The sequence below is a fragment of the Burkholderia sp. BCC1977 genome (assembly GCF_905339595.1).
Lineage (GTDB): Bacteria > Pseudomonadota > Gammaproteobacteria > Burkholderiales > Burkholderiaceae > Burkholderia.
This window is the reverse complement of sequence record NZ_CAJPGQ010000031.1, coordinates 1-90209: the sequence shown is the minus strand read 5'-3', so window position 1 is coordinate 90209 and position 90209 is coordinate 1. Positions and strand designations below refer to the sequence as shown.

At 65.4% G+C, this 90209-nt stretch carries 77 protein-coding genes, 2 tRNA genes and 1 pseudogene; 26 read left to right on the top strand and 54 right to left on the bottom strand.

Annotated elements, in window-relative coordinates:
- Positions 1-35 precede the first annotated feature (35 nt).
- Entirely contained in the window at positions 36-539 is a 504-nt protein-coding gene (locus U5771_RS23830) for an Ohr family peroxiredoxin (protein WP_322026230.1), read from the bottom strand.
- A gap of 352 nt (positions 540-891) precedes the next feature.
- On the opposite strand from U5771_RS23830, the gene U5771_RS23825 reads away from it, so the two are divergent.
- The 5 genes from U5771_RS23825 (at position 892) to U5771_RS23805 (ending at position 6866) form a co-directional block, all read left to right on the top strand.
- Positions 892-2139 (top strand): ROK family protein, encoded by a 1248-nt coding sequence (locus U5771_RS23825; protein ID WP_322026229.1) that lies wholly within the window; start codon positions 892-894, stop codon positions 2137-2139.
- The gene (locus U5771_RS23820) at positions 2126-3679 is read left to right on the top strand and encodes a sugar ABC transporter ATP-binding protein (protein WP_322026228.1); all 1554 of its coding nucleotides are present in this window, start codon (positions 2126-2128) and stop codon (positions 3677-3679) included. Before U5771_RS23825 ends, U5771_RS23820 begins: the two co-directional genes overlap by 14 nt.
- Positions 3680-3719: 40 nt before the next feature.
- Positions 3720-4757, top strand: coding sequence for an ABC transporter permease subunit (locus U5771_RS23815; protein WP_322026227.1), 1038 nt, complete (start codon positions 3720-3722; stop codon positions 4755-4757).
- Between the two features lie 86 nt (positions 4758-4843).
- Positions 4844-5788 carry an ABC transporter substrate-binding protein gene (locus tag U5771_RS23810; RefSeq protein WP_322026226.1) on the top strand — a complete coding sequence of 315 codons (945 nt, stop codon included), beginning with the start codon at positions 4844-4846 and terminating at the stop codon, positions 5786-5788.
- A 127-nt stretch (positions 5789-5915) separates the two neighbouring features.
- Entirely contained in the window at positions 5916-6866 is a 951-nt protein-coding gene (locus tag U5771_RS23805; protein WP_322026225.1) for a carbohydrate kinase, read from the top strand.
- 43 nt (positions 6867-6909) lie between these two features.
- Here the strand turns inward: U5771_RS23805 and U5771_RS23800 are convergent, their stop codons facing one another.
- The 3 genes from U5771_RS23800 to U5771_RS23790 all read right to left on the bottom strand — a co-directional run bounded on the left by U5771_RS23800 (position 6910) and on the right by U5771_RS23790 (position 9947).
- The gene (locus U5771_RS23800) at positions 6910-8628 is read right to left on the bottom strand and encodes a SulP family inorganic anion transporter (RefSeq protein ID WP_322026224.1); all 1719 of its coding nucleotides are present in this window, start codon (positions 8626-8628) and stop codon (positions 6910-6912) included.
- 24 nt (positions 8629-8652) lie between these two features.
- Positions 8653-9279, bottom strand: coding sequence for a ParB-like protein (locus tag U5771_RS23795; RefSeq protein WP_322026223.1), 627 nt, complete (start codon positions 9277-9279; stop codon positions 8653-8655).
- Between the two features lie 125 nt (positions 9280-9404).
- On the bottom strand, positions 9405-9947 hold the full coding sequence (locus U5771_RS23790) for a GNAT family N-acetyltransferase (RefSeq protein WP_322026222.1): 543 nt from the start codon (positions 9945-9947) through the stop codon (positions 9405-9407).
- A gap of 279 nt (positions 9948-10226) precedes the next feature.
- Between U5771_RS23790 and U5771_RS23785 the strand changes: the two genes are divergently transcribed.
- The 4 genes from U5771_RS23785 to U5771_RS23770 all read left to right on the top strand — a co-directional run bounded on the left by U5771_RS23785 (position 10227) and on the right by U5771_RS23770 (position 15453).
- Positions 10227-11447, top strand: coding sequence for an MFS transporter (locus tag U5771_RS23785; protein ID WP_322026221.1), 1221 nt, complete (start codon positions 10227-10229; stop codon positions 11445-11447).
- 216 nt (positions 11448-11663) lie between these two features.
- Complete coding sequence (locus U5771_RS23780) at positions 11664-12482, top strand: TetR/AcrR family transcriptional regulator (protein ID WP_322026220.1); 819 nt, start codon at positions 11664-11666, stop codon at positions 12480-12482.
- 281 nt (positions 12483-12763) lie between these two features.
- The gene (locus tag U5771_RS23775) at positions 12764-14518 is read left to right on the top strand and encodes an AMP-binding protein (protein WP_322026219.1); all 1755 of its coding nucleotides are present in this window, start codon (positions 12764-12766) and stop codon (positions 14516-14518) included.
- Between the two features lie 29 nt (positions 14519-14547).
- Positions 14548-15453: a DUF1571 domain-containing protein gene (locus U5771_RS23770; protein ID WP_322026218.1), complete on the top strand. Its 906-nt coding sequence runs from the start codon at positions 14548-14550 to the stop codon at positions 15451-15453.
- Positions 15454-15480: 27 nt separating this feature from the next.
- Here the strand turns inward: U5771_RS23770 and U5771_RS23765 are convergent, their stop codons facing one another.
- Positions 15481-15765 (bottom strand): hypothetical protein, encoded by a 285-nt coding sequence (locus U5771_RS23765; RefSeq protein WP_322026217.1) that lies wholly within the window; start codon positions 15763-15765, stop codon positions 15481-15483.
- 295 nt (positions 15766-16060) lie between these two features.
- Between U5771_RS23765 and hfq the strand changes: the two genes are divergently transcribed.
- Positions 16061-16651, top strand: coding sequence for an RNA chaperone Hfq (hfq, locus tag U5771_RS23760; protein ID WP_124615748.1), 591 nt, complete (start codon positions 16061-16063; stop codon positions 16649-16651).
- A gap of 84 nt (positions 16652-16735) precedes the next feature.
- Here the strand turns inward: hfq and U5771_RS23755 are convergent, their stop codons facing one another.
- The 14 genes from U5771_RS23755 to U5771_RS23690 form a co-directional block, all read right to left on the bottom strand.
- The gene (locus tag U5771_RS23755; RefSeq protein ID WP_322026216.1) at positions 16736-17443 is read right to left on the bottom strand and encodes a DUF2968 domain-containing protein; all 708 of its coding nucleotides are present in this window, start codon (positions 17441-17443) and stop codon (positions 16736-16738) included.
- A 54-nt stretch (positions 17444-17497) separates the two neighbouring features.
- Positions 17498-18889, bottom strand: coding sequence for a sigma-54 dependent transcriptional regulator (locus U5771_RS23750; protein ID WP_322026215.1), 1392 nt, complete (start codon positions 18887-18889; stop codon positions 17498-17500).
- Positions 18890-18900: 11 nt separating this feature from the next.
- Positions 18901-20931 (bottom strand): pilus assembly protein TadG-related protein, encoded by a 2031-nt coding sequence (locus U5771_RS23745; protein ID WP_322026214.1) that lies wholly within the window; start codon positions 20929-20931, stop codon positions 18901-18903.
- 11 nt (positions 20932-20942) lie between these two features.
- Positions 20943-21272, bottom strand: coding sequence for a DUF3613 domain-containing protein (locus U5771_RS23740; protein ID WP_322026213.1), 330 nt, complete (start codon positions 21270-21272; stop codon positions 20943-20945).
- A 20-nt stretch (positions 21273-21292) separates the two neighbouring features.
- The gene (locus U5771_RS23735; RefSeq protein ID WP_322026212.1) at positions 21293-22135 is read right to left on the bottom strand and encodes a tetratricopeptide repeat protein; all 843 of its coding nucleotides are present in this window, start codon (positions 22133-22135) and stop codon (positions 21293-21295) included.
- An 18-nt stretch (positions 22136-22153) separates the two neighbouring features.
- Positions 22154-23146 (bottom strand): type II secretion system F family protein, encoded by a 993-nt coding sequence (locus tag U5771_RS23730; RefSeq protein WP_322026211.1) that lies wholly within the window; start codon positions 23144-23146, stop codon positions 22154-22156.
- Between the two features lie 4 nt (positions 23147-23150).
- Complete coding sequence (locus U5771_RS23725; RefSeq protein ID WP_322026210.1) at positions 23151-24143, bottom strand: type II secretion system F family protein; 993 nt, start codon at positions 24141-24143, stop codon at positions 23151-23153.
- Positions 24136-25503: a CpaF family protein gene (locus U5771_RS23720; RefSeq protein ID WP_322026209.1), complete on the bottom strand. Its 1368-nt coding sequence runs from the start codon at positions 25501-25503 to the stop codon at positions 24136-24138. Before U5771_RS23720 ends, U5771_RS23725 begins: the two co-directional genes overlap by 8 nt.
- A gap of 3 nt (positions 25504-25506) precedes the next feature.
- The gene (locus U5771_RS23715; RefSeq protein ID WP_322026208.1) at positions 25507-26781 is read right to left on the bottom strand and encodes a fimbrial protein; all 1275 of its coding nucleotides are present in this window, start codon (positions 26779-26781) and stop codon (positions 25507-25509) included.
- A gap of 60 nt (positions 26782-26841) precedes the next feature.
- Complete coding sequence (locus U5771_RS23710) at positions 26842-28173, bottom strand: type II and III secretion system protein family protein (protein WP_322026207.1); 1332 nt, start codon at positions 28171-28173, stop codon at positions 26842-26844.
- Positions 28174-28237: 64 nt separating this feature from the next.
- The gene (gene cpaB, locus U5771_RS23705) at positions 28238-29173 is read right to left on the bottom strand and encodes a Flp pilus assembly protein CpaB (protein WP_322026206.1); all 936 of its coding nucleotides are present in this window, start codon (positions 29171-29173) and stop codon (positions 28238-28240) included.
- A gap of 75 nt (positions 29174-29248) precedes the next feature.
- Positions 29249-29752 (bottom strand): TadE/TadG family type IV pilus assembly protein, encoded by a 504-nt coding sequence (locus tag U5771_RS23700; protein WP_322026205.1) that lies wholly within the window; start codon positions 29750-29752, stop codon positions 29249-29251.
- Positions 29752-30249 carry a prepilin peptidase gene (locus tag U5771_RS23695; protein WP_322026232.1) on the bottom strand — a complete coding sequence of 166 codons (498 nt, stop codon included), beginning with the start codon at positions 30247-30249 and terminating at the stop codon, positions 29752-29754. Before U5771_RS23695 ends, U5771_RS23700 begins: the two co-directional genes overlap by 1 nt.
- Positions 30250-30358: 109 nt before the next feature.
- Complete coding sequence (locus U5771_RS23690) at positions 30359-30562, bottom strand: Flp family type IVb pilin (RefSeq protein ID WP_322026204.1); 204 nt, start codon at positions 30560-30562, stop codon at positions 30359-30361.
- Between the two features lie 666 nt (positions 30563-31228).
- Here U5771_RS23690 and U5771_RS23685 point away from each other — a divergent pair.
- The 4 genes from U5771_RS23685 (at position 31229) to U5771_RS23670 (ending at position 36765) form a co-directional block, all read left to right on the top strand.
- Entirely contained in the window at positions 31229-32917 is a 1689-nt protein-coding gene (locus U5771_RS23685) for a collagen-like triple helix repeat-containing protein (protein WP_322026203.1), read from the top strand.
- 40 nt (positions 32918-32957) lie between these two features.
- The gene (locus U5771_RS23680) at positions 32958-34307 is read left to right on the top strand and encodes a collagen-like triple helix repeat-containing protein (RefSeq protein WP_322026202.1); all 1350 of its coding nucleotides are present in this window, start codon (positions 32958-32960) and stop codon (positions 34305-34307) included.
- A 144-nt stretch (positions 34308-34451) separates the two neighbouring features.
- On the top strand, positions 34452-36137 hold the full coding sequence (locus U5771_RS23675) for a ShlB/FhaC/HecB family hemolysin secretion/activation protein (protein ID WP_322026201.1): 1686 nt from the start codon (positions 34452-34454) through the stop codon (positions 36135-36137).
- 166 nt (positions 36138-36303) lie between these two features.
- Positions 36304-36765: a DUF2147 domain-containing protein gene (locus tag U5771_RS23670; RefSeq protein WP_322026200.1), complete on the top strand. Its 462-nt coding sequence runs from the start codon at positions 36304-36306 to the stop codon at positions 36763-36765.
- A gap of 114 nt (positions 36766-36879) precedes the next feature.
- On the opposite strand, the gene U5771_RS23665 is transcribed toward U5771_RS23670, so the two are convergent.
- The 6 genes from U5771_RS23665 to typA form a co-directional block, all read right to left on the bottom strand.
- Positions 36880-37290 (bottom strand): transposase, encoded by a 411-nt coding sequence (locus U5771_RS23665; protein WP_322026199.1) that lies wholly within the window; start codon positions 37288-37290, stop codon positions 36880-36882.
- A 144-nt stretch (positions 37291-37434) separates the two neighbouring features.
- A complete protein-coding gene (gene zapE, locus U5771_RS23660) occupies positions 37435-38532 on the bottom strand; it encodes a cell division protein ZapE (protein WP_322026198.1) in 1098 nt (365 codons plus the stop codon).
- 98 nt (positions 38533-38630) lie between these two features.
- Positions 38631-40061, bottom strand: coding sequence for a dihydrolipoyl dehydrogenase (lpdA, locus tag U5771_RS23655; RefSeq protein ID WP_322026197.1), 1431 nt, complete (start codon positions 40059-40061; stop codon positions 38631-38633).
- Positions 40062-40142: 81 nt separating this feature from the next.
- The gene (odhB, locus tag U5771_RS23650; protein ID WP_322026196.1) at positions 40143-41420 is read right to left on the bottom strand and encodes a 2-oxoglutarate dehydrogenase complex dihydrolipoyllysine-residue succinyltransferase; all 1278 of its coding nucleotides are present in this window, start codon (positions 41418-41420) and stop codon (positions 40143-40145) included.
- Positions 41421-41555: 135 nt separating this feature from the next.
- The gene (locus U5771_RS23645) at positions 41556-44420 is read right to left on the bottom strand and encodes a 2-oxoglutarate dehydrogenase E1 component (protein ID WP_322026195.1); all 2865 of its coding nucleotides are present in this window, start codon (positions 44418-44420) and stop codon (positions 41556-41558) included.
- Between the two features lie 317 nt (positions 44421-44737).
- On the bottom strand, positions 44738-46564 hold the full coding sequence (gene typA, locus U5771_RS23640) for a translational GTPase TypA (protein WP_322026194.1): 1827 nt from the start codon (positions 46562-46564) through the stop codon (positions 44738-44740).
- A 329-nt stretch (positions 46565-46893) separates the two neighbouring features.
- Between typA and U5771_RS23635 the strand changes: the two genes are divergently transcribed.
- From U5771_RS23635 to U5771_RS23620, 4 genes are all read left to right on the top strand, one after another.
- Complete coding sequence (locus U5771_RS23635) at positions 46894-47385, top strand: MarR family transcriptional regulator (protein ID WP_322026193.1); 492 nt, start codon at positions 46894-46896, stop codon at positions 47383-47385.
- A 99-nt stretch (positions 47386-47484) separates the two neighbouring features.
- Positions 47485-48981, top strand: coding sequence for an efflux transporter outer membrane subunit (locus tag U5771_RS23630; protein ID WP_322026192.1), 1497 nt, complete (start codon positions 47485-47487; stop codon positions 48979-48981).
- A 52-nt stretch (positions 48982-49033) separates the two neighbouring features.
- Positions 49034-50251, top strand: coding sequence for an HlyD family secretion protein (locus tag U5771_RS23625; protein WP_322026191.1), 1218 nt, complete (start codon positions 49034-49036; stop codon positions 50249-50251).
- Positions 50252-50279: 28 nt separating this feature from the next.
- The gene (locus tag U5771_RS23620) at positions 50280-51839 is read left to right on the top strand and encodes a DHA2 family efflux MFS transporter permease subunit (protein ID WP_322026190.1); all 1560 of its coding nucleotides are present in this window, start codon (positions 50280-50282) and stop codon (positions 51837-51839) included.
- Between the two features lie 89 nt (positions 51840-51928).
- Here U5771_RS23620 and truB read toward each other — a convergent pair whose 3' ends face one another.
- From truB to U5771_RS23575, 9 genes are all read right to left on the bottom strand, one after another.
- Positions 51929-52861, bottom strand: coding sequence for a tRNA pseudouridine(55) synthase TruB (gene truB / locus U5771_RS23615; RefSeq protein WP_322026189.1), 933 nt, complete (start codon positions 52859-52861; stop codon positions 51929-51931).
- Between the two features lie 13 nt (positions 52862-52874).
- Positions 52875-53273: a 30S ribosome-binding factor RbfA gene (gene rbfA, locus U5771_RS23610; RefSeq protein WP_006495346.1), complete on the bottom strand. Its 399-nt coding sequence runs from the start codon at positions 53271-53273 to the stop codon at positions 52875-52877.
- Between the two features lie 113 nt (positions 53274-53386).
- Positions 53387-56308 carry a translation initiation factor IF-2 gene (gene infB, locus U5771_RS23605; protein WP_322026188.1) on the bottom strand — a complete coding sequence of 974 codons (2922 nt, stop codon included), beginning with the start codon at positions 56306-56308 and terminating at the stop codon, positions 53387-53389.
- Positions 56309-56399: 91 nt separating this feature from the next.
- A complete protein-coding gene (nusA, locus tag U5771_RS23600; RefSeq protein ID WP_322026187.1) occupies positions 56400-57875 on the bottom strand; it encodes a transcription termination factor NusA in 1476 nt (491 codons plus the stop codon).
- A complete protein-coding gene (rimP, locus tag U5771_RS23595; RefSeq protein WP_014897219.1) occupies positions 57875-58333 on the bottom strand; it encodes a ribosome maturation factor RimP in 459 nt (152 codons plus the stop codon). The genes nusA and rimP overlap by 1 nt, the downstream gene beginning before the upstream one ends.
- Positions 58334-58751: 418 nt before the next feature.
- Positions 58752-60473, bottom strand: coding sequence for a 23S rRNA pseudouridine(2605) synthase RluB (gene rluB / locus U5771_RS23590; RefSeq protein WP_322026186.1), 1722 nt, complete (start codon positions 60471-60473; stop codon positions 58752-58754).
- Between the two features lie 60 nt (positions 60474-60533).
- On the bottom strand, positions 60534-61556 hold the full coding sequence (gene scpB / locus U5771_RS23585) for an SMC-Scp complex subunit ScpB (RefSeq protein ID WP_322026185.1): 1023 nt from the start codon (positions 61554-61556) through the stop codon (positions 60534-60536).
- A 272-nt stretch (positions 61557-61828) separates the two neighbouring features.
- A complete protein-coding gene (locus U5771_RS23580; protein WP_322026184.1) occupies positions 61829-63031 on the bottom strand; it encodes a pyridoxal phosphate-dependent aminotransferase in 1203 nt (400 codons plus the stop codon).
- 64 nt (positions 63032-63095) lie between these two features.
- Complete coding sequence (locus U5771_RS23575) at positions 63096-63998, bottom strand: LysR family transcriptional regulator (protein ID WP_322026183.1); 903 nt, start codon at positions 63996-63998, stop codon at positions 63096-63098.
- Between the two features lie 430 nt (positions 63999-64428).
- Here U5771_RS23575 and U5771_RS23570 point away from each other — a divergent pair.
- Together U5771_RS23570 and U5771_RS23565 are read left to right on the top strand one after the other, a co-directional pair.
- A pseudogene (locus U5771_RS23570) lies at positions 64429-64824 on the top strand (transposase); the annotation flags it as partial.
- 201 nt (positions 64825-65025) lie between these two features.
- Positions 65026-65277: a hypothetical protein gene (locus U5771_RS23565; RefSeq protein ID WP_322026182.1), complete on the top strand. Its 252-nt coding sequence runs from the start codon at positions 65026-65028 to the stop codon at positions 65275-65277.
- 180 nt (positions 65278-65457) lie between these two features.
- Here the strand turns inward: U5771_RS23565 and U5771_RS23560 are convergent, their stop codons facing one another.
- The gene (locus U5771_RS23560; protein WP_059510817.1) at positions 65458-65775 is read right to left on the bottom strand and encodes a hypothetical protein; all 318 of its coding nucleotides are present in this window, start codon (positions 65773-65775) and stop codon (positions 65458-65460) included.
- A gap of 157 nt (positions 65776-65932) precedes the next feature.
- On the opposite strand from U5771_RS23560, the gene U5771_RS23555 reads away from it, so the two are divergent.
- From U5771_RS23555 to U5771_RS23545, 3 genes are all read left to right on the top strand, one after another.
- Positions 65933-66649 carry a YdcF family protein gene (locus U5771_RS23555; protein WP_322026231.1) on the top strand — a complete coding sequence of 239 codons (717 nt, stop codon included), beginning with the start codon at positions 65933-65935 and terminating at the stop codon, positions 66647-66649.
- A 222-nt stretch (positions 66650-66871) separates the two neighbouring features.
- Positions 66872-67150 (top strand): hypothetical protein, encoded by a 279-nt coding sequence (locus tag U5771_RS23550; RefSeq protein WP_322026181.1) that lies wholly within the window; start codon positions 66872-66874, stop codon positions 67148-67150.
- A 136-nt stretch (positions 67151-67286) separates the two neighbouring features.
- Complete coding sequence (locus tag U5771_RS23545) at positions 67287-67544, top strand: DNA-binding protein (RefSeq protein ID WP_096506837.1); 258 nt, start codon at positions 67287-67289, stop codon at positions 67542-67544.
- 701 nt (positions 67545-68245) lie between these two features.
- Here the strand turns inward: U5771_RS23545 and bamC are convergent.
- From bamC to U5771_RS23530, 3 genes are all read right to left on the bottom strand, one after another.
- Entirely contained in the window at positions 68246-69454 is a 1209-nt protein-coding gene (gene bamC, locus U5771_RS23540; protein WP_322026180.1) for an outer membrane protein assembly factor BamC, read from the bottom strand.
- A gap of 141 nt (positions 69455-69595) precedes the next feature.
- A tRNA-Pro gene (locus tag U5771_RS23535) sits at positions 69596-69672 on the bottom strand.
- A gap of 174 nt (positions 69673-69846) precedes the next feature.
- Positions 69847-70560, bottom strand: a complete 714-nt coding sequence (locus tag U5771_RS23530) for a class I SAM-dependent methyltransferase (protein ID WP_322026179.1) — start codon at positions 70558-70560, stop codon at positions 69847-69849.
- A 331-nt stretch (positions 70561-70891) separates the two neighbouring features.
- Here U5771_RS23530 and U5771_RS23525 point away from each other — a divergent pair, with 331 nt between their 5' ends.
- Both U5771_RS23525 and U5771_RS23520 read left to right on the top strand, forming a co-directional pair.
- Positions 70892-71770 carry a tyrosine-protein phosphatase gene (locus U5771_RS23525; RefSeq protein ID WP_322026178.1) on the top strand — a complete coding sequence of 293 codons (879 nt, stop codon included), beginning with the start codon at positions 70892-70894 and terminating at the stop codon, positions 71768-71770.
- 354 nt (positions 71771-72124) lie between these two features.
- Entirely contained in the window at positions 72125-74335 is a 2211-nt protein-coding gene (locus tag U5771_RS23520; RefSeq protein WP_322026177.1) for a hypothetical protein, read from the top strand.
- 76 nt (positions 74336-74411) lie between these two features.
- Here the strand turns inward: U5771_RS23520 and U5771_RS23515 are convergent, their stop codons facing one another.
- From U5771_RS23515 to U5771_RS23450, 14 genes are all read right to left on the bottom strand, one after another.
- The gene (locus U5771_RS23515) at positions 74412-74825 is read right to left on the bottom strand and encodes a MerR family transcriptional regulator (RefSeq protein WP_322026176.1); all 414 of its coding nucleotides are present in this window, start codon (positions 74823-74825) and stop codon (positions 74412-74414) included.
- Positions 74826-74886: 61 nt separating this feature from the next.
- Entirely contained in the window at positions 74887-75273 is a 387-nt protein-coding gene (locus tag U5771_RS23510) for an integration host factor subunit alpha (protein WP_006486093.1), read from the bottom strand.
- Positions 75274-75345: 72 nt separating this feature from the next.
- Positions 75346-77775 (bottom strand): phenylalanine--tRNA ligase subunit beta, encoded by a 2430-nt coding sequence (gene pheT / locus U5771_RS23505; RefSeq protein WP_322026175.1) that lies wholly within the window; start codon positions 77773-77775, stop codon positions 75346-75348.
- 96 nt (positions 77776-77871) lie between these two features.
- Complete coding sequence (gene pheS / locus U5771_RS23500) at positions 77872-78885, bottom strand: phenylalanine--tRNA ligase subunit alpha (RefSeq protein ID WP_322026174.1); 1014 nt, start codon at positions 78883-78885, stop codon at positions 77872-77874.
- 148 nt (positions 78886-79033) lie between these two features.
- Positions 79034-79393, bottom strand: coding sequence for a 50S ribosomal protein L20 (gene rplT, locus U5771_RS23495; RefSeq protein WP_004192938.1), 360 nt, complete (start codon positions 79391-79393; stop codon positions 79034-79036).
- A 30-nt stretch (positions 79394-79423) separates the two neighbouring features.
- Positions 79424-79621 (bottom strand): 50S ribosomal protein L35, encoded by a 198-nt coding sequence (rpmI, locus tag U5771_RS23490; RefSeq protein WP_004191477.1) that lies wholly within the window; start codon positions 79619-79621, stop codon positions 79424-79426.
- Positions 79622-79811: 190 nt separating this feature from the next.
- Positions 79812-80336, bottom strand: coding sequence for a translation initiation factor IF-3 (gene infC / locus U5771_RS23485; RefSeq protein WP_080599380.1), 525 nt, complete (start codon positions 80334-80336; stop codon positions 79812-79814).
- Between the two features lie 49 nt (positions 80337-80385).
- Positions 80386-82293: a threonine--tRNA ligase gene (gene thrS, locus U5771_RS23480; protein ID WP_322026173.1), complete on the bottom strand. Its 1908-nt coding sequence runs from the start codon at positions 82291-82293 to the stop codon at positions 80386-80388.
- A gap of 272 nt (positions 82294-82565) precedes the next feature.
- Positions 82566-82642 (bottom strand) — tRNA-Val (locus U5771_RS23475).
- Between the two features lie 96 nt (positions 82643-82738).
- On the bottom strand, positions 82739-84973 hold the full coding sequence (locus U5771_RS23470; RefSeq protein ID WP_322026172.1) for a bifunctional (p)ppGpp synthetase/guanosine-3',5'-bis(diphosphate) 3'-pyrophosphohydrolase: 2235 nt from the start codon (positions 84971-84973) through the stop codon (positions 82739-82741).
- A 39-nt stretch (positions 84974-85012) separates the two neighbouring features.
- Positions 85013-85366: a RidA family protein gene (locus tag U5771_RS23465; protein WP_021162422.1), complete on the bottom strand. Its 354-nt coding sequence runs from the start codon at positions 85364-85366 to the stop codon at positions 85013-85015.
- Between the two features lie 81 nt (positions 85367-85447).
- Positions 85448-86344 (bottom strand): alpha/beta hydrolase, encoded by an 897-nt coding sequence (locus tag U5771_RS23460; RefSeq protein ID WP_322026171.1) that lies wholly within the window; start codon positions 86342-86344, stop codon positions 85448-85450.
- A gap of 200 nt (positions 86345-86544) precedes the next feature.
- Positions 86545-87186: a CoA transferase subunit B gene (locus U5771_RS23455; protein WP_322026170.1), complete on the bottom strand. Its 642-nt coding sequence runs from the start codon at positions 87184-87186 to the stop codon at positions 86545-86547.
- Between the two features lies 1 nt (position 87187).
- Positions 87188-87892 (bottom strand): CoA transferase subunit A, encoded by a 705-nt coding sequence (locus tag U5771_RS23450; RefSeq protein ID WP_322026169.1) that lies wholly within the window; start codon positions 87890-87892, stop codon positions 87188-87190.
- 223 nt (positions 87893-88115) lie between these two features.
- On the opposite strand from U5771_RS23450, the gene U5771_RS23445 reads away from it, so the two are divergent.
- Positions 88116-88661 (top strand): LuxR C-terminal-related transcriptional regulator, encoded by a 546-nt coding sequence (locus U5771_RS23445; RefSeq protein WP_322026168.1) that lies wholly within the window; start codon positions 88116-88118, stop codon positions 88659-88661.
- A 106-nt stretch (positions 88662-88767) separates the two neighbouring features.
- Here U5771_RS23445 and U5771_RS23440 read toward each other — a convergent pair whose 3' ends face one another.
- Positions 88768-89199, bottom strand: coding sequence for a thioesterase family protein (locus U5771_RS23440; protein WP_322026167.1), 432 nt, complete (start codon positions 89197-89199; stop codon positions 88768-88770).
- Positions 89200-89231: 32 nt separating this feature from the next.
- Positions 89232-90008, bottom strand: a complete 777-nt coding sequence (locus tag U5771_RS23435) for an SDR family oxidoreductase (RefSeq protein WP_322026166.1) — start codon at positions 90006-90008, stop codon at positions 89232-89234.
- Positions 90009-90209: the final 201 nt, after the last annotated feature.

The following is a 90209-nucleotide window of genomic DNA, read 5'->3' as shown; positions in this document are numbered from 1 at the left end:
TGCAGCCGGAAGCGCAGATCACCATGACATCGCGCTCACACGCTCCCGGTGACGTGCACGGTGTGCCGAATCCCCTCCCTCGCCATCTTCGCGTACGGACAAATCGCCTCGGTCTCCGCGACGAGCGCACGCGCATCATCGGCGCCGACGCCCGGCATGCCGACCTCGACATCGAGCGCGATCGCAAACAGGCCATCCGCCGGATCGCGCTGAAACGTTACGCTGGCCGAAATCGCGAAATCGGCCGGCAGCCGAATCCGGCGCCTCGTCGCAACCAGTATCAACGCGCCATGAAAACACGCGGCGAAACCGGCCGCGAACAATTGCTCCGGATTCGTGCCACCACCCGCGCCACCCAGCTCAGCCGGCAGGCGCAACGACACATCCAGCTCACCGGTTCCCGAACGCGCGCGTCCGGACGATCGCCCATGCCCCGATTCCCCGCCGGTGACGGTCACCGTCGTCGTGTAGAGCGGCAGCGGTTCGCTGCCGATGTAAGGCTCGAGTAGCGAGATCGAAGGACGCGTCGTGCGATGCATGGTATTGCTCCCGAATAAAAGCGGACGCGGATGGCTTTCGCCGCACCACGTCGAATGAACAAGCGAAGTAGCCGGTGCCGCCGACATCGCCTTCATCGCGCTGTCGTGTCGCATGCAGCCCGGCGAGCAATCGTGACGGGCTGCGGACGCCAAATCCATCAGATGAATTCGAAATTTCCGTTCCCGCCGCGCGCCTCGGTCGCCCGCCCTCACCCGCAAACCCACGCCCCACCTGCCTCTCCGGACAAAACCGGGATTTCCCTAGGCTGACATGCCGCCGCGCACGCGGTTAAATAAATCAACGTGATTTATTTAATGCGCCGGTATTCGACGCAACATGGAAGGAGACGCCATGCGAAGCCCGCACATCGGTCAGGGAAGCAACTCGGCCAACGTGCGCCGTTACAACGAGCGCCTGCTGTTGAAGACGCTGCGCCGCGCGGGCAGCGCGTCGAAGGCCGACCTCGCCCGGCTCGCGAACATGACGGGCACGGCGGTCGGCAGCATCATCGCGTCGCTCGCCGATGCGAAGCTGATCGAATTCGCCGGCCGCACCGAAGGCCAGCGCGGCCAGCCGGCGTCGTTGATCCGCCTCGATCCGCGCGGCGCGTTCGGCATCGGCGTCCATCTCGACCGGATGCGCATCGAGACGGCGCTCGTCAATTTCGCGGGCGACGTGCTCGGCCGCCGCTCGCACGACACGCTGCTCCCCCCGCCCGCCGACGTGCTCGAGATCGTGCGGCGCGACATCGAGGCGATGCAGGACCTCCTTCCCGCCCATGAGCGCGCGCGCCTGACGGGCGTCGGCGTCGCCCAGCCGTACAACCTCGGCGCGTGGATGCGCGAGCTCGGCCTCGCACCCGACACGTTCCGCGCATGGGAAGACGTCGACTTCGCGAGCGACCTCGGGCGCACGCTGTCGCTGCCCGTGTTCGGCGAAAACGACGGCAACGCGGCCGCGATCGCCGAACTGTTCTACGGGTACGGCCGGCAGTGCGACGACTTCGTGTACCTGTTCATCGGTCCCGCGATCGGCGGCGGCATCGCGATCGACGGCGACTGCCTGCGCGGCGTGACCGGCAATGCCGGCGACATCGCCGTGATTCCCGTGCCGCCGAGCCGGCTGGCGTCCGCGCCGCCGCCGCGCGGTCCGTGGGACATCCTGCTCGCCCGCGCGTCGCTCCATGCGCTGGTGCGCCACCTGCGCCATCACGGCGAGACGGTCGAGAACCGCGCCGACCTCGAAGCCTGCATCGCGCGCGGCCTGCCGGCGGTCGACGAATGGATCGACGACTGCGTCGACGCGCTCGCGCCGGCATTGCGCGCGGTGCTGTGCGTCGTCGATGCGCCGGTGGTCGTGCTCGACGCCGATACCGACGCCGGCCTGCTCGATGCGGTGACGACCCGTCTGCGCGCGGCCCTCGTCGCCACCGCGCCGGAAGCGCGCGGCACCCCGACGCTCGTGCGCGGCACGTTCGGCGCCGACGCCGGTGCGATCGGCGCCGCGACGCTGCCGATGTACTTCAACTTCTCCCCGCGGGCCGGCATCCTCAAGGGCGCCCGCACCGAATCGCAGGAGGTCAACCATGTCGCGTTCTGAGTCGCCCCGGCCGCTGCTCGAGATGCGCCGGATCAGCAAGACGTTCCCGGCCGTGCGCGCGCTCGACAACGTCAGCCTGACCGTCTATCCGGGCGAGATCCACTCGCTGATGGGCGAGAACGGCGCGGGCAAGTCGACGCTGATGAAGATCCTGTCGGGTGCGTACCGCGCCGACGCCGGCGGCGAAATCCTGATCGACGGCGAGCGCATCGACGTCGACGGCCCGCTCGCCGCGCGCGATGCGGGCGTCGCGGTGATCTACCAGGAGCTGTGCCTCGCGCCGAACCTGACCGTCGCGGAAAACATCTACGTCGGCCGCGAACTGCGGCGCGGCAACCGGCGCTGGGGCACCATCGACCGCGCGGCAATGGCGCGCGGCTGCCAGGACGTGCTCACGCGCCTCGGCGCCCCGTTCGGGCCCGACACGCTGGTCGGCACGCTGTCGATCGCCGAACAGCAGCTCGTCGAGATCGCACGCGCCGTGCACACCCGCGCACGCATCCTCGTGATGGACGAACCGACGACGCCGCTGTCGTCGCGCGAGACCGAGCACCTGTTCGGCCTGATCCGCCAGCTGCGCGAGGAAGGTCTCGCGATCATCTACATCAGCCACCGGATGGCGGAGATCTACGAACTGTCCGATCGCGTGTCGGTGCTGCGCGACGGCGCGTACGTCGGCACGCTCGAGCGCGAATCGCTGTCAGCCGAGCGGCTCGTCGCGATGATGGTGGGCCGCGACATCTCCGGCTTCTACAAGAAGGAACATGCGCCCTACGATCCCGGCCACCTGCTGCTGTCGGTACGCGACATCGCCGACGGCGAGCGCGTGCGCGGCTGCAGCCTCGACCTGCATGCCGGCGAGGTGCTCGGCATCGCCGGGCTCGTCGGCGCGGGCCGTACCGAGCTCGCGCGGCTGATCTTCGGCGCGGAACCGCGCACGCGCGGCGACGTGAAGTTGGGCGATCGCACGTTCGACGCGCATTCGCCGCGCGACGCGATCGACGCGGGCCTCGTCTACCTGACGGAAGACCGCAAGCGCCAGGGCCTGTTCCTGGACATGAGCGTGCGCGACAACATCAACATCTCCGTGTGCAACCGCGACGCGCGGCTCGGCGCGCTCGATCTCGTACGCGGCGCCGAACGCGCACGCGACGCGATTGCGTCGCTGTCGATCCGCGTGCCGAACGCGAACGTGAACGTCGGCGCGCTGTCGGGAGGCAACCAGCAGAAGGTGCTGCTGTCGCGCCTGCTCGAGACGAAGCCGCGCGTGCTGATCCTCGACGAACCGACGCGCGGCGTCGACATCGGCGCGAAATCCGAGATCTACCGGATCATCAACGAACTGGCCCGCGCGGGCGTCGGCGTGATCGTGATCTCGAGCGAATTGCCGGAAATCATCGGCGTCGCCGACCGCGTGCTCGTGATGCGCGAAGGCGAGATCGCCGGCGAACTCGGCGGCCACACGCACACGCCCATCACGCAGGAAGCGATCATCGCGCTCGCCACCGGCTCGCAGCCCGAACTCGCCGACGCGCACTGACCACGGCCCCTTCATTTCCTTCTTCTTTCAAGGTACCGACATGATCAACCCGACCAAGCAGCGGAACCTCGCTTCCGCGACGGCCCATCCGGTCGCCAATCGTACGCCGCTGATGCGCGGCGCCGATCATCGCGCGCGCATGCAATCGCTGATGCGCACCGCCGGCATGCTGCCGGTGCTGCTGGTCCTGTGCATCGGCTTCGGGTTCCTGACCGATGGCTTCTTCACGCTGCAGAACCTGTCGATCGTCACGCAGCAGGCATCGATCAACATCGTGCTTGCCGCCGGCATGACCTTCGTGATCCTGACGGGCGGCATCGACCTGTCGGTCGGCTCGGTACTCGCCGCGTCGGCCGTCGCCGCGCTGCTCGCGTCGACCATCCCCGGCTGGGGCTGGCTCGGCGTACCGATCGCACTCGCCGTCGGCCTCGTGTTCGGCGCGGTCAACGGCGGCCTGATCTCGTTCCTGCGCCTGCCGCCGTTCATCGTCACGCTCGGCGCGATGACCGCCGTGCGCGGCGTCGCCCGCCTGATCGGCAACGACACGACCGTCTTCAACCCGCAACTGCCGTTCGCGTTCATCGGCAACGGCACGATCCTCGGCGTGCCGTGGCTCGTCGTGATCGCCTGCGCGGTGATCGCGCTGTCGTGGTTCATCCTGCGCCGCACGGTGCTCGGGATGCGGATCTATTCGGTCGGCGGCAACCCGGAAGCCGCACGGCTGTCGGGCATCAACGTACGGGCGATCCAGCTGTTCGTGTATGCGGCGTCGGGCCTGCTCGCGGGCCTCGGCGCGGTGATGTCGGCCGCGCGGCTCTATGCGGCCAACGGTCTGCAGCTCGGCCAGTCGTACGAACTCGACGCGATTGCCGCGGTGATCCTCGGCGGCACGAGCTTCGTCGGCGGCGTCGGTTCGATCGTCGGCACGCTGATCGGCGCGCTGATCATCGCGGTCTTGACCAACGGCCTCGTGCTACTCGGCGTGTCCGACATCTGGCAGTACATCATCAAGGGGCTCGTGATCATCGGCGCGGTCGCGCTCGACCGCTATCGTCAGCGCGACTCGGCCCGTACCTGACACGCAATCCTCACTATTCAACCATCAGGGCGCAGGCAGGTCCTCCTGCGCCCGTCCGCCAACGGACCTTCCGGAGACACAACGACATGTTCAAGCAAAAAGCCGCCCTGACCGCCATCGCCTGCGCGCTCGCCTTCGGCGCCGCCGCCGCCCATGCAGCCGACAAGCCGCTGAAATCGATCGGCGTCACGGTCGGGTCGCTCGGCAACCCGTATTTCGTCACGATCGTGAAAGGCGCCGAAGCGCGTGCCAAACAGCTCAACCCGAACGCGAAGGTCACCGCCGTGTCGGCCGACTACGACCTGAACAAGCAGTTCACGCAGATCGACAACTTCATCTCCGCGCACGTCGACATGATCCTGCTCAACGCGACCGATCCGAAGGCGATCGAGCCGGCGGTGAAGAAGGCGCAGGCGGCGGGCATCACGGTCGTCGCGGTGGACGTCGCGGCTGCCGGCGCGAACGCGACCGTGCAGACCAACAACGTGAAGGCCGGCGAGCTCGCGTGCGACTACCTCGCGAAGAAGCTCAACGGCAAGGGCAACGTGATCATCGAGAACGGCCCGCAGGTGTCGGCCGTGATCGATCGCGTGAACGGCTGCAAGGCCGTGCTCGCGAAAAACCCGGGCATCAAGCTGCTGTCGAGCGACCAGGACGGCAAAGGCTCGCGCGAAGGCGGGATGAATACGATGCAGGGCTACCTGACGCGCTTTCCGAAACTCGACGGCGTGTTCACGATCAACGACCCGCAGGCGATCGGCAGCGATCTCGCGGCGAAACAGCTGAACCGCCCGAACATCGTGATCACGTCGGTCGACGGTGCGCCGGACATCGAGGTGGCGCTGAAGTCCAACACGCTCGTGCAGGCGTCGTCGAGCCAGGACCCGTGGGCGATGGCACAGCAGGCCGTCAACGTCGGCTACGGGATCATGAACGGCCAGAAGCCGGCCAACCCGATGATCCTGATCGAGCCGACGCTCATCACGCGCGACAACGTGAAGGGCTACAAGGGCTGGAGCAGCCCGCGCTGATCGCGCGACACGACCCGCGATTCCGGGCGGTGCCGGGCCGCGTCGCCGCGCGCGACACCGGCCCTGCCCGTCCGTTCACCCCAACCGCTGCACCGCCGTGCGACACGTCGCGGCACAAGGTTTCGACATGACGACGACGTTCCCCCGCCTGATCGTATTCGGCGAAGCGCTGACCGACTTCATCCGCGACGACGCGCAGCACTGGCGCAGCGTCGCCGGCGGCTCGTGCTGGAACGTGGCGCGCGTCGGCGCGCGGCTCGGCGTGCCGACCGCGTTCGCCGGCACGGTCAGCCGCGATATCTTCGGCGACGAACTGATGCGCAGGAGCGCCGAGGCCGGGCTCGACCCGCGCTTCATCCGGCAGGTCGATCGCGCGCCGCTGCTCGCGATGGTCGTGTCGAAACAGCCGCCCGACTATTTCTTCATCGGCGAGCACAGCGCCGATCTCGCGTTCGATCCGGCCGACCTGCCCGACGGCGCGCTCGACGCGGCCGAGATCGTGCACGTCGGCTCGCTCGGCGTCGTGCGCGAGCCGCTCGCGTCGCGCCTGATCGAAGTCGTGCAGGCCGCACGCGCGGCCGGCAAGCGGATCTCGTTCGATCCGAACTATCGCGCGCCGATGGCCGCGCCGTCATATCGCGACACGCTGCGCCGGCTGGCCAGTCTCGCCGACTGGATCAAGGTATCCGACGAAGATCTGCGCGGCCTGTTCCCCGAACTCGACGAAGCCGCCGCGCTCGCGCAATTGCGCGCGTGGGCGCCCGATGCGAGCGTGCTCGTCACGCGCGGCGCGGCCGGCATGCAGCTCCTGCATCGCGGCACCGCGCTGTTCCAGCCGGCGTTCGCGACCGAGGTTGCCGACACCGTCGGCTGCGGCGACGCGAGCATCGGGGGCTGGCTGGCCAGCCAGCTCATGCGCCCCGACGGATCGGCCGCCGATCATCTGCGCTACGCGGCAGCCTGTGCGGCGGTTGCCTGTGCGCATGCAGGCGCGTATGCGCCGACCGCTGCCGAGGTAGCCGACGTCATGGCCGGCTGCGCGGCGGCCGAACCGGTCGACGCCGCGCTGTCGGACTAGGCGGCACCGGAAAGCACCAGGCAGCGCATGCGCTGCCGTCCGGTCACGCGCCGCTCTTGCCGCGATTACCGCGCGCCTGCAGCAGTTGCAGGCTTTCGTCGACACTCAGTTCCGACATCGCATCTTCGCGCAGCGTATCGTCGGTCGCACGGCGCAGCGCATGCAGCGCGTGCTCCTTGAGCCGCACGATCGCGAGCTGTAGCCCGCGTGCCGCACATTCGGCCGCGAACGTGCGCAACGATTCGATCGTCGTGCCGTCGACGTCCGGGGTTTCCTCGAGACTCAGCATCACGGTATGCGTATCGGGCGCGGCCTTCATCAGCACACGCACGCGATTGAGCATCCGGTCCGCGTTCGCGAAGAACAGCTGCGCCTCGGGCCGCACGATCAGCACGCCGGGGACCGGCTTCGCATCGGCGTGATTCGCGACGTCGACGAAGTCGTGCCCGTCGCGCAGCCGGCCGAGCACGCTGACATTCGGCTCCGACAACTTGCGCAGCGTCAGCAGCAGGCTCACGCCGATGGCCGCGAGCAACCCGTGCAGCACGCCGAGCACGAGCACCGCGAGCAGCGCGGCGATCACGACGAGCCGGTCGCGATGCCAGACCCAGTACGGCCGGAACACCGACGGATGCAGCGAGTGGCTGACCGCGAAGATCACGATCGCGGCGAGCACGGGCTCCGGCGTGCGCGCGAGCTGCGGCAACAGCAGCCACACGATCAGCGCGACCACGCCGGCCGCCCACAAGCCCGCGAAACGCGACTGCGCACCGGCCGCCTCGTTCGCGGACGTCGCCGAATAGCCGGCGCCGACCGGCATCCCGTGCAGCAGCCCCGACACGAGGTTCGCGCAGCCGATCGCGACCAGGTCGCGGTTCGCCGACACGCTGTCGCCGTGCTTCAGCGCGAAGTTGCGAATCGATCCGTACGACTCCGCATACAGGATCAGCATCAGCGCGAAGGCAAGCTCGACCGTCTGCATCCATGCGTTGCGGTCGAGATGCGGCAGCCCGAATTCGAGGTGCCGGAAATCGATGTGACCGACGATCGCGATCCCGTAGTGCTGCCAGTCGACCACATAGCCGGCCGCGATCGACAACACGATCACGACGAGCGTCGCGGGCACGCGCGAGCGCCGCCCGAGCACGAACAGCAGCGCGAGCGCGGTCGCGCCGAGCGCCACGCTCGCGAGGTTCGCATGGGGCGCGCCGGTGACGAGATCGAGCGCGACGCGCGGCGCATCGCTGTGCTGCACGGAGATCGCGAGAATCTTCGGCAACTGCTTGATCACGATCGTCAGCGCCAGGCCGAACGTGAAGCCGCGCAGGACCGGACGCGCGACGAAGTCCGACATGCCGCCGAGCCGCGCGGCGCCCGCCAGGATGAACAGCACGCCGGTCATCGCGACGAGCGCGGCCGCCAGCGCGAGCTGCGCGGCAAGCGCCATCCCCGATTCGGCCAGCACGGTCGCCGCGAGCACGGCCGCCGACGACGAGGTCGACGACACGATCGCAAAGCGGCTGCTGCCGGTCAGCGCATAGACGACGAGCCCCGACAGCAGCGCGATGAGACCGGCTTGCGGCGGCAGGTTGGCGAGCCCCGCGTACGCGACCGCCTCGGGAATCAGCAGCCCGGCGATCGACAGGCCGGCCAGCGCATCGAGGCCGATGCGCTGCCGGGGCGGCGGCGCCGCTGCATCGAGTGCGGCAAAATGCTCGGGATGCTGCGGGCCGGCATCCGGACGGGGCTGGGCGGTCGTCATGAGGCCGTAGGCGCCGGGCGCGTGTCAGGGTTTGACGGCGATGACACCCGACCAGCCGGGCAGATAGCGTGCGTCCTGCTCGTGTGCACGGCGCAGCGAGACGTCGAGCGCTTTCGCGAAGTTCTTGCGGATCTGGTCGAGCGTCACGTGCTGGCGCAGGTAGTCGGCCCACAGGAATTCGCTGAACGGTGTCGCATCCTTCGCGTAGCCGCCGGCCGTGCGCAGTTCGCCCGCGAGGCTCCGGTACGGATCGTCCTCGAGCCCCGTCAGCGCCTTCGGCAGATGCGCGTAATCGCGACGCGAGCCGTCCGCGCCGAACGGATGCACCCACTGGTTGTGTTCCATCATCCGCCAGAAGATCGTGTCGTCGAGCCAGGACAGATCCTTCAGCAGCATCGCGTTCACGCGCGCCTCCCCTTCCTCGATCAGCGCGAGGCCGAGATGGTGATGGTCGGTGATGTAGTGCAGCCCGCCCGGGCCGAGGACGGCCGGAAACCAGTGGGACTCGATCGCGGCCTTGCGTGCGCGCTTGTCGAGCGCCTTCCAGTGCTTGCGCTTCGCTTTCACTTCGCGATAGCCGACCGTCATTTGCGTCGGACGCAGTGCGTCGAGCCGGACGGGAATGAGATGAACGTCGTTGCCGAGTGCCATGGTCGTACCCCATGTTGCGAATTTCCGGCAACGATACTCCTGATCTTGCGAGCCGTTAATACGTCGCGACCTCGACATGCGTGCGCTTGACCATCTCTGACAACCGGCCGCGCTTGCGCGCGACGCTATGCACGCAGGTCGTCGCGCTCGAGACGATGACGGACGTACGGAATACCGTCGTGAACGACGCTCACGCGCCGCATCCCGAGCTTGCGCGCGACATTCAGCGAACCCGTGTTCGCCTCCGCGATATCGGCGATCACGCGCGGCAACCGCACGGTGTCGAACGCGTGACGCACGACGGCCGCGGCGGCTTCGCTCGCGATGCCGCGTCCCCACGCCGCGCGCACGAGCCGCCAGCCGATCTCCACATCCCGCCCGCCCGCCGCATGGTCGGGAATCAGCAGGATCCAGCCGATGAACGTGTCGGACGCGGCCTTCTCGAAGATCGACCAGTAGCCGAGGCCCGGCGGATAAGCGCGCGTGATCCGGTGCGTGACGAAGCGGCGATGTTCGTCCGGGTCGTGCCACGGGCCCGCGATGTACCGCGTGACCTCCGGATCGCGATCCATCTCGATGCTCGCGTCGAGATCGGCCAGCACGCGCGGGCGCAGCCACAGCCGCGCGGTCTCCAGGACGGGCAGCGCGGCAACGGACGGGTCGGTCATCTGGACTCCTGATTCGGTGGCGATGGGCATCGCGTGCATTACATAACTGATACAAAAAGCCTTCCGGCATGATACAGACGCCTGTCGCTCGTCTCGCGCGCGCTCATTTCCGTTTTCTCAATAGTTCATTTCATAGGGATTATTCCCGATTCGCGGGTATCGCGCCCCACATCGCGCGGCGCCGCGGCCTACACTCGATCCATGCCCCGCGCCGCGCGCAGGCCGGGCCGGCATCCGCCTGCCGATCGTGCGCGCGCAAGCCAACGAGGAGACCCGGACATGAGCTGGACCCGCGAACAACGCAACGTCACGATCGCCGCCTACCTGGGATGGACGCTCGACGCGTTCGATTTTTTCCTGATGGTCTTCGTGCTGAAGGACATCGCCGCCGAATTCGCGTCGACGATCCCCGCGGTTGCGTTTGCGCTCACGCTGACGCTCGCGATGCGCCCGATCGGCGCGCTGATCTTCGGCCGGCTCGCCGATCGCTTCGGCCGCCGTCCGACGCTGATGGTCAACATTGCGTGCTACTCGCTGCTCGAACTCGCGTCGGGCTTCGCGCCGAGCCTCACCGCGCTGCTGGTGCTGCGTGCGCTGTTCGGCATCGCGATGGGCGGCGAATGGGGCGTCGGCTCCGCGCTGACGATGGAAACCGTGCCGACCCATGCGCGCGGCTTCGTGTCGGGCCTGCTGCAGGCCGGCTATCCGAGCGGCTACCTGCTCGCGTCCGTCGTGTTCGGCCTGTTCTACCCGTACATCGGCTGGCGCGGCATGTTCATGGTCGGCGTGCTGCCCGCGCTGCTCGTGCTGTACGTGCGCACGCACGTGCCCGAATCGCCGGCCTGGAAGCTGATGGCAAAGCGTCCGCGGCCGAGCCTCGGCGCCACGCTGCAGCAGAACTGGAAGCTCACGATCTACGCGATCGTGCTGATGACCGCGTTCAACTTCTTCTCGCACGGCACGCAGGATCTCTACCCGACCTTCCTGCGCGAACAGCATCACTTCGATCCGCACACCGTGTCGTGGATCACGATCGTGCTGAACCTCGGCGCGATCGTCGGCGGCCTGTCGTTCGGCGCGATCTCGGAACGGATCGGCCGCCGTCGCGCGATCTTCATCGCCGCGCTGATCGCGCTGCCGGTGCTGCCGCTGTGGGCGTTCTCGAGCGGCCCGGTCGCGCTCGCCGCCGGCGCGTTCCTGATGCAGATCTCGGTACAGGGTGCGTGGGGCGTGATCCCCGTCCACCTGAACGAGATCTCGCCCGACGAGATCCGCGCGACCTTCCCCGGCGTCGTCTACCAGCTCGGCAACCTGCTTGCGTCGGGCAACGCGACGATGCAGGCGTCGCTCGCGGTTTCCCAGGGCAACAACTACAGTTTCGCGCTGGCGCTCGTGGCCGGCATCGTCGCCGTCGTGATCGCCGTGCTGATCCTGTTCAGCCGCGAACGGCGCGGTATCGACATGACGCAATCGGTCAATACGCGTACCACCGTCGGCTGAGCCCGCGCATTGCCGCATCGCACCATCGCGCGTGCCCCGTCCCGCCGGGGCCGCGCGAAATACTTTCCGCAGCTGCACATCGAACTAGAGGAATTTGTCCAGATTCCCCGCTTGCACGCGCCGCCCGCGTTTTTTTATCTTAATAAAAACGGCTGTTTGAATCAGATAATCAAATCACCTGTTCGCGGCCGAGCGACCGGCATTGGGAGGCGGGACATGGCAGTAAGTCAGGAGGGACGACCGTCCGCGGGACGGCCGTCCGGGACGCGGTCATCCGGCAATCGGCAGACCGGCGGGACGAAGGCGCGCATTCTCGATGCGGCCGAGGACCTGTTCATCGAACATGGCTTCGAAGCGATGTCGATGCGGCAGATCACGTCGCGCGCGGCGGTGAACCTCGCCGCGGTCAACTATCACTTCGGCAGCAAGGAAGCGCTGATCCACGCGATGCTCTCGCGTCGGCTCGATCAGCTCAACCAGGAACGCCTTGGCATCCTCGACCGCTTCGATGCGCAACTCGGTGCGCACATCACCTGCGAGCACGTGCTCGGCGCGATGTTCATTCCCGCGCTGAAGGCGTCACGCGACCCCGATCGCGGCGGCCCCGCGTTCCTCCGGCTGATCGGCCGCGCATACACCGATCCGTCGCCGTTCGTACGCAACTTCCTGACCGCGCACTATGCGAGCGTCGCGGGCCGCTTCTTCGACGCGTTCCAGCGCGCGCTGCCGCATCTGCCGCGCACGGAACTCGGCTGGCGGCTGCACTTCGCGATCGGCGCGCTGTCCGGCGCGCTGGCCGGTGCCGAAACCGAAAGCCTGATCGACGAATTCTCGCAAGGCCGCACGATGAACGACGTGCAGATGATCGCGCGGCTGTCCTCGCTGATCGTCGCCGCGCTGAAGGCGCCGATGCCGGACAGCGCGCAGTTGTCGATCTTCGCGGCCGTGCTCGACGACGCGGGCGCGAGCGAAGCGTTCGGGCTGTCGTCGAGTACGGCGGCGGCCGATACGGCGCCGGTGCCTTCGGCGAGCTGATCGCGCCAGGCCGCGCAGGCGGCGATTCACGATATGGGCGGCCCGTGCCGGCGTTGATGCGCCGGCACGGGCCGAACGAATGTCATGCGGCGGGAGCCAAGGCAGGCTTGCTTTCGTCGACGAAAAGCATGGGGTACGAGCAAGCGCTGAAGCGCTGACGCTCACCGACCGCAAAGCTTGGGACGAGAGCAAGCGCTGAAACGCCAACTTTCGTCGACCGCGAAGCATGGGACGAGAGTAAGCGCTAAAGCGCTAACTCTCGTCGACACCGGAGACACATCATGGCCTCATCCGCAGCAACCGCAGCGGCCCAGCTCCCGCCGAACAGCGACGGCATCTGGTACGCGTCGTATCCGCCCGGCGTGCCGCACGAGATCGACGTCACGCAATACGCGTCGCTCGTGCAGTTCTTCGACGAATGCACGACGCGCTTCGCCGAGCGGGTCGCGTACGTGAGCGCAGGCGCATCGATGACCTACCGCACGCTCGCGCAGAAAGTCGAGGCGTTCGCGTCGTATCTGCAAAGCACCGGCGTGAAGCCGGGCGACCGCGTCGCGATCATGCTGCCGAACACGTTCCAGTACCCGGTCGCGCTGTTCGGCACGCTGAAGGCAGGCGCGATCGTCGTCAACGTCAACCCGCTCTACACCGCGCGCGAACTCGCGCACCAGTTGAAGGACAGCGGCGCGCAAACGATCGTCGTGTTCGAGAACTTCGCGCGCACGCTGCAGGACGCGTTGCCTGAAACGCAGGTGAAGAACATCGTCGTCACCGCGCTCGGCGACCTCCTCGCCGACGGTCTCAATGCAAAGGGACACCTGATCAATTTCGTGCTGAAGCACGTGAAGAAGCTCGTGCCGGCCTACAGCCTGCCGCAGGCGATCCGGCTGCGCTCCGCCCTCGCGCTCGGCGCACGCGTCAAACCGCAACCGGTGCGGACGACACGCGACGATCTCGCGTTCCTGCAATACACGGGCGGCACGACCGGCGTCGCAAAAGGCGCGATGCTCACGCACGGCAACCTGATCGCGAACCTGCTGCAGGCCAAGGCGTGGATCGCCGACCAGGTCTCGGGCGACGTCGAGACCGTGCTGACGCCGCTGCCGCTCTATCACATCTATTCGCTGACGGTGAACGCGTTCATCTTCATGGGGCTCGGCGGGCGCAACATCCTGATCGCGAACCCGCGCGACATGAACATGGTGATGAAGATCATCCGCAACGAAACGTTCACCGGGATCACCGGGATCAACACGCTGTACAACGCGTTCCTCGACAACGAGGAATTCCGCAAGCGCGACTTCTCGAAGCTCAAGCTCGCGATGGCGGGCGGCATGGCGATGCAGCGCGCGGTCGCGGAGCGCTTTCAGCAGGTCACGGGCCGGCCGGTCGTCGAAGGCTACGGGCTCACCGAATGCTCGCCGATCGTCACGATGAATCCGGTGGACCTGACCGACATGGCTGCCTTCAGCGGCTCGATCGGCCTGCCGGCCCCGTCGACGCTCGTGCGCTTCCGTCGCGAGGACGGCACCTGGGCCGCCGTCGGCGAGCCGGGCGAGCTGTGCGTGCACGGTCCGCAGGTGATGCGCGGCTACTGGCAGCGGCCCGACGAGACCGCGAAGGTGATCGACGCCGACGGCTGGCTCGGCACCGGCGACATCGGCGTGATGGACGAGCGCGGCTTCATCCGCCTCATCGACCGCAAGAAGGACATGATCCTCGTCTCGGGCTTCAACGTGTACCCGAACGAGATCGAGGAAGTGCTGGTCATGCATCCGGGCATCAGCGAAGCCGCTGCGATCGGCATCCCGGACGAAGTACAGGGCGAGCGGATCAAGGTCTTCGTCGTGCGCCGCGACCCGACGCTGACGGTCGACGACGTGCTCGCACACTGCCGCAAGAACCTGACCGGCTACAAGATGCCGAAGTTCGTCGAATTCCGCGACGCGCTGCCGCAGACGAACGTCGGCAAGATCCTGCGCCGCGCGCTGCGCGACGAGGAACTCGCCAAGATCAAGGCCGCGAAGCAAGGCTGAACGATCCAACGCCCCGGGAGACGCTGTCGATGAACGAAGGAACCAGGCGGTGCGCCGCCGCGGCAGTCGCGTGCGTGCTGTCGCTCGCGCAAGCCGGCCTGCACGCGCAGGAAACCGCCGATGCCGCGAGCGCGGCACAGGAGGCCGCACTGCCGGCGGAGCTGGCGAAAGTCACGCGCGAGCCGGTCGCGCAGCAGGCGCGCTGGCTGCGCACGGCCGCACAACGCGGCGCGCTCGCGCAACTTGACGACGCGACGCTTGCAACGCTGTTCAAGGCACTCGATCCGCTCGCCGTACCGCTCTATATCCGCAACGGTCCCAACGGCTATCCGTCGTACCAGTTCACGATGGTGCGTCAGGAACGCATCAGCGGGAAATGGTCCGACACGCCCGACCGCATGCTCGTGAAGACGACCCGCGAGCCGTTGCGGGTGTATGCGAAATGGCTGCCGGGCGGCGCGCATGCGGGACAGGAGACGATCTACGACACGACACAGCGCAAGGACGAGATGTACGGCCATCTCGGCGGCCTGCTCGGCAAGATTCCGTTGTGGACGGCGCTCGACGGCGCACTCGCGCGCGCGCAGTCGAATCACCAGGTGAAGGATCTCGGCACCGAGTTCATCACGAACCTGTACCTGACCGAAGGAAAGAAATACCAGGAAGCCGGCGTGCAGCGGCCGACGCACGTGGAAGCGAAGACGATCGGCGGCGTGCGCGTCGTCGCGCTCACCTACGAGACGCCGACCGGCCGCCCCCAGTTCTATGCAAAGAAGGAAATTCTCGGGCTCGACCTGCGCGCGCCCTACTTCAGGACCGTCGAATCCTATGACAACGACGGCAGGATCTTCGAACGGATCGTCATCGAGAAAATCGCGCCGGCGACGCTCGACGAATCCGCGTTCGATCCGAAAAATCCGGACTACGCGTTCTGATCGTCAGCGGCGCCACCCACGTCGCGCTCAATCGTCGTCATCGTCGTGATGATGCTTGCGCCAATGCTTGTAATAGTGCTTGCGCCATTTCCGGTAGCCGTCGTCGTCCTCGTCGCCGTAGTAGCCGTATCCGTAACCCGGATAGGCGACCACCGCCGGCTGCGGCGCCACATAGACCGGCGCCGGCTCGACATAGACCGGTGCGACCGGCAGGCCGATGCCCACCGACAGGTCGACGTGCCCCGCCATTGCACTGCCGGAAGCGAGCAACGCCGCACCCCCGACCCACACCGCCAATCCCCGCTTGTTCATGTTTTCCTTCCCGGATCCGCCGGCCTGCCCGGCATGCGCGTGCAATGTAATCCCGCCGCGCGCCGCCAGGTGCTACGCCGTTGCGAGATTCGTAACGCGACGTAACGAAACGGCACTAGCCATTCGACCGAATCGCGAAAATGCACGGGAACGTCTATAGTGGGTTACGGTTCGACACAATCACGACTGCGCGCAGGTGGAACGAACAGGGTAAAATCCCGCCAAACACTTGGTGGGCGACCACGCCACACACACGCACAACATATTCTCTGACGCAGGCTCCTGCCGCACCTCAATGGCCAATCCCGCAGAATCCCATCCGCAAAACGACTTCATCAATTCGGCGCGCAAGGAACGTAAGCGTGTTGAAATCTATCTCGTCAACGGCATTCGTCTGACGGGGTGTATCGAGTCGTTCGACCAGTACCTGGTGATGCTGCGCACCCCCGTGGGTCTGCAAGGCATCTACAAGCGTGCGATTTCCACGATCCAGCTCGACACGGGCGGCTCGCGCCCGGGCGGCGGCGGTCCCCGCGGCCCGCGTACCGGCGGGCGGCCGGGCGGCCGCGAAGGCGGCGGCCACAGCCCGTACGGCTCGCACGGCGGCCCCCGCGAATCGCGCGGCGACGGCGGTTACGGCTCGCGCGAACCGCGTGAAGGTTACGGTTCCCGTGAACCGCGCGAAGGCTATGGCTCCCGCGAACCGCGCGAGGGTTATGGCGCGCCGCGCGAGCCCCGCGAAGGCTACGGCGCCCCCCGCGAAAGCTACGGCGCGCCGCGCGACGCCGGCGACGCATCGGGCAACACGTCGCCGTCCGACGCACGCGGCGGCAACGGGCCGGTGATCGTCACGCGCCGCCGGCGAATCGTGCCGGACGGCCAGTAAGACAAAAAGGGCAAGCCAAGTGGCTTGCCCTTTTTCCTGGTGGGCCGGCGCGGCATGTCGCCGCACCGGCCGTGCCGTGATCGCTCAGTGTGCCGTCGTCGGCAAGCCTGCGTCGGCCTCGCGCTGCAGCGAACGCACCTGCTGCTGCAACGCGCGCAGTTGCGACTGAAGCGCCGCCTGTTGTGCCTGCAACGCCGCCGTTTCGTTGCGGACGTTCTTCTGGCGATCCGCAACCGCTGCCTGCTGCTCGCGTGCGATCGAGATGTCCGCCTGCAGACGCCGCGCCCGCTCCTGCGTGACCTCGATCTGCCGGTCCGTCTGCGCCTTCTGCGATTCCAGCTTCGCCGCACGCAGCTCGTTGACGGACAGCCGTTCCGCCTGACGCGAGAAATCGCGATAGATCGCTTCCGCCCGCGTTTCGTCGTAAGTCTTGATCACGCGCCAGAACGCCTTCTGCTGGAACAGCGCGACGAAATAGGAACCGTCCTTCACGCTGAACAGCTGGCTCGCGCCGTAGCTGCCGTTATAGCTGGTGCGCATTTCCGTCAGCGAATGCGCCTGGATCAGGCGTTGCAGTTCGTCGACCGTGCTCTGCCCGGTCGTCTCGCCCGCCTGCGGCTGCACCGACGTCTGAACCTGTTGATCGATCACCGGAATCGCCGCCACCGGTGCCGACGCCTGCTGTACCGCCGGCGATGCATTGCCTCCCAGCCCCTGCGCGAACGCGCCCTGCACGCCTCCCATCATGGCGAGCAACACACACGCCCGCCCCAACCCCGTCATATGGCTCATGAATTTTGATTCCTGCCCGTGTCGTTGTAATTCAGCGCGATTTTATCGCATTAATTATTCGCTTTCGCGGGTCTCGGGCTCTTCGTCGAAGATCTGATATTTGCGCATCTTTTCCCACAGTACCTTCCGGCTGATGCCGAGCTGCTGCGCCGTATCCTGGCGCCGCCAACCGTTCGCGTCGAGCGCCGCGATCACGCGGCTGCGCTCGTTCATGTCCCACTTGCTGCGGTCGACGAACACCTCCGCCGCGCTCTCCACCGGCACCGGCTGCGCCGAATTGCGCGCATGTGCGACCAGCCGCTGCAGTCGCGCGGCATCCCAGCCGCCCGTTTGCCGCACCGTCACGCCGACGCGCTCCGCAAGGTTGCGCAGTTCGCGCACGTTGCCGGGGAAATAGCTGTCCGCGACCGCGTCCGCGAGCCAGTAAGGCAGGTCGGACAGCTGCGCGAGCCGCTCGTCGCCCACCACCTCCGCGACGAAGGACTTGAAGAGCGCGATCTTGTCGACCGCGCCCCGCTCCTCCAGCGACGGAATGCTCAGCTCGATCACCGCGAGCCGATAGTAAAGATCCGCGCGGAACAGGCCTTCCTTCACGAGCTGCGGCAGCTTCTTGTTGCTGGCCGCGACGAGACGAAAATCGACCTTGATCGGCGACGTCGCGCCGACCCGCAGCACGGCGCCGTCCTCGAGCACGCGCAACAGCTTGACCTGCTGGTACAACGGCAGATCGCCGACTTCGTCAAGGAACAGCGTGCCGCCCGCCGCCTGCTCGAAATAGCCTTTATGCGCAACAACCGCGCCGGTAAACGAGCCTTTCGCATGCCCGAAGAACAGCGATTCGAACAGGCCGTCCGGAATCGCCCCGCAGTTGACCGGCACGAATTCGCCGTCCCGGTAGCGCGAATGCTTTTGATGGAGCAGTTGCGCGATGCGTTCCTTGCCGACGCCGGTTTCGCCGTGCAGCAGCACGTTGGTGTCGCAGTCGGCGAACGTATCGACCTCGTGCAGCAGCGCCTGCATCGACTCCGAGTGCGCGACGAGTTCGGACGGCTGCAGCGTATCGGCCGCGTGCGCGCGCAGCTGCGTGACGAGCTTGCCGATCATCCCGCGCAATTCGGCGCACGTGAAGTCGAGCGGCAGGATGTGCGAATAGTCGGGCGGATACTGCGATGCGTCGTGGTCGCGCGCCGCGCCGACCCAGACGACCGGCATGCCGATGTTGGCCTGCCAGTCGCGCAGGAACGCCGCGCCGGTTTCGATCATCGTCACGCTGATGATCGCGAGCGACGGCCGCAATGCGGCGCGCTCCGGCGAAATTTCCGCATTGTCGGCGCGGATCACTTCGACGTCGAAGCTCGCCATGCAGCGGGCGACGCGGTCGACGATGTCCGCCTTGCCTTCCCAGACGTACAGGTCGAGTTCTGCGATTGCGGAGGTGGTTCTCATTGTTGATGCTTTCAATGAACGATTTGCGGGGCGTTGCAAGTCAGACCGTGTTGTATCACGGTCAGCTGGCCGATTTGCAATCCTAATGCCGTCACCAATGGTGTCACCAACCCGTTGAGCAATGGATTGACCAGCCCGAGCAGCAAAGGAATGAGCTGCCCCGTGAGCGGCTGAAGAATCTGGGTCAGGATGGATGCATCCAGTCCCAAAATGTTGAGCTGGAGCGATGTTCCGTTCAACAGATTGGTCAGTTGCACGTTGAGCGAGTTGGTTGCTGTCGACGACGTGGTCCAGTTGGGCCCCGGAGACCATGAGGACGAAGTGCACGCGCCGTTACCCGGCTTCGTATTGCAGAATGAGTATTGCGAACTGTTCGGATAAACGGTCCCCGTCCCGGTTAGCGGCAGGCTGGCGCTCAGCGCGCCCGGGGTCGAAGGCAACGGCGGCCCGCTGTAGATAGGCGTGCTGGTGCTGCTCCCAACGTACGCTACGGGATTCGAGAGTGACAAGCTGATTTGCAGAGCCGAAAAATTCCCGAGTATTCCCGCCCCCGACAGTTTCGCAACAGGAATCGTGCCGCTGCTGGACGCACAGCTCGGGGAATTGAGGTTCAGCGTGCCCCCGGTATTTTGTCCGGCGCAAATCATCGCCACACCCGGCAACGCGCCGAACGTCACGGTGCTCGATGCCGGGGTCGATTGGCAACTCGTGCTGGCCAGCCAGGCGCGCCCCGGGCCGCCCAGAATGACGTAGAGGGGCAAGTGCGGCCCGGTAAGCTGAAGCGTCAACAGGCCGGGAATTCCCAGCGGTGGCGGATCCGACAGCACTTGCACATCGACGTAGAGCCCGATCTCCGCTTGCGACGCCTGCGTGCGCCAGATGCCGTTCACTTGTCCAGCCTCGCCAATGCCGATCGACGGCGGCGCCAGCACCTGCAATTGCAGGCTATTGACTCGAACCAGCGACGACACCGCAGAAATCAGCGGGCAATACGCACTGCCGGGGCAGCTGGCTTGACTAACCGACACCGTCAGCGCGCTGTTGTATGCACCGATCTCCGCCGTTGCGAGCAACAACTGAAGCACATTGATGTTGGCGTTTGCCGCCGCCTCCGCATTGCTGCCCGAGTATTGGAGGAGACTGCCTAGCGAGATCTTGTTGACATTGACATTCGCACCCACTTTGCCGCCCAGCGCGCTCAGCACCGTGCCAACCGTGGTATTGCTGCCTACCGCCGTGGCGGTGAGGTTCAGGATATCCGCGACGGTCAGATTGAGACCGAGCAGCTTCCCGATGCTGGCAGGACTCGACATGCCGGCCGTGCCGAGCTGCACCGCCGCATTCGCCAACTGCCCAAGCGTGACGTTTGCTCCGGCCAGCGCCTGATAACTCGCCAAGCCCACATTGACGTTGGTCGTGGAACCCAGCAATCCGGTAAGTAGCGGATCGAGTATCGCGGACGACGAAGTGTTCAGGTTGGCAAGCGTCGAACCGACGCTAAACGTGTCGATCGCCGCCGCACGCGCGGTAGCCGTCGCGGACACCACCGCCTGCCGCCCGCTCAACTGATTCAACAACCCCAGGAAGAAGTAGTTCACCTGCCGGTAGGCCGTAACCTGGGCCGCATTCGCCACGGACGACGCCGGCGTCACGTAAGCGGTCGACGGATCCCATCTCCCGCAGCTGACGGCGATCTGATCGTTTCCCGCGGTCGGTTTTGCCGTCGCCGTAGTGCTGATCAACGCAAACGCATAACCCTTGTCGTTGATGGTCGCACTCGTATTCACATTGTTTTTCGCATCGCTCAGGCAACCGCTCGGATCGCTCGTCATCGGCTGCACTGCCGCCAACGCCGCGAGGTCCACGACCCGCTGCAAATCCCGCTTCTGCAAATACAGATTCGCGATGTCGATCACCCCGAGCACGACGATCGCGACCATGACCCAGATCGCCGCCATGACGACGATGGAGCCGCGTTGACGTCGCTTCCCCGGCCAGCGAGCACCCCGCCACCGAGATCCATATGGTTGATCTGCGCGCATCGTCATCTCGGTTACTGCGCACCCTGCCCACTACCCGACATGCCGCCGGACGAGCTGCCAAGTTGCGTGCTCATCGACTCGGGAATCTTGTTCTTGAACGAATCGAGATAGCGCTGATAAACGAGCGACGCGACGTCGCCGAGCATCGGTTGCGTCGGCGCCGCCGCGCGATTGTCTCGCTGCATCGAAAGCCACGCCTTCGTCGAACGGTCGACGTCAGATGCAGCCGGTGCGGTTCCCTGCTGCGCGTGTGCGGCTGCACTGACCATCGCCACGCCCAGGATCGCGCTCAACACCGCGACGCGGCCCGCAAGCGTGTTTCGATAATGTTGATTGTTCATGTCGTTCCCCGCCTGTCTGTTCATTGTGCAAACCGTTGCAGCAGCGGCACGGTCTGGTCATAGCCGAAGTTGTTTGCCATCGGCGTGATCGGCGCGGTCGCGGCGCGCCGCGACACCACCGGCGGCGTCGCGACCGCACGCTGCTGCGCACGTGCCGCGGCCGCGATTTTTGCGGCATCGCCAATGATGTCCTTGCGGATATCCGCCGGAAGATGCTGCTGGTTCATCAGCCGCTGCGCGTCCTGGGTGCGCCCGGCAGCGAGCAGATACAGCGCGAGGTTGCTGACGATCTTCGGATTGCGTTGATCCAGTTCTGCCGCCTTCATCAGCGGCACCCGCGCGCCGACCACATCGCCGTTACGCAATTTCGCATAGGCGAGATCGGACAGCAGCGGCGCGTCGGTCGGCGCGAGTTCGGACGCCTGCGTCAGGGCCTGCGCCGCCTGACCGAAATCGCCGGCCGCACCGGCGATCAACCCAAGCCCCCGGTAACCGCGCGCGGCGAGCGGCGTCTTCAGCAACTGCGTGTAGGCAGCCGCGCTGGCAGCCGGCTGGTCGGTCATGCGCAGTGCGTCCGCGCGCAGCAAGATCGAGTCAGGCGACACGCCGTACGCCTTGTCGTATGCGTCGATGTGCGCCAGCGACGCGTAATAGAGACCCTGTGCCTGCATCCGCTGGATCAGGCCGAGATACATCGCAGGCGTATCCGGCACCGCCTGTTTCTGGTCGGCCGCCTGAATCAGCGCCGCGCGTTCGGTCTGTGCACCGACGCCGTACCCGCTTTCCTTGGTCGCGCACGCGGCAAGCAGCAGCACCGCCGTCGCCACACTTGCGTGCCTCGCCATCCTGCTTATCCGCTTCATCGTCTTTCCTTCCAACCATCAATGACGCGCCGACAGCGCATGCAATACCGCCAAAAACCCGGGCCCCGCCGTCACGATCAACAGTGCGGGCAACAGCGTCAGGACCATGACCCCCGTCATCTTTACGGTCAGTCGACCGATCCGCTCGCGAAGCATCGCGCGGCGCGTCTCCCGCAGCCGATCGCCGAACTGCTTGAGCGGCTCCTGTACCGCTCCGCCGTGCTTGTCGACCTGCACCATCAACCGGGCAATCGCGCGCAAGTCCTCGTTGTCGAAACCGCTCGACAACCGTTGCATCGACTGATCGCGCGTGCGGCCCGCCGCGAACTGACGCTGTGCGATTCCGACCTCCGACGACAGCACCGGCATCATCCCGCGGAAATCGTTGGTCACGACCTGCAGGCTTTGATCCAGCGACAACCCGACTCCCTGCAACAGGCGCAACATATCGACGAACAGCGGCAGTTCATCGACGACGCTTTGGCGACGGGCGGCGGCACGGCGCCGCACGAATAGCTTCGGCAGCATGAAGCCGAGCCCGAAGGCAGCAAACATCCCGATCATCCAGTGGCCGCCCTTCATTTGTCCGCTGGCGAATATCGCGAACAGAAGCGGCAACCCGATCCCGCAAGCGATCCGCGCGCTCAGGAACAGTCCGCGCGAGCGCGTGTCGACGTAGCCGCATTGCTCGAGAAGCCGGCGATCCTCTTCCGCGACAATGTGCTTGCCGAACCCGGTATCGAGCCAGCGCATTCCCGCCGCCGACAATCGCGTCAGCATGCGCTCGATGCGCTGGCGGCCGGACGGTTCCGGTTTCGCGTCGGCACCGTCATCCGCCGTGGGCCGTACTTTGGCCGCCTCGAGTGCCGCCATGCGCTGGTCGAGCGCATCGGCCAGCGCACGTTCGGCACGCGACGCGGCGCTCGCACGCAGCAACGCGATCATTCCAAGCAGCAGCACGCCTAGCGCGCCAAGCGCCAGAGCGACCGATCCGATCTGAGTTGCCGTCATCGCATCACCTGAGTCGAGCCATTCGATACAACCACACGGTACCCGCGACCTGCATCAGGAACGCGACGACGAGGAGCATGCGTCCGCCCGGATCGATCCACATTCCTTCCAGATACTTCGGATTGGTCACCACGACGAAACTGCCGATCGCGATCGGCAGCATCACGAGCACGAATGCCGATAGCCGCGTCTCCGCCGACATCGCCGTCAGTTCGCGCTCCGCCTGCTCGAGGTCACGCATGAACACGGCCATGCGTTCAAGCATCACGTCCGCACGGCCGCCATACTTGACCGACAACCGCAGCACCGAGCCGAGAAGTTCGAACTCTTGGGTCCGATAGATCTTCGCGATACGGAGCATCGCGCGATCGATCTCGACACCCGTCCGCAACATCCGTGACACGTGATCGAGACACCCCCGCAGCGGCTCCTCCGTCGTCAGCAGCGCGGCCTGGAATGCGGCCGGCACGCTGTTGCCAAGCGTCACCAGTCGCACGATCCCGTCGAGAAACGACGGGATCTGCCGGACGATTTTCAGTCGACGCCGCTGGATGCGCGATGTGAGCCAGATGCCGAAAATCGCGCTCCCGCACACAAGCGCGGCGAAACACGCGAGCGCGCCGCCGCGGCTGCCCGCGATGGCCGCAACCGCGACGAGAACGGCCAGCACGACGATGGCCTTGCCACGTGCGCCTTCGATCCCGGCACGGTTCACGAGGTTGGTCAGATACTCCGTTGCGGCCGCATACCAATACGCCCAGAGAGAACGCGACGCGGCATTGCGCGCGCCACTGGGTGACGACACGGGCCGTGACACAGCGGATGCCGCCGATCGTGCAGCCGGTGCCGCCGCGCGTACGCCGGGTTCGAGCCGACTGTCGATGAAGCGCTTCGCATCGGTGCGCACGCGCCGGGTTTCCGCATGTCTCCACAGCATCAGTGCCGATGCCACGCACAGCATCGCGACCGCGAGCATCCCGATCATCGCGCTATACATTGAAGCCCCCGCCGCGGCCGAAACCGCCACCGCCAAAGCCGCCACCGAAACCGCCTCCGCCCATTCCGCGGTTCGTCAGCGTCTGGCGGAAACGCGCGAGCTTCGGCGAATGCGGATGGATGCCCAGCGATTCCCAGTGATCGACTTCCTCGCCCTCCGGGGTCACGCGCGCTTCGTAGCGATACAGCTCCTGCGTCGCGATGATGTTGTCGGACAGCCCGGTCACCTCGGTGATCGACAGAATCCGGCGGCGTCCATTCGACAGTCGCCCGATCTGCACGATGAAGTCGATCGCGTTCGCAATCTGGCGACGCAGGCTCGACTCGGTCCCCTGGAAGCCGGCGAAGCCGGCCAGCATCTCGAGACGGTACAGGCATTCGCGCGGCGAGCTCGCGTGCACGGTGCCCATCGAGCCGTCGTGGCCCGTGTTCATGGCCTGCAGCATTTCGAGCACTTCACCGCCGCGCACTTCGCCGACGATGATCCGGTCCGGACGCATCCGCAGCGTGTTGCGCAACAGGTCGCGAATCGTCACGACACCGTTACCGTCGAACCCGCCCGGCCGGCTTTCGAGCCGCACGACGTGCGGGTGGTTCAGCGACAGTTCGGCCGTATCCTCGATCGTCACGACACGTTCGGCCTCCGGAATGTGGAACGCGAGCGCGTTGAGCAACGACGTCTTGCCCGAACTCGTGCCGCCCGACACGAGCACGTTGCAACGTGCCTCGACCGCCGCCTCGAGCAGCGCGCCGATCTCTTCGTTGTACGTGCCGTTGCCGAGCAGGTCCGACGGCTTGAGCGGGTCCTTGCGGAATTTCCGGATCGAGACGATCGGGCCGTCGATCGACAGCGGCTCGATCACGACGTTGACGCGCCCGCCGTCGGGCAGTCGCGCGTCGACCATCGGGTTCGACTCGTCGAGACGGCGCCCGATCGGCGCGAGGATCCGGCGCACGATTCTCAGCAAATGCGCGTTGTCGGTGAAGCGCACCGGCAGCTTCGCGAGGATCCCGTGCCGCGACACGTACACGTCGTTGTAGCCGTTGATCAGGATGTCCTCGACAGCCGGATCCGCGAGCAGGTCCTCGATCGGCCCGAAGCCCGCGAGCTCCTTCGTCAGCGCCTCGGCGATCGCCCGCACCTCGTTTTCGTTGAGCGGAATGCGGCGCAGGCGCACGAAGCTGTCGATCTCGAGATCGACGAACTGATTGATCGCCTGGCGCGACCATCTGCCGAACTCGGCGCCCAGTTCTTCGATACGCGTCAGCAGGTGCTCATGCGCGGCATTCTTGATGTCGTGGAATTGCTGCGTCTGGGAGAACGGCGCTGCGCCGTCGGCGAATTGAATGTCGTGTGCCATCGGTTATGACCGCTTGGACGAGGGTTGAATGAAACGTTTGAGCGCCGACAGGCCTGGCGCCGCGCGCGACGCGCCCGCCATGCCCGATACGCCGGGCAGCCGCGTCGCGAGGGATTCGAGCGCGCGCACGTACGGGTCGCGCTCCGCCGCGTCGACAATAAGGCGCCCCTGGTTCGCCGCATGGCAGATCGCCACGCGACGCGCGGGCAATGTGCCGACCAGCGACAACCCGAGACGCTCGGCGATTTGCCCGGGCATCAGGTCCAGCGCGGGATCGTACTGGTTGACCACGAGCTTGACGCGATCGGTATCGACGCCCGCGTCGCGCAACCCGGTGAGCAGGTCGGCGGCCGACACGATCGATGCGACGCTCTGATCGCAGACAAGCCACGCCTCGTCCGCCGATGCGGCGATCTGCGTGACGAACTCCCGATTTGAGAACCCGCCGAGATCGACGACCTGCTGGTCGAAGAACGCGCGAAAACGGTTCAGCAAACCGATGCATGACGCATAGGACACGTCGCGCAACCCGCCGAGGTCCGGCGGCAGCGTCGTCAATGCGACGCCGCTCTGGTGTCGCGTGAGCGCGGTGTTCACGAACGTACGATCGATGCGGCGCAGATTCTGCACGGCATCGATGAAATGGAATTCGCAGCGCGTGTTCAGGAACAGCGCGCCGTCACCAGCCGGCAACCCCAGGTCGACCAGCGCGGTCTGACGACCGGCCGGTGCGCCGCCGTCCGTGCCGCCCGCCGCACCCGGGCCGAGCGCCCGCTTCTGCAGCCAGACCGCGAGATTCGCGGCAAGCGTGCTGACGCCCATGCCCGCGCGCGCCCCGAGCAACGCGACGACCTTGCCGTGGCGGCTCGTCGGCTCGCCGACGTGGGACAGCAATCCACGCGTCGTTCGCAGCGCATCCTCGGCCGATGCCGACACGTCGATGAAGTCGCGCACGCCCGCGCGCAGTGCTGCAAGCGTGCTCTCCGGCTGGGCGAGCGAGCCGAGCGCGACGATCGGCAACCCCGGATGCGCCGCACGTACCGTGGCCGCAGCGACGCTCGCCGCTTCGCTGCATTCGGAGAAGTCGATGAACACAAGTGCCGGATTCAGCCCCGTGATGCGCTGTGCAAGCACCCCCGGTTCCAGCGACGCGGCCTCGACCGCACCGGCCGACACCAGCGTATCGGCCAGCCAGCGCACATGCGCTTCCTTTGACGACGCGCAAACGAAGTAGTCGGTCACGGCGGGTTCACACAATGATTGGGTTCGTGCATTCATGTCGAACACCCCCGATTACGCAAGGCGTAGCGATGTGCCGCGACGCGCAATGCTTCAGATTCATTTCGAAAACCCCGGTGCTGCATCCGGCGACGCCGCACCGCCCAGATAGGATCGCCACACCGGCCCGTCACGCTGCTCGGACAACTCGCCGGGCGTCGCAGGCAGTACCGCCCCCTTCGCAATCGGTGCGACGAGATGCGGTGTCACGATGATCAGCAATTCCTTGTCGTTCTGCTGGTAGTTCAGGTTCTTGAAGAACGTGCCGATGATCGGCAGGTCACCGAGCAACGGCACCTTGCTCACGTTCGACAATGTCTGACGGTCGATCAGGCCGCCGATCACGAAGCTCTCGCCGTCACCGAGTTCGACCGTCGTATCGGCACGACGCGTCGTGATGCCCGGCACGGCGACACCGCTGATCGTCACGCTGTTCACGAAATCGAGCTGACTCGATTCCGGCGCGACCTTCAACGCGATCCGGCTCGGGCTCAGCACCGTCGGGGTCAGCGACAGCCCGACGCCGTATTGCTTCCACTGGATCGCGGTCGAGCCGAGCCCCTGCGGCGACGGCACCGGAATCTCGCCGCCCGCGAGGAAGCTGGCGCTCTGGCCGGACAGCGCGACGAGCGTAGGCTCCGCGAGCACGCGCGCCATGTTGTTCGCTTCGAGCAGCGACAGGTCGGCGAAGATGCCACGTCCCGCTGCGTTCACGACCAGGTTGAATGCGGACGCGACCGGCGCGCCAAGCGTCGGAATGTACCCTGCCGTGCCCGGGCCCGATGCGCCGTTATACGACTGCACGCCGCCGGGCGCGAACGAACCGAACGAAAAGCCGTTGCTCTGCTTGAAGAAATTGAAGCCGATTTGCTTGAGCACCGAGCGGCTGAACTCCACCACCCGCACGTCGACCTGCACCACATTCTTGCCGGCCAGCGTCGAGCGATCGATCACCGTGCCTTTGGGGCTCATGTTCTTGGCGACCGCCGCAGCCCGTTCGTGCGCATCGAGCGATGCCGAGGTTCCCCGCAGCACCGACGTCCCGCCGTAGGCTTTCACCTGCGGCATCGAACCGTCGAGTACCGCTTGCGCAGCCGCATCGACGACTTCGACGCTCCACACCGTCGGCTCGTCGTGACCGCGCTCCCACAACATCACGTTCGTCGCACCCGGCGCTTTCGCTGTCAGCAGCACCGAACCGGAGCGACTGCCCTTCATGATCAGCACGTCGGCGATCGTCGGATCGCCGACGGCGACCCGCTGCAGCGCGTGGCCGGCGGAAATCTGCCGCTGGGCGCCGACCGCGAGTTCGATCGTGCCGCTCGCGCTTGCAATGGAGGCGAAGGTCAGGGTCCAGAGCGCAATCGCGAATGCAATCAGTGTGTTTTTCATCGTTTGTTGGACCGTCGCACGGCCTTTACTTGTCGTCGCTGATATCGATGGCCATCGATGTTGTTCAATACGCAACCGTTTCCGACCGGCCGCCACGGATCAACTCGATGCTGCCCCCGCCCCCGCTGCCGCCGGGACGCGTGGCGGGCGGCAGGCGCGATGGCAGTGGCGGCACATTCACGTTGGCCGCCGCGGTCCTCGACGTACCGGACAACTGTTGCAGCGATACGCCGGCCGCGGCAATCGCCGACGGCGACAGCTTGTTGTCCGTGCGCACCGCCACCGTCTGCATCGCAAGCTCGTCGTCGCGCGGATTGCGCAGTGCAAGCGTCAGCCGACCGCTCGCCTCGCCGAGTGTCAGTGCATCGACCTGCGCGGTCGGTACCGCGAGCACCGCGATGCGCGCATTGCTCGGCTGGCCGTTGTTGCCATTCGTATTGCTGCCGCTGTCGCGCTCCGGCGTCGCGTCGCCGAACGACAGCACGCGAACCTTCGACATCAGGAGCCGCGCTTGCGTCTGCGAGACTTCGCCGTCGAACATCGTGCCGCCCGCTTCACGCTTCAGGTTGACGAATACGTCGACGAAGTTGCCCGGCCGCAGGCGGTTGCCGACTGCATTGGTCTCGTCGACGCGAACCGCAATCGCGCGTTCGCCCGGCTGAACATCCTCGGCGAGCCCGGACACCAGTGCGTCCGAAACAACCGGTGCCGACGCCGGGATATCCCTCGCCGGAACGCGACCGACCAGGGCGGCCGGCTCGAAAAACGCGCCTGCCGGCGCAGGAGCGGTCGGTTGAACCTTCAACGCATCGGCGGCAATCGGCTGACCCATCGGCAGCGTGCGCGTCGCGATAACCACCGACACCGGGCTCGCAGCGGCAGCCTGTTGCACGGCGACGGGGCTGGGCGTACTGCGTCCAAGCATCCAAGCGTAGATTCCGAGCAGAACAGCGATCGCAATCAGCAACCCCGCGATGATTTTTGTCAGATTGTTGGCCATGTTGATATGGGAATGCCGGAATCAGGTTCTGGAGCGTGGCAACGGTCGGGCGACGGGACTCAATAGGTGTGCGATTCAAAGCATGCTGGGTTGAACCTGCACGGTCGCACTACTCTGCAGTTGCGGTGCATTGAATACGAATATCCACGGAATCAACGGATTCGCCGCGTATGAGTAGGTCGTCGTCACCATCACGTTGAATGGGGAGGTCGACGTCGATGCGAATGTCGTGCCGCAGGTCACGCCGGGCGTCGAGGTGGGCGTAGGCACCGACGTGGAAACCTGTGCAGCAAAACTCACGTTCTTCGACCACGGCGCGCCGCCCAACGCCTGCGTCACGGCATTTCGCGCATTGACCTGCAGCCGGTCGCACGGCGCCGACGTGTAGTTCAACGCGGCGCGCGCGCCTTCGGATGCCGCGAATGTCAGACTTTGCTGGATGATAAATACCATCCCGAACGTGACGATCGCGTAAAAAATCAGGAAGAAGAGAGGAAAGACGACAGCGAACTCAACCGCCGCCACACCCCGTTGCCGCCGCCATGCGGACGGCTGGCGCGCTTGCGTCCCCCGAGCCATCACATTCCCCTCACATACATAAGATGCAGAAGCCACACAGCTGCCGGCATCACGAGAAACGCCGCATATGGTGTCGCCCGGCGGCCACCGAGCGTCATCGTGGGCGTATCGCGCTTGTACAGTGCGGAAAACGACGTCCGCGACAGAAGCATCACCCAGAGTGCGTGCAAGCCCGCTGCGAGGCTGGCAACGATCCAGAGCCACAACAACGCTTGTGCACCACACCATGCCCCCAGTACGGCGAATACCTTGACGTCGGCCGCGCCCATGACGCGCAATGCGAACAAGGGCGAAAAGCAAATCAGCCCTACGACCGCACCCGCCAATGATTGAGAGAGGGAAATGCCAAACGGATTTCCGGAGATCGTCGCGCCCACCAATGCGGCCACCAAACCGAAAATGACGAGTGAATTTCGAATGCGCCGGAGACGGATATCACTGGCCGCGACAAATATCGCCCAGCCCAGGAATGCCCCGCAGAAAATAAGACGTACCATCACGCCGCGATCGATCCCGGCCGGATCGGCGGGCGAACAAGTAATGCAATCCGCCCGCCGCTCAGCCGCAAGATGATTTCCGGAACCCGCGCCCTCTCACCCGCCGCTATTAACTCGAAGCAGCCGCAGACCAGCACGTGCTGCTCGGCGACGAGACACAGGTACCAATTTTCGTGAAGGTACTGCTGAGATTGGAGCCCACCGATGAGGCGCCGGCAATGATGGCAACAGCAATCAGACCCGCGATCAGCCCGTACTCGATCGCGGTAACCCCGTCCTCTTCCTTAAGGAAGCGCTTGATGAGTGCTTTCATTTTTTAATTCCTCGTGCCTGTATTTACGTTTTTTGGCCTTTTATACGTAGTACATCCCCGCATATCTGGCCGTTGCCCCGCGTCGTTCGTCCAACTGAGCAACGACAACCGGGTGCGCTTTCTTTATATGTCACCCCGAAGGGCATGTATCACAATTTGATGCAAGTTAACATTCGCGATAGTGACCCTCCCCGAACGTCGTGTACCGAACTGTACATTTCCTTACACCTGCTCCGGATTCTATATCCGAACCTATTTAACTTCCAACCTGTTTTAAGAGCGGATCGAAAAAACTTTCCGGGAGCACAGCGTATTTGTACGGCGTTTCGGTACGACTTACACATAGGATTTACGATAGGTTAGATGTGCACACCTAATCCACCAGTAAAACAACCGGACCGCCCGCCAGGCCTGCACTCCCCCCACGTTACGCCGCACGCGTAACGCCAATGTTGTGACGTTACGTTACGCAACGGTCGGAATCGTTCTCATTCGACGGTTCTTAAACAGATTCAACAATCTTTCAGTTTGCCTAAATCCCTTTTCCGACAAGGAATTGCCCCGTTTAAAACCAATCGTCGAACCGTCGACCATCGAAATGGCACGACAGTTGCAGAGTAATCCCCGCATCACTCAACACAACATCAGCTTCAATGCGAGGACGAAATGGACATTCAGGTTATCCCTCATGGCACGCTCCGGACGACTATGATCGCGGCCACCGTGGCAGCCATGCTTTCCCTCTCCGCGTGCGGCGGTTCCGGTTCCATCAGCAAGGGGCTCAGCGGCGGCTCCGGCGCCAGCAGTGGCGACTCGATCTCCACGTCGGGCGGCGGCACTTCGGGCGGCACCTCGGGCGGCACGTCCGGTTCGACGAGCGGCAGCACGTCGGGCAGCACCAGCGGCTCGACCAGCGGCAGCACGAGCGGCAGCACCAGCGGCACGACGAGCGGAACATCCAGCGGAACGTCCAGCGGCACGAGCGGCACCTCCGGTGTGTCGTCGAACGCAGTGGGTAATCTCCTCGCAAGCGGCAGCAACCTCGTCACCGATCTCGGTGGCACCGTGTCGAACCTCGGCGGCGTCGTCGCGAGCCAGTCGCTGCCCGGCGTCGACCCGGCCACGACGCAGTCGGCAGGCGGCATCATCCAGAACGTCGGCGGCGCGGTCACGGCACTCGGCAATGGCCTCGGCAACGGCCTCGGCCAGCTCGGCGCGACGAAAGACCCGGTCGGCGTCACGGTCGCCAGCACCGGCGGCGTGGTGAACCAGCTCGGCGGCGCAGTCACGCAGACCGGCAACCTCGTCACGAGCCTCGGCAGCGGCCCGCTGTCGCCGCTCGCCCCCGTCACCGGCGCCGTCGGCGGCCTCGTCACGCAGGTCGGCAACGCGGTATCGAACGGCGGCACCACGCTGTCCAACGTGCTGTCGACCGGCCCGATCCAGCAGGTCACGCAGACGGTCAGCTCGGCGATCACGCCGATCACGACGATGGTCGGTCAGACGACGCAGACGATCGGGACGGCCACCGGCCTCGGCGCCCCGATCAACACGCTGCTCGGCACGATCGGCAACGGCCTGAACCAGGGCGGCGCGCTGATCGCGTCGACAGGCGGCAACCCCGTCACGACCGGCCTCGGCAGCACCGTCTCGTCGACCGGCAATACCGTGAAGGCCGTCGGCGGCCTGCTCACGGGCAGCACCAGCGGCGCGACCAACCCGCTCGCACCGCTCACGGGCCTCGTCTCCACCGTCACCGGTGCACTCGGTGGCGCAACGGGCGGCACGAGCGGCGGTCCGCTCGCTCCGGTTACCGGCCTCGTCTCCACCGTCACCGGCGCACTCGGCGGTGCCACGGGCGGCACGAGCGGTGGCCCGCTCGCTCCGGTTACCGGCCTCGTCTCCACCGTCACCGGCGCACTCGGCGGTGCCACGGGCGGCACGAGCGGCGGCCCGCTCGCTCCGGTTACCGGCCTCGTCTCCACCGTCACCGGCGCACTCGGCGGTGCAGCAGGCGGCACGAGCGGCGGCCCGCTCGCTCCGGTCACCGGTCTCGTCTCCACCGTCACCGGCGCACTCGGCGGCGCGGCAGGCGGCAGCGGCGGCCCGCTCGCCCCGGTCACGGGCCTGGTCTCCACGGTCACCGGCGCGCTCGGCAGCGCAACGGGCGGCACCGGCGGCAGCAACCCGCTCGCTCCCGTGACGGGCGCGGTCTCCGCAGTCACCAGCACGGCCGGCGTACCGGCACTGAGCGGCACGACGGGCGCCGTCACGAATTCAGGCTCGGGCTCGAACCTGCTCACGCCTGTCACATCGCTGATCGGCGGCCTGCTCGGCGGCACGCACGGCAAGTAATCCGACATCCATTCATCGACAAGACAGCGAGGAGTCCAACATGTCCCAGCAACGTTCCATCACGACGGTCACCCTGCGCCAGTGGCGCGCGCCCCTCACCGCCTTCGCCACGGCGTGCCTGCTGGCCGCTTGCGGCGGCAACAGCGTCAGCACGCCGCCGACCGCCAGCAACGCCGGCAGTTCCAGCGGCACGAGCGGTACCAGCGGCACGAGCGGCACCAGCGGCTCGTCCACCGGCACCAAGGGCGCTGTCAGCACGCTCGGCCAGACCGCGACCGACCTCGGCAGCACGATCGGCAACGTCAGCGTGCCTGGCCTCGGCGACGGCGTGACGAAGGGCGTCGGCAGCACCGTCTCGAGCACCGGCACGATCATCAACGCGGCCGCCGATGCGTTGAGCAACGGGCTGGGACAGACCGGCTCGATCAAGGATCCCGTCGGCACGACGGTCGCCGGCCTCGGGAATGTCGTCGGCGCGACGAGCAACACCGTGTCCGGGCTGAGCTCGACGGTCAAGGCGCTCGGCACGGGTCCGCTCGCGCCGCTCGCCCCTGTCACGACGCCGGTCGGCACCGTGCTCGACACGGTTGCCAACGGCCTGTCGGCAGCCGGTACGACGGTCGGCTCGACGCTGTCGTCGGGTGCCGTGCAGCAGGTTACGCAACCGCTCAGCTCGGCGATCACGCCGCTGGTGATCACCGCAGGCCAGGTCACGCAACAGGTCGGCACGACCACCGGCCTCGGGCAACCCGTGTCTGGCCTGCTCGGCCAGGTCGGCGGCGCAATCAGCTCGGCGGGCACGAAGGTCGCAAGCACGTCTAACCAGCCGCTCGTCGGCGACGTCGGCCAGCTCGTCACCGCGGTCGGCAACACCGTGACCAACGCGGGCGGCCTCGTCAACCCGAACGGCCCGAACGGCGCGGCACCGATCCCCGGCCTGATCACGAGCCTCGTCGGCGGCTCGACGGCATCGGTCCAGAGCGGCACGTCGTCGGGCTCCAGCTCGACGAACCCGCTCGGCGGCCTGCTGTCCGGCCTCGGCTCGACGCCGCTCGGTTCGCTCACGGGTGCGGTCGGCGGCGCAACGGGCAGTTCGGGCAGCAATCCGCTCGCACCGGTCACGGGCCTCGTGTCGACGGTGACGGGTACGCTCGGCGGCGCAACCGGTGGTGCAGGCGGGGCAAACCCTCTCGCGCCCGTCACCGGTTTGCTGAATACTGTCACCGGAGCAGTCGGCGGTGCAGCGGGATCCGGGGCTTCGTCGAGCCCGCTCGCGCCGGTCACGTCGCTGGTCGGCAGCGTGACGGGTGCGGCATCGTCGGGCGGCTCGACGGGTCTGCTGGCACCGGTCACGGGATTGCTCGGCACGCTGGGTAGCGTCGGCAAGTAAGGAGAGCGGACGCGCCCTTGCAGCCGGAGCAGGAGGCGCGGCCGTACCAATACAACCGGCATTGCGGCACGCGGCGCGCGACACCCTGGTGTCGCGCGCCCGCATTAGAAAGAAGACGAAAAGCAAGGCCTACGAGGAAGCACAATGAAATCCAGACTCGACAGATGGATGATGCTGCTCGCCATCGCGGCAGCAGGCACGGCACATGCACAGACGCGCGCGGCAGGTAACCCGCTCGATTCCCTCCCCCAGATCAACGCGCCGCAGAAAGGCCCGAGCGTGACCGTGCAGGTCGCGCCGCAGGCACCGCAACTGCAGGAGCTGCTGTCGCGACACGTGACGCCGACGACGTTCCAGGTCGAAGGCGTGAAGTCGGTGCCGTTCGACGAAATCTCTCGTCGCTTCACGCCCCTCGTCGGCAAGGACATCACGATCGGCGAACTGATCGAAACCGCCAACGGCGTGACCAAGCTGTACCAGGATCGCGGCTATGCGCTGTCGTTCGCGTTCATTCCCGCGCAGACGTTCGAGAACGGCGTCGTGCGCGTCACGGTCGTCGAAGGCTACGTGTCGGACGTCAAGGTCACCGGCAAGCCCGGCGCGATGGAATCGAAGATCCGCGCGATCGCCGCGCACATCACGGCCGATCGCCCGTTGCGCCGCGCGACGTTCGAACGCTACGTGAACACGTTCGGTCTCCTGCCCGGCCTGACGGTGAAGGCGAATGTGCCGCCGCCGCAGACGACCGACGGCGCAACGACACTCGAACTGGCCGTCGACCGCAAGGCATTCAACATCAGCACCGGCATCGATTTCAATCACCCGGGTGTCCAGGGTCTCATCACTGCGACGGAGAACGGCCTCACGTCGTTCGGCGAACAATTGAGCATTTCCGCGCTGGTCCCGCCCGGACGCGACAAGCAGACCTACGTCGCATTCAGCGGCGCGGTGCCGGTCGGCAGCAGCGGCCTGGTCACGCGCCTCGACGCCAGCACGTATCGCGGCAAGCCGACCGACAACCCGGGCCTGCCGTCGACCGTCGAGCGCACCGTCAAGAACGAGAAGCTCGGTCTTTCGGCATCCTATCCGTTGCTGCTGAACAACCAGCGCAGCCTGCTCGGCACCGTGTCGGGCTATGCGTCGCACAACGAAGACCGCTACCAGAACAAGATCACCGGCAACAGCATCGACACCCGCTCGCAAGTCCGCGTGCTGCAGATGCAGCTCGACTACACGAGCGTATCGGCCAAGCAGGTACAGAAGCTGAGCGTGAACGTCGCAAAGGGCTTCAACATTCTCGGCGCGTCGAAAGCGCAGGACATCACGATCGGCTCGAACACGACGTCGGTCGACAGCCCGATTTCGCTGACGTTCGTGCGCACCGGCGCGACCTTCACGCAAACCAACGAATGGCCGTTCAAGATCGGCACGTCGGTTTCGCTGACCGGCCAGTACAGCCCCGACTCGCTGCCGACGTCGGAGCAGATTTCGTTCGGCTCGACGCGCTACGCGCTCGGCTACCAGCCGGGCGAAACGTCGGGCGACTCGGGCTGGGGGATGTCGCTGGAGGTCAACCGCGGATTCACGCCCGGCTGGACGTACATGAAATCGATCACGCCGTACATCGCGTACGACATGGCGCGCGTGTACCTGCATACCGGCACGCCGTCACCGAGCCGCCTGTCGTCGGTCGGTATCGGCGTGCGGTTTTCGGACAGCCGCTACTACAGTCTCGACCTGAATATCGCGAAGCCGATCGGCGATGCACCGGTTGAAAGCGCATCGCGCAGCCCGCGCGTGAATGCCGCATTCTCGTATCAGCTCAACTGATCAGTCACCAGACAGGCCGCGTCTCGCGGGCTGTTTGGATTAGAGCCCCCTCTATCAAACGCAGCGCGCGGTTTCACGTATTCTGGCAAAGCTCGCAACATGCCACCGCCCTATGCAGACGGTCGTGCGGGCGCATCGAACACGACATGAAACAAGGAGGAAGACAATGATTCAACTGACCCGCCCGTTGCGCGCACTGGCCGTCGCAAGTGCACTGCTCGCTTGCGCCGCCCCCACCTTCGCCCAGGCCGACAGCCCCATCGGCATGTGGCAGACGATCGACGACAATACGCACGCGCCGAAGGCGCTCGTGCAGATCGCCGATGACGGCGAAGGTTCGCTGTCGGGCAAGGTCGTCAAGGGCCTCGGCGCCAGCGACACACCCGATCGCCGCTGCACCGCATGCACGGACGAGCGCAAGGATCAGCTCATCAAGGGCATGACGATCATCAAGGCAATGAAGAAGGACGGCGACCACTGGGACGGCGGCAACATCCTCGACCCGGAAAACGGCAAGGTCTACAAGTGCAAGATGTCGCTGGAAGACGGCGGCCAGAAGCTCGTCGTGCGCGGCTACATCGGCGTGTCGCTGCTCGGTCGATCGCAGACCTGGGTTCGCGCGCAATAACGCGACGCGCGTCGATGCGCGCGACGCAATGAAAAATCGGCCTGCGACGACGTCGTCAGGCCGATTTTGTTTTGATGTGGGCGTGAATGAAATCGACCGACAGATCGACCGACATCACGCTGCGTGCTTCAGCGCATCCGGCGCGTAGCTGCCCGGTGCACGATACACCGGCACTGCCGCACTCCGCACCTCCGCCGCCTTCGATTGCGTGTGCTTGCGCATCCGCGCGGACAATTCGTTGCACAGAGTCACGCCTGCGTCGCCATACAGCTCTCGCATCACCTGCATCAACGTGCCGGTCTCGTGCCAGACCTTGAAGCGGCGATGGCAGGTCTGGTACGAAGGGTAACGACGCGGCACCGCGGACCAGGTCGCGCCGCTATAGATCACCCAGAGCACGCCGTTCAGGACGGCGCGCGTGTTGGCCAACGGCCGGCCGCGCAACTCGGTGCGCGGCTGCATTTCGGGCAGAAGCGGCACGACGCAGCGCCACTCATGGTCGGTCAGATCGCGATACGGTGTCATGGACATCTCCAGCCTTAGGAACCATGACACAACGATATCGGCTGGCCTCAACCATGAACATAAGACAAGTCCGAAAATACCCCGAGATCGGGAGAATTTGACCGGAATTGACGTTTGAAGCCCGCCACTTGTCGAAAGCTGCGATCAGGTCAGCGACGTATCGACGATGCGGCGCGGCGTCTCGAGGTACTCCTTCGACTGCATCTCGACGATCCGCGATACCGTACGCGTGAACTCGTTCGCCATCGGCCCTTCGACGTACAGTTGCTCCGCCGGCACCGCCGCGGACATCAGCAGCTTGACCTTGTGGTCGTACAGCACGTCGATGAGCCAGGTGAAGCGCCGCGCCTCGGACGCCATCCGCGGCGACATCTGCGGCACCTCCGACAGCACGATCGCGTGGAAGCGGCTGGCGAGCTCGAGATAGTCGTTCTGTGAACGCGGGCCGCCGCACAGCGTCGCGAAGTCGAACCAGACGACCCCGTCGGCCTTGCGCAGCGCCTTCAACTCGCGCTTCTCGATATGCAGGATCGGGCTTTCGTCCGGCACCGCGGCGAGCTTCGCGAATGCATGGCGCAGTTCGCGATCGGCGTCCGCGCCGAGCGGCGTGTGGTACATCCGCACCTGCGCCAGCGTGCGCTGGCGATAGTCGACGCCGGCATCGACGTTCAGCACGTCGAGCTTTTGCTTGATCAGCGCGATCGCCGGCAGCATGCGGTCGCGATGCAGGCCATCGGGATACAGATCGTCGGGATCGTAGTTGGACGTCATCACGAACTGCACGCCGTTGTTGAAGAGGCGATCGAGCAGCCGGTAGAGGATCATCGCGTCCGCGATGTCCGACACGTGGAATTCGTCGAAACAGATCAGCCGGTAGCGCTTCGCGATACGGCGCGCGAGCTCGTCGAGCGGATCGGCCTGCCCTTTCAGTTCCTCGAGTTCGTGGTGTACCTCACGCATGAACTCGTGGAAGTGCAGGCGCGTCTTGCGCTGCACGGGCACCACCGCATAGAAGCTGTCCATCAGGAAGCTCTTGCCGCGGCCGACACCGCCCCACATGTAGACGCCGCGCGGCAGGTCCGGATGGTTGATGAGTTTCTTGAACGCGTTCGAGCGACGCGCCTTGTACTCGACCCACTCGTCGAAACAGTGCTGCAGGCGGTCGACCGCCGCGCGCTGGGCGGGATCGGACTGATAGCCGCGCGTGGTCAGTTCGCGCGTGTAGTATTCGGTGACGTTCATCGGGCAAACCGGAAAGAACGAAGGCGAGCGGGAAACCCCGCCCGCCTTCGTCATGAGACGGCTGCGCCGGCCGATGGCCGGCCGGCGCTATACCGCGCTCAGCTGTTCAGCGAGCGCTTGTCGACGGCGAGCGCCGCTTCGCGCATCACTTCCGACATCGACGGGTGCGGGTGGCAGATGCGGGCGATGTCTTCCGACGCCGCCTTGAACTCCATCGCCACCACGGCTTCCGCGATCAGGTCCGACGCATTCGCGGCGATCACGTGCACGCCGAGCAGTTCGTCGGTCTTCGCGTCCGCGATCATCTTCACGAAACCGTCCGGCGCGTTCATGCCGAGCGCGCGGCCGTTGATCGAGAACGGGAACTTGCCCGACTTGATCTCGCGGCCTTCGGCCTTCAGCTGCTGTTCCGTCTTGCCGACCCATGCGATTTCCGGGTACGTGTAGATCACCCACGGAATGCAGTTGTAGTCGATGTGCGGCTTCTGGCCGTCGATCACTTCCGCGACCAGCACGCCTTCGTCTTCCGCCTTGTGCGCGAGCATCGGGCCGCGCACCACGTCGCCGATCGCGTAGACGTTCGGCACTGCGGTACGGCAGTGATCGTCCACGTCGATGAAGCCGCGCTCGTTCGCCTTCAGGCCGATTGCCTCGAGGCCGAGGTTGTCGGTGTTCGGCACGCGGCCGACCGACACGATCAGGCGGTCGGCGTCGAGCGTCTGCGCGTTGCCGTCCTTGTCCGTGTAAGCGATCGACACGCTGTCCGCGGTCGTCTTCACGTCGCCGATCTTCACGCCGAGATGGATGTCGAGGCCCTGCTTCTTGAACAGCTTGGCCGCTTCCTTCGCGAGCGCTTCGTCGGCTGCGCCGAGGAACGCCGGCAGCGCTTCGAGCACCGTCACTTCGGCACCCAGGCGACGCCACACCGAGCCGAGCTCGAGGCCGATCACGCCTGCGCCGATCACGGCGAGCTTCTTCGGCACCGAGTCGAACGTCAGCGCACCTTCGTTGTCCGACACGATCTTGTTGTCGACCGGGACGTTCGGCAGGTGACGTGCCTTCGAACCCGTCGCGATGATCACGTTCTTCGCGGTGACGACTTCGGTTTCACCCTCGCCGCTGACTTCGATCTGCACGCCGGCGTCGGTCTTGCCGGTGAACTTGCCATGGCCCTTCAGCCAGGTGATCTTGTTCTTCTTGAACAGGAACTCGATCCCGCTCGTCATCTTCTCGACGATCGCATCCTTGCGGCCAAGCATCTTCGCGACGTCGATCTTCACGCCGTCGACCGTGATGCCGTGGTCGGCCAGGTGATGCGACGTGTTCTCGAACTCTTCCGACGAAGCGAGCAGCGCCTTCGACGGGATGCAGCCGACGTTCAGGCAGGTGCCGCCGAGCTTCAGCGCGCCGGCCGGGTTCTTCCACTTCTCGATACAGGCAACGGTCTTGCCGAGCTGCGCGGCGCGAATCGCGGCGATATAGCCGCCGGGGCCGGCGCCGATCACGACGACGTCAAATTCCTTGGACATGACAATCCTTTCTACTTGTACGCCCGCACGCTCGCGCGTGTGCGCGAGCGTGCGGGGCGGGTCAATGCAGTGAGACTCGGCTTACAGGTCGAGCAGCAGGCGTGCCGGATCTTCCAGCGCATCCTTCATCGCGACGAGCGACAGGACTGCTTCGCGGCCGTCGATGATCCGGTGGTCGTACGACAGTGCCAGGTAGTTGATCGGACGGATCACGATCTGGCCGTTTTCGACAACCGGGCGCTCCTTCGTCGCGTGCACGCCGAGGATGGCCGACTGCGGCGGGTTGATGATCGGGGTCGACAGCATCGAGCCGAACACGCCGCCGTTCGAGATCGAGAACGTACCGCCCGTCATTTCCTCGATCGACAGCTTGCCGTCCTTCGCCTTCTGGCCGAATTCGGCGATCTTCTTTTCGATGTCGGCGAGGCTCAGCTGATCCGCGTTGCGCAGGATCGGCACGACCAGGCCGCGCGGCGAACCGACCGCGATACCGATGTCGAAGTAGCCGTGGTAGACGATGTCGTTACCGTCGATCGACGCATTCACGAGCGGGAACTTCTTCAGCGCATGCACGGCCGCCTTCACGAAGAACGACATGAAGCCGAGCTTCACGCCATGTTCCTTCTCGAACTTGTCCTTGTACTTGTTGCGCAGCTCCATGACCGGAGCCATGTTGACTTCGTTGAACGTCGTCAGGATCGCGTTGGTCTGCTGCGATTCGAGCAGACGCTCGGCGATACGCGCACGCAGGCGCGACATCGGCACGCGCTGTTCCGGACGATCGTTGAGCCACGTCGTGGCCGACGCCGGCACCTTCACTTCCGGCAGCGCCGGCTTCGCGGCGGCGGCCTTTGCCGGTGCGGCGGCGGAAGCGGCCTTCGGTGCGCTGCCCGCGGCCAGCGCGTCGCCCTTCGTGACGCGGCCGTCGCGGCCCGAACCTGCGACGTCGCCTGCCGACAGGCCCTTCTCGGCCAGCAGCTTCGACGCGGCCGGCGATGCGGCGGCCGAGCTCGATGCGACTGCGGCAGCCGGCTGTGCAGCCGGTGCGGCTGCAGCAGGGGCTGCCGCCGGCTGCACTTCGGCGGCGCCTGCCGCTGCTTCGGCAGCACCTGCCTTCGCTTCGGTGTCGATCGTCGCGATGATCTGGTCGGCGACCACGGTGTCACCGTCGTTCTGCAGCACTTGCGCGAGCACGCCCGCGGCCGGTGCCGGCACTTCGAGCACGACCTTGTCGGTCTCGAGTTCGATCAGGATTTCGTCCTGCGCGACCGCTTCGCCCGGCTTCTTCTTCCACTGCAGCATGGTGGCTTCCGAAACCGACTCCGAAAGCTGGGGGACTTTGACTTCTACGATAGCCATGTGATTTTCCTGGATGCTTAATCTGGGGTGTGACGAGGTTCGTGCGATTCCTTCGGCCGGTGCGGCGCGCAACGCGCCCGGCGGGCCAAAAGAGACGGGAAAGCGCAGTGCGCCTTCCCGTTTCGCTTCCGTCGGTTATTTCGCGATCGATGCGCTCTTCAGGCGGCCGAACGCACCTTCGATGAGGGCCTTCTGCTGCTCGTAGTGCTTCGCGTAGTAGCCAACCGCCGGCGAGGCCGAAGCCGGACGGCCGCTGTATGCCAGCTTCTGCCCTTCCTTCATGCCTTCCTTCAGGTGGTGCTCGACGTAGAACCAGGGGCCCTGGTTCTGCGGCTCGTCCTGCACCCAGACCACTTCAGTCGCGTTCTCGTACTTCTTCATTTCGGCTTCGAACTGCTTGTGCGCGAACGGATACAGCTGCTCGATACGGATGATCGCGACGTCGTTCGCCTTCGCTTCGCGGCGATGCGCGACGAGGTCGTAGTACACGCGGCCCGAGCAAGCCAGCACGCGCTTGACCTTCTTCGCGTCGATGCCGCCGTCGGTTTCGCCCAGCACCGGCTGGAACGAACCCTTCGCGAGTTCCGACAGGTCCGACACCGCTTCCTTGTGGCGCAGCAGCGACTTCGGCGTTGCGACGATCAGCGGCTTGCGGAACAGACGGATCATCTGGCGACGCAGCAGGTGGAAAATCTGCGCCGGCGTCGTCGGTTGAACGACCTGCATGTTGTGATCGGCACACAGTTGCAGGAAACGCTCGATACGCGTCGACGAGTGTTCCGGACCCTGGCCTTCGTAGCCGTGCGGCAGCAGCATCGTGAGACCCGACACGCGGCCCCACTTCACTTCGCCCGACGAGATGAACTGGTCGATCACGACCTGCGCACCGTTGACGAAGTCGCCGAACTGGGCTTCCCACAGCACGAGCGTGTTCGGCTCGGCGGTCGAGTAACCGTATTCGAAGCCCAGCACCGCTTCTTCCGACAGCACCGAGTCGATCACCGTGAACTTCGCCTGACCTTCGGCGATGTTCTGCAGCGGCACGTACGTGCCGTCGTTCCAGCGCTCGCGGTTCTGGTCGTGCAGCACCGCGTGACGGTGCGTGAACGTGCCGCGGCCCGAGTCCTGGCCCGTCAGGCGCACCGAGTAGCCCGATGCGACGAGCGACGCGAATGCGAGGTGTTCGCCCATGCCCCAGTCGAGCGGCTGGTCGCCGCGCGCCATGTTGCGGCGGTCGTTGATCACGCGCTCGACGAGCGGGTGAACCTTGAAGTTTTCCGGGACCGTCGTGATGCGTTCGCCGAGACGCTTCAGTTCGGCGAGCGGCACGGCCGTATCGGCTGCGTCCGTCCACTTGCGGTTCAGGAACGGAACCCAGTCGACCGCGTACTTGCTCTTGTAGTTCGACAGGACCGGATCGACGGTGTGGTGGCCGTCGTCCATCGCCTTGCGGTACGCCTTCACGTAGTTGTCGGCGTCTGCCGCGCTGATCACGCCCTGCTGCACGAGCTTCTCGGCGTACAGCGCACGGGTGCCCGGGTGCTGCGCGATCTTCTTGTACATCAGCGGCTGCGTGACCGCCGGCGTGTCCTGCTCGTTGTGACCCAGCTTGCGGAAGCAGACGATGTCGATCACGACATCCTTGTGGAACTGCATCCGGTAGTCAATCGCGATCTGGATCGCGAGCACGACGGCTTCCGGATCGTCGCCGTTCACGTGCAGCACCGGCGCTTCGATCATCTTGACCACGTCGGTACAGTACAGCGTCGAGCGCGCATCGCGCGGGTCCGACGTCGTGAAGCCGATCTGGTTGTTGATGACGATGTGCAGCGTGCCGTGCGTGCCGTAACCGCGCGTCTGCGCGAGGTTCAGCGTTTCCATCACGACGCCCTGGCCAGCGAAGGCCGCGTCGCCGTGGATCTGCACCGGCAGCACTTGCAGGCCGTCTTCGTCGCCGCGACGGTCCATCCGCGCCTTCGCGGAACCTTCGACCACCGGGTTCACGATTTCGAGGTGCGACGGGTTGAATGCGAGCGACAGGTGGACCGGACCGCCTTCGGTCGACACGTCCGACGAGAAGCCCTTGTGGTACTTCACGTCGCCGGCCGGCAGGTCGTCGACGTGCTTGCCTTCGAATTCGGCGAACAGGTCGGCCGGCATCTTGCCCAGCGTATTGACCAGCACGTTCAGGCGGCCGCGGTGCGCCATGCCGATGATGATTTCCTGCACGCCGGTCTTGCCTGCGTGCTGGACGACTTCGTCCATCGCCGCGATGAAGCTTTCGCCGCCTTCGAGCGAGAAGCGCTTCTGGCCGACGTACTTGGTGTGCAGATAGCGCTCGAGGCCTTCCGCTGCCGTCAGGCGATTCAGGATGTGCTTCTTCTTGTCGATCGAGAAAGCCGGCGTCGCGCGGGTCGACTCGAGGCGCTCCTGCCACCAGCGCTTCTGCTCCGGATCGCTGATGTACATGTACTCGGCGCCGATCGTGCCGCAGTACGTGTCACGCAGGCCCTTGACGATGTCGCGCAGCGAAGCCTGGTCGAAACCGAAATACAGGTTGCTTGCGCTGTACGTCTGGTCGAGGTCGCCTTCCGAGAAGTCGTAGAACGCGGGCTCGAGTTCGGGAATGGCGGGACGTTCGCGACGCTTCAGCGGATCCAGATTGGCCCATTGCGAGCCGAGGAAGCGATATGCGCTGATGAGGGACTGGACGTGGACCTGCTTGCGCGCGGTCGCCAGATTGCTGGTGCTTTCGCGCGGGATGAAGGCATTGGCCTTCGCACGCTCGGCAAACGATTCGACGATCGGAAAATGAGCGACGTCATTGGCATTCGAGCCGTCGGTTGCAGGCACGTTCTGCAGCGCGTCGAAATACTCTCGCCAGTTCTCCGGCACCGATGCCGGATTGTTGAGGTATGCATCGTACAGTTCTTCAACGTACGAAGCATTGCCGCCGAACAGATAGGAGTTCAGCTGAAACTGCTTCATTACATCTGACATTTTACGCTCACCTTTCTTCGAGCTTCTCGAGAAATAGCGGGTTACTCAACCTTCCGCGACACGGCCTGACCGTTTAGCGGATTGCGAATCAAGTCTTGCTTGGAAGGACCTAAAACTTGCGTGCGCGCAGCATATCACAGAACCGATACCGGAGTTCACGACGAAATGTGCCTGAAAGCACCGCGCGACGGGGTTTTGCCGGATTGCCGCGACCTGCGGAAACAGTGTTTTGCTGCCCGCCCGATTGCGCATCGCGCAGATGCAAAAAAGGCCGCCCGAAGGCAGCCTTTTCCATCATGCACGGGAACAGCCGATGCTTAGTCGACCGCGCCTTCGCGGCTCGCGCGGCGACGCTCGTGCTCCTTCAGGAAGCGCTTGCGCAGGCGGATCGACTGCGGCGTCACTTCCACGAGCTCGTCGTCGTCGATGAATTCGACCGCGTATTCGAGCGACATCTGGACCGGCGGCACGAGACGCACGGCTTCGTCGGTACCCGACGCACGCACGTTGGTCAGCTGCTTGCCCTTGATCGGGTTCACGACGAGGTCGTTGTCGCGGCTGTGGATGCCGATGATCATGCCCTCATACAGCGCGTCGCCCGGCTTCACGAACATGCGGCCGCGATCCTGCAGCTTCCACAGTGCGTAGGCCACGGCCGCGCCGTCGTCCTGCGAGATCAGCACGCCGTTGCGGCGCTCGAAGACCGAGCCGTCCTTGACCGGTGCGTACGAATCGAAAATGTGGCTCATCAGGCCCGTGCCGCGCGTGAGCGTCAGGAATTCGCTCTGGAAGCCGATCAGGCCGCGCGCCGAGATCTTGTATTCCAGACGCGTGCGACCGCGGCCGTCCGACGCCATGTCGAGCATTTCGCCCTTGCGGCGGCCGAGTTCTTCCATCACGCCGCCCTGGTGCTCGTCTTCGACGTCGACCGTCAGCAGCTCGTACGGCTCGTGCCGCACGCCTTCGATTTCCTGCATCACGACGCGCGGACGCGACACGGCGAGTTCATAGCCCTCACGGCGCATGTTCTCGACGAGAATCGTCAGGTGCAGTTCGCCGCGGCCCGACACTTCGAACACCGTTTCGTCGCCCGTGTCCTTCACGCGCAGCGCGACGTTGTGATTCAGTTCCTTCATCAGGCGATCGCGGATCTGGCGGCTCGTCACGAACTTGCCTTCGCGGCCGGCCAGCGGCGACGAGTTGACGAGGAAGTTCATCGTCAGCGTCGGCTCGTCGACGGTGATCATCGGCAGCGCTTCCGGCGTATCGACCGCGCAGATCGTCGCGCCGATGCCGACGTCTTCAATACCGTTGATCAGCACGATGTCGCCGGCTTCGGCCGACTCGACCTGCACGCGCTCGAGGCCCTTGAACGACAGCACCTGGTTGATCTTGCGGTTCAGCACGTCGCCTTCCGGGCCGAAGCGCATCACGACCGGCTGGCCCGGCTTGATGCGGCCGCGCGTGATGCGGCCGACGCCGATCCGGCCGACGTACGTCGAGTAGTCGAGCGACGTGATCTGGAGCTGCAGCGGCGCTTCCGGATCGGCCGGGCGAACCGGCACGTGCTCGAGGATCGCCTCGAACAGCGGACGCATGTCGCCTTCGCGCGCAGCCGGGTCGAGCGACGCGTAGCCGTTCAGGCCCGACGCGTAGACGATCGGGAAGTCGAGCTGCTCTTCGGTCGCGCCGAGCTTGTCGAACAGGTCGAAGGTCTGGTTGATCACCCAGTCGATGCGCGCGCCCGGACGGTCGATCTTGTTGACGACGACGATCGGCTTCAGGCCGAGCGCCAGCGCCTTCTTCGTGACGAAGCGGGTCTGCGGCATCGGGCCCTCGACCGCGTCGACCAGCAGCAGCACCGAGTCGACCATCGACAGCACGCGCTCGACTTCACCACCGAAGTCCGCGTGCCCCGGGGTGTCGACGATGTTGACGTGCGTGCCTTCGTATTCGACCGCGCAGTTCTTCGCGAGAATCGTGATCCCGCGTTCCTTTTCGATGTCGTTCGAGTCCATCACACGCTCGGCGACTTGCTGGTTGTCGCGGAAGGTGCCGGACTGGCGAAGCAGTTGGTCGACGAGCGTCGTCTTGCCGTGGTCGACGTGAGCGATGATGGCGATATTGCGAAGGGCGCGGGTCATAGAAACCTGGAAATCGTTTGAACGCGCAAACGCGCCCGCTCGTTTTCACGGGCGCGCGCTGTTGCAGCTTGGAAAGCCACAAATTATAGCACGTGAGAATGTCAAAAGCCGGACCGGCCGTTGCTACGCAGCAAACGATGCCCTCCCGCCCTCGCCGCGGACGGGGCAAACCGGCCGGCCGACACCGTCACCGGTGGACCGAAGACCCTGACGTTGACAAGGGGATTCCGGACCACGGAGCGCACCCTCGCCCGTTCGATTAACATTTGCCGCGGCAAGCAATTGTGCCTATACTGCTGCCTAGTCAACTATTGCAGTTTCAGGGTTTTATGTCCGATTCCCCTTCTCAACCGCCTGTTTCGCCGCTGTCCTCGTATCAGATGAACGACAGCGTCGGCTATCTGATGTCGCGCGTGAAGTCGGCGATGACCAACCTCGTCACGCAGCGTACGCAAGAAGAGCTCGGCATTACGGGCACGCAGGCGAGCATGCTGTTCATGATCGCGGTCGGCAAATGCTCGACGGCCGCCGAGCTCGCGCGGGAATACGGGATCGACGCGAGCGCGGTCACGCGCCTGCTCGACCGCGTCGAGAAACGCGGCCTGCTGTCCCGCGTGCGCAGCATCGAGGATCGGCGGGTCGTGCGCCTCGAACTGACCGACGAAGGCCGTGCGCTTGCCGAGCGTCTGCCGCCGGTGTTCCGAAGCGTGCTCGACGAGTTGCTGGACGGATTTACGCCGGAAGAAGTCGGGTTCCTGAAGAGCATGCTGCGCCGCATTCTCAGCAACTACTGCGAGACCGCCGGCGGTAGCGTGACGTAATAGTCACCGTAATAGTTGCCATAACAATTACTTTTGACAGATTAATGTAAGGAAATCCTTGCAGTGTCCATCATTCATTCCGAGTCAGGGAACAGCGCGATGAAATCCTCCCCGTTGTCCGTGCGCGCCGGGTCGTGCCGCGCCGCCGTCGCCGCCGCGGTTGCCGCGCTGGCGCTGGCGGGCTGCGCAAACTACATCGGCATCAAGAGCGACAGGCAGATCGCTCCCGCGTCGCAATTCGAAACCGCCCAGAGCCTGCCGGCCCAGGGCGGCCAGTGGCCGGCGCTCGACTGGGCCAGCCAGTTCGGCGATCCGCAGCTGCCGAAGCTGATCGACGAGGCGCTCGAGGGCAGCCCGTCGATCGCGCAAGCGCAGGCGCGCATCGCGAAGGCGTCGTCGTACATCGAATCGTCGCGCTCGAACCTGATGCCGAAGGCCGAAGCCAGCTATTCGTGGACGCGCGAGCTGTATTCGTCGAACGCGCTGTTCCCGCCCCCGTACGGCGGCCAGTGGTACAGCGAGAACAACGCGCTCGCGAGCGCGTCGTGGGATCTCGACCTGTGGGGCAAGAACCGCGAACGCCTGCATACGGCCGTGTCGCAGGAAAAGGCCGCCGAAGCGGACATGCAGCAGGCGCGCATCACGCTCGCTTCGTCGGTCGCCCGCACCTACAACTCGCTCGCGCAACTGTACGCGCTGCGCGACATCGCGCAACGCGAGATCGCCAATCGCCAGACGGTCGGCAAGATCACCGACGGCCGCGTGTCGGCCGGCCTCGACACCAACGTGGAACGCCAGACCGCGCGCGGCAACATCGCGACGACCCAGGCGTCGCTGTCCGACCTCGACGGCCAGATCACGGCCGTGCGCTACCAGCTCGCCGCGCTGCTCGGCAAGGGGCCGGACCGCGGGCTGCAGATCGCCGCGCCGGTGATGAACCCGACCGGCGAAGTCGCACTGCCCGGCAACCTGCCGGCCGACCTCGTGTCGCGCCGCCCCGACATCGTCGCCGCGCGCTGGCAGGTCGAGGCCGCGATGCACGACGTGAAGGAAGCGAAGGCCGAATTCTTCCCGGACGTGAACCTCGCGGCCGGCTTCGGCTTCGATGCGTTCGGCTGGGGCAAATTCCTGAATTTCGCGAGCCGCCAGGCGCAGTTTGGCCCGGCCATCCACCTGCCGATCTTCGATGCCGGTGCGTTGCGCGCGCAGCTCAAGGGCCGCTATGCGGACTTCGACCTGTCGGTCGCGAACTACAACCAGACGCTGATCGGCGCGCTGAACGACGTCGCGACGCAGGTCGCGTCGATCCGCGCGGTCGATCGCCAGATGGACGACGCGCAGCGTGCGCTCGATGCGTCGACGCGCGCGTACGACCTCGCCGTGATCCGCTACAAGGCCGGCCTGTCGCCGCAGCTCCAGGTGCTGACCGCGGACAGCAACCGCCTCGCGTCGGAACAGACCGTGACCAACCTGAAGATGCGCCGGCGCGACATGCAGCTCGCGCTGATCAAGGCGCTCGGCGGCGGGTTCGACGCGACCGGCACGCGGCTCGCCGCACCCGACGCCGACAAGCAGACAAAACAGGCCGCCAACTGATCCGGCGCCACCACTACGCAGACACTCGAAATAACGGACGGAGAAAATCGCCATGAGCGACCCTCAACAAAACGCCGCCAGCGCACAGCCGCAGAACAACGGGAAGCGCAAACGGATGATGACGCTGCTGATCGCGGTCATCGTGATCGCGGCCATCGCGTACGGTCTGTACTACTTCCTCGTCGCGCGCTTCCATGAAGAGACCGACGACGCGTACGTGAACGGCAACGTCGTGCAGATCACGCCGCAGGTCACGGGTACCGTGATCGCCGTGAAGGCCGACGATACGCAGACGGTCAAGGCTGGCGATCCGCTGGTCGTGCTCGACCCGGCCGACTCGCAGGTCGCGCTGCAGCAGGCCGAGGCCAACCTCGCGCAGACGGTGCGCCAGGTGCGCGGCCTGTTCGTCAACGACGATCAGTACCGCGCGCAAGTCGCGCTGCGCCAGTCCGACCTGTCGAAAGCGGAGGACGACCTGCGCCGCCGGATGGCCGTCGCGCAGACGGGCGCCGTGTCGCAGGAAGAGATCTCCCATGCACGCGACGCGGTGCGCGCCGCGCAGGCGTCGGTCGACGCGGCGCAACAGCAGCTCGCCTCGAACCGCGCATTGACCGCGAACACGACGATCGCATCGCACCCGAACGTGATGGCCGCGGCCGCGAAGGTTCGCGACGCGTACCTCGCGAACGCACGTAACGTGCTGCCCGCGCCGGTCACCGGCTATGTCGCGAAACGCTCGGTGCAGGTCGGCCAGCGCGTGTCGCCGGGCAACCCGCTGATGTCGGTCGTGCCGCTGAACGCGGTGTGGGTCGACGCGAACTTCAAGGAAGTCCAGCTCAAGCACATGCGCGTCGGCCAGCCGGTCGAATTGACCGCCGACATCTACGGCTCGTCGGCCGTCTACCACGGCAAGGTCGTCGGCTTCTCGGCCGGGACGGGTTCGGCGTTCTCGCTGCTGCCGGCGCAGAACGCGACGGGCAACTGGATCAAGGTCGTGCAGCGCCTGCCGGTGCGTGTCGAAATCGATCCGAAGGACCTCGAGAAGCATCCGCTGCGCATCGGCCTGTCGATGCAGGTCGACGTCGACATCAAGGACGAGCGCGGCGACCAGCTCGCCAACGCGCAGAACACGGTCTACGAAACGAACGTGTTCGCGAAGTACGGCGACGAAGCCGACGCCGAGATCGCGCGCATCATCGCCGAGAACGCCGGTGGCAACGTGCCGGCATCGGCCGCGGCGAAGTCGAACGGCGCCGCCAAGATGATGTAACGGCTCCGACTCCGGAAAGACTACCGACATGGCACAGGCTCCTGTCTCCCACCCGCCCCTGCAGGGCGGGCAACTCGTGCTCGGAACGATCGCGGTATCGCTAGCGGTGTTCATGAACGTGCTCGACACGTCCATCGCGAACGTCGCGATCCCGACCATCTCTGGCGACCTCGGCGTATCGTCCGACCAGGGTACGTGGGTCATCACGTCGTTCGCCGTCGCGAACGCGATCTCCGTGCCGCTGACGGGCTGGCTGACCGACCGCTTCGGACAGGTTCGCCTGTTCCTCGCGTCGATCGTCCTGTTCGTCATCTCGTCGTGGATGTGCGGGCTGGCGCCGAGCCTGCCGTTCCTGCTCGGCTCGCGCGTGCTGCAGGGCGCGGTCGCGGGCCCGATGATTCCGCTGTCGCAAGCGCTCCTGCTGTCGAGCTATCCGCGCGCGAAGGCACCGATGGCGCTCGCACTATGGGCGATGACGACGCTGATCGCGCCCGTCGCAGGCCCGATTCTCGGCGGCTGGATCTCGGACAACTATTCGTGGCCGTGGATCTTCTACGTCAACATCCCGGTCGGCATCGCCGCCGCTGCCGCGACGTGGGTGATCTACCGCAATCGGGAGTCGGCCGTGCGCCGCGCGCCGATCGACGGCGTGGGCCTCGCGCTGCTGGTCATCTGGGTCGGCTCGCTACAGATCATGCTCGACAAGGGCAAGGATCTCGACTGGTTCGCGTCGACGACCATCATCGTGCTCGCACTGACCGCTGTCATTGCGTTCGCGTTCTTCGTGATCTGGGAGCTGACCGCCGAGCACCCGGTCGTCGACCTGTCGCTGTTCCGCATGCGGAACTTCACCGGCGGCACAGTCGCGCTGTCGATCGGGTACGGCCTGTACTTCGGCAATCTCGTGCTGTTACCGCTGTGGCTGCAGACGCAAATCGGCTACACCGCGACCGACGCCGGCCTCGTGATGGCGCCGGTCGGGTTGTTCGCAATCCTGTTGTCGCCACTCACCGGGAAGTATCTGCCGCGCACCGATCCGCGCTTCATCTCGACGGCGTCGTTCCTGACGTTTGCGCTGTGCTTCTGGATGCGTTCGCGATACACGACGGGCGTCGACGAATGGTCGCTGACGCTGCCGACGCTCGTGCAGGGTATCGCGATGGCGGGCTTCTTCATCCCGCTCGTGTCGATCACGTTGTCCGGCCTGCCCGGCAACCGCATTCCCGCGGCGTCCGGCCTGTCGAACTTCGTGCGGATCATGTGCGGCGGCATCGGCACGTCGATCTTCCAGACCGCGTGGGACCACCGCAACAACTTCCACCACGCGCAACTGGTCGAGCAGGCGAACCCGTACAACCCGACGTTCAACCAGGCCGTCACACAGATGGGCAACCTCGGGCTGACGCAGGACCAGGCGCACGGCCTCATCAACAACATGGCCACGCAGCAGGCCGCGCAACTCGGCGTGAACGATCTGTTCTACATCTCGGCGGCGATCTTCGTGCTGCTGATCGGACTGATCTGGATCACGAAGCCCGAGCGTGCGGGCGGCGGCGATGCGGGTGCGGCGGCGTCGGCTGCACACTGAGCACCGTGCCCGAACGCGCTCGCCAAACAAAAAACCCGGTCGAAATCGACCGGGTTTTTTTCGTGCCGACGGCGCTTGCGCGCCACGCATCATGCTGCCGTCACGACGAGGCGTTCGGGTGCGAGCACGCCGTTGGCCTTGCGAGCCACGCCGAGCAGTCGCTCCGCGTCGTACACGCGCACGCGCTCGCCCTCCGTCGCGTCGATCGGATCCAGCGCCGACAGCGGCAGGCGTTGGCCATGCAGGAATCGCTTCGCGCTCGCTTCGTCGAGACGCACCAGCGGAAACGTCGACAGCAGCGCGTCGACCGGCTGAAGCCACGCATCGCGCGCCGCTTCGGCGGCATCGGACAGCGCGTCGAGCGTCACCGCATGCTCGAGCGTCAGCGCGCCGACGCCCGTGCGACGCAGCATCGTCAGGTGCGCGCCGCAACCGAGCGCCTCGCCGATATCCTCGGCCAGCGTGCGCACATACGTGCCCTTGCTGCAGGTCACGCGAAACGTCACGTCCGGCAGTTCGCAGGCCAGCAGGTCGAGCGCATGGATCGTCACGTTGCGGCCTTCCCGCTCGACGGTCTGGCCCGCGCGCGCATATTCGTACAGCGGCTTGCCGTCACGCTTGAGCGCCGAATACATCGGCGGCACCTGCACGATCTCGCCGGTAAAGCGCGCGAGCGCCGCTTCCACGGCCGCCCGGTCGCATTCGACGGCGCGCGTGTCGAGCACGTCGCCCTCCGCGTCGCCGGTGGTCGTGCGCACGCCGAGACGCATGGTCGCTTCGTAGGTCTTGTCCGCTTCCAGCAAGTCCTGCGAGAACTTCGTCGCCTCGCCGAAGCACAGCGGCAACAGGCCCGAGGCCAGCGGATCGAGCGTGCCGGTATGGCCGGCCTTCTTCGCGAGAAGCAGACGCTTCGCGCGAATCAGGGCATCGTTGCTCGACAGGCCGACCGGCTTGTCGAGCAGGAGGACGCCGTCCAGCGCGCGCCGCGGCACGCGTGGACGCTGGGGAGCTGCAGTCGTCATAGGGCGCGCGCGCTCAATCGTCCTTCGCGGGCGCGTCGGCTTCGTCGTCGTCCTTCGCGCGCGTCGAGTTGGCTTCCTTGATCAGGCGCGACATTTCCACGGCCTTCTCGATCGTCTGGTCGTAATGGAAATGCAGCGTCGGCACCGTATGAATGTGCAGGCGCTTGAACAGCAGGTTGTGCAGGTGGCCCGACGCATGGTTCAGCGCTTCCTGCGTCTTGTCCGGATCGCCGGTGAGCGCCGTGAAATAGACCTTCGCGTGCGCGTAGTCCGGCGTGAGTTCCACGCTCTGGATGGTCACGATGCCGATGCGCGGGTCCTTGACCTCGCGCATGATGAGTTCGGACAGATCGCGCTGAATCTGGTCGGCAATCTGAACGTTGCGATTGGGGGAAGTACGTTTCCTGGACATGATCGATCCGTGATCCGTTTATCAGGATAAAGCGGCGCGCCGTTGGCACGCCACCATGAAAATGGGCGGGACAGGCCCAAGCCTGCCCCGCCCCATGAGCCGATACGCGACGATTACAGCGTCCGTGCGACTTCGGTCACTTCGAAGACTTCGAACTGGTCGCCTTCGATGATGTCGTTGAAGTTCTTCACCGACATACCGCACTCGAAGCCTTGCTTGACTTCCTTCACGTCGTCCTTGAAGCGCTTCAGCGATTCGAGTTCGCCCGTGAAGATCACGACGTTGTTGCGCAGCACGCGAACCGACGACGAGCGCTTGACGATACCGTCGGTGACCATACAGCCGGCAACCGTACCGACCTTCGGCACCTTGAACACCTGGCGCACCTCGACCATGCCCGTCACGACTTCGCGCTTCTCCGGCGCCAGCATGCCCGACATCGCGGCCTTCACCTCATCCACTGCGTCGTAGATGATGTTGTAGTAGCGGATGTCGATACCGTTCGCCTCGGCCAGCTTGCGCGCCTGTGCATCCGCACGCGTGTTGAAGCCGATGATGACCGCCTTCGATGCCGTTGCCAGGTTGACGTCGTTCTCGCTGATGCCGCCCACCGCGCTGTGCACGATCTGCACGCGCACTTCGTCGGTCGACAGCTTGAGCAGCGACTGCACGAGCGCTTCCTGCGAGCCCTGCACGTCCGCCTTGATGATGAGCGGCAGGTTCTGCACTTCGCCTTCGCCCATCTGCTCGAGCATGCTTTCCAGCTTCGCGGCCTGCTGCTTCGCCAGCTTGACGTCGCGGAACTTGCCCTGACGGAACAGCGCGATTTCGCGCGCCTTGCGTTCGTCCGGCAGCACGATCACTTCCTCGCCCGCACCCGGCACTTCCGACAGACCCTGGATTTCGACCGGGATCGACGGGCCGGCTTCCTTCGTCGGCTTGCCGTTCTCGTCGAGCATCGCGCGCACGCGGCCATAGGCCGTGCCTGCCAGCACGATGTCGCCGCGGTTCAGCGTACCGGACTGCACCAGGATCGTCGCGACCGGGCCCTTGCCCTTGTCCAGCTTCGCTTCGATCACGATACCCTTGGCCGGCGCCTCGATCGGTGCCTTCAGCTCCAGCACTTCGGCCTGCAACAGCACGTTCTCGAGCAGGTCGTCGATACCGGCGCCCGTCTTGGCCGACACCGGCACGAACGGCGAATCGCCACCGTATTCTTCCGGCACGACGCCTTCGGCGACCAGTTCCTGCTTGACGCGGTCCGGGTTCGCTTCCGGCTTGTCGATCTTGTTGATCGCCACGACGATCGGCACGCCACCCGCCTTCGCGTGAGCGATGGCTTCCTTCGTCTGCGGCATCACGCCGTCGTCCGCCGCCACCACCAGCACCACGATGTCGGTCGCCTTCGCGCCGCGTGCACGCATTGCCGTGAACGCCTCGTGACCCGGCGTATCGAGGAACGTGATGACGCCGCGCGGCGTGTCGACGTGGTAAGCGCCGATGTGCTGCGTAATGCCGCCCGCTTCGCCCGCTGCAACCTTCGCGCGGCGGATGTGGTCGAGCAGCGAGGTCTTGCCGTGGTCGACGTGACCCATCACCGTGACGACCGGCGGACGCGGCAGTTGCTCCGCATCGGTACTGGTCTCGCCTTCGACGAGCAGTGCTTCCGGATCGTCCAGCTTCGCGGCAACCGCACGGTGGCCCAGTTCCTCGACGACGATCATCGCCGTTTCCTGGTCCAGCACCTGGTTGATCGTGACCATCTGGCCCATCTTCATCATCACCTTGATGACTTCCGAGGCCTTGATCGACATCTTGTGCGCGAGATCGGCAACCGAAACGGTTTCCGGCACGTGCACTTCACGCACGATCGGTTCGGTCGGTGCCTGGAACGACGATGCGCTGTCCTGGTGACGGCCACGACCCTTCGGGCCGCCGCGCCAGCCGCGGTCGACGCCGCCGCTCGAATCGCCGCGCGTCTTGATGCCGCGACGCTTGGCCGCGTCGTCCTGCCAGCCGCCCTTGCCGCCGCCCGGCTTCTTGTTGCGGTCGCCCGCGCCTGCCGGTGCCTGCGTCGTCGCCGGCGCTGCGCCGGCCGGCTTCTTCACGGCCGGACGTGCCTGCGCGCCTGCGCCTGCCGGCTTGGCCGGCTTGTGCAGCGTGCCCTTCGCTTCGGCCGGCTTCGGCGGTTCCACCGGCTTCGGCGGCTCGACTGCCTTGACCACGGCCTTGCGCGGCGTGTTCATCATTTCGCGGATCGCGCGTGCTTCGGCTTCTGCCGCCGCACGGCGCTTGCTGATCTCTTCCTGCTCGGCGCGCGCCTTGTCCGCCGCCTCGCGGGCAGCATCCTCGGCCTTCTTCGCCGCTTCGCGCTGGGCCGCACGTTCGGCGGCCGCGCGTGCTTCGTCCTGCGCGGACTGCGCACCGGCTGCTTCCTGCTGGGCCTCGGCGGCCTGCTGGGCAGCCGCCTGCTGCGCCGCTGCGGCTTCGGCCGCGGCACGCTTCGCCGCCGCTTCTTCCTCGGCACGACGGCGCTCGGCCTCGGCCGCTTCCTCGCGGGCACGGCGCTCGGCTTCCTCGCGCTCGAGGCGCTCCTGGCGCTCGCGCAGTTCCTGCGCCTGCTTCTCGAGCAGCTCGGCCTCGCGGCGCGCTTCTTCCTCGCGACGCTTCAGTTCCGCATCGTCGTCCGCTTCGGCGACCTGCGCCTGACCCTGCTCCGCACCCTCGGCCACGTCGTCGCGCTTGACGAACGTACGCTTCTTGCGGACCTCGACCTGAATGGTGCGAGCCTTGCCCGTCGCGTCAGACTGCTTGATCTCCGACGTATGCTTGCGGGTCAGCGTGATCTTGCGCTTGTCGCCGTCGGTTGCGCCATGCGACTTGCGCAAATGATCGAGCAGACGCGCCTTGTCCGCCTCGGACAGCGCATCGTCTTCACTCGCTTTCTGGACGCCCGCTGCCTGCAGCTGTTCGAGCAGCACACCAGCAGGCATTTTCAGTTCCGCGGCAAATTGGGCTACGTTGTTACTCGCCATTCATTCCTCTTAGTGCAAGGACCGATTCCTTGCGGTTAGCATCGGGTCAGGCCATACGGCCGCCATCAAATCAGTGCGCCATGGTCATTTCTCACTGGAACCAGTGTTCACGTGCTTTCATGATCAACGCCTTAGCGGCATCCTCTTCCATCCCGGTCATATCGACCAGTTCATCCACAGCCAGCTCGGCGAGATCGTCGCGCGTCTGCATGCCGTGTTCGGCCAGCTTCGCGAGCAACTCCGGCGTGATGCCGTCGAGGCCCTTCAAATCCAGCGCTGCGTTTTCGACCTTTTCTTCATTCGCGATCGCCATCGTCAACAGTGCGTCGCGTGCGCGATTGCGCAGCTCGTGCACGGTGTCCTCGTCGAACGCTTCGATTTCGAGCATTTCGTTGAGCGGCACGTAAGCGATCTCTTCGAGGCTCGTGAAGCCTTCGTCGATCAGGATGTCGGCAACTTCTTCATCGACGTCGAGACGCGCCATGAACAGCGAACGCAGTCGATCGCGCTCTTCACCCTGCTTCAGGGCGGATTCGTCCGGCGTCATGATGTTGATCTGCCAGCCGGTCAGTTCGCTGGCAAGGCGAACGTTCTGACCGCTGCGGCCGATCGCGACAGCCAGCTCGTTCTCGTCGACAACGACGTCCATCGAGTGCTTTTCTTCATCGACGACGATCGACTGGACGGCTGCCGGCGCGAGCGCGCCGATCACGAACTGGGCGGGATCCTCGGACCATAGCACGATGTCGATGTTTTCGCCACCGAGCTCGTTGCGCACGGCCTGCACGCGGGAGCCGCGGATACCGACGCAGGTGCCGATCGGATCGATCCGCTTGTCGTAGGCGATCACGCCGATCTTCGCACGCACGCCCGGATCGCGAGCGGCTGCCTTGATCTCGAGCAGGCCCTGCTCGATTTCCGGCACTTCCATCTCGAACAGCTTCATCAGGAACTCGGGCGCCGTGCGCGAGAGTTCGATCTGCGGGCCGCGCGCGGTGCGGTCGACCTTCGCGATGTACGCACGCACGCGGTCGCCCACGCGCAGGTTTTCCTTCGGGATCAGCTGGTCGCGGCGCAGCAGCGCTTCGACACGGCCCGATTCGACGATGAAGTTGCCCTTGTCGAGGCGCTTCACCGTACCCGTCATGATCTTTTCGCCACGCTCGAGGTAGTCGTTCAGGATCTGCTCGCGTTCGGCATCGCGCACCTTCTGCAGGATCACCTGCTTCGCGGCCTGCGCGCCGATACGGCCGAACTCGATCGACGGCACCGGCTCCTCGATGAACTCGCCGACTTCGACGTCGGGCTTCTGCTCACGTGCTTCGAACAGCAGGATCTCGCGATCCGGCTCCTGCAAGCCTGCCTCGTCGGGGACGACGAGCCAGCGACGGAAGGTTTCGTGCTCGCCGCTTTCGCGATCGATATGGACGCGGATTTCGGCGCCTTCGTCGAACAGCTTCTTGGAAGCGGAAGCGAGCGCGGCCTCGAGGGCGCCCAGCACCACATCCTTGTCGACGTTTTTCTCGCGCGCCAGCGCATCCACCAGCATCAACACTTCGCGACTCATTATTTGCGGCTCCTAAAGTCAACTTGCGGAATCAGGCGGGCTTTGTCGATATCGGCCAGCGTGAAATCCAGCATGGCCGCCTCGCCCTTCTTCCTCTCAAATTCCAAACCGATCGTTTCGCCATTCGGCGCGTGCAGAATGCCCCGGTACGTCTTGCGCCCGTCCAGCGGCTTTTTCAAGGTCACGGAAACTTCGCTGCCGGCGAAGCGCTCGAAGTCGGCCAGTTTCTTCAACGGGCGGTCGAGCCCCGGGGACGAGACTTCGAGCCGTTCGTAATCGATGTTTTCGACCGTCAAGACGTGCTGGAGCTGACGCGTGACCTTTTCGCAATCTTCGAGCGAGATGCCGGCAGGCTGATCGATATAGATGCAAAGCATGCCGCGCCCGGTGCGCTCGAGATCCACCAGCTCGTAGCCGAGCCCGGTGACCGTGGTTTCTATCAGTTCCGTCAGTTGCACAGTGTCCTCTCAGGTGTTCGCGCCCGCCGCTCGCGATTCACCCGCGGGCGCGCGCCTTAGCCGGCGCAGGAAGCGCTACCCGAGATGCCTAACCGTTTCAGCAAAAAAAAATGGGCGGAACGCCCATCTTCTTACTGGTGGTCGCACCTGAGCCGCACATTGAATCCGTACGCCCAGCGACTCCGCGATTATAGCGATTTTTGGCGCAAACGCCAAGCCAGCCGGTAAAAGCAGCGTCCAGCCCGCCTTTACCGACCAGAAATGCGAAACCGGACTGTCCGACCAGGCGGCACAATCCGGCAGCGCGATATATATACAGTCAAAAGCAAACCACGCAAGGCGAGGTACCGGCCCAATCGCACTCACGCCGATTTCGCCGGCACACCGGCGGCTTCACGCCGCCGTACGCCGGAAGCGCTCAGCGGCCGCGCGAGCGATTGCGCTGCGGACGCTGGCCACCGCGTGCGCCGCCACCGCTCCCACCGTTGCCAGCGCCTTCGGCGCGATTGCCGTTCGGGTTGCGGTTGCCACCACCCTTGCCGCCGCCACGCTTGCCGCCCGCGCCTTCGCGCTTGGGACCGGCGCCATACGACGCGCGATTGCCGTCGACATCGCGACCGCCACCCGAGCGATTACCATAGCCCGACGGCGAAACCGGCAAGCTGCCGTAGCCGCTCAGACCCGGCAGGCCCGGGGCGCCGCGTCGGCCGCCACCGCGACGCGGCTGGTCGAGCTGACCATGCGTCGTCAGCACCGGCTCGCGGCCGATGAAGCCCATCGACGTCTGCATCGGATCCGGCTGGCGGCGCTCGGCCGCCCCGCTACCACCGCGCTTGCCCTTTTCCTCGGACGGCGCCTTCAGGCCGACGGTCGCCATCAGCTTGCGCACCTGTGCCTCGTCGAGCTCTTCCCAACGACCGCGCTTCAGGCCGCGCGGCAGCGGGATCGGACCGTGGCGCGTACGGATCAGGCGGCTCACCATCAAGCCGGCCGCCTCGAACATCCGGCGCACTTCGCGGTTGCGGCCTTCAGCCAACGCCACGTGATACCAGTGGTTCGTGCCTTCGCCGCCGCCGTCGCGGATGCGCAGGAAGTTCGCCGGGCCGTCATCGAGCTCGACGCCATGCAGCAGCTTCTGCCGCATCCCTTCGGACAGTTCGCCGACGACGCGCACCGCATACTCGCGCTCGACGCTGTAGCGCGGATGCATGAAGCGGTTCGCGAGATCGCCCGACGTCGTCAGCATCAGCAGACCTTCGGTGTTGAAGTCGAGGCGGCCCACCGCGAGCCATTTCGCCGTCTTCATCGGCGGCAGGCGATCGAACACCGACGGACGACCTTCCGGGTCCGCGTGGCTGACGATCTCGCCGGTCGGCTTGTGGTACAGCAGCACGCGCGGCGGCTTGTTCGGGAGCTTGCGCTTGACCGGCTTGCCGTTGATGCGAACCTGGTCGGTCGGCATGATGCGCTGGCCGATGTGCGCGGGCTCACCGTTCACCGACACGCGGCCGGCGACGATCAGCTCTTCCATTTCGCGGCGCGAACCCATGCCGGCTTCCGCGAGCACCTTGTGCAGCTTCGGCGCGTCGTCGTCCGGCGACAGCACGCGCTTGTTCGTCGGCTGGCTGCGGCCGCGGCGCAGCATCGGCGCACGTACGCCGCTGCCGCCCGCCGAGTTGTCCGCGTCGAATGCCGGCGACGTCACATAGGCGAACAGATCGTCCTGCGACGCTGCGTCCCCTTCGGCCTTCGCCGCGCCGCCCTCGGCCTTCGCCGAACCGCCGCGCCGCCCCTGACCGCCTTGCCCGCCCTGGGCACCCTTGGCCGCGCCTTCGCGCTTGCCGGCCGGCTTGCGGCCGCCCTTGGCCGCACCTTCCTTGCGCGGCGCGCGTGCGGGCTGCGCTTCCGCCACCTCGGCGGCCGGCTGCGCGTCCGCGCCTTCGGCGCCCTGCGACTCGCCATCGCCCTTCGACTTGGCCGCCGCGCGGCGACGCGCGATCAGGCTGCGCGGGCCGCGCCGCAGGCCGCGGCGGGGACGCTCGTCACCACCCGCGGCCGGAGCGTCCTGCTCCGGCGCATCGTCGGCACGCGCGGCCTGCACGGCAGGCGCGGACGATTCAATATCGTGGATATCAGTCAAAACAACCTCAAAATGTCAGGTCTCGCGCCCGGCTCGGGCGCGGCAAGAAGTCGGCCGCGATCAGGCGCGGCGCTGTTCGGGTTCTGCTTCGTCGTCCGGCAGCGCGTTGGCGCCGATGGGCGCGCTGGCACTGCGTACGGCATCGGCAAAGCTGTCGGACGTATCGTCCAGCAACTCGCCGTCCGCGGGACGGGAGCGTGAGGCGTCGGCCTGGCCAGCCTCGCCCGGCATGTCGCCGGCCGCTTCCGCTCCGTCTCCGGCAACCGCGTCGGCGGCCGGCTTGCGATCTTCCTCGTTCCATTCCGCGCGCAGCGGCTCGGGCTGCCCGCCGGCCGGCGCTGCTTCGGCGCCGTCCTGTTCCATCTGAACGCGATCAGCTTCCAGCGTATCGCGGTTCGGCATTTCCTGCGTCGACGCGACTTCCGTTGCGGTGCCGCCCGGCAATTCTTCCGGCTGCACGTGCGGCTCGGCGGCCGCCGCTTCGCCGGCTTCCGGCACCGCGTCCGCCGCCGGCGCATCGCCGTCGAAGTCCATCGCCTGCTGCGCGAGCAGCGCGGCCTCGATGTTCGCGGCCGGCTCCTCGAGCGCCGGCAGGTCGTCAAGCGCCTTCAGGCCGAGATCGTCGAGGAACTGCTTGGTCGTCGCGTACAGCGCCGGACGTCCCGGCACGTCGCGATGCCCGATCACCTCGATCCAGCCGCGATCCTCGAGCTGCTTGACCACCTGCGTATTGACCGTGACGCCGCGAATCTCTTCGATGTCGCCGCGCGTGACCGGTTGCCGATACGCAATGATCGCGAGCGTCTCGAGCACCGCGCGCGAATATTTCGGCGGCTTCTCGGGATGCAGTCGGTCCAGATAATGGCGCATCGCCGGCTTGCTCTGAAAGCGCCATCCGGTTGCCAGCGCCACCAGTTCGACACCGCGGCCGGACCAATCCTGTTTCAGATCTTCGAGCAACGTGCGGACCGTGTCAGCCGACACGCCGTCGGCAAAGAGCTTGCGCAAATCGCCGAGCTTCAGCGGTTCCTGCGCGCAGATCAAAGCAGTCTCGAGGACGATCTTCGCCTCTTGGGTATTCATGCAGCTAGGCCAGACCCTGTGGTCAAACGAACCGGATCAACAAACAGACGAAAGGAACGGAAGACGCGCTCGCCCGATTCTGATCGGTCATATTGATGGGAGCACGAACCGGGGGCGGCGAACCAACTTCAAGCCAGGCCCAAACCGGACGGAACAGCACGATTCAACGACGGAACCGCGTGACTGAGCGCCATCTTACGCAAAATTGCCCTGTGCGTAAAGATGAGCCGAACGGCCCGCCGCCCGCACGTCGCAGCCGCTCCGTCCCCGCTTCAACGCAGGCCCGCGCCGCGCGCGAGGAACGCCCGCAAGCGCTCGACGCCTGCATCGAGGCGCGCCGGATCGCACGCGTAGCACCAGCGCACGAACCCTTCCCCCTCCGGGCCGAACGCGCGCCCCGGCGCCAGCCCGAGCCCGGCCTCGCGCACCAGCGACGTGCAGAACGCGAGACTGTCGTCCGCGCCCGGCAAGCGCAGGAACAGGTACATCGCGCCCGGCGGAGGCGGGACGTCGACGCCCGGCAACGTGCGCAGCGCGGCGACCAGATGGTCCCTCGCGCCACGCAGCGCCGCGACGAACGACTGCACGAACGACTCGCCGTCGCGCAGCGCGACTTCGCCCGCGGCCTGGATGAAACCCGGCGCGCACGACGTGTTGTATTCGACCAGCTTCGACAGATCGCCCATGACCGACGCCGGCGCGACCAGCCATCCGAGCCGCCAGCCCGTCATCGCCCAGGCCTTCGAGAACGAATTCACGACGATGACCCGCTCGTCGCGCGACGCGACATCGAGGAACGAGGCCGCGCCGTCCGCACCGAACGCAAGCCGCTCGTACACCTCGTCGGCGACCACCCAGATGCCGTGGCGCCGGCAATGCGCGAGTACGGCCCGCTGGTCGTCGCGGGACATCGTCCAGCCGGTCGGATTGTTCGGCGAGTTGACGAACAGCATCCGCGTGCCGCGCGTCAGCGCCGCGAGCAGCCGGTCGACGTCGAGCTGCCAGCCCGCATCGCCATGGCGGAGCGGCACGCATTCGACCTGCGCGCCGAGGATCTTCGGAATTTCGACGAGGTTCGGCCAGAGCGGCGTGACCGCGACGACGCGATCGCCCGGACCGACCAGCAGCTGCGCGGCCAGCATCAGCGCGCTCACGCCCGAACTCGTCACGGCGATCGTATCGACCGCCGTCGCGCCGTGACGTGCGCTCACGTAGGCCGCAATCGCGTTGCGCAGCGGCACCGTGCCGAGGTTGTGCGTATAGAAGGTTGCGCCGTCGCGCAGCGCAGCGGCAGCCGCGTCGCGAATGAAGGCCGGCGTCACGCGATCGGATTCGCCGAACCAGAACGGCAGCACGTCGGGCACGCCGAAGCCGGCGTTCGCCACTTCCCTGATCAGCGACGGACGCAGCGCCTGGACTGCGCTGCGTGCCGCCGGCGCGCCCGTCGCCGGGCCGACTTCTGCGGAATGCGTCATCGAGAACCGCCACCGAGGAACACGATCCGCGTAGTGTACCGGCGTGCACGCCGGATCCGCACCCTCAGTCGAGGTCTTCCGCCCGCGCCGGCATCTGGCGCGCGAGCTCCCAGATCGCCTGCGCGGCGGGCGACAGCGACCGGTCGCGGCGGCGCACCAGCTCGACCGTGCGCTCGGTACGCGGCGTCAGCGGCCGCGCAACCAGCGTCGATCCGGCCGGCAGCGGCAGCGACAGCCACGGCTGCACGCTCACGCCGACGCCGGCCTCGACGAGCCCGAATACCGTCGCCGAATGCCCGAGCTCCTGCACGACCGTCGCATTCACCCGATGGGCGGCCAGCGCGGCGTCGATCAGCGGCCGGCTTCCGGAGGCATGGTCGAGCAATACGAGGCGCTCGCCGTCGAGCGCCGTCCACGGCACCTCGGCCCGCGCCGCGAGCGGATGATCGGCGCGCGCGACCAGGCAGAACGAGTCGGTCATCAACGGTTCGCACACGAGATCGGCAACGGTGAGCGGCCCGATGACCACGCCGAAATCGACCTCGCTCGACTTCACCTTGCGCAGCACATCGCTCTGCACGTCGTCGCGCAGGCCGAGCGTGACGAACGGGAACTGGCGCTCGCACGATGCGACGACGCGCGGCATCAGCCGGCACGCGATCGTCGGGCTCGCGGCGACGATCACGCGCCCGCGCCGCTGCTCGCCGATCTCGCGAATCTCGCGCAGCGTGTCGTCGAGATCGTCGAGCAGGCGGGACACGCTCGCGATCAGGTTGGCCCCGACGTCGGTCAACTGAACGTCGCGCGTCGTCCGGTCGATCAGCTTCAGTCCGAGCTCGGCCTCGAGTTCGCGCACGCAACGGCTGACCGCAGACTGCGTGAGCCCGATCTCGTCGCCCGCGCGACTGAAGCTCCGGAGCCGCGCAACCTCGATGAATACGCGAAGCTGGCGCAGCGTAACGTTCATCCCCTCACCTCATCAATCGTCGATACCGATGCGCGATTTTAATGCGCGAAATCGGCCTCGATGCACGAATCCGGCACCGGCCGCACATGTTTCGCTGCGGTGCAATATCCACGCAAACGCACGTGGCACGGGCGAATTGCACAAGATTGGTGATTGTCCCGATTTGCTGGCGGGTTATTTTGGCGTCTTATACGCCCCTAGCTGACTTAGCCGTTAGCCCGCTGCCAAGCGGCTCTCAAGGGAATCGCCTCCGACATGGCACACATCGTGCTTTACCTGACGCACAGGGCGCAGGTCAAGTCGGACGGAAGGCAGAAACGCCGCTGCCGGCCAACCGGACGCCCCCACCCGGCACTCGACGCTCGAGTGCTTGAAGAGTGCGCGGCGCAGGGCAGCGCACCGGAGTTAGCTTCGCTGAGGTGAGGACATGATGCTGTTCGACGATTTGAGAGATAACGAGTGGGCGCTGGTCGAAGGTCTGTTTTGCTCGGAGCCCGCACGGAGTGAACGGCGCGGCCGCCCTCGCGTGGAGGCCCGTTCGGTGGTGAATGCCGTGCTGTGGGTACTGTCGACGGGTGAAGGCTGGTCGAAGCTGCCGGGCCGCTATCCGTCGCCGCCGACCTGCCGCCGTCGCTTCGACGAATGGCAGGCAGACGGTACGCTCGCCGAAATCGTCAAGCGACTCGGCACGAGCGGCCGCCAGATCTCGCTGCGCGGGCGCATCGGTGCAAGCGCGGCGAAGCCGCCTGCGCCGCCGAGCCGCGACCGACTGCGCGGCGCCTTCTGGACCAACCCGGAATCCTGGCGCGCCCCCGTGAAGATGGCGTAACACATGCTCGATCGGGCGGCTTCGGCCGCCCGGTTTCTTTCAGCGCCGCGCGCCTTGCGCGGCGCCCGCGCTGCCATCGATTACCGCTGTCGTGCCGCGATACATCTATTTACGATTATTTACAGCAAGCCTGCACTCCCGCGCTTACCTTAGCGACATATCAACAAGCCGCGCCGATGGCTTGAAGGGAGCCCCGCCATGAAACCAATGTCACTGCTCGTCGCATGCGGCATTGTCATTTCATTGGCGCTGACCGCCCCCGCTCGCGCCGACGATCGCACGAAGCCGCCTCACCACCAGCAGGATCATCGGAACACCCTTCGCCAGCAACCGCCCGCCACGCCGCCCAACCGGCAGACCGTGCCGCGCGGCGATCTGCGCGGCGACATCGCCAGCAACGCGCGGGCGCGTATCGGCTCGCAGCCGTCAGACCTGCCGCGTCATCCGTAGTCCGCACGATTTCGTCAAAGAAAATTCCCGAATTCGGGAACTGCGCGACATGCGACGAGTCACATCCGTTGCCATGAGCACAGCGTGGCAACAGCAAAAGTATCCGGTACGCCCGTATCCTCGCGATACGGGCTTTTTTTTGGGGGTCGCCGGCGACGGCTCGAGGACAGGCGTGCGCCGCTACAGGCGGCTTTCGAGAATCGCCACGGCGCTCGCTTCGCTCAATGCGTAGTCGTCCATACGGCGATCGGTCCAGGAAAGTAATTTCTCATCGCGCTCGAGGCGCGCGCATTCGGCCCGACCACTATCGGTCAGCACCGCGATGTCGACCGGTGCATGGAAACCCGGTGCGGGAGCAACGGTCTTCTGCCTGACCGTGTCCATCAGCCCCAGCGACCGGAGATACTCGAACACGCCCGGGCGGCGCGCCCACGGTACCTGGCGGTACTGCACTCGTCTCAATGCGTCGAGCACCGCTTCGTTGGAATACGTGGCCATCTCGATTCTTTCTTAAAGTGCAGCGACAATGCGAAGCGGCGCGCCGGGCGGGAGCTCCGCCCGCCGATACCGCCACCGATTCTGGAAGCCGACGTTCGGCGTCGCGTCAGGGCCGGATCGTCAGCCGTCCATAAAAAGACACCATACCCCAATCAAATTGATTCTGTTCGATTCATTTGTACTTCTCTTCATCGGTTTCATGCTCTGCCGCAAGCGGCGGCGACTCATCGCGATCGCGAGCGTCGCGCTGTTCTGGCTGCTCGCGACGGGCTGGCTCGCCGCACCGCTCATCGCGTGGACCGAGGCGGGCGTGACACCGGTCGAGCGCCCCGACATGCACGGCCGGACCACGCTGATCATCATCGGCATCGGCACGCGGCGCAGCGATACCGGCCTGCGGCCGCCTCCCGACGGGGAAGCACGCATCCGCACGACCGCGGCGCTCTACCGCACGTGCCGGCAGCAGGCCACCCGCTGCACCGTGGTGATGTCGGGCGGCGACCCGCAACATCACGGCGAAACCGAAGCGGCCGTCTACGGGCGCCGGCTGGTCGCCGAGGGCGTCGCTCCCGACGACCTGATTCTCGAGCCGAACAGCCGTACCACCTACGAAAATGCGAAATTCACTGCATCTATACTACGCTCACAACATGACGACACGCGCATTCTCGTCGCGTCGTCCTACCAGATGCGCCGCGCATTACTCGATTTCCGCCGCTTCGACATCGATCCGCAGCCTGTTTATTCGAACCGCCGGCACGCGCAGATGGGCTGGCTGCCCCGCTGGCACAACCTGGAAGACGCGAACCAGGCATTGCACGAGCTGATCGGCATCGCGCAGTTCCACGTCTACCGATGGCTCGGCTGGTTTTGATGACGACGCGCGCACCGGCGGCGAAAACGACCGTTCCGCCCAGGATGGCATGCGCATGACGGAATGCACGAAGTGTTGCGCGACTTCAACGGGGCCTTGCGCTGCACTGCGATCCGATGCACATTGATCCGTCACTTTTGTTACACTCGACACGCACTCGATTGCAGTCGCCAGACAAAACGGCAACATTCGGGTTCATCACCACTTAGCGGAGGTAAAGCAATGAAGAAGACGTCCCTGGCTATTCTGGTCGCGATGTCGGCGCTGACTGGCGCAGCGTATGCGCAAGAGAGCACGCAAATCCAGACCATCACCGATCCGGCCAAGATCGCCGAGATCGAGCAGCGCGCACAGGCACTGCAACAGCAGCAAGCAGCCGAGGCTGCTCAGCCGGCGATGAACGAAGAGCATCACGGCAAGAAGGCTGCTCACCACAAGGCAGCGAAGAAGGCTGGCAAGAAGGCCGCCAAGGCCGCTCCGGCAGACGCTGCCAGCCAGTAAGTTCGGCGGCACCGCACACGCGAAAAGCCGAATCCGGGCAACCGGGTTCGGCTTTTTTGGTTGCGGCGCCTGCGCGCTGTGCTAAAGTCGCGCACCGAAATTTTCCACCCGTGCGCACCCCGGTGCGGAGGACAGCATGAGCAACATTCAACTCGACATCGAGTGGACCGAAGCAGCCACTCGCAAGATCAAGCAACTGATGCCGCGCGGCTCGGAAGACGCCTTCCTCGCGCTGCCGCCGATCGAGTGCCTGCCGATGGAGGGCGACGTGCTTTTCCTCGGCCCGCAAGGCAAGCAGCAGCCGTTCATCGTCGCCGAACGCCAGTATCACCATGACGGCGATGCCGACTGGACGATCATCCTGATTCTCGACGTACCCAGCGCGTCGCATTGACGCGTCGCGGCGGCCGGCAACGCGTCCGGCCGCACCGCCCCGCTCACACGCGCTTCGACGGCATGCGCATCCCGGGCCGATCGGCCCCGCCCGCGGCCACTACGCGATAAGTTTGAATGTGCGCGGAACGCGCATGCACGGCCAACGCGGCCTCGCTCTCCCTGCGCGCGACGAATACCCCCACTCGAAAAAGATTGCGAATCAGCGCCTCCGCACCAGCCGGATCGGCATGCCCTCGCATTGCGGCCCCACCAAAAAAATTGCCCGCGCTTCATTTGAAGCGCGGGCGAAACCGTCGCCCTACGAGGATAGGCGACGGGGCCATCGAGATCCGCGCACCGCACGGATCATCATCGGTTGCACCGGCGCTCCCAGCGCCGGCATCTGAAGACGTCGAAACCGTTGGTCGGGCGCTCGCGACGCCTGCCCAGTCTCTGACGCCATCCTCCCTGTCCTAACGATTCAAACTTATAAAGCAGTTTGCGTGCCAGATGCGTTTTCGAAAACACGCCATTGATTCATAAGGATATTTTCCACGACCATGACGATGTGACACCTGCTCTGCCGCCGTAACGCGCGGATGTTACGTAACGTCACGAGGCGGGACCGAACGCCCCACACACGCCGGCGTCGGCGCCGCGCGACCATGAAAAAAACCCGCCGGAAGGCGGGCTTTTTCGAAGAGCGGGGTCGTACCGCGATCAGCGCAGCTGATTCACGAGCAGCCCCATGATCTGCCGGGCCGGCGACGACGTATCGATCGCGCCCGAATCGTCGACGACTGCCACACGCGTCTGGTCGGGCGTCAGCGCCTTCACGTTGACGCGATACTGCTTCGCCTGCTTTTCCTTCTTGCCGTGGAACAGCTGGCTCCAGAAGCCCTGCTCGGCCGCGCTCAGATCCTTCGGATCGACATAACGCACGAAATACAGACCCTTCGAGCGATCGCGATCGTCGACCGTGAAGTTCGCGCGATCGAGTGCGAGGCCGATATGCAGCCACGACCGGTCGTACGGCTCGCCGAGCGTGACTTCGGACGGCACCGTGCTCGAGTCGACGTCGTTCGCTTGCGACGACGCACGCGCGACGTTCTGCGCAGCGATCGCCGCCGCGGCAGCCTTCGATGCGTCGGTATCCGCCTTCTTGTCCTTCGGCACCGTGTTGTCGTTGATGTTCGCGACCGGCGGCTCGCCGTTCTTCGCACGCTGCTCGTTCTGCGCGAGCACCGCCATCAGCCGCTTCAGGTATTCCGTCTCGAGCGCCGGATCGTTCGGCTTCGCTTCCCACTTGCTCGAATCGTTGTTCGCGCCGGTGATCGCCTCACGCATGCCCTTCTGGCTGATGAACACATAGGTGCCGCCGCTCGGCGCCGAATCGAGGCGCGTGCGGTACTTGTTGCGCTCGGCCGTCACGTACGAATTGCCCATCGCCTTCGAGATCACGCTGCGGATCAGACCGTCGTTGATCTGCGGATGGGTTTCGTTCCAGTCGGTTTCCATCACGCCCTTGTCGCGCTGGTCGACGACGAGCAGAAAGCCCTGCTCCTGCCAGAAGCGGCGAACTTGCGGCCAGATGTCGGCGGGCTTCTTGCCGTCGATCACGAGCCAGCTCTCGGTGCCGTCGCGCTGGATATGCATGCCTGCCACGGCGGGCGCGACGGTGTCCGCCGCGGGTGCCGTGTGCTGGACCTGCTGAAGCGCGGACAGGGAAGTCGCGCCGCCCTGTGGCGGCAGCGAACGCTGATCGGCCGTCTCGTCGAGCATGTTGGGCGGCACTGCGAGCGACGCTTCCTTCGATTTCGAATCGCTCTTGTAGTCCACTTTCGTGGGCGACGACGTACCGCAACCGGCGACGAGCGCGCCGGTGGCGAGCACTGCAGCGAACCGCATGGTAAGACGAAGATCAGTCATGTTCGGGGAATCCTCTTCCGCTAAATCACGGCGCTTTCCGTGGATCAACCTTGCATTTTACCGGGGCCGCGCCGGGATGTGCAAAAAAGCGACGCGCAAGAAAAAACCCGCGTCAGCCTGAACTGACGCGGGTTCTTTGTCTGGTCGGGGCGAGAGGATTTGAACCTCCGACCACCTGCACCCCATGCAGGTACGCTACCAGGCTGCGCTACGCCCCGAAAGAAAAAAATTATAACAGACAGTTGGCCGGTTTAGAACGGGTCGCATGCATTTTGTGCATGTTCCTGCGAAATTTTTTTACGGCATGACGTAACGAAACAAGACGTCTTCGATGCGAGCGGCAAGGCGCATGGCCGTCGCGCCCACGCGCCGGCCATGCGCCTTGCCTGAGCTCACCGCCTGCGCGCGACACAGATGACCGTGAGGCCCGCCACCCGGTTGAACCGGAACATCGGCAACTCCGCCCGGCAGATCAGCTTGAGCAGACCGTTGACGACCGGATGGTGCCGGCGCAATTGCGACGCCGGTTCGCGCGGCTGCCGGCGCGCCCGCTCGCTCAGTCGCAATGCCGCCGCGAGCGGAAACGTGAGGCCGAAGTAGTATGCGCCGCGCTCGACCTCCAGCCCCGCACGACGCGCGACGTCCTCGAGGCCGGCGAGCGTATACCGGCGCTTGTGCTCGAGAAAATCGTCATGCGCGCTCCAGAGGAACTGAAACGCGGGCACCGTGATCAGGAAGCGGCTGCCCTTCGGCGCGCCCGCCACGTAGCGGGCAAGCAACCCGACATCGTCGTCGACGTGCTCGAGGACATCCATCAGCAGCACCAGATCGGCATCGAATCGATCGACGGCGCGGCGAAAATGGACGGGCTTGCCGGCCGCCTCCCCGTCAGTATCGTCGGCGTAGCTCGTATCGACACACCATGCTTCCATCGCCTGCGTACGCTCGAGCAGATGTTTGGAAAAAAAGCCCGAGCCGGCACCGACGTCGAGTATCCGGTTCGCGTCCGACGCGCCCAGAAACCGACGGATCGCGCTCGCCTTCGACGCGTAGTACCAGTGATCGCCTACATCCGCTCCCAATACGTCGAGCTCCTTCAGATCCATGACGCCTCCCCCGTGTCGGCCACCATGCTTGATCCATCAAGCCTCTGACGCCGATCTTACCGCGCCGCGACCGTCGCACGTACGGCAAGTTGCGCGATTCGCTCGGGCAGCCTGCGTCGCGCCCTAGTCGAAAAGGACGATGGCCGTTCCGCCGCGGATCGCTACCGTGCGCTTACCCGGCGCGAGATCGACGCGCACGGCGCATCGTCCGACTGCATGCCGATCGATATCGCACGGCTCCGCTTTGCCGCGCTGCACGGCTCGCCCGCAGCGGGTTCGGTCGCAACCGCGGTCGCGACGTCCTGTCACCGTCTCAGACAAAGGCCAGTGAATGATTCAGAAAAACAAAATTTCCCGTCGACACTTTCTCCGGCTGGGTGCCGGCACGCTCGGTATCGCGCTGGGAGGCGCGTCGCTTCTGTCCGCGTGCGGCGGCGACTCGATCGCGGTCGCCCCCGTCACGACACCCAGGCTCGGTTCGGCAGCGAACTTTCGTGACACCGCGGGACCGGACGGAACGGGCTATGCCACCGCGAGCGGCGCAGCGATGAAGAAAGGCGTGATCTACCGGTCGTCCGCGCTCACGTTGTCCGCGGCCGACCTCGCAACGGTCGATGCGCTCGGCATCACGCAGGTGTGCGACCTGCGCACGACCGCCGAGATCCACGCGCAGCCGGACGTGCGATTGGCCGGCGCCACCTGGCAGAACCTGAACGTGCTCGGCGTCGCCGGTCTCGGCCCGCTTCCGACGAGTGGCGCGACTGCCGCGGCCTTCATGCAAGCCATGTATCGGGCGTTCGTGACGTCGGAAACGGCACGGACCAGTTACCACGCGCTATTCGCGGGCTTTGCCGCATCCGGCGGCAACCTGGTCTTCCACTGCACGGCCGGCAAGGATCGCACCGGCTGGGCGACGGCCATTCTGCACACGATCCTCGGCGTCCCGCAGCAGACGATTCTTGCCGACTATCTGCTGACCAACGTCTACAGCGCGTCGGAAATCGCCGCCTATGTCGCGCAGGCGCAGAAGAACGGCGGGCAGGATGCGGCCGACATGATGGCCGCGCTGCAAAGCGCGCAAGCCGCCTACCTGCAGGCGGCGTTCGATCAAGTCGCCGCGTCGTATGGCTCGATGACGTCGTACATCGACAACGGCCTGCAGCTGGACCAGGCGACGCAGAATGCAATCCGGCGGCGCATGCTGGTCTAATCGGTCGTTCAGGCCGATAACGCTGGCGCGTCCGCGCCTCCTGCCGCCCGCACCCGGAATCGGACACGGCCTTCAGCCGGCACGGAAACCCGCGTCAGCCAACGCCGACGCCGGGTTTGCCGATCCGGCGCGGTGCGCGCCGCCCGCCTCGCCCCCAAAACCAAACGACCGTTTGATCTTGCCGCCCCGCCGCCGCGAATCCATTGCCCTGCCGCCCGCGGACCGGCCTTGCCCGGACGCCCGCTGTTTGGTGACGCCGCTCTAGCGCGCTATGCCACACTGCACGGCATCGACGTCCGCGCCGTGCATCGGCCGCGCGCCCTCGTCGATCACGACAAGACATGGAGACAGACGATGCGGAATGCGGTCCGGCGCGGCCATCGCACGCCTTTGGCAATTCTCGACTGGATGGCCGGCCCGCAACGCGCGGCCGCGTCGGCTTCACACGGTACCTCTCGCGCACTCGGCTGCGGCATGCTTGTGCTCGCACTGCTCTGCGCCGGCTGTGCGGAACCGGCCGCGCAGCGCGACGGCAACGCGTCGGTCGCAGCGACGAAGATCGAGCGCGCCAAAGCCGAACGCCTCGCCCACGAACAGCAGATCGCCCGCACCGTGCCGTCGCTCGCGTCGATCAGCCTCACGCAACCGCGCCCGTTCACGCTGCGCGACTCCGGCCAGAACGGTGCGATGACGTTTCTGCGCGACGTCGATTTCCGCATCGTCGACAACCTCGGCTTCTTCGTCCATCAACTGTCCGCGACACTCGTGCCGACGCAGGCCGGCGCACCGATCGTGTTCGACGATCCGACGAGCTTCGAGATCGACGTGCACGAAGGCGCGGTCACGCTCGACAACACGAAGCTGACCGCACTCTTCAACACCTACATTTTCGGTTACCGCAACGCGCCGCTGCGCAAGCTCACCGTATCGGCCGGCGAAGGCGTGATCCATCTGGAGGGCGAGATGCAGCGTGACGGCTGGGTGCCGTTCTCGCTGACCGGCACGCTCGCGATCCGCGACGGCAGCCAGCTCGTGTTCCACCCGAGCGGCGTGCGCGTGTCGGGCATCAACGCGCAGCCGGTGATGCGCGCGGCCAACGTGAAGATGGCCGACCTGCTGAAGGTCGAGACACCGATCGCACGGCTCGCCGGCGACGACCTCGTGATGTCGGTCGACAAGCTGATGCCGCCGCCGCGGCTGAAGATCAGGATCACCGCGCTGCGCGTGACGCCGGCCGGCCTCGACCTGACGCTCGACGACGGCTCGCACGCCGGCTTCGCGCTGCCCGCGAACGCGCCGCGACAGGCGATGGTCATCCGCGGCGGCGACGTAAAGTTCATGCGCTCGATGCCGATGAACGCCGACATCCTGATCGGCCCGGTCGATTCGACGAAGCGCGACCAGAACTTCGTGTTCGACCTGTATCACTATCGCGATCAGGTATCGGCCGGCTATTTCAATTTCGACGAAAACGGCGCGATGGCGATCCGGATGCCGTCGTACGCAGGCCCCGCGAGCGGCGCCGCGCTCGGCAACGCGGCCGCTCGCCTGAACGACAGCTTCCTCGCCGCGCAGCAGAATGCGTTGCGCGACTCGCGCCAGCACTGGGAAGCGTTTGCGCTCGCGGCCAGCGCGCCGCAACCCGGCATGCAGAAAGTCGCGATGCGACGTTCGTCGACCACCCCGTTCAACGAACGGCACGTGTCGAACCGCCACCCGACGATCCACCTGCACAACGTCGACTTCAACCTGTCCGGCGACATCGGCTTCCACGTCGAGGATCTCGACGTCCAGCTCATCGCGAAACGCCCCGGCGAACCGGTCGACCTCGACGATCCGAACCAGTACGACATCCGCATTCTCGGCGGGACGGTCGTCGAATCGTGGAAGGCGATGTCGGCGCTCTTCAACCACTACCTGCTCGACTATTCGCCGCGCTCGCTGAACGACCTGCAGTTGAGCGCGGATGGCCAGGACCTGCGCGTCCAGGGCGGCATCAAGCTGTGGAATCACGTGCCCGGCGTGTGGCTGCCGACCGACATGAAGGGCTCGCTTTCGGTGCTCGACGACCGGCACCTCGCGTTCAAGCCGGCGCAGGTATCGGTGCTCGGCATCCCGCAAGCGAAGCTGCTGCGCTCGCTCGGCATCGAGCTCGCGTCGCTGACGCCGCTGCAGCGCCGCGGCGCGGAACTGCGCGGCGACACGCTCGTGCTCGACCAGTACACCGTGTTCCCGCCGCCCGTGCTGAACGGCAAGCTCGGCCAGGCGACGGTCGAACGCGACGGACTGCGCCTCACGTTCCGACGCGCCGTCGACGCACCCATGCCGAAGCGGCCGCAGATCGACGCGCAGAGTTACATGTGGATGGAAGGCGGCGACATGAAAATGTTCAACGTGCTCGAACTGAACGTGCGCGCGCTGATCCGGAACTCGGCCGAGGCCGGCCCGATGCGCTTCGACCTGTACGGCTACCGCAGCCAGGTTGCGCAAGGCTCGGTGCGCATGCTGCCGGACGGCACGCTGGTCGTCGACATGGGCAAGCCGAACCCGCTCGCATCGCGCTGACATCGCGGGCCCGCATGCATGAAAAAGCCCGGTGGCGCGTCGCCAACCGGGCTTTGTTCTGATTCGGGCGTCGCGCTCAGTCGTGCTTCAGTCCGTCGATCACGTCGAGGAGCGCCTGCCGCAATGCGATCACGTCGACCGTCGCACCCGGCTTGGCCGATGCACGCGCATCGGCGGCCGGCACGTCGGGCTCGACCGGTGCCGCGGCAGCGCGTTCGCCGCCCGGCGAATCGAGCCGGTTGCGCGCCCCGTTGATCGTGAACCCCTGTTCGTACAGCAACTCGCGAATCCGTCGGATCAGCAGCACTTCGTGGTGCTGGTAATACCGGCGATTGCCACGCCGCTTCACCGGCCGCAACTGCGTGAATTCCTGTTCCCAGTAACGCAGCACGTGCGGCTTGACCCCGCACAGTTCGCTGACTTCACCGATCGTGAAATAGCGCTTCGCGGGAATCGGAGGCAAGACGACTTTCTCAACCGTGGTGGTCATCGTCGGTTAACCGTCGGTAAAGGGTGCGCGGCGGCCGCGCGGAGACGTCGGCGCGGGGGCGTTACTCCGCGCCGTTTTCGACCAGCGCCTTCAGCTTCTGGCTCGCGTGGAAGGTTACCACCCGGCGGGCCGCGATCGGAATCGCCTCGCCCGTCTTCGGATTGCGGCCCGGACGCTGCGGCTTGTCGCGCAGCTGGAAGTTGCCGAACCCCGACAGCTTGACGCTTTCGCCGTTTTCGAGCGCATCGCGAATCACCTCGAAAAACGCCTCGACCATGTCCTTCGCTTCACGCTTGTTCAGCCCGACGCTGTCGAACAGCAGCTCCGCCAGTTCCGCTTTCGTCAGCGTCGGCGTCTCGGTGGACGCCGGCGCCGAAGCGTCGCGGTTCATGGCGCTGCGTTGCGCCGTCAGGAGGGCTTCGAATTCACTCGAGGTCATGTCGTTCATATCTGCCATACAGCGCGTTAAACCAAAACTTACGATGGGGAAAAGCCACCCGCGAACGGGCGGCCCTTCTCCTTAGCCGCGCAGGCGCGCACCGACGCGAGCCATCCGCTCGACCAGCGTCTGGATCGCCTGATCGACGACCTCGTCCTGTAGCGTGCCAGCCGCGTCCTGCAGCGTCACGCGGAAGGCAAGGCTCTTCTCGTGCGCGGCAAGACCACCGGAAGTATTTGATTTTGCACGAAATTCGTCGAAGAGTACAACCTTCTGAACGAATCGGCAGGCGTCTTCGGCCAGCGCCTTCTTCATTTCGTCGAAAAGTGCCTGAACCTCGACCGCCTGATCGACCACAACAGCGATATCGCGCCGTACCGGCGGGAATTTCGACACGTCGGTCGGTGCCGGCAGCGCACGCGCGATCAGCGCATCCGCGTCGATTTCGAACATCACCGGCGCGTGCGGCAGCTCGTACTTCTGCATCAGGCGCGGATGCAGCTCGCCGATCCAGCCGACCGCGCGGCCGTCGACTTCGATGCGTGCGCTGCGGCCCGGATGGAGCGCCGGATGTTCGGCCTTCACGAAGCGCGCGGCGGCCGGCGCGAGCAGCGCCTCGAGATCGCCCTTCACGTCGAAGAAATCGACCGCGCGGGTCGCGACGCCCCACTGCTCGTCGACCGCCGGGCCGTACGCGAGCGCGCCGACACGCTTCGGCTGCGTGTAGCCTTCGACGGTCAGCTCGCCGGCCTTCACCGACGGATCGGCGAGGAACACGCGGCCCGTCTCGAACACGCGCACACGATCCGCGCGACGGTTCAGGTTGTGGCGCAGCACCGAGATCAGGCTGCCGAACAGCGTCGTGCGCATCACCGACAGCTGGCTCGCGATCGGGTTAAGCAGGCGGATCGGGTTGTCGTTGCCGGCGAAATCGTGCTCCCACTCCGCGTCGACGAAGCTGAAATTGACCGTTTCCGCATAGTCGCGCGCCGCGAGCGCGTGACGGATGTCGTGGATCGAACGCCGCGTCTCGTTGGTCGCACGCATCTCGCTCGTCGCGACCGGCGGACGCGCCGGAATCTTCTCGAAGCCGTAGATACGCGCGACTTCCTCGATCAGGTCTTCCTCGATCTCGATGTCGAAGCGGTGCGACGGCGGCGTGACCAGGAATGCGTCGTCGTCACGCTCGAACGGCAGGCGCAGCCGCGTGAAGATGTCCGCGATCTCGTCGGCGTCGATCTTCACGCCGATGATGCGGTTCGCGCGCGACACGCGCATCTTCACCGGCGCGCGCTGCGGCAGGTTCACGGCCTGGTCGTCGACCGGGCCGGCCTTGCCGCCGCAGATCTCGAGAATCAGTTGCGTGATGCGCTCGACGTGTTCGACGGTCGTCGCGTAGTCGACGCCGCGCTCGAAGCGATGGGCCGCATCGGTCGAGAAGTTGTACTTGCGCGCGCGGCCACGGATGCTGTCCGGCCACCAGAACGCGGCTTCCAGGTAGATGTTGGTCGTGTCGAGCGTGACGGCCGTGCTGTCGCCGCCCATGATGCCCGCGAGACTTTCGACCTGGCGGTCGTCGGCAATCACGCCGACCGTTTCGTCGAGTTCGACCGTGTTGCCGTTCAGCAGCTTCAGCGACTCGCCGCGCTTGCCCCAGCGCACTTCGATGCCGCCGTGGATCTTGTCCAGGTCGAACACGTGCGACGGACGGCCGAGCTCGAACATCACGTAGTTCGAGATGTCGACGAGCGCCGACACGCTGCGCTGGCCCGAACGCTCGAGGCGCTCGACCATCCATTGCGGCGTCTTCGCATGCGCGTTCACGCCACGGATCACGCGACCCGAGAAGCGGCCGCACAGATCGGGCGCGGCGATGCGCACGGGCAGCGTTTCGTCGAGCTCGACGCGCGCCGGACGGATATCGACCGGCGTCAGCGGCGCGCCGGTGATCGCGGCCGTCTCGCGCGCGATGCCGAACACCGACAGGCAGTCGGCCTTGTTCGGCGTCAGCTTGATTTCGAAGATCGTGTCGTCGAGATTGAGCGTGTCGCGGATATCCTGGCCGACCGGCGTATCTTCCGGCAGGATCAGCAGGCCGCCGTGATCCTCGGACAGCTTCAGCTCGCGCGCCGAGCACAGCATCCCCTGGCTCTCCACACCGCGCAGCTTCGACAGCTTGATCGCGAACGGCTTGCCGCCCTCTTCTGCCGGCGGCAGTTCCGCGCCGACCAGCGCGACCGGCACCTTGATGCCGGGCGCCACGTTCGGTGCGCCGCACACGATATTCAGCGTCGCGCCGGTGCCGGCGTCGACCTGGCAGACATTGAGCTTGTCCGCATCCGGATGCTTGACGACTTCCAGCACGCGGCCGACGACGATCTTCGACGTCGGCGGCGCAGCCTTGCTCAGCGATTCGACTTCGAGCCCCGCCATCGTCAGCGCGTGCGACAGTTCGTCGGTCGTCAGCTGCGGGTCGACAAAGGTTCTCAACCAGGATTCAGGGAATTGCATGGATGTCTACGTTCGAAACAGGTTAGATCGGCGCCCGGCCCCCGGCGGAAACGACCGGCGGGGCATGCGCGGGCACATGTCGGCGCGGCGCGTGCGTTAGGCGAACTGGCGCAGGAAACGCAGATCGTTCTCGAAGAACAGCCGGAGATCCTGCACGCCGTAGCGCAGCATCGTCAGGCGCTCGAGGCCGCTGCCGAACGCAAAGCCGATATAGCGCTCGGGATCGAGGCCCATGTTGCGGATCACGGTCGGATGCACCTGCCCCGAGCCCGAGATCTCGAGCCATTTGCCGGCGTTCTTGCCGTGCTCGAACATCATGTCGATCTCGGCCGACGGTTCCGTGAACGGGAAGTACGACGGACGGAAGCGCACGAGGATGTCGTCGCGCTCGAAAAATTTCTTCAGGAAGTCGCTATAGACGCCCTTGAGGTCGGCGAAGCTGATGTTTTCGTCGATCCACAGCCCCTCGACCTGATTGAACATCGGCGAGTGGGTCGCATCGCTGTCGACGCGATACGTGCGGCCCGGTGCGATCACCTTGATCGGCGGGCGGTTCATGCGCGCGTAACGCACCTGCATCGGGCTCGTGTGCGTGCGCAGCAGCAACTGGCGGCCGTCGGCGTCCTTGCCTTCGACGTAGAAGGTGTCCTGCATCGAACGCGCCGGATGGTTCTCCGGACTGTTCAGCGACGTGAAGTTGTACCAGTCGGTCTCGATTTCGGGACCGTCGGCCACGTCGAAGCCGATCGAGCGGAAAATCTGTTCGACGCGCTCCCACGTGCGCATCACGGGGTGCAGGCTGCCTGCACCGGCGCCGCGACCCGGCAGCGTGACGTCGATCGCTTCGGCGGCGAGACGCTGGTTCAAGAGTGCATCGGCGAGCGCCTGGCGGCGTGCGGTCAGCGCGGCTTCCACCTGCTGCTTCGCGACGTTGATGCGCGCGCCTTCGGTCTTGCGTGCTTCGGGATCGAGCTTGCCGAGGCCCTTGAGCAACTCGGTCAGCGCACCCGACTTGCCGAGAAATCGTGCTTTCTCGTTTTCGAGCGTGGTGATGTCGGCAGCCTGTTCGAAGGACTGCTGCGCGTCGGCGACAATCTGGTCCAGATCCATAGATCCCATCATTTCCAACGTCATTCGGTCTTGGCGAGCAAAACTGCCCACCAAACAAAAAAGGGGCTCGGAAGAGCCCCGTTTTCGCTGCAGCGGCCGAGACTACCGGAACATCGCTGCAACTCACCACGCAGTGCTAATTTCGCAATTAGGCTGCAACGGCGGCTTTCACCTGCTTGACGATCGCAGCAAAAGCAGCCTTGTCGAACACCGCCATGTCGGCCAGGACCTTACGGTCGAGTTCGATCGACGCCTTCTTCAGGCCGTTGATGAACACGCTGTAGGTCATGTCGTGCTGGCGAACCGCCGCGTTGATACGCGTGATCCACAGTGCGCGGAACACACGCTTCTTGTTGCGGCGATCGCGGTACGCATACTGACCAGCGCGCATCACCGCCTGCTTGGCGATGCGGTAGACGTTATTGCGACGGCCGCGATAACCCTTGGCCAGGTTGATGATCTTCTTGTGGCGGGCCCGTGCGGTTACCCCACGTTTGACTCGAGGCATGTTTCTCTCCTTAGAGTATCAGTTGAGGGGTTACGCGAACGGCAGCATCGCGCGGACGGAGTTCAGATCGGAATCATGAACTGCCGTTGCGCCGCGCAGGTGACGCTTGTTCTTCGTGGTTTTCTTGGTCAGGATGTGACGCTTGAAGGCTTGACCGCGCTTGACGGTACCGCCCGGACGCACCACGAAGCGCTTTGCAGCACTCTTCTTGGTCTTCATCTTAGGCATGACGAACAACTCCAGTTTATTAGATGGCGATGGGTGTGCGGTTGGCTTGCGCCCTTGACCCGCCCTTCGAAACCCAGTCCACTTGTGTACGGCGAACTGCTTGCGCAACCGCCGTCATTGCTGGCGCGCCGCCCTGACCGGGCAACGCACCGAACCACTTTCGAACCTGCGCGACCGGCGCGCGGGTTCGTTACTTCTTTTTCTTCGGCGAGAGCACCATGATCATCTGGCGCCCTTCCATCTTCGGCATCTGCTCGACCTGGCCGACTTCCTCGAGATCCGTGCGCAGACGCTCGAGCATCCGCATACCGATCTCCTGGTGAGCCATTTCGCGGCCGCGGAAACGCAACGTGATCTTCGTCTTGTCGCCCTCTTCGAGGAAGCGCACGAGATTGCGGAGCTTGACGTTGTAGTCACCGTCATCGGTACCCGGGCGGAATTTGACTTCCTTCACCTGGATGACCTTCTGCTTCAGCTTCGCTTCGTGCTGCTTCTTCGATTCCTGGTACTTGAACTTGCCGTAATCCATCAGACGGCAAACCGGGGGAACCGCTTGCGGCGCGATTTCCACCAGGTCAACATCCAGTTCTTCCGATTTACGGAAAGCATCAGCGAGTTTTACGATACCGAGCGGTTCGTTCTCGAGCCCGACCAGACGCACTTCCGGCGCAGTGATTTCACCGTTGATGCGATGCGACGACTTATCAGTAGCGATGTTACGTTTCCTCTAAAAATTAAAAAAACGAGCCGCGCTGCCAGGGCGGTTACTTGAACGAGCGCAGGTCTTCCTGCAGACGCTCAACGAAGGCTTCGACCGGCATAACGCCAAGATCGACGCCGCCACGGGCACGCACGGCTACCGTTTGCGCATCACGCTCCTTATCGCCCACCACGAGGAGATAAGGCACCTTTTCCAGCGTGTGCTCGCGTATTTTATAGCTAATCTTCTCGTTGCGCAAATCGGCCGCCACTCTAACCCCTTGTTTTTGCAACGTTTGGGCCAGAGATTGTGCATATTCCGCCTGACTTTCGGCGATATTGAGCACAATTGCCTGGAACGGCGCGAGCCAGACCGGCATCGCGCCAGCGTGGTGCTCGATCAGAATGCCAAGGAATCGCTCCATCGAACCGACGATCGCACGGTGCAGCATCACGGGCCGGCGGCGGCTGTTGTCTTCCGCGACGTACTCGGCGCCGAGGCGCTCCGGCAGCACCATGTCGAGCTGCAGCGTGCCGCACTGCCACGAACGGCCGAGCGCATCCTTGATGTGGTATTCGATCTTCGGGCCATAGAACGCACCCTCGCCCGGCAGCTCTTCCCACGACAGGCCGCACGCCGTCAGCGCGTCGCGCAGGCCCTGCTCGGCGCGATCCCACGTTTCGTCCGTGCCGGCACGCTGGTCAGGACGCAGCGACAGCTTGATGTCGATGTGCTCGAACCCGAAATCCTTGTACACGCTCATCGCCAGCGTATTGAACGCGATCGACTCCGCGATGAACTGCTCTTCCGTACAGAAGATGTGCGCATCGTCCTGCACGAAGCCGCGCACGCGCATCAGGCCATGCAGCGCGCCCGATGCCTCGTTGCGATGGCACGAACCGAATTCCGCGTAGCGCAGCGGCAGATCGCGGTACGAGCGCAGGCCGTGCTTGAACACCTGGACGTGACCCGGACAGTTCATCGGCTTGATCGCGTAGTCGCGCTTCTCCGACTCCGTCGTGAACATGTTCTCGCGGTAGTTCTGCCAGTGGCCCGACGCTTCCCACAGCGAGCGGTCCATGATCATCGGCGTCTTGATCTCGAGGTAGCCGGCGTCGTTCACGCGGCGACGCATGTACTGCTCGACCTGCTGCCACAGCGCCCAGCCCTTCGGATGCCAGAACACCATGCCCGGCGACTCTTCCTGCATGTGGAACAGGTCGAGCTGCTTGCCGAGCTTGCGGTGGTCGCGCTTTTCCGCTTCCTCGAGCATGTGCAGGTATTGGTCCTGGTCTTCCTTCTTCGTCCAGGCCGTGCCATAGATGCGCTGCAGCTGCTCGTTCTTCGAGTCGCCGCGCCAGTACGCGCCCGCGACCTTCATCAGCTTGAAGACCTTCAGCTTGCCGGTCGACGGCACGTGCGGGCCGCGGCACAGATCCGTGAAGCCGCCGTGCGAGTACAGCTTGATTTCGTCGCTTTGCGGAATCGATTCGATGATCTCGGCCTTGTACTTCTCGCCGAGGCTGCGGAAATAGCCGGCCGCCTCGTCACGCGACACGACGCGACGCGTCACCGGCTCGTCCTTCTTCACGAGTTCCTGCATGCGCTTTTCGATCTTTTCCAGATCTTCGGGCGTAAACGGACGGTTGTACGAGAAGTCGTAGTAGAAGCCGTTGTCGATCACGGGGCCGATCGTCACCTGCGCATCCGGATACAGATCCTTCACCGCGTAGGCGAGCAAGTGCGCGGTCGAGTGACGGATGATGTCGAGACCGTCGGCATCCTTGTCCGTGACGATCGCGAGCGATGCGTCGCGATCGATGACCGTGGACGTATCGACCAGCTCGCCATCGAGCTTGCCACCAAGCGCAGCCTTCGCAAGGCCGGGACCGATCGAGGCCGCAACCTCGGCAACTGTCACCGGATGCTCGTATTGTCGAACTGAGCCGTCAGGCAAGCGTATCGAAACCATAGCAATCTCCGTGATGCCGACAGTGGGCGGCAAACCAGGCACGCGATCTCAAAGTCACGCGCGAAAATTTCGCGACAAAAAAAATGCGGCCCCGCTTTCGAGGGGCCGCATTCGATACTTCACTCAAACTGAAAGGGCGAAAACGTTCCTCGACTAGCGTCGCTCCGAAAAGGTTTCGGTCAACGTTCGCGGTGTCATAACCGTATTCGCCTTGTTCGCGTTGAGTTTATTTACTGCATCGAATACCCGGAAACCGGGCATTCTCAATTCGTTGGTAGGCTCGATTGGACTCGAACCAACGACCCCCACCATGTCAAGGTGGTGCTCTAACCAGCTGAGCTACGAGCCTAGTGAAGCTAAGATTATATGGAGCGACCGCTCACTTGGCAAGTGTTTTTATGCGGTCGCAGCAAAATGATTGAACTCCAACCCCATTACAGGGACGTCACGCCTTGCGCCCCGCCTGCACGACGCCCGGCACTTCGCCGAGCAGCGTGCACGCACGCTGCACCTGCGCGGAATTCGACACCTCGACGGTGAACTGCATGAATGCCGCATTGCGGCGGCTCTGCGTCTTCACACCCACCACGTTCATCTTCTCGCGCGCGAACACTTCGGAGATATCGCGCAGCAAGCCTTGCCGGTCGCTTGCCTCGATCATCAGGTCGACCGGATAGACGGACACGCCGCGTCCACCCAGCACGTCGGCCGACCAGGTCGTCTGCAGTACGCGCTCCGGCGCCCGCTCGGCCATCCGCCGGAACGTCGGGCAGTCGCTGCGGTGAATCGACATCCCCTTGCCGCGCGTCACGAAACCGCTGATCGGATCGGGCGGCGCCGGGCGGCAGCAGCGCGCAAGCTGGGTCAGCAGCGCATCGACGCCGACCACCAGCACGCCGGTCGACGCGCCGTGCGCGACGCTCGCCCCGCTGCTGCGCTTCTCGAAATCGGCAGGCGCCTCGGGCGCATGCTCGGGCGGCGGCGCATCGGACAGCGCGTGCTCGACGTTGCGCAGGCTGAATTCTTCCTTGCCGACGACCGAGAACAGCTCCTCCGGCGACTTGAAGCCGAGCTTCGCGGCGAGGTTGTCGAGGTTGACCGACGTCTTGCCCTCGCGCTGCAGCGTCTTTTCGACGAGCGCGCGGCCATGCGCGATGTTCTCTTCCTGCTCGATCGAGTTGAACCACGCGCGCACCTTCTGCCGCGCGCGAGGACTCTTCAGGTAGCCGAGCTGCAGGTTCAGCCAGTCGCGCGACGGCCCGCCCTCCTTCACCGCGACGATCTCGACCGTCTGGCCGTTCGCGAGCGACGTGTTCAGCGGCACCATCACGCCGTCGACGCGCGCGCCGCGGCAACGATGGCCAAGCTCGCTGTGCAGGTGGTATGCGAAATCGACCGGCGTCGCGCCCTGCGGGAGCGCGATCACGCGCGCCTGCGGCGTCAGTACGTAGATGTGGTCGTCGTCGAGCGACGTCTCGCGCAACTGCGCCCAGGCCTGGTCGCCCGAGACTTCGGTGCCGTCCTCGACGTCGTCCTTCCATGCGAGCAGCTGGCGCAGCCACGCGATCTTCTCGTCGTACTTGTCGCTCGCCGAGAACTGGCCGCCATAGCCGCGCGCGCCCGCCTCCTTGTAGCGCCAGTGCGCGGCGACGCCGTACTCCGCGAAGCGGTGCATTTCCTGCGTACGGATCTGCACTTCGAATGCGCGGCCGTCGTCGCCGATCACGACCGTATGCAGCGACTTGTAGCCGTTCGGCTTGGGGCGCGAGATGTAGTCGTCGAATTCCTTCGGCACCGGCTGCCACAGGTGATGCACGATGCCGAGCACCGCGTAGCAATCCTTGATGTCCGGCACGATCACGCGGAATGCGCGCACGTCGTACAGCTCGGAGAAGTCGAGCTCCTTGCCGCGCATCTTGCGCCAGATGCTGTAGATATGCTTCGGCCGCCCGCTCACGTCGGCCGGGATGTGCGCTTCCGCCAGCTCGTGCTGCAGCCGCTCGATCGCCTGCGCGACGTACGCCTCGCGTTCGATGCGCTTTTCGTCGAGCAGCTTGGCGATGCGCTTGTAGGTGACCGGATCCTCGAAGCGGAACGCGAGGTCCTCGAGCTCCCACTTCAGTTGCCAGATACCGAGTCGGTTCGCGAGCGGCGCATAGATCTCGAGCGTCTCGCGCGCGACGTCGGGCGGCGGATCGATCTTCGCTGCCGCGTAGTAGCGCAGCGACTGCAGCCGCGACGCCAGCCGGATCAGCACCACGCGGATGTCCTGCGCGAACGCAAGCAGCATCTTGCGCAGCGCTTCGATCTGCGTGCGCCGCTCTTCCGCGGCGTCGCGCCCGGTGTCGGGCATCGCGTTCTGCGCGGCGCGCAGGCTGACGGTGCCGAGCCGCAGCAGCTTGCGCACGTCGGATACGAGCCGCGCGACCTCTTCGCCGAAGCGTTCGGTCAGCTCCCGCTCGGGATCGTTCAGGTGCGGCGTCAGCACGAACAGCGCGGCCGCCTGCATCGCGTGCGGGTCGACGTTCAGCGTGCGCATGATCGATGCCGTGCCCGCCGAGTGATCGGCAAGCAACTCGCCCGACGACAGGCGCGCGTCGCCGGCCCGCTCGCGCACGAACGCGAGCACGTCGTCGAACGACGGCGCCGCGACGGAAGAAGCGGAAACGGACTCGGTCATCGCACGGCCTGGCGTATTGCGGTCATCGGGATGCTTCGCTCAGCTCCGCTGCGCGGCGACGACGACGATCTCGACGAGCAGCGCCGGATCCGCGAGCTTCGCCTCGACGGTGGCGCGCGGCGGCGTGTTGCCTTGCGCGACCCACGCGTCCCACTCCGCGTTCATGCCGTCGAAGTTCGCGAGATCCGAAATGTAGATCTGCACCGACAGCAGATGCGCCTTGTCACTGTTCGCTTCGGCGAGCAGGCGGTCGATGTGGCCGAGCACTTCGCGCGTCTGGCCCTTGATGTCCTGGGTGGTGTCTTCGGCGATCTGGCCGGCCAGATACACGGTACCGTTGTGGATCGCGGTTTCCGAGAGACGGGCCCCGACGTGGTGACGAATGACTGCCATGGAATGTTCCGGTCGTGTGAGTGGGTGAAGAATCGGCGACGACGCGGCCCGCGTGCCGCCGAACCGCATATTATGACGCGTTTATGCGCCGCCTTCGACGAAAAACCGGCGGGCGAGCGCAATCTGGTCGGCACTGATGAACGCCGGCGCATGGCCCGCGCCCGCAATCTCGGCTTGCGATACGTGCCGGCCGCGACGCACCATCTCGGCGACCGTGTCGCGCGACAGCAGGTCGGAGCTTTCGCCGCGCACGACGAGCAGCGCCGCGTCGGTCGTCTCGATTGCGCGCCACAGGGCGGCCTCCCCGAGCGCGGCCAGTTCGGGTGTCGTCGCCTTGAACGGCTCGGCGATGCGCGGATCGTAGCGCATCGTCCAGCCGCCGTCGGGCAGCTCGCGCAGCAACGGCCCGTTGATCTCGCGCCACTCGTCGCCGCTCAACGCACCGAACGGCAGCGACAGCGACGTCAGATAGTCGATGCCCTCCTGTTCGGTCGCGAAGCGCGGCTGCACGCCGAGGTATTCGCCGATGCGCGTCAGCGAATCGGGCTCGATGCGCGGGCCGACGTCGTTGACGATCATCCGGCGCAGCGGCGAACCGGGCAGCCCCGCGAGCGCCATGCCGATCAGCCCGCCCATCGACGTGCCGAACCAGTCGACCGACTCGACGTCGAGCCGCGCGATCAGCGTCACCATGTCGGCCACATATTGCGGAATCGCGTAAAGCCTCGGATCGGCGAGCCGGTCGGATTGGCCGCGCCCGACGACGTCGGGGCAGACGACGCGATACGTATCGGACAGTGCGGCGGCAAGCCGGTCGAAGTCGCGCCCCGAACGGGTCAGGCCGTGCACGCAGACCAGCACGCGCGGATTGGCGGGGTCACCCCATTCCGTATAGGCGACGTGGTGAAGGCCCGCGACGCTCGCGCACTGCACGCGTCGCTGACGGGGAACCGGAGGATTCGCTGAGGTTGTTGGCATCGTTGGCATCCTGTCGAACGGGGGGCGGTGCGGCAGGCAATGCTTGCGCCGCCCGATGCAAACGATTGTAAACCGCTTCGTTCGCGCGGGTCGCCGAGGCGAGGCTGCGGATTCATCGTCCGCCCGCCTCCAATGGCAAACGCCCCGCGTGCCGTCGTCCGGCACGCGGGGCGTCACTGCAGCGCTTGCGCGCGACGAACTTACGCGACCGTGCTCACATCGAGCGGTGCGCCCGTCTTCGCCTGGATCTCTTCCGCGCTCACGCCGTCGGCGAGCTCGAGCACCTTCAGGCCGTCCGGCGTCACTTCGATCACGCCGAGATCGGTAATGATCAGGTCGACCACGCCGACGCCCGTCAGCGGCAGGTTGCATTCGTCGAGGATCTTGTGCTGGTCGCCCTTCGCGACGTGCTCCATCAGCACGACGACGCGCTTCACGCCCGCAACGAGGTCCATCGCGCCGCCCATCCCCTTGATCATCTTGCCGGGGATCATCCAGTTCGCGAGGTCGCCCTTCTTGCTGACCTGCATCGCGCCGAGGATCGCGAGGTTGATGTGGCCGCCGCGAATCATCGCGAACGAATCGGCCGACGAGAAGATCGACGAGCCCGGCAGCGTCGTGACGGTCTGCTTGCCGGCGTTGATCAGGTCGGCGTCGACTTCGTCCTCGGTCGGCGACGGGCCGATGCCGAGCAGGCCATTCTCCGACTGCAGCCACACCTCGACGCCTTCCGGCACGTGGTTCGCGACGAGCGTCGGCAGGCCGATGCCGAGGTTCACGTAGAAGCCGTCCTGCAGTTCCTTCGCCGCGCGCGCGGCCATCTGGTCACGATTCCAGGCCATGTCAGTCTCCTTTCGCGCGTACGACGCGTTGTTCGATGCGTTTTTCGGGCGTCGCGTTCAGCACGATGCGCTGCACGAAGATCCCCGGCGTATGGACCTGGTCCGGATCGAGCGTGCCGTTCTCGACGATCTCCTCGACTTCCGCCACGGTGATCTTGCCTGCCATCGCGCACATCGGGTTGAAGTTGCGTGCGGTGCGCCGATAGATCAGGTTGCCGGACTTGTCGGCCTTCCACGCCTTCACGAGCGCGACGTCGGCCGTCAGCGACGGCTCGAGCACGTAGTGGCGATCGCCGAACTGGCGCGTTTCCTTGCCGTCCGCGATCACGGTGCCGTAGCCGGTGTTCGTGAAAAAGGCGGGGATGCCGGCGCCGCCCGCGCGCAGCTTCTCGGCGAGCGTGCCCTGCGGCGTGAATTCGAGCTCGAGTTCGCCGGCCAGGTACTGGCGCTCGAACTCCTTGTTCTCGCCGACGTACGACGAGATCATCTTCTTGATCTGGCGCGTTTCCAGCAGCAGGCCGAGACCGAAGCCGTCGACGCCTGCGTTGTTGCTGATGCAGGTAATGCCCTTGACGGCGGAATCGCGCAGCGCCGCGATCAGCGCCTCGGGAATCCCGCACAGGCCGAAGCCGCCCACCGCGAAGGTCTGTCCGTCACGGACGATCCCTTCCAGCGCGGCAGCCGCGCTTGGATAGACTTTGTTCATCTGTTTGTCCCTTCCTCTATGGAAACCAGCAAAACCGGTTCACGCGCCCACTGGGCCGCAAGCCCGCCGCATCATTCTATGCATGCACGGCGATACCTGCGTCGAGGCGCGCTGTTTTTATATCGCGACACACCGCCGCGAGATGCCTGAAAGGGTACGATGCAGCGCGGATGCGGCACAATACGCAAAAATACATAAGCGTTTGCCTCCGCTTGCCTGCGCCATGCCCGCTCTCGATTACCAGACTGCCTTCCACCTCGCGCCGCTCGGCCTCGTGATGTCGCGCGACCGCGTGATCGAGGACTGCAACGACGCGCTCGCGTCGATCTTCCGCTGCGCGCGGGCCGACCTGATCGGGAAGTCGTACGAGGTGCTCTATCCGTCGCCGGACGAATTCCAGCGCATCGGCGAGCGGATCTCGCGCGTGATGATCGCGAACGGCACCTACGCCGATGACAGAATCATGAAACGGGCCGACGGCGACCTGTTCTGGTGCCATGTGACGGGCCGCGCGCTCGACCGCACGGCACCGCTCGCGGCCGGCGTCTGGACCTTCGAGGACCTGAGCGCGACGCGGCGGGTCGCCGTCGAGCTGACGCCGCGCGAACGCGAGATCGCCGCGCAGCTCGCGACCGGCAAGACCAGCAAGCAGATCGGACGCGTGCTCGACATCAGTTCGCGCACGGTCGACATCTATCGGTCGCGGCTGATGCGCAAGTACGGCACGAACAATACGCCGGAACTGCTGCAGCGCCTGCTCGGCCAGTAACACGCGCCCCGGAACGGCAATCGGCCGCGTGAAGCGGCCGATTCGGAGGATCATCGGGAAATGGCGACACACCGGCGCCCGGGCGCCGGCTTCGGCGCTGCCGCGCTCAGCCGACCTTCGCCGCGAGCGCGCGCTCGATCGTATCGCGCAGCAATTGTGGCAGCGGCACCGACTTGCCGAGCGCGTAGTCGACCCACACGCAGCGTGCGTTGCCGCGCGCATAGACGTGCTGCGGATCGTCCGCGCGCGTCAGCTCGAAACCGGTGTCGAAGCTGCTGCGGCCCGGCTTCGCGACCGACATCCTCGCGATCACGTCGCCCGGATAGTGCAGTTGCTTCAGGAACTCCATCGACGCCGTGACGATCACGGGCCCCTGCCCCTCGCCGTTGCCGCCCGCGATGCCGAGTTCCTCGAACCACGAGATCCGGGCCTGTTCCATGTAGCGGAAATAGACCGTGTTGTTCACGTGGCCGAATGCATCCATGTCGCCCCAGCGGATCGGCATCGACATTTCAAATACGGGGGAATATTCGCTCATTGCAGTCTTCTTTGTTGCTGAATGTCATCCACTCAGGCAAGGCCGAAGCCGTCGTCGGCGGAGATAATCGAGCCATTGATGAACTGCGACTCGTCGGCCGCGAGCAGCAACAACAGCCCGTCGAGATCCTGCGGCTTGCCGACGCGCCGGCGCGGCAGTATCGACTGCAGCTTCTGGCCCTGCTCGGTTTCCCACAGGTAATGATTGATTTCGGTATCGATATAGCCCGGACAGATCGCGTTGACGTTGATGCCGTGACGGCCCCATTCGAGCGCCATCGCGCGCGTCATCTGCACGACCGCCGACTTGCTCATCGCATACAGCCCGATCTGCGGAAACACGCGCAGGCCGGCCACCGACGCGATGTTGATGATCCGGTAAGGCGGCTTGCCGTTGCCGTTCGCGCGCATGATCATCCGCTTCGCGACTTCCTGCGCGACGAAAAACGCGCCGCGCGTGTTGGTGTCGAACACGAACTCGAAATCGGCCGGCGTGACGTCGACGAGCTTCTGCATCGTCGACACGCCCGAATTGTTCACGAGGATGTCGATCGTGCCGGCTTCCGTCTCCGCGTGCGCGATGGCCGCCTTGATGCTCTGCACGTCGGTGACGTCGAGCGACACGACGTGCGCGGCGCCGCCCGCCGCCTCGATCTCCGCGCGCAGCTCCTTCAGGCGCTCGACGCGGCGGCTCGCGAGAACGACCTTCGCGCCGGCCTGCGACAGCACCTGTGCAAAGCGTTGCCCGAGGCCGCTCGATGCGCCCGTGACCAACGCGACCTTGCCTTCCAGATTGATCGATCGACCCATTGCACATCCCCTTTCGATGTCGTTTCGCCGCCGCGGGCGCCCTGTCCCACGCAGCATAACCCTAGCACATAAAATAGAACGATCGTGCTAATCTATTCGCATGCTGTTGCGGCAAGCGTTTCGTTTCGCAGACAATACGCTCCCGAATAAAAGCATTCTAACGGTTAGAGGAACGCCAATGACCCCCGCAAGCCTCATCGA

Bases quoted from the DNA above. Each gene is read 5' to 3' on its own strand.
- U5771_RS23450 (WP_322026169.1), bottom strand. From the start codon at position 87,892: ATGAACAAAGTCTATCCAAGCGCGGCTGCCGCGCTGGAAGGGATCGTC.
- U5771_RS23700 (WP_322026205.1), bottom strand. From the start codon at position 29,752: ATGGCTCGGGGGACGCAAGCGCGCCAGCCGTCCGCATGGCGGCGGCAA.
- U5771_RS23525 (WP_322026178.1), top strand. From the start codon at position 70,892: ATGATTCAGAAAAACAAAATTTCCCGTCGACACTTTCTCCGGCTGGGT.
- U5771_RS23830 (WP_322026230.1), bottom strand. From the start codon at position 539: ATGCATCGCACGACGCGTCCTTCGATCTCGCTACTCGAGCCTTACATC.
- U5771_RS23575 (WP_322026183.1), bottom strand. From the start codon at position 63,998: ATGAACGTTACGCTGCGCCAGCTTCGCGTATTCATCGAGGTTGCGCGG.
- U5771_RS23445 (WP_322026168.1), top strand. From the start codon at position 88,116: ATGCCCGCTCTCGATTACCAGACTGCCTTCCACCTCGCGCCGCTCGGC.
- U5771_RS23670 (WP_322026200.1), top strand. From the start codon at position 36,304: ATGATTCAACTGACCCGCCCGTTGCGCGCACTGGCCGTCGCAAGTGCA.
- U5771_RS23725 (WP_322026210.1), bottom strand. From the start codon at position 24,143: ATGTATAGCGCGATGATCGGGATGCTCGCGGTCGCGATGCTGTGCGTG.
- U5771_RS23620 (WP_322026190.1), top strand. From the start codon at position 50,280: ATGGCACAGGCTCCTGTCTCCCACCCGCCCCTGCAGGGCGGGCAACTC.
- U5771_RS23645 (WP_322026195.1), bottom strand. From the start codon at position 44,420: ATGTCAGATGTAATGAAGCAGTTTCAGCTGAACTCCTATCTGTTCGGC.
- U5771_RS23530 (WP_322026179.1), bottom strand. From the start codon at position 70,560: ATGGATCTGAAGGAGCTCGACGTATTGGGAGCGGATGTAGGCGATCAC.
- U5771_RS23775 (WP_322026219.1), top strand. From the start codon at position 12,764: ATGGCCTCATCCGCAGCAACCGCAGCGGCCCAGCTCCCGCCGAACAGC.
- U5771_RS23455 (WP_322026170.1), bottom strand. From the start codon at position 87,186: ATGGCCTGGAATCGTGACCAGATGGCCGCGCGCGCGGCGAAGGAACTG.
- odhB (WP_322026196.1), bottom strand. From the start codon at position 41,420: ATGGCTATCGTAGAAGTCAAAGTCCCCCAGCTTTCGGAGTCGGTTTCG.
- U5771_RS23665 (WP_322026199.1), bottom strand. From the start codon at position 37,290: ATGACACCGTATCGCGATCTGACCGACCATGAGTGGCGCTGCGTCGTG.
- U5771_RS23630 (WP_322026192.1), top strand. From the start codon at position 47,485: ATGAAATCCTCCCCGTTGTCCGTGCGCGCCGGGTCGTGCCGCGCCGCC.
- U5771_RS23715 (WP_322026208.1), bottom strand. From the start codon at position 26,781: ATGAATGCACGAACCCAATCATTGTGTGAACCCGCCGTGACCGACTAC.
- zapE (WP_322026198.1), bottom strand. From the start codon at position 38,532: ATGAACGTCACCGAATACTACACGCGCGAACTGACCACGCGCGGCTAT.
- U5771_RS23545 (WP_096506837.1), top strand. From the start codon at position 67,287: ATGAGCAACATTCAACTCGACATCGAGTGGACCGAAGCAGCCACTCGC.
- U5771_RS23825 (WP_322026229.1), top strand. From the start codon at position 892: ATGCGAAGCCCGCACATCGGTCAGGGAAGCAACTCGGCCAACGTGCGC.
- U5771_RS23685 (WP_322026203.1), top strand. From the start codon at position 31,229: ATGGACATTCAGGTTATCCCTCATGGCACGCTCCGGACGACTATGATC.
- U5771_RS23755 (WP_322026216.1), bottom strand. From the start codon at position 17,443: ATGAGCCATATGACGGGGTTGGGGCGGGCGTGTGTGTTGCTCGCCATG.
- U5771_RS23520 (WP_322026177.1), top strand. From the start codon at position 72,125: ATGCGGAATGCGGTCCGGCGCGGCCATCGCACGCCTTTGGCAATTCTC.
- U5771_RS23790 (WP_322026222.1), bottom strand. From the start codon at position 9,947: ATGACCGACCCGTCCGTTGCCGCGCTGCCCGTCCTGGAGACCGCGCGG.
- U5771_RS23770 (WP_322026218.1), top strand. From the start codon at position 14,548: ATGAACGAAGGAACCAGGCGGTGCGCCGCCGCGGCAGTCGCGTGCGTG.
- thrS (WP_322026173.1), bottom strand. From the start codon at position 82,293: ATGGTTTCGATACGCTTGCCTGACGGCTCAGTTCGACAATACGAGCAT.
- U5771_RS23680 (WP_322026202.1), top strand. From the start codon at position 32,958: ATGTCCCAGCAACGTTCCATCACGACGGTCACCCTGCGCCAGTGGCGC.
- rbfA (WP_006495346.1), bottom strand. From the start codon at position 53,273: ATGTCCAGGAAACGTACTTCCCCCAATCGCAACGTTCAGATTGCCGAC.
- scpB (WP_322026185.1), bottom strand. From the start codon at position 61,556: ATGAATACCCAAGAGGCGAAGATCGTCCTCGAGACTGCTTTGATCTGC.
- U5771_RS23440 (WP_322026167.1), bottom strand. From the start codon at position 89,199: ATGAGCGAATATTCCCCCGTATTTGAAATGTCGATGCCGATCCGCTGG.
- U5771_RS23465 (WP_021162422.1), bottom strand. From the start codon at position 85,366: ATGGCAGTCATTCGTCACCACGTCGGGGCCCGTCTCTCGGAAACCGCG.
- U5771_RS23765 (WP_322026217.1), bottom strand. From the start codon at position 15,765: ATGAACAAGCGGGGATTGGCGGTGTGGGTCGGGGGTGCGGCGTTGCTC.
- U5771_RS23515 (WP_322026176.1), bottom strand. From the start codon at position 74,825: ATGACCACCACGGTTGAGAAAGTCGTCTTGCCTCCGATTCCCGCGAAG.
- U5771_RS23635 (WP_322026193.1), top strand. From the start codon at position 46,894: ATGTCCGATTCCCCTTCTCAACCGCCTGTTTCGCCGCTGTCCTCGTAT.
- U5771_RS23695 (WP_322026232.1), bottom strand. From the start codon at position 30,249: ATGGTACGTCTTATTTTCTGCGGGGCATTCCTGGGCTGGGCGATATTT.
- nusA (WP_322026187.1), bottom strand. From the start codon at position 57,875: ATGAGTCGCGAAGTGTTGATGCTGGTGGATGCGCTGGCGCGCGAGAAA.
- U5771_RS23460 (WP_322026171.1), bottom strand. From the start codon at position 86,344: ATGCCAACAACCTCAGCGAATCCTCCGGTTCCCCGTCAGCGACGCGTG.
- U5771_RS23560 (WP_059510817.1), bottom strand. From the start codon at position 65,775: ATGGCCACGTATTCCAACGAAGCGGTGCTCGACGCATTGAGACGAGTG.
- U5771_RS23745 (WP_322026214.1), bottom strand. From the start codon at position 20,931: ATGCGCGCAGATCAACCATATGGATCTCGGTGGCGGGGTGCTCGCTGG.
- lpdA (WP_322026197.1), bottom strand. From the start codon at position 40,061: ATGTCCAAGGAATTTGACGTCGTCGTGATCGGCGCCGGCCCCGGCGGC.
- U5771_RS23510 (WP_006486093.1), bottom strand. From the start codon at position 75,273: ATGAACGACATGACCTCGAGTGAATTCGAAGCCCTCCTGACGGCGCAA.
- cpaB (WP_322026206.1), bottom strand. From the start codon at position 29,173: ATGGCCAACAATCTGACAAAAATCATCGCGGGGTTGCTGATTGCGATC.
- U5771_RS23810 (WP_322026226.1), top strand. From the start codon at position 4,844: ATGTTCAAGCAAAAAGCCGCCCTGACCGCCATCGCCTGCGCGCTCGCC.
- U5771_RS23750 (WP_322026215.1), bottom strand. From the start codon at position 18,889: ATGAGAACCACCTCCGCAATCGCAGAACTCGACCTGTACGTCTGGGAA.
- U5771_RS23730 (WP_322026211.1), bottom strand. From the start codon at position 23,146: ATGACGGCAACTCAGATCGGATCGGTCGCTCTGGCGCTTGGCGCGCTA.
- rpmI (WP_004191477.1), bottom strand. From the start codon at position 79,621: ATGCCTAAGATGAAGACCAAGAAGAGTGCTGCAAAGCGCTTCGTGGTG.
- U5771_RS23800 (WP_322026224.1), bottom strand. From the start codon at position 8,628: ATGACGACCGCCCAGCCCCGTCCGGATGCCGGCCCGCAGCATCCCGAG.
- U5771_RS23720 (WP_322026209.1), bottom strand. From the start codon at position 25,503: ATGGCACACGACATTCAATTCGCCGACGGCGCAGCGCCGTTCTCCCAG.
- U5771_RS23735 (WP_322026212.1), bottom strand. From the start codon at position 22,135: ATGAAGCGGATAAGCAGGATGGCGAGGCACGCAAGTGTGGCGACGGCG.
- rplT (WP_004192938.1), bottom strand. From the start codon at position 79,393: ATGCCTCGAGTCAAACGTGGGGTAACCGCACGGGCCCGCCACAAGAAG.
- U5771_RS23565 (WP_322026182.1), top strand. From the start codon at position 65,026: ATGAAACCAATGTCACTGCTCGTCGCATGCGGCATTGTCATTTCATTG.
- U5771_RS23580 (WP_322026184.1), bottom strand. From the start codon at position 63,031: ATGACGCATTCCGCAGAAGTCGGCCCGGCGACGGGCGCGCCGGCGGCA.
- U5771_RS23625 (WP_322026191.1), top strand. From the start codon at position 49,034: ATGAGCGACCCTCAACAAAACGCCGCCAGCGCACAGCCGCAGAACAAC.
- typA (WP_322026194.1), bottom strand. From the start codon at position 46,564: ATGACCCGCGCCCTTCGCAATATCGCCATCATCGCTCACGTCGACCAC.
- U5771_RS23690 (WP_322026204.1), bottom strand. From the start codon at position 30,562: ATGAAAGCACTCATCAAGCGCTTCCTTAAGGAAGAGGACGGGGTTACC.
- U5771_RS23820 (WP_322026228.1), top strand. From the start codon at position 2,126: ATGTCGCGTTCTGAGTCGCCCCGGCCGCTGCTCGAGATGCGCCGGATC.
- U5771_RS23805 (WP_322026225.1), top strand. From the start codon at position 5,916: ATGACGACGACGTTCCCCCGCCTGATCGTATTCGGCGAAGCGCTGACC.
- U5771_RS23435 (WP_322026166.1), bottom strand. From the start codon at position 90,008: ATGGGTCGATCGATCAATCTGGAAGGCAAGGTCGCGTTGGTCACGGGC.
- U5771_RS23675 (WP_322026201.1), top strand. From the start codon at position 34,452: ATGAAATCCAGACTCGACAGATGGATGATGCTGCTCGCCATCGCGGCA.
- U5771_RS23470 (WP_322026172.1), bottom strand. From the start codon at position 84,973: ATGACCGAGTCCGTTTCCGCTTCTTCCGTCGCGGCGCCGTCGTTCGAC.
- U5771_RS23795 (WP_322026223.1), bottom strand. From the start codon at position 9,279: ATGGCACTCGGCAACGACGTTCATCTCATTCCCGTCCGGCTCGACGCA.
- infB (WP_322026188.1), bottom strand. From the start codon at position 56,308: ATGGCGAGTAACAACGTAGCCCAATTTGCCGCGGAACTGAAAATGCCT.
- U5771_RS23550 (WP_322026181.1), top strand. From the start codon at position 66,872: ATGAAGAAGACGTCCCTGGCTATTCTGGTCGCGATGTCGGCGCTGACT.
- pheS (WP_322026174.1), bottom strand. From the start codon at position 78,885: ATGGATCTGGACCAGATTGTCGCCGACGCGCAGCAGTCCTTCGAACAG.
- U5771_RS23710 (WP_322026207.1), bottom strand. From the start codon at position 28,173: ATGAAAAACACACTGATTGCATTCGCGATTGCGCTCTGGACCCTGACC.
- U5771_RS23815 (WP_322026227.1), top strand. From the start codon at position 3,720: ATGATCAACCCGACCAAGCAGCGGAACCTCGCTTCCGCGACGGCCCAT.
- truB (WP_322026189.1), bottom strand. From the start codon at position 52,861: ATGACGACTGCAGCTCCCCAGCGTCCACGCGTGCCGCGGCGCGCGCTG.
- U5771_RS23740 (WP_322026213.1), bottom strand. From the start codon at position 21,272: ATGAACAATCAACATTATCGAAACACGCTTGCGGGCCGCGTCGCGGTG.
- U5771_RS23780 (WP_322026220.1), top strand. From the start codon at position 11,664: ATGGCAGTAAGTCAGGAGGGACGACCGTCCGCGGGACGGCCGTCCGGG.
- bamC (WP_322026180.1), bottom strand. From the start codon at position 69,454: ATGACTGATCTTCGTCTTACCATGCGGTTCGCTGCAGTGCTCGCCACC.
- U5771_RS23785 (WP_322026221.1), top strand. From the start codon at position 10,227: ATGAGCTGGACCCGCGAACAACGCAACGTCACGATCGCCGCCTACCTG.
- pheT (WP_322026175.1), bottom strand. From the start codon at position 77,775: ATGCAATTCCCTGAATCCTGGTTGAGAACCTTTGTCGACCCGCAGCTG.
- hfq (WP_124615748.1), top strand. From the start codon at position 16,061: ATGGCCAATCCCGCAGAATCCCATCCGCAAAACGACTTCATCAATTCG.